The sequence below is a fragment of the Paenibacillus lycopersici genome, assembly GCF_010119935.1.
GTDB classification, from domain to species: domain Bacteria; phylum Bacillota; class Bacilli; order Paenibacillales; family Paenibacillaceae; genus Paenibacillus_Z; species Paenibacillus_Z lycopersici.
In genome coordinates this window covers 2,408,014-2,523,356 of the sequence record NZ_CP048209.1, presented here as the reverse complement: position 1 = coordinate 2,523,356, position 115,343 = coordinate 2,408,014, and the positions used below count along the sequence as shown (strand labels likewise).

General features: G+C 57.2%; 105 protein-coding genes, 5 tRNA genes and 1 pseudogene (1 of these 111 running past the window's edge). 13 read left to right on the top strand and 98 right to left on the bottom strand.

Annotated features, from left to right (window positions below; genetic code table 11):
- Positions 1-27: 27 nt before the first annotated feature.
- The 3 genes from GXP70_RS10970 to GXP70_RS29550 all read right to left on the bottom strand — a co-directional run bounded on the left by GXP70_RS10970 (position 28) and on the right by GXP70_RS29550 (position 934).
- Entirely contained in the window at positions 28-294 is a 267-nt protein-coding gene (locus GXP70_RS10970) for a DUF3892 domain-containing protein (protein ID WP_162356600.1), read from the bottom strand.
- A gap of 142 nt (positions 295-436) precedes the next feature.
- Positions 437-688 carry a hypothetical protein gene (locus GXP70_RS10965; RefSeq protein WP_162356598.1) on the bottom strand — a complete coding sequence of 84 codons (252 nt, stop codon included), beginning with the start codon at positions 686-688 and terminating at the stop codon, positions 437-439.
- An 81-nt stretch (positions 689-769) separates the two neighbouring features.
- Positions 770-934: a hypothetical protein gene (locus tag GXP70_RS29550; protein ID WP_192043438.1), complete on the bottom strand. Its 165-nt coding sequence runs from the start codon at positions 932-934 to the stop codon at positions 770-772.
- A gap of 157 nt (positions 935-1,091) precedes the next feature.
- Between GXP70_RS29550 and GXP70_RS10960 the strand changes: the two genes are divergently transcribed.
- Positions 1,092-1,167: transfer RNA gene (locus tag GXP70_RS10960), tRNA-Val, on the top strand.
- An 841-nt stretch (positions 1,168-2,008) separates the two neighbouring features.
- On the opposite strand, the gene GXP70_RS10955 is transcribed toward GXP70_RS10960, so the two are convergent.
- On the bottom strand, positions 2,009-2,602 hold the full coding sequence (locus tag GXP70_RS10955; RefSeq protein WP_162356597.1) for a substrate-binding domain-containing protein: 594 nt from the start codon (positions 2,600-2,602) through the stop codon (positions 2,009-2,011).
- Here GXP70_RS10955 and GXP70_RS30295 point away from each other — a divergent pair.
- The gene (locus tag GXP70_RS30295; protein WP_162360424.1) at positions 2,602-2,940 is read left to right on the top strand and encodes an SDR family NAD(P)-dependent oxidoreductase; all 339 of its coding nucleotides are present in this window, start codon (positions 2,602-2,604) and stop codon (positions 2,938-2,940) included. The two genes, GXP70_RS10955 and GXP70_RS30295, sit on opposite strands and share 1 nt — an antisense overlap.
- Before the next feature lie 31 nt (positions 2,941-2,971).
- Positions 2,972-3,723 (top strand): annotated as a pseudogene (locus tag GXP70_RS10945) (SDR family NAD(P)-dependent oxidoreductase).
- A gap of 297 nt (positions 3,724-4,020) precedes the next feature.
- Here GXP70_RS10945 and GXP70_RS10940 read toward each other — a convergent pair.
- The 4 genes from GXP70_RS10940 to GXP70_RS10930 form a co-directional block, all read right to left on the bottom strand.
- Positions 4,021-8,547 (bottom strand): DUF7948 domain-containing protein, encoded by a 4,527-nt coding sequence (locus tag GXP70_RS10940; RefSeq protein WP_225442848.1) that lies wholly within the window; start codon positions 8,545-8,547, stop codon positions 4,021-4,023.
- 375 nt (positions 8,548-8,922) lie between these two features.
- Positions 8,923-9,222, bottom strand: a complete 300-nt coding sequence (locus GXP70_RS30290; RefSeq protein ID WP_404822353.1) for an MOSC domain-containing protein — start codon at positions 9,220-9,222, stop codon at positions 8,923-8,925.
- 113 nt (positions 9,223-9,335) lie between these two features.
- The gene (locus tag GXP70_RS30285) at positions 9,336-9,683 is read right to left on the bottom strand and encodes an MOSC N-terminal beta barrel domain-containing protein (protein WP_404822335.1); all 348 of its coding nucleotides are present in this window, start codon (positions 9,681-9,683) and stop codon (positions 9,336-9,338) included.
- A gap of 1,187 nt (positions 9,684-10,870) precedes the next feature.
- Positions 10,871-11,857: a C40 family peptidase gene (locus GXP70_RS10930; protein WP_162356593.1), complete on the bottom strand. Its 987-nt coding sequence runs from the start codon at positions 11,855-11,857 to the stop codon at positions 10,871-10,873.
- Between the two features lie 204 nt (positions 11,858-12,061).
- Between GXP70_RS10930 and GXP70_RS10925 the strand changes: the two genes are divergently transcribed.
- Positions 12,062-12,134, top strand: a tRNA-Val gene (locus GXP70_RS10925).
- A gap of 182 nt (positions 12,135-12,316) precedes the next feature.
- On the opposite strand, the gene GXP70_RS10920 is transcribed toward GXP70_RS10925, so the two are convergent.
- The 3 genes from GXP70_RS10920 to GXP70_RS10910 form a co-directional block, all read right to left on the bottom strand.
- Complete coding sequence (locus GXP70_RS10920; protein WP_162356591.1) at positions 12,317-12,781, bottom strand: hypothetical protein; 465 nt, start codon at positions 12,779-12,781, stop codon at positions 12,317-12,319.
- 111 nt (positions 12,782-12,892) lie between these two features.
- Positions 12,893-15,133, bottom strand: coding sequence for a glycosyl hydrolase family 28-related protein (locus tag GXP70_RS10915; protein ID WP_162356589.1), 2,241 nt, complete (start codon positions 15,131-15,133; stop codon positions 12,893-12,895).
- Positions 15,134-15,333: 200 nt separating this feature from the next.
- Positions 15,334-15,627, bottom strand: a complete 294-nt coding sequence (locus GXP70_RS10910; protein WP_162356587.1) for a phage holin family protein — start codon at positions 15,625-15,627, stop codon at positions 15,334-15,336.
- A gap of 159 nt (positions 15,628-15,786) precedes the next feature.
- Between GXP70_RS10910 and GXP70_RS10905 the strand changes: the two genes are divergently transcribed.
- Together GXP70_RS10905 and GXP70_RS10900 are read left to right on the top strand one after the other, a co-directional pair.
- Positions 15,787-16,125 (top strand): L,D-transpeptidase, encoded by a 339-nt coding sequence (locus GXP70_RS10905; protein WP_162356585.1) that lies wholly within the window; start codon positions 15,787-15,789, stop codon positions 16,123-16,125.
- A gap of 107 nt (positions 16,126-16,232) precedes the next feature.
- Complete coding sequence (locus GXP70_RS10900) at positions 16,233-17,264, top strand: S-layer homology domain-containing protein (protein ID WP_162356583.1); 1,032 nt, start codon at positions 16,233-16,235, stop codon at positions 17,262-17,264.
- Positions 17,265-17,546: 282 nt separating this feature from the next.
- On the opposite strand, the gene GXP70_RS10895 is transcribed toward GXP70_RS10900, so the two are convergent.
- The 29 genes from GXP70_RS10895 to lspA form a co-directional block, all read right to left on the bottom strand.
- The gene (locus GXP70_RS10895; RefSeq protein ID WP_162356581.1) at positions 17,547-18,371 is read right to left on the bottom strand and encodes an SPL family radical SAM protein; all 825 of its coding nucleotides are present in this window, start codon (positions 18,369-18,371) and stop codon (positions 17,547-17,549) included.
- Between the two features lie 5 nt (positions 18,372-18,376).
- Complete coding sequence (locus GXP70_RS10890) at positions 18,377-19,096, bottom strand: uracil-DNA glycosylase (RefSeq protein ID WP_162356579.1); 720 nt, start codon at positions 19,094-19,096, stop codon at positions 18,377-18,379.
- A 117-nt stretch (positions 19,097-19,213) separates the two neighbouring features.
- Positions 19,214-19,393, bottom strand: coding sequence for a hypothetical protein (locus GXP70_RS10885; RefSeq protein WP_162356577.1), 180 nt, complete (start codon positions 19,391-19,393; stop codon positions 19,214-19,216).
- Between the two features lie 230 nt (positions 19,394-19,623).
- Positions 19,624-20,553, bottom strand: a complete 930-nt coding sequence (gene lgt / locus GXP70_RS10880; protein ID WP_162356575.1) for a prolipoprotein diacylglyceryl transferase — start codon at positions 20,551-20,553, stop codon at positions 19,624-19,626.
- A 420-nt stretch (positions 20,554-20,973) separates the two neighbouring features.
- A tRNA-Leu gene (locus GXP70_RS10875) sits at positions 20,974-21,059 on the bottom strand.
- 21 nt (positions 21,060-21,080) lie between these two features.
- Positions 21,081-21,157 (bottom strand) — tRNA-Ile (locus tag GXP70_RS10870).
- Positions 21,158-21,179: 22 nt separating this feature from the next.
- Positions 21,180-21,256 (bottom strand) — tRNA-Met (locus GXP70_RS10865).
- Between the two features lie 82 nt (positions 21,257-21,338).
- Positions 21,339-21,503, bottom strand: a complete 165-nt coding sequence (locus tag GXP70_RS29545; protein ID WP_192043437.1) for a hypothetical protein — start codon at positions 21,501-21,503, stop codon at positions 21,339-21,341.
- 221 nt (positions 21,504-21,724) lie between these two features.
- Complete coding sequence (locus tag GXP70_RS10860) at positions 21,725-23,272, bottom strand: ABC transporter substrate-binding protein (RefSeq protein ID WP_162356573.1); 1,548 nt, start codon at positions 23,270-23,272, stop codon at positions 21,725-21,727.
- A 5-nt stretch (positions 23,273-23,277) separates the two neighbouring features.
- Positions 23,278-24,150, bottom strand: coding sequence for an ABC transporter ATP-binding protein (locus GXP70_RS10855; protein ID WP_162356571.1), 873 nt, complete (start codon positions 24,148-24,150; stop codon positions 23,278-23,280).
- Positions 24,151-24,156: 6 nt separating this feature from the next.
- Positions 24,157-27,060: an ABC transporter permease gene (locus tag GXP70_RS10850; RefSeq protein WP_162356569.1), complete on the bottom strand. Its 2,904-nt coding sequence runs from the start codon at positions 27,058-27,060 to the stop codon at positions 24,157-24,159.
- A 3-nt stretch (positions 27,061-27,063) separates the two neighbouring features.
- Positions 27,064-28,140 carry an efflux RND transporter periplasmic adaptor subunit gene (locus GXP70_RS10845; protein ID WP_162356567.1) on the bottom strand — a complete coding sequence of 359 codons (1,077 nt, stop codon included), beginning with the start codon at positions 28,138-28,140 and terminating at the stop codon, positions 27,064-27,066.
- Positions 28,106-28,873: an ABC transporter ATP-binding protein gene (locus tag GXP70_RS10840; protein WP_162356566.1), complete on the bottom strand. Its 768-nt coding sequence runs from the start codon at positions 28,871-28,873 to the stop codon at positions 28,106-28,108. Before GXP70_RS10840 ends, GXP70_RS10845 begins: the two co-directional genes overlap by 35 nt.
- 318 nt (positions 28,874-29,191) lie before the next feature.
- Entirely contained in the window at positions 29,192-30,367 is a 1,176-nt protein-coding gene (locus GXP70_RS10835) for a DUF4097 family beta strand repeat-containing protein (protein WP_162356564.1), read from the bottom strand.
- 15 nt (positions 30,368-30,382) lie between these two features.
- Positions 30,383-30,805 carry a DUF2089 domain-containing protein gene (locus GXP70_RS10830; RefSeq protein WP_225442759.1) on the bottom strand — a complete coding sequence of 141 codons (423 nt, stop codon included), beginning with the start codon at positions 30,803-30,805 and terminating at the stop codon, positions 30,383-30,385.
- 331 nt (positions 30,806-31,136) lie between these two features.
- Entirely contained in the window at positions 31,137-31,982 is an 846-nt protein-coding gene (locus tag GXP70_RS10825; RefSeq protein WP_162356563.1) for an ABC transporter permease, read from the bottom strand.
- Complete coding sequence (locus GXP70_RS10820) at positions 31,966-32,805, bottom strand: ABC transporter permease (protein ID WP_225442758.1); 840 nt, start codon at positions 32,803-32,805, stop codon at positions 31,966-31,968. Before GXP70_RS10820 ends, GXP70_RS10825 begins: the two co-directional genes overlap by 17 nt.
- Before the next feature lie 6 nt (positions 32,806-32,811).
- A complete protein-coding gene (locus GXP70_RS10815; RefSeq protein ID WP_225442757.1) occupies positions 32,812-33,801 on the bottom strand; it encodes an ABC transporter ATP-binding protein in 990 nt (329 codons plus the stop codon).
- Between the two features lie 449 nt (positions 33,802-34,250).
- Positions 34,251-34,502, bottom strand: a complete 252-nt coding sequence (locus GXP70_RS10810) for a hypothetical protein (protein ID WP_162356561.1) — start codon at positions 34,500-34,502, stop codon at positions 34,251-34,253.
- A 197-nt stretch (positions 34,503-34,699) separates the two neighbouring features.
- Entirely contained in the window at positions 34,700-35,347 is a 648-nt protein-coding gene (gene pyrE, locus GXP70_RS10805; RefSeq protein ID WP_162356559.1) for an orotate phosphoribosyltransferase, read from the bottom strand.
- Positions 35,348-36,082, bottom strand: coding sequence for an orotidine-5'-phosphate decarboxylase (pyrF, locus tag GXP70_RS10800; protein ID WP_225442756.1), 735 nt, complete (start codon positions 36,080-36,082; stop codon positions 35,348-35,350).
- Positions 36,083-36,323: 241 nt separating this feature from the next.
- Positions 36,324-39,542: a carbamoyl-phosphate synthase large subunit gene (carB, locus tag GXP70_RS10795; protein ID WP_162356556.1), complete on the bottom strand. Its 3,219-nt coding sequence runs from the start codon at positions 39,540-39,542 to the stop codon at positions 36,324-36,326.
- Positions 39,529-40,674: a glutamine-hydrolyzing carbamoyl-phosphate synthase small subunit gene (gene carA / locus GXP70_RS10790; RefSeq protein WP_162356548.1), complete on the bottom strand. Its 1,146-nt coding sequence runs from the start codon at positions 40,672-40,674 to the stop codon at positions 39,529-39,531. Before carA ends, carB begins: the two co-directional genes overlap by 14 nt.
- A 39-nt stretch (positions 40,675-40,713) precedes the next feature.
- Entirely contained in the window at positions 40,714-42,000 is a 1,287-nt protein-coding gene (locus GXP70_RS10785) for a dihydroorotase (RefSeq protein WP_162356541.1), read from the bottom strand.
- Between the two features lie 24 nt (positions 42,001-42,024).
- Complete coding sequence (locus tag GXP70_RS10780) at positions 42,025-42,927, bottom strand: aspartate carbamoyltransferase catalytic subunit (protein WP_162356539.1); 903 nt, start codon at positions 42,925-42,927, stop codon at positions 42,025-42,027.
- A gap of 15 nt (positions 42,928-42,942) precedes the next feature.
- Complete coding sequence (gene pyrR, locus GXP70_RS10775; protein ID WP_162356537.1) at positions 42,943-43,473, bottom strand: bifunctional pyr operon transcriptional regulator/uracil phosphoribosyltransferase PyrR; 531 nt, start codon at positions 43,471-43,473, stop codon at positions 42,943-42,945.
- A 279-nt stretch (positions 43,474-43,752) separates the two neighbouring features.
- The gene (locus GXP70_RS10770; protein ID WP_162356535.1) at positions 43,753-44,988 is read right to left on the bottom strand and encodes an LL-diaminopimelate aminotransferase; all 1,236 of its coding nucleotides are present in this window, start codon (positions 44,986-44,988) and stop codon (positions 43,753-43,755) included.
- A gap of 135 nt (positions 44,989-45,123) precedes the next feature.
- On the bottom strand, positions 45,124-46,188 hold the full coding sequence (locus GXP70_RS10765; protein ID WP_225442755.1) for an RluA family pseudouridine synthase: 1,065 nt from the start codon (positions 46,186-46,188) through the stop codon (positions 45,124-45,126).
- Positions 46,130-46,666, bottom strand: a complete 537-nt coding sequence (lspA, locus tag GXP70_RS10760) for a signal peptidase II (RefSeq protein WP_162356533.1) — start codon at positions 46,664-46,666, stop codon at positions 46,130-46,132. Before lspA ends, GXP70_RS10765 begins: the two co-directional genes overlap by 59 nt.
- 182 nt (positions 46,667-46,848) lie before the next feature.
- Here lspA and GXP70_RS10755 point away from each other — a divergent pair, with 182 nt between their 5' ends.
- Positions 46,849-47,565 carry a TraR/DksA C4-type zinc finger protein gene (locus GXP70_RS10755; RefSeq protein WP_162356531.1) on the top strand — a complete coding sequence of 239 codons (717 nt, stop codon included), beginning with the start codon at positions 46,849-46,851 and terminating at the stop codon, positions 47,563-47,565.
- A 102-nt stretch (positions 47,566-47,667) separates the two neighbouring features.
- Here the strand turns inward: GXP70_RS10755 and GXP70_RS10750 are convergent, their stop codons facing one another.
- The 35 genes from GXP70_RS10750 to mraZ form a co-directional block, all read right to left on the bottom strand.
- Entirely contained in the window at positions 47,668-47,973 is a 306-nt protein-coding gene (locus GXP70_RS10750; protein ID WP_404822352.1) for a DUF5665 domain-containing protein, read from the bottom strand.
- Positions 47,974-48,122: 149 nt separating this feature from the next.
- The gene (gene ileS / locus GXP70_RS10745) at positions 48,123-51,218 is read right to left on the bottom strand and encodes an isoleucine--tRNA ligase (RefSeq protein ID WP_162356529.1); all 3,096 of its coding nucleotides are present in this window, start codon (positions 51,216-51,218) and stop codon (positions 48,123-48,125) included.
- Between the two features lie 595 nt (positions 51,219-51,813).
- Positions 51,814-52,305: a DivIVA domain-containing protein gene (locus tag GXP70_RS10740; protein WP_162356527.1), complete on the bottom strand. Its 492-nt coding sequence runs from the start codon at positions 52,303-52,305 to the stop codon at positions 51,814-51,816.
- A 93-nt stretch (positions 52,306-52,398) separates the two neighbouring features.
- A complete protein-coding gene (locus tag GXP70_RS10735) occupies positions 52,399-53,181 on the bottom strand; it encodes a YlmH family RNA-binding protein (RefSeq protein ID WP_162356525.1) in 783 nt (260 codons plus the stop codon).
- Entirely contained in the window at positions 53,178-53,420 is a 243-nt protein-coding gene (locus GXP70_RS10730) for a YggT family protein (RefSeq protein ID WP_162356523.1), read from the bottom strand. The genes GXP70_RS10735 and GXP70_RS10730 overlap by 4 nt, the downstream gene beginning before the upstream one ends.
- A 28-nt stretch (positions 53,421-53,448) precedes the next feature.
- Entirely contained in the window at positions 53,449-53,904 is a 456-nt protein-coding gene (locus GXP70_RS10725; RefSeq protein WP_162360418.1) for a cell division protein SepF, read from the bottom strand.
- A 55-nt stretch (positions 53,905-53,959) separates the two neighbouring features.
- Positions 53,960-54,682, bottom strand: a complete 723-nt coding sequence (locus GXP70_RS10720; RefSeq protein ID WP_225442754.1) for a YggS family pyridoxal phosphate-dependent enzyme — start codon at positions 54,680-54,682, stop codon at positions 53,960-53,962.
- Between the two features lie 115 nt (positions 54,683-54,797).
- On the bottom strand, positions 54,798-55,553 hold the full coding sequence (gene pgeF, locus GXP70_RS10715; RefSeq protein WP_318652422.1) for a peptidoglycan editing factor PgeF: 756 nt from the start codon (positions 55,551-55,553) through the stop codon (positions 54,798-54,800).
- Between the two features lie 192 nt (positions 55,554-55,745).
- Positions 55,746-56,021, bottom strand: coding sequence for a YlmC/YmxH family sporulation protein (locus GXP70_RS10710; protein WP_162356518.1), 276 nt, complete (start codon positions 56,019-56,021; stop codon positions 55,746-55,748).
- 227 nt (positions 56,022-56,248) lie between these two features.
- Positions 56,249-57,031: an RNA polymerase sporulation sigma factor SigG gene (gene sigG, locus GXP70_RS10705; protein WP_090573745.1), complete on the bottom strand. Its 783-nt coding sequence runs from the start codon at positions 57,029-57,031 to the stop codon at positions 56,249-56,251.
- A gap of 155 nt (positions 57,032-57,186) precedes the next feature.
- The gene (locus tag GXP70_RS10700; protein WP_162356517.1) at positions 57,187-58,416 is read right to left on the bottom strand and encodes a hypothetical protein; all 1,230 of its coding nucleotides are present in this window, start codon (positions 58,414-58,416) and stop codon (positions 57,187-57,189) included.
- A gap of 94 nt (positions 58,417-58,510) precedes the next feature.
- Entirely contained in the window at positions 58,511-59,350 is an 840-nt protein-coding gene (locus GXP70_RS10695; RefSeq protein ID WP_162356515.1) for a hypothetical protein, read from the bottom strand.
- Complete coding sequence (locus tag GXP70_RS10690) at positions 59,347-60,036, bottom strand: ATP-binding cassette domain-containing protein (RefSeq protein WP_162356513.1); 690 nt, start codon at positions 60,034-60,036, stop codon at positions 59,347-59,349. Before GXP70_RS10690 ends, GXP70_RS10695 begins: the two co-directional genes overlap by 4 nt.
- A complete protein-coding gene (locus GXP70_RS10685) occupies positions 60,023-60,430 on the bottom strand; it encodes a GntR family transcriptional regulator (RefSeq protein ID WP_162356511.1) in 408 nt (135 codons plus the stop codon). The genes GXP70_RS10690 and GXP70_RS10685 overlap by 14 nt, the downstream gene beginning before the upstream one ends.
- A 228-nt stretch (positions 60,431-60,658) precedes the next feature.
- Positions 60,659-61,519 carry a MetQ/NlpA family ABC transporter substrate-binding protein gene (locus GXP70_RS10680; RefSeq protein ID WP_162356509.1) on the bottom strand — a complete coding sequence of 287 codons (861 nt, stop codon included), beginning with the start codon at positions 61,517-61,519 and terminating at the stop codon, positions 60,659-60,661.
- A 42-nt stretch (positions 61,520-61,561) separates the two neighbouring features.
- Positions 61,562-62,233 carry a methionine ABC transporter permease gene (locus GXP70_RS10675; RefSeq protein ID WP_162356508.1) on the bottom strand — a complete coding sequence of 224 codons (672 nt, stop codon included), beginning with the start codon at positions 62,231-62,233 and terminating at the stop codon, positions 61,562-61,564.
- Entirely contained in the window at positions 62,230-63,234 is a 1,005-nt protein-coding gene (locus tag GXP70_RS10670; RefSeq protein WP_162360417.1) for a methionine ABC transporter ATP-binding protein, read from the bottom strand. The genes GXP70_RS10675 and GXP70_RS10670 overlap by 4 nt, the downstream gene beginning before the upstream one ends.
- 193 nt (positions 63,235-63,427) lie before the next feature.
- Positions 63,428-64,150: an RNA polymerase sporulation sigma factor SigE gene (gene sigE / locus GXP70_RS10665; RefSeq protein ID WP_162356506.1), complete on the bottom strand. Its 723-nt coding sequence runs from the start codon at positions 64,148-64,150 to the stop codon at positions 63,428-63,430.
- Positions 64,129-65,136, bottom strand: a complete 1,008-nt coding sequence (gene spoIIGA, locus GXP70_RS10660; RefSeq protein WP_225442753.1) for a sigma-E processing peptidase SpoIIGA — start codon at positions 65,134-65,136, stop codon at positions 64,129-64,131. The genes sigE and spoIIGA overlap by 22 nt, the downstream gene beginning before the upstream one ends.
- Before the next feature lie 356 nt (positions 65,137-65,492).
- Positions 65,493-66,626, bottom strand: coding sequence for a cell division protein FtsZ (gene ftsZ / locus GXP70_RS10655; protein ID WP_162356505.1), 1,134 nt, complete (start codon positions 66,624-66,626; stop codon positions 65,493-65,495).
- 16 nt (positions 66,627-66,642) lie between these two features.
- The gene (ftsA, locus tag GXP70_RS10650; protein ID WP_162356503.1) at positions 66,643-67,887 is read right to left on the bottom strand and encodes a cell division protein FtsA; all 1,245 of its coding nucleotides are present in this window, start codon (positions 67,885-67,887) and stop codon (positions 66,643-66,645) included.
- A gap of 233 nt (positions 67,888-68,120) precedes the next feature.
- Positions 68,121-68,885 carry a cell division protein FtsQ/DivIB gene (locus GXP70_RS10645; protein WP_162356501.1) on the bottom strand — a complete coding sequence of 255 codons (765 nt, stop codon included), beginning with the start codon at positions 68,883-68,885 and terminating at the stop codon, positions 68,121-68,123.
- A 206-nt stretch (positions 68,886-69,091) separates the two neighbouring features.
- Positions 69,092-70,372 (bottom strand): UDP-N-acetylglucosamine 1-carboxyvinyltransferase, encoded by a 1,281-nt coding sequence (murA, locus tag GXP70_RS10640; RefSeq protein WP_162356499.1) that lies wholly within the window; start codon positions 70,370-70,372, stop codon positions 69,092-69,094.
- Between the two features lie 15 nt (positions 70,373-70,387).
- Positions 70,388-71,293, bottom strand: a complete 906-nt coding sequence (gene murB / locus GXP70_RS10635; protein ID WP_162356497.1) for a UDP-N-acetylmuramate dehydrogenase — start codon at positions 71,291-71,293, stop codon at positions 70,388-70,390.
- A 203-nt stretch (positions 71,294-71,496) separates the two neighbouring features.
- Entirely contained in the window at positions 71,497-72,603 is a 1,107-nt protein-coding gene (gene murG / locus GXP70_RS10630) for an undecaprenyldiphospho-muramoylpentapeptide beta-N-acetylglucosaminyltransferase (protein WP_162356495.1), read from the bottom strand.
- A gap of 8 nt (positions 72,604-72,611) precedes the next feature.
- Entirely contained in the window at positions 72,612-73,709 is a 1,098-nt protein-coding gene (spoVE, locus tag GXP70_RS10625) for a stage V sporulation protein E (protein WP_162356493.1), read from the bottom strand.
- Between the two features lie 45 nt (positions 73,710-73,754).
- Positions 73,755-75,191, bottom strand: a complete 1,437-nt coding sequence (gene murD / locus GXP70_RS10620; protein WP_162356492.1) for a UDP-N-acetylmuramoyl-L-alanine--D-glutamate ligase — start codon at positions 75,189-75,191, stop codon at positions 73,755-73,757.
- 1,733 nt (positions 75,192-76,924) lie between these two features.
- Positions 76,925-77,884: a phospho-N-acetylmuramoyl-pentapeptide-transferase gene (gene mraY / locus GXP70_RS10615; protein WP_162356490.1), complete on the bottom strand. Its 960-nt coding sequence runs from the start codon at positions 77,882-77,884 to the stop codon at positions 76,925-76,927.
- A gap of 9 nt (positions 77,885-77,893) precedes the next feature.
- A complete protein-coding gene (locus tag GXP70_RS10610; RefSeq protein WP_162356489.1) occupies positions 77,894-79,300 on the bottom strand; it encodes a UDP-N-acetylmuramoyl-tripeptide--D-alanyl-D-alanine ligase in 1,407 nt (468 codons plus the stop codon).
- Positions 79,297-80,790: a UDP-N-acetylmuramoyl-L-alanyl-D-glutamate--2,6-diaminopimelate ligase gene (locus GXP70_RS10605; protein WP_162360415.1), complete on the bottom strand. Its 1,494-nt coding sequence runs from the start codon at positions 80,788-80,790 to the stop codon at positions 79,297-79,299. Before GXP70_RS10605 ends, GXP70_RS10610 begins: the two co-directional genes overlap by 4 nt.
- A 104-nt stretch (positions 80,791-80,894) precedes the next feature.
- Positions 80,895-82,838, bottom strand: coding sequence for a stage V sporulation protein D (locus GXP70_RS10600; RefSeq protein ID WP_162356487.1), 1,944 nt, complete (start codon positions 82,836-82,838; stop codon positions 80,895-80,897).
- Positions 82,839-83,006: 168 nt separating this feature from the next.
- Positions 83,007-85,241, bottom strand: coding sequence for a penicillin-binding transpeptidase domain-containing protein (locus GXP70_RS10595; protein ID WP_162356485.1), 2,235 nt, complete (start codon positions 85,239-85,241; stop codon positions 83,007-83,009).
- A gap of 9 nt (positions 85,242-85,250) precedes the next feature.
- The gene (locus GXP70_RS10590) at positions 85,251-85,667 is read right to left on the bottom strand and encodes a septum formation initiator family protein (protein ID WP_162356484.1); all 417 of its coding nucleotides are present in this window, start codon (positions 85,665-85,667) and stop codon (positions 85,251-85,253) included.
- A gap of 81 nt (positions 85,668-85,748) precedes the next feature.
- A complete protein-coding gene (rsmH, locus tag GXP70_RS10585) occupies positions 85,749-86,684 on the bottom strand; it encodes a 16S rRNA (cytosine(1402)-N(4))-methyltransferase RsmH (RefSeq protein ID WP_162356482.1) in 936 nt (311 codons plus the stop codon).
- 62 nt (positions 86,685-86,746) lie between these two features.
- Positions 86,747-87,184 carry a division/cell wall cluster transcriptional repressor MraZ gene (gene mraZ, locus GXP70_RS10580; RefSeq protein WP_162360414.1) on the bottom strand — a complete coding sequence of 146 codons (438 nt, stop codon included), beginning with the start codon at positions 87,182-87,184 and terminating at the stop codon, positions 86,747-86,749.
- A 310-nt stretch (positions 87,185-87,494) separates the two neighbouring features.
- Here mraZ and GXP70_RS10575 point away from each other — a divergent pair, with 310 nt between their 5' ends.
- Positions 87,495-87,782, top strand: coding sequence for a hypothetical protein (locus GXP70_RS10575; protein ID WP_162356480.1), 288 nt, complete (start codon positions 87,495-87,497; stop codon positions 87,780-87,782).
- 272 nt (positions 87,783-88,054) lie between these two features.
- Here GXP70_RS10575 and GXP70_RS10570 read toward each other — a convergent pair whose 3' ends face one another.
- From GXP70_RS10570 to GXP70_RS10545, 6 genes are all read right to left on the bottom strand, one after another.
- Positions 88,055-89,212: a DUF4349 domain-containing protein gene (locus GXP70_RS10570; RefSeq protein ID WP_162356478.1), complete on the bottom strand. Its 1,158-nt coding sequence runs from the start codon at positions 89,210-89,212 to the stop codon at positions 88,055-88,057.
- A gap of 443 nt (positions 89,213-89,655) precedes the next feature.
- The gene (locus GXP70_RS10565; RefSeq protein WP_162356476.1) at positions 89,656-90,924 is read right to left on the bottom strand and encodes an adenosylhomocysteinase; all 1,269 of its coding nucleotides are present in this window, start codon (positions 90,922-90,924) and stop codon (positions 89,656-89,658) included.
- Between the two features lie 18 nt (positions 90,925-90,942).
- A complete protein-coding gene (gene bshC / locus GXP70_RS10560; protein ID WP_162356475.1) occupies positions 90,943-92,601 on the bottom strand; it encodes a bacillithiol biosynthesis cysteine-adding enzyme BshC in 1,659 nt (552 codons plus the stop codon).
- A gap of 253 nt (positions 92,602-92,854) precedes the next feature.
- Positions 92,855-93,250, bottom strand: a complete 396-nt coding sequence (locus GXP70_RS10555; RefSeq protein ID WP_162356473.1) for a DUF3397 domain-containing protein — start codon at positions 93,248-93,250, stop codon at positions 92,855-92,857.
- Between the two features lie 25 nt (positions 93,251-93,275).
- Positions 93,276-94,226, bottom strand: coding sequence for a ketopantoate reductase family protein (locus GXP70_RS10550; RefSeq protein ID WP_162356471.1), 951 nt, complete (start codon positions 94,224-94,226; stop codon positions 93,276-93,278).
- 161 nt (positions 94,227-94,387) lie between these two features.
- A complete protein-coding gene (locus GXP70_RS10545; protein ID WP_162356469.1) occupies positions 94,388-95,035 on the bottom strand; it encodes an RsfA family transcriptional regulator in 648 nt (215 codons plus the stop codon).
- Positions 95,036-95,303: 268 nt separating this feature from the next.
- Between GXP70_RS10545 and GXP70_RS10540 the strand changes: the two genes are divergently transcribed.
- Complete coding sequence (locus tag GXP70_RS10540; RefSeq protein ID WP_162356467.1) at positions 95,304-95,540, top strand: DUF2626 domain-containing protein; 237 nt, start codon at positions 95,304-95,306, stop codon at positions 95,538-95,540.
- Positions 95,541-95,634: 94 nt separating this feature from the next.
- Here GXP70_RS10540 and GXP70_RS10535 read toward each other — a convergent pair whose 3' ends face one another.
- Complete coding sequence (locus GXP70_RS10535; protein ID WP_162356466.1) at positions 95,635-96,885, bottom strand: class I SAM-dependent methyltransferase; 1,251 nt, start codon at positions 96,883-96,885, stop codon at positions 95,635-95,637.
- Between the two features lie 105 nt (positions 96,886-96,990).
- Between GXP70_RS10535 and GXP70_RS10530 the strand changes: the two genes are divergently transcribed.
- On the top strand, positions 96,991-98,085 hold the full coding sequence (locus GXP70_RS10530; protein WP_162356464.1) for a coiled-coil domain-containing protein: 1,095 nt from the start codon (positions 96,991-96,993) through the stop codon (positions 98,083-98,085).
- On the opposite strand, the gene GXP70_RS10525 is transcribed toward GXP70_RS10530, so the two are convergent.
- Positions 98,060-99,463, bottom strand: coding sequence for an ABC transporter substrate-binding protein (locus GXP70_RS10525; protein WP_162356463.1), 1,404 nt, complete (start codon positions 99,461-99,463; stop codon positions 98,060-98,062). The two genes, GXP70_RS10530 and GXP70_RS10525, sit on opposite strands and share 26 nt — an antisense overlap.
- 135 nt (positions 99,464-99,598) lie before the next feature.
- On the opposite strand from GXP70_RS10525, the gene GXP70_RS10520 reads away from it, so the two are divergent.
- Entirely contained in the window at positions 99,599-100,144 is a 546-nt protein-coding gene (locus tag GXP70_RS10520) for a hypothetical protein (RefSeq protein WP_162356462.1), read from the top strand.
- A 15-nt stretch (positions 100,145-100,159) separates the two neighbouring features.
- Here GXP70_RS10520 and GXP70_RS10515 read toward each other — a convergent pair whose 3' ends face one another.
- Entirely contained in the window at positions 100,160-101,491 is a 1,332-nt protein-coding gene (locus tag GXP70_RS10515; protein ID WP_162356461.1) for a PhoH family protein, read from the bottom strand.
- Positions 101,492-101,654: 163 nt separating this feature from the next.
- Between GXP70_RS10515 and GXP70_RS10510 the strand changes: the two genes are divergently transcribed.
- On the top strand, positions 101,655-102,248 hold the full coding sequence (locus GXP70_RS10510; RefSeq protein ID WP_162356459.1) for a YhcN/YlaJ family sporulation lipoprotein: 594 nt from the start codon (positions 101,655-101,657) through the stop codon (positions 102,246-102,248).
- A 25-nt stretch (positions 102,249-102,273) separates the two neighbouring features.
- Here the strand turns inward: GXP70_RS10510 and GXP70_RS10505 are convergent, their stop codons facing one another.
- The 7 genes from GXP70_RS10505 to GXP70_RS10475 all read right to left on the bottom strand — a co-directional run bounded on the left by GXP70_RS10505 (position 102,274) and on the right by GXP70_RS10475 (position 107,802).
- Positions 102,274-102,726: a PNPOx family protein gene (locus GXP70_RS10505; RefSeq protein ID WP_162356457.1), complete on the bottom strand. Its 453-nt coding sequence runs from the start codon at positions 102,724-102,726 to the stop codon at positions 102,274-102,276.
- A 79-nt stretch (positions 102,727-102,805) separates the two neighbouring features.
- Positions 102,806-103,810: an LCP family protein gene (locus GXP70_RS10500; RefSeq protein WP_225442752.1), complete on the bottom strand. Its 1,005-nt coding sequence runs from the start codon at positions 103,808-103,810 to the stop codon at positions 102,806-102,808.
- Between the two features lie 10 nt (positions 103,811-103,820).
- Positions 103,821-104,093 carry a hypothetical protein gene (locus GXP70_RS10495; protein ID WP_162356455.1) on the bottom strand — a complete coding sequence of 91 codons (273 nt, stop codon included), beginning with the start codon at positions 104,091-104,093 and terminating at the stop codon, positions 103,821-103,823.
- A 2-nt stretch (positions 104,094-104,095) separates the two neighbouring features.
- Entirely contained in the window at positions 104,096-104,395 is a 300-nt protein-coding gene (locus tag GXP70_RS10490) for a YlaH-like family protein (RefSeq protein WP_162356453.1), read from the bottom strand.
- 126 nt (positions 104,396-104,521) lie between these two features.
- Positions 104,522-106,363 (bottom strand): translational GTPase TypA, encoded by a 1,842-nt coding sequence (typA, locus tag GXP70_RS10485; RefSeq protein WP_162356452.1) that lies wholly within the window; start codon positions 106,361-106,363, stop codon positions 104,522-104,524.
- A gap of 189 nt (positions 106,364-106,552) precedes the next feature.
- A complete protein-coding gene (locus GXP70_RS10480; RefSeq protein ID WP_162356450.1) occupies positions 106,553-107,035 on the bottom strand; it encodes a hypothetical protein in 483 nt (160 codons plus the stop codon).
- Positions 107,036-107,130: 95 nt separating this feature from the next.
- Positions 107,131-107,802, bottom strand: coding sequence for a TerC family protein (locus GXP70_RS10475; RefSeq protein ID WP_162356448.1), 672 nt, complete (start codon positions 107,800-107,802; stop codon positions 107,131-107,133).
- 201 nt (positions 107,803-108,003) lie between these two features.
- On the opposite strand from GXP70_RS10475, the gene GXP70_RS10470 reads away from it, so the two are divergent.
- Complete coding sequence (locus GXP70_RS10470; protein ID WP_162356446.1) at positions 108,004-108,708, top strand: TerC family protein; 705 nt, start codon at positions 108,004-108,006, stop codon at positions 108,706-108,708.
- A gap of 193 nt (positions 108,709-108,901) precedes the next feature.
- On the opposite strand, the gene GXP70_RS10465 is transcribed toward GXP70_RS10470, so the two are convergent.
- The 7 genes from GXP70_RS10465 to GXP70_RS10435 form a co-directional block, all read right to left on the bottom strand.
- Positions 108,902-110,398: an MDR family MFS transporter gene (locus tag GXP70_RS10465; RefSeq protein ID WP_162356445.1), complete on the bottom strand. Its 1,497-nt coding sequence runs from the start codon at positions 110,396-110,398 to the stop codon at positions 108,902-108,904.
- Between the two features lie 20 nt (positions 110,399-110,418).
- Positions 110,419-111,027 (bottom strand): TetR/AcrR family transcriptional regulator, encoded by a 609-nt coding sequence (locus GXP70_RS10460; RefSeq protein WP_162356443.1) that lies wholly within the window; start codon positions 111,025-111,027, stop codon positions 110,419-110,421.
- A gap of 280 nt (positions 111,028-111,307) precedes the next feature.
- Entirely contained in the window at positions 111,308-112,528 is a 1,221-nt protein-coding gene (gene thiI / locus GXP70_RS10455) for a tRNA uracil 4-sulfurtransferase ThiI (protein WP_162356441.1), read from the bottom strand.
- Positions 112,529-112,535: 7 nt separating this feature from the next.
- A complete protein-coding gene (locus tag GXP70_RS10450; protein ID WP_162356439.1) occupies positions 112,536-113,708 on the bottom strand; it encodes a cysteine desulfurase family protein in 1,173 nt (390 codons plus the stop codon).
- A 218-nt stretch (positions 113,709-113,926) separates the two neighbouring features.
- On the bottom strand, positions 113,927-114,628 hold the full coding sequence (locus GXP70_RS10445) for a lytic transglycosylase domain-containing protein (protein WP_162356437.1): 702 nt from the start codon (positions 114,626-114,628) through the stop codon (positions 113,927-113,929).
- A gap of 180 nt (positions 114,629-114,808) precedes the next feature.
- Positions 114,809-115,237 carry a DUF4190 domain-containing protein gene (locus tag GXP70_RS10440; RefSeq protein ID WP_162356435.1) on the bottom strand — a complete coding sequence of 143 codons (429 nt, stop codon included), beginning with the start codon at positions 115,235-115,237 and terminating at the stop codon, positions 114,809-114,811.
- Positions 115,238-115,243: 6 nt separating this feature from the next.
- A protein-coding gene (locus tag GXP70_RS10435) for a DUF1540 domain-containing protein (protein WP_162356433.1) crosses the window boundary here: on the bottom strand, positions 115,244-115,343 show its 3' portion. 113 nt of this gene lie beyond the right edge of the window; 100 of the gene's 213 nt are visible here — the last part of the coding sequence; its start codon lies beyond the right edge, outside the window; its stop codon occupies positions 115,244-115,246.

Sequence of the window (115,343 nt, the reverse complement as noted above, 5' to 3'; positions counted from 1 at the left end):
CGGAAATCGAGATTCGACGCTCCCGGGTCAGTAGTTCGGCAGTTGATCGAGATTGTTCGTCGGATCTCCGTCTGCATCGCCGCGGATATACATTTCGCCGTCGCGGCCTTTGAACACGTTCACGCCGCCGATCTCCCCGCTTTGCGCAGCCCCCAGCGCTTGTTCGTAATTCAATTCCCTGCCGGACGACGTTTTGAACGACATCAAGTCGCCGTCGCCGTTCTTGCGCGCGGCCACGAACGTCTCTTGTCCCGCGCCTCCCGCTTCATTATTCGGGTCATATTTGCGTACCATGGACGTTCCTCCTTTAATTTCCTGATGCCTCCGTAGCATGTCCCGCCAACCCGTCTCCTTATTCACGCCGATACGTCTCACGCCGCACGGCTTCGTGAACGGCAAAATGTCCGGCATGCGCTTAGGCACCCGGACAAAGCCTTCAATTCGTATCCAGTAGCGGAGGCTTCCGCTGCTCCTCGGTCGGTTCGCCCGGAAGCGGCGGAATCAGTATGCGCGGTTGATCGACAGGTTCGTAAACATCGCCAAACACGGATTGTTCTTGCGGATACACCGTCATAGTCACGCTATCGAACTTTTCGGTCTCCGGGGCCGAAACGGCAGCAGACGGACTGAGCTGCGAGCAGCCGGCGCACAGCACTAAACCGGCAGCAACGGTGAGACGTTTGATCATGGCTACCACTCCCGATCGTGAAAGCAATCTTTGGAATAGTATACCCGCGATTTGGAAATCTAACCCGTTCCCTGGAACGGCTTATCGTTTGTCCCTCGCTTCGGGAGGCAGCTTGCGCCTCCATACATATTGCTCGTCATAACTCGTAGAATCATGAATGACCATCTTCGCCACATACGCGCACACCGTACCGACAATCCCGAACAAACCGATCAGCCATACCGCCAGATAGGCAGCCTCCTCCACTAGACAACCCGCCCCTCCCGTAAATCCAGCTTGAATACACCTTATGCGGGCCAATGCGGAAATAGAATTCATCTTGATGAACATTTTTCGTCAATCAGGGTTGACTTCATCTTCGCGGTTTGATATATTAATACTTGTCACTGCGAAGAAAACACATGATCTGGTAGCTCAGCTGGGAGAGCACTATCTTGACAGGGTAGGGGTCACAGGTTCGAACCCTGTCCAGATCACCATAACAAAAACCGTAGAGCCCTTAGTATATAAGGGTTCTTTTTGTCGTTACAGGAGAATTGAAGCCATGATACAGAACGCTTGATGTAAAAATTGATGTAAATCTTCCCGGATTGGAACGTTCGCTCATATGAACAAACGATAGCTCGAACAGTATAACACCAAAAAAAGGATCATATCCACGCGGGTTTGGTGTTACCCTCCCTTGTGAACGTGATCCTTTATCAATTACGCGTTACGCGAAATTTGTTAATTATATTAACACTCGAAAGAGATATATGTGGTACTGTTATCTGCATAGTAATGTATTATCAAAGCGCATAGTTTCTCTGTGTCCCAAATATATCCCCCAGTATGCCTATTCTGCCCCACGCACATGAATGTGTTACCCCCTCGCACATAATTGCGACCATTTGAGATCTTCGCCGCCCACTATAAACATCATTTTCACTTGAATTTGTAATAGCATGCGTTCCCTTGCTTCAATTGGCTCTCACGTTTCCATTCGCTTCTGCTCTTTTTCGTTCTTTGATGTTAATGTTTTAAGATATGGTCAGCCCTGAGGACGGAAAAATTCAGAAGGGGCTTGTATGGAAGTTAGACAATTGAATAAGAAGACCATTATCAACGGAATGAAATGGGCTCACTTCTCATGCGACTTACAGCAACCTCATTTGAAATTGTTGCAGATACCTTTGAATAAAGCATTGGATACCTGCTGTTGATTGGTCTTTTAACGCGCCCACCCTAAGCGGAGTCGTTCCTGCTTCACCCCTTCGATCTCGATCTTGACGAGATCACCGTTCAAGGCGTGTGGGCTGTCGAAGAATGAAAAATCGTAGCCTACCGTTGCCGCCATGTTTCCTTCATGGCCATGGCGATCGCATTCTGATTATTACTTGTGAATTGTAAAATCAACGGGCCATGAGCCATGGCGAACTCACGTACGAAGTCCATGACTGGCGCTTCATCGTAGAGTGCGAATGAATGCTTTCGCATCTCCTCCGGCGTTACCTTCTTCTTGGCCGCAAGCGGCGACGTTCGCCATGCTCCCACAACGATTCGTCCATCCCAGATCGGCTCGAACAAGATCCCGGGGCCAATAGAAGATACATCTCCGCGAATGCCAATCAGTCCGATGTCCAGCTCATTCAGCCTAAGCTTATGCAGAATATCGTCCGATACCCCTTCGACAATTCGGAAGGAGATGTTCTGATATTCGCTCCTGAAGCTGGATACGGTCTGGACCAAAGAGTTCATCACGCCCGGAATCGCTGCCACCCGCAGCTCCGCATTCATGAATTCGGATAATCTCAGCGCCCCTTCCTTCATCTCTTCCAGCTTGTTCACCACTTCAAATCCCTTCTTAATGATCTCCAGCCCTTCTTTCGTCGGAATGGAGCCTGAGCGAGCGCGAATGAAGATCGTCAGCCCCAATTCGGACTCCAAAGGGGCAATCGACTGGAAGCCCGGACCATACGCTGTATGGCGCAAGCAAAGGGGCCGTTCGTACATTCACGAAGGATCTGGCACGAGAAGTCGCTGAGCATCAAGTACGCATCAATTCCGTCCATCCAGGCGTGATCCAGACGCAAAGGGGCGATGCCGTCGCAAATGGCATGCATGCGACGACGACGCAGCTATTCGCAGGAATCCCGCTCAAGCGAGTAGGAACGCCAGCGGAAGTCGCCGATCTGGTCGTATTCCTCGCTTCCGACGAATCCAGCTTCATCACGGGCGCCGAAATCATCATTGATGAGAGCATGAGCGCATAATCCATCACATTCCTACAGGGGGAAACGACATATGAAATTCAATAAGCAAGTTGCGATCATTACGGGCGGAGGCAGCGGGATCGGCAGAGAACGCAGCCTCAAATTCGCGCAAGAAGGCACTAAAGTCGTTGTCGCAGATTACAACGAAGTGACTGGTCTAGAAACGGTTGAAATGATCCGCACAGCAGGCGGAGAAGCGGCGTTCAAGCAAGTGGATGTCGGCGATTTCAAACAAGTCGAGGAAGTCGTTGAATTCGCGGCTTCCACGTACGGATGCTTGGACGTGATTTTTAACAATGCGGGCACCGGGGCCGGAAGCCCATTGCTAGAGCATACGCCAGAGATCTACCGCAGAGTCACTCGGATCAACCAGGACGGCTTCTACTACGGCATTCTGGCTGTGGCACGTAAAATGCAAGAGCTCGGAAACGGCGGTACGATTATCAATACTGCTTCGGTTATGGCTTATATGGCGAACGCCGTACCATCGGCTACAATGCCTCTAAGGCAGCAGTCGTCATGATGACCCAATGCGCCGCATTGGAGTTCGCACAATATAACATTCGCGTCGTTGCCGTAGCGCCAGGCTTCGTGCACACCAACATCCTTAAAGGCATGCAGGAAAGAGACATGGAAGATCCGATTGCTAAGAAGCCTATGAATGGACAGTTGCTGTACCCGGATCAAATTGCTAACACGGTATTGTTCCTGGCTTCCAAAGAAGCGAGCGGCATCAATGGCATCACGATCAAGGTAGACGACGGTTACGCTTCGTTCAAATAACCAAGCATCAATACAAAAGGCACCCATCGCGGGTGCCTTTTGTATTGCAGTTGCTGACAATCTTCATAAATGGTAAAAGGCCTTGGCACGGGTTGTTATTCTGGATGACGAGTCTTCTGACCGATCCGAATCTTCTTGTTCACTAATGATGGGATTGATCATGGTTCTTCAGCATACTTTACAACTCCGCTAACAAGTTCGGTTAGATTCGGATTTCCGAACAATATCATAACTGCAGGGACTTTCCGAACCGCGATAATACTAAGGTCGGCGGATCATACGGTTAGGCTGCATTCACTATTCTTCATCAACGACGACGCGGACGAAGGCGGTCGCTTCTAGCGTAGGCCCATTGGAGGACGAAGCGAACGCTCGGCTTGTTAGCACCGTGCCATCTTCTACGTCTGGAAGCACGAATGGGATACGGATCGTCACGTCCGCGTTTACGTCGAAGACAGCGGTGCCAAGCCGCAGGTTTAATAGCGGCGCGGTCAAGACGCCTTGCAGCAAGTCGACGTTGCCGGTGTTCTTCGCCCGAATCGAGAAAAATACCGTTTCTCCCGGATGCCCTTCCGTCCGATCAACGGTCTGAGTCAGGAGCGCGTTCGGCAATACCGCCGTTTCGATAAGCACCGTCTCTTGCTGCAGCGGCGTCTGATCGGAGAAGACGGCGAAGTGGTTGTTGAAGATCGTCGCGCCTGCTGCATCGGCCGGAACCGTGTAAGGCAATACGAATTCCCGGACCTCTCCCGGTCCGAGCATGGAAATGACGGCACTAAAGCGAAGCAAGGGATCAATGACGCGCACGTCCGTTAATGCCGTGTCAGCAAGATTGCGGACGGAAATCGTTTTCGTGACCGTCGCGCCCGGCACCGCAACCGAGGGATCCGCCGTCGCGGATACATCGAGAAGCGATCTCGGACGGGCAGCGGTGACGCGGGCTTCGCCAAATTCGCTTGTCACGTCGGGAGGTAGCTCGTTCCACGTAACCGTCGCGCGATTCGCGATAACGACTCCCTGTACCGTATCGGCAGGAATCGTAAACGTGAAGAAAGCGAACGCGACGCCGCCCGGCGCGATTACCGGGATCGTCTCTGAGCCGCCGGTAAGCGAATCCTGGATAACGACTCCCGTGGCGGGGATCGTACCCGTATTCGCGATTTCGACGGTATAGTTGACCGTCTCACCAGGTTGCGCGACGTCACGGTCGGGAAGTTTGCGGACGGCTAGCGTCGTCGAACCAGGCGCAGGGATGAACACAACGACGACTTCGGCAGACGTTCGCTGCACCGGTGTCAGATCCGACAAAACGACAAATTCATTCGAGATCACGCTTCCGTCTGCCGCTCCTGCAGGTATGACGAACGAGACGATGCGCGTAATCGAGCCGCCCGCGGGAATACTCGCTACCGTCTCGCTCAACCCGAGCTGCAGATCGGCCAGCATGACGTTCGTCTGGGGCACTGCGAGTAAGTTAATTACTTCTAACATATAGTTCACTGTCTCACCCGGCGCCGCGAAGCCGCGATCTGGAGACTTGGAAATCGCGAGACCTGCACTTGTCACGTTGACCGTCGATTCCACCTGCTGCGTGGCAAGCTCCGCCGCGTCGACGGAGAGCACGTTGACAATGATCGAGCCGATTTCGGAACCCGCCGGAACCGTGAATGGTATGTCAATCTGCAGTGTCTCCCCGACTTCCAAGCGCGGAACGATTCGGTCGAAGCCAAGAAGCGGGTCTGAGAACCGGACCTCCGTCAAGGGCACGTTGCCGAAATTCGCCGCGACAACCGAATAGATAAAGGTTTCTCCGACCGTCGCCGATTTGACCGAAGGCACTTTGCGTATGCCGAGCCTCGGCACCGCGATTACCGACACAGAGAAGCTGGCGAACACGACGTCCGTCTGAACGCTGACCGCGGTTGACGTGTTCGTGTAGCTTCCAGGCGGCGTCTCGAGGGGAACGACAAAGGAGATTTGGAATGTTTCGCTCTCCCCCGGCGCAAGTGACGGCATCGTCGTATTCAACCCTACGACATCGTCCGATACGACCAAATTCGTTAATGTATCATTGCCTGTGTTCGCCGCGACGATTGTAAATATAACGATCTCTCCAGGCGCAACGACGTTCCGGTCTCCCGTCTTCAAGAGCTCCAGTCGCGGTGCGGGCAGCACCTCCACGGCCGTCCCGACCGTAACCGGCGCGGGCAAGTTGTCGGCAGTAATCGTCACGACATTCGCGATCGTGAGACCAATCTGCTGTCCCTCTGGGATCACGAACGGCCAATCCAGCGCATAACTGGTTCCGACCTTAAAAACGTCAAGAACTTGATCCAATCCGAGCAAGGGATCGACGATTCGGACATTGACCAAATCGACATTTCCTTGGTTAATCAAGGCTATCGTGAAGACGACGGACTCACCTGGGGTTGCGGCGGACGGATTTACGGTCTTGCTCGCGACTATCCTCGGCTGCTCGACGACGAGAATAGATGCCTCCGCTATAATAGGCTGCGGAATCTGATCCGCCCGCACAAACGTTTCGTTCACAAGTAACCCCGGCTTTTGGCTTGGTGGAACGACGAAGGTTATCTCGAATATTTTGGTTTCGAAAGGCCCCAATTCGGGAATACGCGTAGTGAATCCGAGTAACGGATCATCGACCGTCACATTCGTCAGAGCAACGATATCATTCGTAATGTCAATGAAGAAGACGACAGAATCCCCCGGCCTGACTTCGAACTGATTGGAAAATTTGCTCACTTGCAAGGCGACCGCATTTCCGAATTTCGTGACGAATGCGTCGATACTCCGACGTGCGGGTTGGAAAACGCCGGGCGTCGTCGGGTAATTATTAGAGAAGGTCTGCCCAGTTACAAAGATGGCATCCGCAGGATCGACCGCGATACCGTTGCCGAAGTCGACCGAACTTCCGCCCAAATACGTGGAATACTGCGGAGCAGAACCAAAGGGATTAAGTATCGTGACGAAAGCGTCGGACTGGCCGTTGAAGGAAGATTGAAAGGCGTCAGGCGTAACCGGATAATCCGTCGCGTTCGTTTCCCCCGTAATGACGGCATTGAAGGAGGAAGCCAGGGCAATCGAGGTCGGTCTGTTTGCTCCATTCCCGCCGATGAGCGAAGAATAGATTAATTGACTTCCGGTCGGATTAAGCTTCGTGACGAAGATCATTGTATTCTTATCAACGACCGAGATAACAAACGCCCCTGGCGTCGTGGGATAATCCGCCGAATTGGTCGGTCCCGTCACGTATGCGTTTCCCGCATCGTCGACCGCGATCGCGTTAGGCGTATCGTTCAGCGTCCCGCCGAGGTAGGTGGAGTAGATCAAGCTTGTTCCGGCGGCATTGAACTTCGTGACGTAGCCGTCTATGCCCCCTTTTATCGCAATCTGAAAGGCACCAGGCGTTGTTGGAAAATTCTTTGCCACGGTCCCTCCGGTCACGTAAGCTTGGAAGGAGCCGTCCACGGCAATTCCTCGGATGTCGGTCGTTCCGTTGCCGCCCAGAAAAGTCGAGTAGATCAAGCCCGATCCCGTGGCATTCAGCTTCGTAACGAAGCCAATCGAGGCTGAGCTGGGAGAGACCGGCGCAAAAGCTCCCGACGTTGTCGGGAAGTCCTTGGAATCCGTCTGCCCGGCGACGTATGCGTTGCCGAAGGCATCGAGGGCGATGGCGGACCCGCCGTCTCCCCCAGTACCGCCCAGATACGTCGAGTATACGAGAGAACTCCCGCTGGGATCGAGCTTCGTGACGACCGCGTGCGCTCTCGTTGAAGCCGGAGCTGGCATAAACGAACCCGGTGTCGTCGGGTAGTCCAAGGAGAAGCAGGTCCCTGTTACATAAGCGGAGCCAGTGCTGTCGACGGCAATGCTTCTTCCGATATCCCGTGCGCTGCCCCCTAAATAAGTGGAATAGAGAAGCGCGGTTCCGGTCGCATTCAGCTTCGTGACGAACATATCCTCGGCGGTTCCATTTAGCGTGCTCTGAAAGGCTCCAGGCGTTACGGGAAAATTGGCGGACAGCGTGCTTCCCGTCACATAGGCTTGGCCGGCAGCATCCACCGCGATCGCAATGCCCTCATCCACGCCTGTTCCGCCAAGGAAGGTAGAATACTCGATGACGGGATCGATCACGAGAGGAAGCGCCTTCTCGTACGCGCCGAGCTCGAAACCGATCCAATGCTCTCCGTTCTTGCCGGACTCGAGCGTGTAACGGCAGTCGATCTCCTTGCGCTCGTCTTCCGTCACTTGATATGCGACAGGATGCCCATCGATCAGGATACCTTGCTCGGTCATGATGAGAAGCCGCCCCTCCTCATCAATCTCGATCTCGTCGGCGCCTTCGTAACGAAGCCGGATATCTTCCGTTCTGGCACCTGGGCTAACGATCCAATCAAACTTTAGTTGGCCCTCTTCGCCCCGGATCTCCACGTCAATTCCCGGCCATGGCTCCCGGTAAGCAGCCACGCAGTAGACGTCCACGCTCGCGTAATGGCGGCTCGGATCGCTGCCCTGAAAATAATTAAACCTCCCTTCCGCAAGAGAGGTGCCCTCGATTCTGCAAGGATCGCCGCGCCCCTCGAAGAGCATGTCTAGAACAATGCCTTCCGAAATGCGATTCTTGTCCGGCATCCGTTCTGACCGGAAGAACGCCAGACGAATGCGATCCTTCTCGAGCGAGCAGCGAAATCCAGCTGCGTGCGCCAGGTATTCCGTTTCCGGCCGGAATTGGCCGATATTGCGAGCGAATAACAGAGGTAGCCTGCCATATTGGTGATTGCTTCTGCGCGAGTCCTTCCTCACAGCGTTCAATGTCTCATCTCCTCTGCAATATAAGCATTTATCAAAGGGTATGAAACAAAACCTAGGAAATTGCCAATAATACGATGACCTTCCGGTCACCTCCCATCATTTCTCTTATAAAATCAACTCGTACACGCAAATTGCAAAAACGCCACGACCAAGAATGGTGGGAAAGAATTGTGCTTTATGACACAAATGATTATTTGGCATGTGTTTGCATGAATCAAATAAAGCTGGCAGGAAACTCCCCTGAGCTTATTCGAAATTCCCTAAGTAAACACTATTTTAATAAGAAATACTCGCTGGCAACAAGAAAAAAGCCACTTCCTGAATAAAGGAAGTGGCTTTTTTCTTAGAAGGTTCGTCAGAATCGAACTAGGCGATCGACACAGTGTCGCCAAGCCGGACTTGCCCTGTCCGGACGACGGAGGCATAAACACCAAACATCAAGCCAAATTCTCGGTTAACGAGCTTGAGCAAGGAAGGATCTTTCTTCTGCGTGTCCGGGTCCATTGTGATCACGACACATCGCTCGCAAAGGCTGTCAGCCTGCAGCTCGACTTCGCCTATCACAGTCCTTTTGCCAACCCATTCAGGTTCACTAGGTGCGCCATCGTTCAGTTTCAAGACGAAGTTTCCGCGAAAGCGCCGAGGGTCGAGCGGCTTGCCCCACATCGATTCGAGCATTTGTAGGGAAGTATCCGTAACGAGCAAAATGCTGGCGGCTTCGACCGAAAGCAACGGCACGTTCTTCGCTTCCGGATTCGGCGCCATGATGCGCGATAGCGTCAGAGGGGTCTTCGTCTGGCTTTGCAATTCGGCGGGCAAATACGCGTCCCAACCGTAGCGACGCCCGTCAGGGCTTGTAACCTCGATGCCCCATCGACGAAGCGAGCTTGATAGTTTAGCATATTTGGAATATTTCGCGCAGTAATATATTTGAACCAATCGGTTTTCGTTTCGTCATAGAACGAGCAAACCCGGTCGCCTCGCATACCGTAATGTTCGATGATACAGCTTTCCAGCCGTTCCCCGGCGAACGATTTGACCGGAAAACGGTAAATCTCGCTGATATGGCCAACGTTGATTGACACTTCGATATCACTCCGTTCGATTCCTTTTCGCAACACGTACATTGCACATGATTACGAAGACGGTTGCTTATGATGATAATTACGCCGTAGAAAAACGTTTCCGATTCTCACATTTGGCGTAATACAAAGCCGCTCAATACTTGAGAAGAGATACGAACTGTATGGTCATAATGCCGGTTCCTTCGTCGCCTGTACTTGTTTATCAAGTCGCGGCCGGCGAATTTATTGCACCAGAAAAGATGACACGATCACACACTACCAGTATTAGGTAAAAGACGATTAGACAGCTTCAAGACATTTGGCGAAAACCATTACCCTCAGTCAAGTTGCACTACTCGGTTTGTTATTAGCGCTCACTGGTTCAGGCGTGGCGGTTGAATCACCTTTGCAGTCAGGCTTGTCCCTTACTTGATATTCGGTCTGAACGTTCTTTCAATTCTACTGTCAGTCCTTCTTCTCGCCCGAATCACGATTCCTCGACAAAGCATACCCGAAGATGTACGAAATACGACCGGTATGTCCCGTTGGAAAGGCATGAATGAGTTTCGAAAGTTGATGCCGGGCTCATCCTTCATTCGGTGATTATCGCGTTCGTCCTATGGACCGATTGGCGACGGCATCTTTAACATTCTTATCAGCGTGTATGCCGTAAAGGCATTTCAGATGGGGATATCGGTATAGAGCTACTTTATGGCGCTCTTGGCTTGGGACTCGTATTGGGTTCGGGAGTTATAGGCAAGTTTTCGATGAATATGAAAATCGCACCAATCGCTGCATTGTTGCTGGAAGGTATTCTGAATATGATCATCAGCCAATCAAGTTGGCCGGGGCGGAGTTTGCATTTGCATGTTATAAGACCTTCAGAACAAAGGCTCACGGACCTTATTGCATAAATTGGGATTCGCTTGATTCAACGATGGTTCAAGAGGCTACCGCAGTTTTTGAATCCCGGCAGCCTGTCTTTGTATATTCGTCGTGCCAACGGTAAAAGGTTGGTTTGTTTACACCAGATAGCCGCGTTGCCTCGACTTCGCTGATTGCTCCCTTGAACCACCGTTTACGCGCCTCTAGGAACGCTTCCGTATACTTCCGTATAACTTTGAAACGGTCCGCCTAGGCCATCCCTTCGCCTTTCTTGCCGCCATGCTTTCTCTTGTGCGCGCCGCTATGGCTTCCCGCTTCATTACCGCGACATAGGAAAGCGCGTGAACAATGTTGAATAACAAGGACTACAGCACTCTGCGAGCCCACAAGATTCGCTTGTCCCAGTCTCCGATGAGCGACGTGATGGTCACGCCGGGATCGCCGTACGTTTGAATGACCTGATTGTTGCCGATGTACAGACCGACGTGGCCGACAATATCGTTGCTGCTGTATCTGCCCGGCGTATAGAAGAACACGATGTCGCCTTTCTTGAGGTTGCTCCTTGTCACGTATTGCCCGACCTTGGACTGCGCGATCGACGAGCGAGGCAAATCGATGCCGAAATGGCCGAATACATGCTGCATGAAGGAAGAGCAGTCGAATTTGTGGCTTTCCTCATACGGTGCGGCGTCGAATTTGTAAGGCACGTCCATGTAGCGCTTGGCGAAAGCGATAACCTCGTCGGCTTGCCCTTGATCGGTACTATTCGATTGACCGTTATTCGTTTCCGAAGCGGTATTATCCGACTGATCGGCAGCGTCCCCGTTATCGGAATCGACCGCTCTCGCCCGGAGCGTCGTGCCGGGCGCCGCCGAAGCCGGCGTCTTCTGCAGCTCTGAGCCGTGCGGCGGACCGACTACAACCGTGCGATGCGCGGCATCCCAATTCACTGGCGCCTGCAGCAGCTGCGACAGCGAACCGAGCTCAAGGCACAGCGATTGCCCGATCATGCGCGGAGCTTCGTTAAGCGTCACGCTGTCATTGCCGATCTTCGCCTGCTTGGAGTCGGCTGCGAATACGTACATCGGGTCGCTGAACCCCATCGCAGCCATATGGCTGCCTCCCTTCAGGTTATACCGGTAATTAAGCAGCGCAGCCGCCCGTTCGGCCGGAATCCACACCTTGCCTTGATCCAGCCAGTGCTCCGATTTGAATACCCGCGCATCGCCTTCGGTTCGAAGCTTAATGACGTTGTCAGCGACGTTATTCGTCTTCGCCCCGTTCGTGTTTGTATGCGATGCGCAGGATGACAGCAGCATGGCTATGGCCGTCGCGATTACGTACTTTTTCATTCGTATCAAGTCCCCCAACTGTCGTTGTCCTCGGATTAGGATGTTTTTCCATACGGGGGATAGTTTGACCTGAGCGGGTTACCGGTATGCACCTGGATCGTCGGCATCCAACAACATTCTTATTTAACATGAATAAAAACTATTGCACAATTCGCGAATCCAGGTTATAATCGTTTTTACGAGAAAGCGATTCACTTTCAATATGATCTGGTAGCTCAGCTGGGAGAGCACTATCTTGACAGGGTAGGGGTCACAGGTTCGAACCCTGTCCAGATCATACATGCAAAAAGCCGCAATGCCTTGATATTACAGGGTTTGCGGCTTTTTCTTTTGTAACGGCTAAGCTGATTCAGCTTGCTTCAGCTCCAACTTGGCGCGAAGCTGGTGCAAGTCATGTACGGTTGCTTTGCACAAGAACTTGCCCCGAAAATGCCTCTGACGCATCCTGCCGGACGACAGCTAACGGTTAGGGACGCTCTTGCTGATTACCCAGCGAGTGAATTTCAAGTGATACCACAAAATCAAAAAGATAAATGGATAAAGAACCGCCGAATACCGCCACGTCCAGCCGTTGTAGTAGAAAACGCCGGTTTGTCTCGATAACTGCTCGTAGAGAACCGAGAAGGCATCCCAAGCAAGCAAGTAAGCTGTAATGCGAAGAAATCCCTTTCCGGCCGGATAAAGATTCAGAAGCAAATAGTTTAAACTTGGATATAGTCCAAGAAGCGCTATTAACGTTTGCCAATCCACGCCTTTATTAAAATAACCGTATAAATCATATTTCAAATCCAAAAAGATATTAGTCATGCACTCAAAATATAACCCAAACAAAGTGGCCGCTAACACTTCGATCCACGTAAGACGCCGGGGAATCAAGAAACAGGCCGCGTACACTACAACTACGGAGACAATTAATATTGTCATCGTACACCTCTGAATGACATTTTTAATACCTTCCCCTGTATTCACCATGGTTATTCTTGGCGTTATACCTTGGTGCCGGTTATTAATGTGCCTACGATTGCCGGGCATTGTTTAAAGCCGATCAACTACAAATCTATTCCAGCGGGCAGCTGATTTCGGTGATCCTGTCTTACTGAGACGTATGCCAACCCCGTTTAATAATCCGAATTTTTCAAAGTCGTTTGTTGACATGATGTACGTATTCAACAAACTATCATTGATAAGCACTTTAATCGAATTACCGCTGCACGCTAACTTGAGTGAGTAATATTGGTTGTCGTTAAGCGGATACGAGCCGCTTGCCAAGTCAGTCGATAAGCCTGAATCGACTTTTACTAACCTGACCCTGTTGTGATCTAGGATAGCATAGAAATAATTCGAACTGTCGGCGTACCTCACGACAATTCCAGGACGGCTGTTATTGGCAATGTCGGATACAGCCCCCTTAAGATTACAAGTTACAGCGTAGTTAGTTACTACAGCGGGAACAACCGCCATGTCCCGGTTGGCGTCCGTTACAGAATAAGCCGTATTGTTGCTAATACCGAACACGCCAATAACGCTAGACCATTGCGTTCCAGAGCTTGTCGAACCTAATGAAGCATTATTATTCGAGCGGTCATAAAAATCATACACCACAGTATCAGACCTTGATGACAATTGTCCGGAATCACTTACTTGCAATGTATAGACTAGACCATTGGGCGAATGCAATATTGTCTCTTCATCCGTGTTTAACCGTACGAATCCATGACTCCCGTCTTTTTTCTGCACTGAAACGTAGATCAGATCGTTTGAATCCGAGCCGCCCTTCACGATCATCCTCTCACCACGATTGGAAGCAGTGGACACCGGCAATTTGCTTACGATCACCTTTGGGTCGATCCAATTTAATCCGTCGAACATGCGATTATTAGGCAGTATTAATGATTTGGTATCCAAGTATGAAGTTATTACAGCGTCGCCTTTGAAATTGTTATCGCGAATAAGAACAATCCCCGTATCGTCTGTGCAGTTGAAGATGGGTACTGTCGAATTGTCTTGGTCATTGATAAAAGTACAACTGTTTATCTCTGCAAACTCTGTCCCTCTCAACCGAAATATAATGCTGCTCGCTGGAGAAGTAGTCGAACTCGAATTTCGTTTAAACACACAGTTACTGACGACAATTCTTTTATTCTTAGCCCCAACATTCGAGAAGATTTGCGCTTCACAACGATCAAAATAAAGATCATTGAGAAATAATTCAGTCGCTCCCTCCTGACACATGCTTATATTCCCGATGCTCTGATCCAGCGGCCCCACATAGCCTCCATTTATTTGAAGCAAGGAGCGGACGGTTCCATCGCTAGCGGAGAATTTGCCGCAATTAAATATCGCTCCGCCTTTCAATTGCCGCACATTATTGACCTGGACGTTCGCGACAATCAATTCTGCATCACGGCTATCAATGACTCGACAAATCTGATCATCAATCGTGGATTCCACGCCATCGATCGTAACATTGGCGATATTAACGCGGCCGCATGTCGAGGCGATAATAGCCCCCCGAATATTTTGGAAAATTAAATTCGTTATATTAATATCATGCGTGGTTATACCTCTGAGGTTATAAATATGCAGCGCATGTCCGTTGCCGCCTACAAACACGATATTAGAGCCTTGCACATAATTGACAGCCTCCATGTAAATTCCATGGTCGTGGTTATCCGTTTCAGTTTGTAGCGGCATTCCAAGGTACAGGTTTTCGAAGTACAAGTAATCTGAATCCCCTATATAAATAGGCTGGTGAGTGAATACCGTCGTTAGTTCCTTCAATCGTATTCGGGCTGAATTGGTATCTGCTTTAATAAGGTATTCTAACTTTTCGCCATAGAGATCAGAGGCTTCGCAATCGGAACAATTAGAAAAACGAACCGCAATGATGTTCGACGAAGAGCCGACTCGACCGCTTAATCGGGATTGATCGTTCGTGGACGAGAAACGAAACCCACTAATTGTAATGTCACTCTTTCCAGTTGCGTAAAATATATTACGAATTTTCCCCGCATTGCTAGCCGTAGTAATAAGAGTCCCATTCCCTAAAATTTCAATGTGAGACGGAACATTGATTTGACCGGAAATCAAATAGCCGCTTGCGGTCGGCGGAAGTCTAATGCCCTTCAACCCGTTTTCAGCGGCATAATCCAATGCTTTTTGAATGAGCTGCGTATCATCTGTTTTACCGTCGCCTACCGCCCCAAACCATTGAGGCAAGACGTGAGTGCTATTCAGCGCTTGCATCGCTTGAACTCCTGCCTTGTCATCTTGCATACAGCCTTTCCTCCTCTCTACTAAGCTATTCTACTTCCTTTGAATTCGTGCCATGTTCTTAAACAACCAATTCCGTCCCAAGTTACATTCAGTCCTTTTCTTGGCCTCCGCTCACTCACATAAAAAAGCCTATGCAGCGCTGCATAGGCCTTCGTCATGCAATCAACAATAGCTGTGAGCCGGTCGTCGGCGAACGAAATTTATTGCTGGCCTGCGCTGCCTGAATCGCCGCCGGAAATGCCTTTCTGGGCTTGTTTGAGCAATTGGCTCCCATAGACGGAAACCGCGCCCGTAATGATGCCCTGCAGCACGCTTTTGACCTCGAAACCGAGCGTGAACAGCGTTACGACGACCGCGAACAAAGTAATGACATAGACGATCGACCAATCCGGCACGCGCGGCGTTTTCTTCAATATATAGCCCAGCACCCAGCATGCAACCAGTACGATATACAACGAAGGATCGATCATATCCTGAAGCTCGCTAAAATCCATCCCTATCAACCTCCATTTTTTAACAGTTTATGAGAGGGTTGAAACGATGGTGCAAGCTATTTCATCATCTTCCCCGGGCATCGGCACACCGACTGACAACGTGACATCCAATCCCCTCCCGCGCGCCGTTCATATGATATCGTCAAGGAGGGATGGAATATGCCCAATTACCGGATCATCGTCGACTTGTCGGATCGCCAGCTCTACTTGCTCGACGGCAACGTCGTCGTCAGAGGTTACCCGGTAGGCATTGGCAAAATGCTTACGAAAACGCCGACCGGCGACTATGAAATCATCGACAAGCAGCCTAATCCCGGCGGTCCGTTCGGCGCGATGTGGATGGGACTGTCCAAGCCGCATTACGGCATTCACGGCACGAACGACCCGGGCTCCATCGGCAGGGAAGTATCGCACGGCTGCATCCGCATGTACAACGAGGATGTGCTGGGCTTGGCGGCGATCGTTCCCCTTCGCACGCGCGTAACGATTAGGCCGTAGCCGATTTTCAAGCGGTCGCGTTCCCGTTCTTGCAACCATATGCGAGCGGGATGCGTCTACATAGTTGAAACAGGCAAGCCAAATTCATGCAAATCGAGGTGGAAAGAATGAAGAAAGCATTAACGGCCGCCAGCGTCGTCCTGCTGCTGTTCGTTGCGCTCGCGCAGTCGGTGTGGGCATTCTCCGATACGAAAGGCCATCCGAACGATGCCAAAATCGCCGCGCTTCAGAAGCTTGGCATACTCTCGGGCAGCGACGCGAAGTCGGACCATTTCGATCCGAACGGCAAGCTTACTTACGCTGCGGGCATTTCGATGATCGTTAACGGCCTGGGCTTGAACATCGACGACATCCGGTTCGTCAAAGAACCGAAAGTCACGGACAATTTCCCGAACATGAAGGATGATGCCTGGTACGCGAAATCGTTGATTATTGCGGCCATGAACGACCTGAACATTCCGCGGGAAACGAAAGCGAACGACCCGATGACGCGCGAGCAGTTTGCCTATCACTTGATGCAAGGCGTGCTCAAGATGGGCGATTATGCCTTCATCGACATGTATCTCCTGCTTAAAGACGAAGCCGACGTCAATCCGAGCTATATGGGCAATATTCAGAAGATGCTCTTAAGCGGAATCGCCAAGCTGGACGATACGCAGCTCTTCCATCCGAAGGATGCAATAACGCGCGGCGACGCAGCCGGCTGGTTATACGATGCCATGCAATTCGTGAACAAGAACAAGCCGAGCGAGCCGCCTGTCGATGAGCAGCCGTTCCCGCTAACCGATCTGAAGCTGACCGCGAACGCGGTCAACGCGGACGCCAACGAAGTCACGATCACGGCGCAGGCGCCTAATCCAGGGTACGGCATGCGGATCGCTTCGATATCCTTCGAAGGCGATGAAGCGGTCATCCAAGTCGAGCCGGTCTATCCGGACAAAGACAAACAATATGCGCAGGTGATTACGGAAGTGAAAGCCGTCACTTACGTATCCGCGGCATACAAACCCGTGCTCGGCCAGAACGGCGCGAACAACGGCGGCGGCGTCTCCGGTGCCACCGGAGACGGCGAATCAAGCGGCGCTGCGAGCGGTTCGACCGGCATTATCGGCAGCGACGGCGATTCGCAGAATGATTAAAGCGGCCGATGACTAGGAAAGGCTAGGTAATGACTTGCTTACGACCATTCCATGATCAGGCAAGGTTAGGTACGGAGCTCGGACTGTTTACGGGCTAGGTACGGGCTAGGTACGGACTAGGGATGGACTGGATACGGATTAGGTACGGATTAGGTACGGACTGGGCATGGATTAGGTAAGGATTAAGTGCAGATAGCTGGGCAGTTGCCCCTTCTTAAGCGCATGCTGCTACGCAGACGCCGAACAGCCCGGGCAGATGACTGCCCGGGCTGTTCGGTATGATCAGGGCAGGAAGCCTTCCTGCCCGAAATAGACGCCTGACGGCATCAGCGCTCTCAGCGCATGCACGAACGCATCCGCCGTCGCCGGCGCGTAGCGAGCTTCCTCGCCCAGCTCGCGATAACGCTCGGCCATCCGCAGCTGCGCGGATCGCTTCCCTCCGCTGCCGTCGCCGCGGAAGAAATCGTCGACCACGACGCGGTCGACGGCCTCCGCGATCAGCGCCGGGAAAGCGTCGCTGCATGGCAGCAGCGGCGATACGGCCGCCTGCGTCGGGATTCCCGCTTCCCGAAGCTCGCGGATCGCCCGCCATCTGGCCGCGAGCGGCGGCGCGGACGGCGTAAGCGCCTTGCGGACCGCTTCGAGATCGGTCTCTACCGTCATGCTGACGCGCACGCGATCGCCGAGCTGACGAAGCAGGTCGATATCCCGCACGACGAGCGGACTGCGGGTTTGAACGAGCAGGAACTGCGGAGGATCCTCCGCCATCGCCTCAAGCAGCCGGCGCGTCAGCCGTTCCGCATGCTCGGCAGGCTGGTACGGATCCGTCGCGGAGGACATGAAGACGGTCACCCCGCCTTTCGCGATCGCTCTCCGCCATTCCCGCCGGAAGCCCGCGCCCTCGCTATCCAGCGGCTTCGCTTCCACCCACTCGCCCCACGGGCTGGGCTTGAACAGCGCGACCGGCATGCGCCGGACATAGCAGTACGAGCAGCCGAACGTGCAGCCGACGTACGGGTTCAGCGTATATGCGTAGCCGGTCAAATACCCCGATGCCGGATTCAGCCAACGTACCTGCTTCTTCTTCGCGTTCACCCGATCCGCCATTGCGTTCACGCCTTTCCGGCTGCCGCTGCTGCCGCTTCCAATGCCGCCAACGGCGGAAGTTGCCAATCGATCTCACTGACGCCGAAATCGCGCAAACAGGCATTGATGGCCGAATAGGGCCGGCTGCCGAAGAAGCCACGACGCGCAGACAGCGGGCTCGGATGCGCCGAAGCGATAACCGCATGGCGCGCCGTGTCGATCAGCTTTTCTTTCGCCTGCGCATGCTTGCCCCAGAGCACGAAGACAATCGGCTTCTGCCGCTTGTTCAGCTCGGCGATGACGCGATCCGTAAACCGTTCCCAGCCCAGCCCCTGATGCGAAGCCGCTTCACCGTCTCGAACGGTCAACACCGTATTCAATAACAGCACGCCCTGCCGCGCCCAGGTCACCAGACAGCCGTGATCCGGCATCTCGCAGCCAAGATCGCTCTGCAGCTCCTTCAGCATATTGAGCAGCGATGGCGGCTTCTTCACGCCGGGCAGCACCGAGAAGCTGAGTCCGTGCGCCTGACCCGGGCCATGATACGGATCCTGGCCCAGAATGACGACCTTCGCTTCGGCATACGCGGTATAGCGGAACGCATTGAAGATTGCGGACTGGGCCGGGTACACGTTCCCCTCCGCATACTGAGCCGCAAGCGTGCCGAGCAGTTGTTGAAAGTACGGCTGTTCCATCTCGGATCGCAAGACGGCCGACCAATCATTGTCAATGGATGGTAATGGCATTGCTCCTCACCTCTTAACGAGAAACCTCCTGAACGTCATCGCTGACAACCGGTCAGAGCACGCCCAGGAGATGCATAGTCACTCTAGTATATGAAATCAAGCTCCGAAACACAAACCCTATTCTTCCCCAAAGAACCGGCTCTCCTCCATCTCCACTTCCTCGACCGACACGTTGCGGATTCGTTCGTCCCGCCAAAAATTCCAAACCTCGTAATAGTCCGGCTTCATATAAATGCACATCCGGAATCGGCCCATCTTGAACATGACCTTGTAGCCGACGATCTTATTGCCAGGCATGCCTGCACCTCGTTCCATGAATCTCGCAGCTTGCTATGTATACGCACCATTCAAAGTATAGACAAGATCAAAGCGATCTGGCAATAGCGGAAAGGTAAAGTATATGCAGCTCCGAACGCCCGCTATTTGCTAGGACCAACAAGCTTCCCCGCATAATAAGAATAAAAAAACGCCCGCAGTGGGCGCTTGCATCATAAGAAGAGGTTCGTAAGCGAAGCCTCTATAAATAGTTAATCTACTTTTTGAAGATAACCATTACTCGGCCTTACTACAGGCTCAATTGGATCGGAGTAGCGGGACGTTTGTTTGAATACCGTTCTCCGCAAAACGATGATTGCCACCGCCGCCAATACGATGCAGACCGCTAGCAGCTGCGACACGCGTATGTTCTTGCCGGCCTCCATCGCTCCCCAGCCGAAGGAAGACATCGGTTCCCACATGGTCTTCAGAAGCGAGGCTAGCCATGCGGGACCTGCAAAGACAAGGCTGTCCGTGCGAACGCCTTCAACGTAGAAGCGGCCGATGGAGTACCAGATGAAATAACTCATGAACAATTCGCCGGCACGCAGAAAACTGACGCGACGCAGAAGCAAGAGAACAACGAGTCCTAACAAACTCCACAAGGATTCATACAGGAAGGTCGGGTGATAATACGCGCCCTGTATATTCATCTGATTCACGATGAAATTAGGAAGATGCAAGGTGCCCCTTAAGAAATTTTCGGATACCTGTCCGCCATGCGCTTCCTGATTCATAAAGTTTCCCCAGCGTCCCATCATCTGGCCCACGATTAAACCCGGCGCGCAAATGTCCGCAATTCGCAGAAAGCTGTATCCTTTGCGGCGGGTATAGATGGAGACCGCGATAATAGCACCGATCAGCGCGCCATAGATGGCGATCCCGCCATGCCAAATGGCGATGATTTCACTCGGGTTATTCTTGTACTGCCCCCATTCAAAGGCAACGTAGTACAACCGTGCGCCAATTAGCGCAGATGGGAGCCCTATCAAGAGCATGTCGAAGAAGAACTCTTGCGAGATACCGAATCGTTTGCCTTCCTTAATCGCTAAGAAAAGTCCAAGCATCGCGCCTACCGCAATGATGATGCCATACCAATGAATTTGGATAGGACCGAGTGTTAAAGCAATTGGATTAAGCACATGCAACCTCCTTCAATGATTTTGCCTTGCTGCTTCAATAAGAAATCTCTCGTTGCAAGCTCCATTATACTGACGCCTAGAATTACTGAGTCATCCACCTTGCAATTGTATCATTTTTGCTCAAATTGTTCGAATCTCTTTGTCCCAAGCCAGCTCGCAATGCCTGTTAGAGTCGTGAACAACACGGCAAAACAGTTGGGAATAACCCTAGAAGTCCCGTTATAACAAAATCCTCCTTTGCCTTCGCCCGAGATTTACTCAAGCGCGCAAAGGAGGATTCGTGTTCCTCACTCATCCTGTGCGGTCCAATTGACCGCTCCAGCCACAGGATCATAGATACACAGGATCAAGCGAATATGTACGATTTTGCGAATGGCTCATAAATAAAAAAACCTTGATTCATCAAGGTTTCTTGTTGGATGCCGAGGACGGGAATCGAACCCGTACGGTGGTCACCCACCGCAGGATTTTAAGTCCTGTGCGTCTGCCAGTTCCGCCACCCCGGCATGAAAGGATGTATTGTGGAATGGTGGGCCCTGAGGGACTCGAACCCCCGACCAATCGGTTATGAGCCGACCGCTCTAACCAACTGAGCTAAGGGCCCTTGCGATAGTTATCGTAAGGTTTGGTTGCGGGGGCAGGATTTGAACCTGCGGCCTTCGGGTTATGAGCCCGACGAGCTACCGAGCTGCTCCACCCCGCGATAACACCAATCACAGCAAAACATTCAATGGCGACAGAGATTAATATACTATAATAATTAACAATAAGTCAAGCATATTCTGCTACGGGAGGAATCGTACGCCAAACTTGCCCGTGCGCGAACGGAACACTTCAATTTCCTGCGGGCAATCGTAGCCGTACACCCACCAATCGTTCTCCATGCGTCTGACCAGGCAGCCCGCTTGAAATTTGGTTTCGTACAAGCGTCCCCAATATACCCATTTCATGATCGCAGCCCCTTTCATCGCGGTGTCGAGCTTAGGATACCCATTTCCGGCATAAATAAGCATGCGACCCAGCGTCAGCGTTTATCGTACGCAAGCGTCATTGTCATCATCTTCGCCCGAGGCGCTGCTCCCAGCGCTGCCCGCTCACGACGAAAAAGCAGCTGCACGTCTGCGCAGCTGCTTTCAATTATGGTCTGCCCCTCTACCCCGTACCGAAAAGGTTAACCGGCCGGCTTCACTTCGACGACGGCTCCGCCTCCGCTGACGCCGACGCTGCCGTCCGTGCCGTCAAGCGGTCCGGTTGGATTCGTCTTGATCTTCTGCAGCAGGACATTGCCTTTGGTTTCCCACTCTTGCAGCGCCTGGTCGACGGATTTCTTCTTCTGAACGACCTCCTGGAACAATTGCGGCGCATATTGCTGCACTTGGTACAGATTCGGCTTCTCTTGATACAGCTTGTCGATGGCTGGATCTTGACCCGGAGCCGGCTTCAGCGAGTAGAACGCCGCCATGTTGTAGTTCATGCCGTCCTTCGGCTTCAGGAACGACTTGCGCGCCACCAATTCATACGTGCTGCGGGACTTCAGCTTCGCCCAGTCCTTGCCGTTGTTGAACGCGATGAAATCCCATGCGTCTTCGCTGTTCTGCGCTTTGGCATTGATGGCCATCAGGTTGTTCAAATAAACGTTGCCGCCGACATCCGGCGATTCCGCGAACGTAGGCATCGTCACGACGTCCCAGTCGACATTGGTGATCTTCGAATTCTGGGCCGCCGCGTCCTTCACTTGGGAAAGCTGCGTCACGTAGTCGTAGCCGGCCACCATCATGGCGATGCGCCCGCTGATGAACAAGTCGCCCTGGAACGGATTGTACACCTGCTTGCCGTTCATCGCATCGTTGGTCATATTGTAATCCTCTTGCGTCGGCACGAGCTTCTGCTGATACAAGTTCGAAATATCCGTCCATACTTTCTTCCATTGGGCCGTGTTGACGGTCATCTTCTCCGCGTTCTTATCGAACATGCGAAGCTGCAGCGGTGCCGAATAGGTCATCATATCGGAATACGGATCGCTCCAGCGATTGATGGCGAGCCCGAACTTCCGCTCCTTGCCGTCGCCCTTGGCAACCCGCTGCGCCAGCGTGAACACGTCCGACCACTGCATGCCGTCCTTCGGCACTTCGACGCCTTGATCGGCGAACAGCTTCTTGTTATAGAACAGCGCCGAGGCGTTGAAGGTCGGCGTCAGCCCGTATATCGAGCCCTCGCCGGCTTCCTTGATGCCGTCGATGACGGAAGGCACGAAATCCTCGATATCGAATTTGTTGTCTTGGATGAGCGTATCGAGCTTCGTCAGCATGTTGTCTTGAATCAGTTTGCGGAAATAAGGCGAATCCACGATCACGACGTCGACCGGATTGCTGCCGTTCAGCATTTCTTTCATATTCTCGTACGGATCCGGCTGCTTCTTGTTAGGGTCGGGCTCCGCGTAGTTCTGGGTCTGCATCGCCGATACGATCTCGATATCGACATTCGGGTGGAGCAGCTCGTAGCCGTCCGTAAACTGCTGCCTCAAATATTGTTCGTTATACGAGTCGGAATACATGAAACCGATCCGCAGCACATGCTGCTTGGCGTCGCTCTCGCTTCCTTTGCTGCATGCCGACAGGCCGGACACGAGCAGCGCGGATGTCAACGCCAGCGACGACGCCTTCAGAACGACCTTCCCTCGCGACAATACGTTCAAGTTGTTGTTCCCCTTTTGCAACATTTCGTTTACCCCTCCAATGATTTAGGCGGCGATATGATAATTCGCTCGCCGTCAAATTCCATCGATGCTTTATCTGTAATTTGCAGCGCGCTCAGGTAGGCTTTCGGGATTTGCAGCCTGCCGACGCGGTCGACCACGACGTACTCCTCATGAACGTTCCCTTGCGAGGCGCCCGCCTCGAAGTCGTCGTCCAGATTCGGATTCCGCTTAATAAACTCGGTGCTCGTCAAGCCGTCGCGGATCGCCACGACGCGATCCACCTTGGACGCCAGCGACAGATCGTGCGTGACGATGACGATCGTGATGCCCAGCTCGCGGTTGAGCCTGCGGAATATATCCATGATCAGGTCCGATGTCCGCGTGTCGACCGATCCCGTCGGTTCGTCGGCGAGCAGCAGCTTCGGCCGGTTCGACAACGAGATCGCGATCGCGACGCGCTGCTGTTCGCCCCCGGACAACTGATGCAGCTTGTTGTGCATCCGGTCTTTCAAGCCGACCCATTCCAGCAGCTGCTTCGCATAGGCGCGGTCCAGCTTGGAGGAGAACATCATCGGCATTTCGACGTTCTCCAGCGCCGTCAGGTACGGCAGCAGGTTGCGCGCATTGTTTTGCCAGATGAAGCCGACCGTATCGCGTTTGTAGGAGACGAGCTGTTCGTCGGAGATTTTGAGCAGATCCCAAGGTCCGACGCCGACGCTCCCCGCGGAAGGACGGTCGAGGCCGCCCAAAATATTGAGCAGCGTCGACTTCCCGCTTCCGCTGTTGCCGATGATCGCCATCATTTCCCCTTCGCTCACGTGGAGATTGAGTCCTTGCAGGGCGACGACCTCAAGCTCGTCGGATTTGTAAATTTTGACCAAGCCTTCGCATGTAATCATAACGGATTAGCGTTCCTCCCCCATCTTGACGGCCTGGTGCACGCGCAGCCTGCGGATATGCGCCAGCAGCAGCAACGCGCCCATCAGCATCATGCATGCCACGACGATATAGAGCTGCGTAGTGTCTTTGGCATCGAAGACAACCCGGAACGGCGGTACGGAATTCGCGACGTTCTCCGTCGTTTGCAGGAACGGCAGGAACAAGAGACTCGCGATTTTGCCGATCATGATGCCGAGGCCGATCGATAAGCCCGCCGTGAACACTTGCTCCAGCAGCAGCATGCCCGTCAGCTGCCTGCGCGAGAGCCCCATCGCCCGCAGGACGCCGAACTGCACGATCCGTCCGGACAAATTGAAGAACCAGAACAGGATGTACCCCGTGAGCGATATGATGATCGACACCAGGAAGCCGAGACTCAGTATGCCGAATACGCCGCCCCGCGTCGGGTGCTTCGCCTGCGCGGCCAGCTCGATCCTGACGTCCTTCACGTCCGCCAGCTCGATACCGCTGTCTTCCAGCTGCTTCATGATCGGCGCGGTCAAGGCGCCAGGCTTCATCTTCAGCCATACCTCGTACGGTATGAGCGGCACCTGATCATAGATATAGTCCAGATTCGCGATGATGAACGGCGCATCGTCCGGATATTGCGCCGGCCAATAAGGAACGATGCCGACGATCGCGAATTCGATGACGCCGTCCTGCAGCCCGGCCGTTACGCGGTCCCCGAGCTTCAGTTGATATTTCTCCGCAACATTGGAAGGAATGATTGCCGCTTCTTCGTATAAACCGAGATTCTTCAAATAATAGAACGGATGGACCGGATACAGGTCGTTGCGGTACCAGGCGACTTTGGAGAAATCGACGTTGTCGATGCCCATCAGGTTGCCCTGGCCGATCGAGCGGCCGGAGACGACGATGTTCGCCTTGGTCTGCAGCACGCGCGCCGCGGCTTCGACGCCGTCCAGCTTGCGGAAAATCTCAAACGGCGGTTCGCTGTAATTGACGCGCGTCGGAACGATGTTGCCGCCTCCACCGCCGCCAGATCCGCCGTTGCCGCCATTGCCGCCGCTTCCGCCGTTACCGGAACCGCCGTTGCCGCCGCCGTTCTCGCCGCCGGATCCGCCGCCGCCCGTGTTGACCAGCTCGGTTCTGCCTTCCCATACGGTCTGAACGACGACGTCCGTCCCGTATTTATATAAGGTGCGTTCCGTCGAGTTCAAATCGATCGTGCGTGCGGCGGAAGCGTTATAGACGCCGAGCCCGAGCGTCAGAATCAACAGGATCATGAGCGGATAGTACCCTTTCGACGAGCGCGACAGCTGGGTCAGCGTCAAGTACAGCGGCACCGGAAGCATCCGTTTGCCGATCCAGTTGAACAGCTTCAGCAGCCACGGGAAGATCCGCAGGAAGAACAGTCCCATCGCGAAGATCGCGAGCGCCGGCACGAAGAAGAGGAACGGCTGCACGTCCAGTTGGTCGGTCGTCAGATTGCTCTTGATCGAGATCATCTGCCGTTCGTTGAACAGGTACCAGCCGTACCCGGCAACGCCGAGCAGCAGCACGTCGCCGTACCAGCGCTGCCAGAACGGCTTGCGGTCGGAACGCGCGAGCTGCTTCTTGTAGTCGACGATCGACGCCTTCGCGTACATAACGGCCGGAACCACCGTCGCCAGCACCGCGAGCACGATCGCGCCTACGCCCGCCAGCACCGCATCGGTCGTGAATCCGACGGGAATCGATTTGCGGTTGACGAATTCCAGGAAGCCGTTCGCGGACCCGATGCTCTTGGCCATGAACCAGCCCAGGAACGGACCCGCGCACATCGCCGCGACGCCGAGCAGCAGCCCTTCGAGCAAATAAATGCCGATGATCTGCCTCGTTCCCGCGCCCCGGCTTCGGAATACGGCGATATCGTTGCGCTGCTTGTCGAGCGACTGGCGCGCGTTCATCGCGATGAAGTAGAACACCATCGCCAGCATCGGCGCCGCCAGCGTGAAGAGCAGCATCTGCAGCTGCAGGCTCTGTTTCTTGAATTCGCCCAGCAGCTTGGCGAACGAAATATCCACGCGCGTTTCTTTCAGTCGCTGGAAGAGATCGATGTTGAGACGCTCCAGCGTGCTAGATAAGGACGCGAGCTGGCTCGTCTTGATGTCCTTCAAATCGAAGGCATAGTACCAGCTGGCATTATGAACCGGGATCCCCCGATCCTTCAGCAGTCCCTGATGGAACGCCTTGTCGCCGATGGTCAGCGAGTTCATCAGGCTCTCCATGCCTTGGTACCAGAACGGATCGGTGTCCTTCAGCGGCTTGTAGGCGCCGACGATTTTGACATGCAGCGTAATGTTGAGTCCCCCGAAGATGGGATACTCGAACACGTCGCCGATATGAATATCGCTGCGGTACATCGCCTCTTCCATCATGACCGCTTCGACGGTATCGTCGTCGCCGACGGCATCCGCGAACCAGCGGCCTTGCGTCAGCTCAGCCTTCTTATCCAGTCCGTCCATCGTGCCGATGGCCATCGTGCGCGCGCGGCTGGCATCCACCTTGGACGGGTCCACCGGCGTCAGCTCGCCGCTGCGGATCGCCAGGCTCTGGCTGTAGGTCGTGAACGGAAAACCGATCAGCGACGGCACTTTATCCCGGATATACGTCTCGACCTCGTTCAAGCCGTTCAAATCCGTCTTGCCCGATGACTCCTGATAGCGCATCAGCAGCGAGCCTGCCGGCAAACCGCCGCTCTCGTCCTTGAGCGTCTGGGCCACGACACGCTTCAAGGCGCCGTCCGCGTACATCGGTATGCTCGTCGCGAACGCGACGGCGATGATCAAGCCGGCGAGCGAGCTGAGCGTCATCCACCGCGTGTTCCACATTTTGCGGAACAGAAAGCGAAATAGCGGCATCCCCATACGTTATTTACCTACGACTTTCTGCCCCGGCGTCAACCCTTTGAGGATCTCCACTTCCGTCGCTGTTTGCTGGCCGACTTCCACGTCCACCTCGCGCTTGCCTTCGCTGTCGACGACCTGCACGTACGTACGCGAGCCGATCGAACGAAGCGCGGAAGGCGGGATGACGATGGCGTTCTCCTTGCGGTCCATGATGATGGAGATGGAGAGCGGCGTTCCGCGCGTTACGCCCTTCGGCAGCTTATCCAGCGATACCGTCAGGAAGTCTTCCGGACGTTCCGGACGCTGCGTGCCGCCGTTGCCGTTGCCGCCTCCGTTCCCGTTGTTGCTATCGTTCGAGGCGACCGGCAGCTGCGTCACCTTGCCCGTGAAATCGCCGGCGTTATTGATGCTGATCGTGACCGGCATGCCGATCGCCACGCCTTCCAATTCATCCTGCGTCATCTTCGCGGCAGCCGTCAGCGTCCCGGTATTCGCGATGATGCAGACCGGATCGTACGCTTTGACGGCATCGCCCTTGGAGACGCTCAAGCTGACGACCGTCCCGGTGAACGGCGCGGTCAGGATCGCCTTGTCGATTTCCTCCTGGGAATCCGTCAGCTTCTGGCGCTTCTCTTCGAAATCGATCTTCGCCAGCTCGAAGTCGATCGGATCCATCTCGTCCTTCTTGCGGAGCGTGTCCTTCATCTGCAGTTCGTCCTTCGAGAATTGCAGCTTGTCGGAACGCAGCTGCTTCTTCATATCGTCCACGTCGAGCGACCCGATGACCTGGCCGGCGGTCACCTTCTGCCCGATCTTCACGTTCAGCTCCTTGAGCCGCTTGCCGTCGAGCTGGAAGTAGAGCGTTTCTTCCTGCGTGGAAATCATTTTGCCGATAACCGTCTTCTTCGTCTCCAGCGTCGCCGTCGTGACCTCGTATTCCGGCTTCTTGGAGATTTGCGGCGGCGCGATCTCCGGCAGCACCTCCTCGTTGTTCTCGTTCGGCAGCAGCGAGCAGCCCGCGGACGTCAGCAGGGAAGCCCCGATGACGACGACCGCGGCCGCCTTAAATGAATTTCCCGTCAACCATTTCGTAAACATGATCGGCAACCTCCAAAATCGTGGGATCGTGCGTTGTCATACAAATCGTCACTTGCTCGGTGCGAATAATCGTTTGGAACACGGACATAATCTGGGCGGCCATCTGCGAGTCGAGCTCCGCCGTCGGTTCGTCCGCCAGCAGCAGACTCGGCCGGTGCGCGATCGATTTGGCGATCGCCACGCGCTGTTGTTCGCCGCCGGACAGCTCGAACGGACGATGATGCATCCGTTTGGCGAGTCCGACGAGCTCCAGACAGTGCTCGACGCGCGCTTTCCATTCCCCGCCCGGCACGCCGGCCATGCGAAGCGATAATTCCACGTTCTCGTAAGCGGACAGCAGCGGCATCAAGGCATACGCCTGGAAAATAAACCCGATCTCTTTGCGCCTGACCTTCGTCCGCTGATCGTCGCTCATATCGTGAAAGGGCATGCCATGGAAAAAAATAGTGCCCTTTGACGGCTGATCCAGCCCGCCGATCATATTGAGCAGCGTCGTCTTGCCGGAGCCGGAGCGCCCGCGCAGCATGACCAGCTGACGGGGCAGCAGTTCCATATGAATGCCTTTCAGCACGTGCAGCGGCTGACCGCCGGTCTGGAACGTTCGCTCCACGCCTTCGACGACCAGCAGAGGCTTCGCAGGGTCAACGGCCGTTGCTGCCGCTTCTTGCGCTTGCGTATGTACTTCGATTGCTTCGGATTCCGCCGCGGTTTTCCTGTTTCTCCGCCATCCCATTCCGATTGCGAACCCCCTTTCATGAGAAAACGTTAATAATGCTAAAATTTAGACGGTGCAACGTAATAAAAGGTTACACCCAAAATGAATTTTAAATGAATTTAACATAAGGTGCCTGCCGAAAATTGCCGTCCACGATCGAATGTCCAAGATATTTGACCCTTCCATACGATTCATAACAGCCTTCTATGCTATCCTTGCGGCGCAGCTTTGTCCCAAGCAAATTAGAAAAACCTCCGCACAAGCGCGCCCCTTAAATGGGGGCGGAACTTGCCGAAGGTCCTATAATCGCCGCGGCGCAGCGGACTCTGCTTCTCTTTAGAGCGGCAGCAAAATTTTCGCCGGAACGGTCTCCACCTTAATCGAGCCGTTAGATGTCGTTACGTCAAGCTGGTGGTGCGCCTCGTCCCCTTGGCGAATAGCAAGCGTCCGGTTATCTCCGTCGCCGGTCAAATCGGCGAATGTCTCCCCGTTCAGCAAGCAGCTCGCCCTTCCATGACCGAACTTCAGCTCGCCGCGAACGCCGGCCACGCCTTCCTCGTAGGCGATGTGAACCGCGCCATTATGCGACTCCGCCTGCAGCTTCGTCAAGACTTCGCCATTAAACGCCGCCCGTCGCCGCTCGGTCTCTCCGCTGCATCGAACATAGACATGAACGGCTCCGTTCCGCGTCTTGCAAGCCAGCTGTTCGAAAGCGGCATCCGCGTCGATATTCCCGTTCTCCGCATGAAGGTCAATCCCTTCCGCGACTAGATCATCAAGCTTGATCTCTCCGTTAGACGAATGACAATGAAGCGATTCGAACTTGCCGCTGGCATGGATCTTGCCGTTCTTCGTACGCAGCTCCGCCGATTCCATCCGCCCGGATACGAGCTTGATCGCCCCATTCACCGACGTCGTCTTGAGCGCTTCCAGCTCAATGCCATTCATCGTAATCGCACCGTTATCCGTTGCAATCTCGGCCTGTTCGGACAGCAGCTCGGCAATATGGATTTCGCCGTTATTCGTCACCGCTTTGAAGTGCTCGAAGCGCTGCGCGCGAGGAACATGAATGGCGATCGCGATCTCCCCGTTCTTCAGTTCGCGATCACGCTCCCAGTCCGCAGGCTCCAGCTTCCATATGTATTGCTCTTCGCTTCGACTAACGAAGACGGACCGATCGAGGCGGTCTTTCAAATCCGGAGCGCTCCAACCATTACGCGCCGTCAAGGTCACTTTGACTTCGGCGTGCGGCTGGTCCCAGGTTTGATAATGAATCGAACCGTCATTCGCGGTGAACTCGATTCGCTCGATTCCCGATGCATCGAAGGAGCTTGTCCACTCAGCGGCTTGTCCGCGTACGGACACCTCATGCTCATGCTTTTGCTCCGTTGCAGACGCAGCAGGAGTCTGCGGCCGCGGCTGCTCCAGCGCTTCCAGCAGCGCCAAGCCTTGGTCCGCCGTAATTTTGCCTTCCTCCACCATTCGAATAATCATCGCCCGCTCTTCTTGCATCGTTCACCATGCCTCCTATTTGTGATTGGCCCCGAATAACTTCAACGCTTCATCTACCGTTATTGCGCCTGCATCCAGCTTCGACAGAATCTCCTTCCGCTGTGCATCTTCTGTTACGGCTTGCTCGGACGGCGGCATAGCTGGCTGCGCAGCTGCAGACCAGGACTCGAAGCCGAGCGTGTCCACGATCTGATCGAGCCGGTTCCTCACGGTCGGGTACGAGATGCCTAGCTCCTTCTCCATCTCGCGGATGTTCCCGCGTACCTTCAAGAACGCTTCGACAAAATGCAGCTGCTCCCGGTTCAGCGACGCAAGTCGGGTCGATTCGAAATTCCCCCGGATAACGGTCGAGCAATGCTCGCATTTCAGCTCCTGAATCGTCAGCTTGCTCTCGCATACCGGGCATTGCTGCGGCGGCGGATAGTGCAGAGGTATCACTCCTTATGCAAGTACGCATTGAATTATTCAATCTGTGTATTGATAATATTAAGATTAATTCTTGAATAATTCAAGTTTTATTTTAATTATTTGATTTGAAAGGATTGAATTCCCTCAGAGGCTTAAAGTCGGCTTTGAATTCGTGACGACGCTATATATTGCCGATCTACAGCCGATCGCGAGCGAACGCCTGCCGTTAACGAACCAGCTCCGGGGGACTACGTCCCCGGAGCCGGTGTTGGCCTCGCTTAAGACATGTACCTCTGTTCAGCCGCAATTACGGCTGCCGCTCTACGTTTGCAACGCAACCCCCGCATTCCAATGCGGGGCTCTACCCTCGCAGCGTGATGGCATTGCCCGATGAATACCGCTTCAGTCCGAGCTTGAAGAGCAGGATCGCCGCCATGCCGAAGCCGAGCGTCAAGACGACCGCCTTCCATGCGAAGTTCATATCGAAACCGCGCAGCAGCCCGATCGGCATGTAGCTGATCAAGCCCGCCGGGATGAGCGTGAACAGCAGCGCTTTGGCGAAGCCTTTGAAAATATCGGACGGGTACGTCGACAGCGCGACGAAGCTGTTGAACACTTGCTGCGCAAGCCCTTCCGCATTGCCTACGAAGAAGGCCATGCAGCCGGCGAGAACCGTGACGCCCATGAACAGCAGGCCGCTAATCAGGAGCGCGGAGAGGAACAGCAGCAGTCCCGGCAGCGAATGATCGCCGACCCAGGCGTACACGACGAGACCGAAGAGGAAGTCGCCTACCGCCGTCAGCGACATCCGGCTCGCGAGCACGTGAAGCAGCACGGGCTTCGGCTGCGACAAGTACACGTCAAGCTGTCCGCTGGCAACGATCGGCGCGATGCGGTTGAAGTTGCCGAACAGCATATTCGCCCAGCCGAAGCCGCCGGCGCCGACGGCCCACATCAGCATGACATCGTGAATGCCCCAGCCGTTGACCACCGGGAACCGGCCGAAGAACAAGCTCCAGAAGAACAGCCACATGAAGTTGTTGATGAACATCATGCCGGCCATCAGCAGGAAGCTGACCCGGTATTCCAAGGTCGAAGCCAGATTGACCTTCCAACAGGTGAACAGGAACGAGACCGTTGCCGCGGCGCGCCTCGTCCGCGAAGCTTGACGCCGCGATCGGTCCGCTTGGTTATCCGCCGTTAACATGCAGCTTCTTCACCCCTCTCCTGTACATCCACGTGACGAGCGCCGCAAGCGCCGCGATCCAGAACGCCTGAATCGCGAACTGCCGAGCCACCGGGGCGGTGCCGAAATTAACCGCCGTCCGCGCGGGAAAATAGAGCATGGCCTGGAACGGCAGCCACGAACAGACCCGCTGCAGCGGTTCGGGCATCAGATCGAGCGGCAGCAGCATGCCCCCGACGGTAAACTGCAGCTTATGCAGCACGAATTCCATCCCCCGCGTTTCTTCCACCCATAGCGCGCACAGCGCCACGGCCATGTTCAGCATGAACGCCACCGTGAACGCGCCCAGCGTCAGCGAGAACAAGCCCGCCCAGCCGTATCCGAACGCCGGCGGACCGACGCTCAGCCAGGCGATGATGCTGCCGACGGCCAGGTGGATGCAGAAGCGGAATGCCGCCTCCGACACGTAGGCGGCGTAATGATAGCCGATATAAGAGAGCGGACGGATGAGCTTGATCGCGATATCGCCGCTCTTCACGTCGTTCTCGATCACGCCGCACAGCGCCGGAACGCCCATCGTGATCGCTTCCGTGAACACGAGGTACCACACGATCTGCTTCAGCGTGTAGCCGTCGATCACGCGGGTATGATCGCCGCCGTAAGCAGCCGACCACAGCTGCACGAACACGTAAAGAATCATCAGCAGGAAGCTTGCGCGCATGATGAAGTCCGTCTTGTACGCCAGCTGCTGCCGAATGGTAATACGCGCGACGGCTCCCGATTTCATGCTCTTGATCCCCAGGAAGCTTAGCCGGTTTCCAGGCATTCGTTCGTCCATCCTCATCGTCCGCTAACCTCCCGTTCCGTAGATATGCGAGATGATTTCCTCCATCGGCGGGTCTTCCACGGTGACGTCCTCCAGCCGGAAGCGGCCGATCACGGCGCCCAGCACCTGCTCGATCTCGGTCAAGGAGAGATCGACTTCAAGCTTCAGCTTCCGGCCTTCGCTTGTCAGGAGCGCCGTTCCGGGCAGCGAAGGAAGCATCGAGGCGTCGTAGCCGGCGGCCAGCGTCAGCGAAATGACTTTCCGGTTGAGCACCTCCCGCTTCAGCCGGTCGACGGGCGCATCGAGCAGAATCCCGCCGTGATGGATCACGATCGCCCTCGAACAGAGCTCCTCCATGTCGCCGGCATCATGCGAGGTCAGGAAGACGGTCGTCCCTTCCGCCCGGTTCAATTCGCGGATCAGCTCGCGGATGCGCTGCTTGACCACGACGTCCAGTCCGATCGTCGGCTCGTCAAGGAACAGCAGCTGCGGACGGTGCAGGAACGAAACGGCGATTTCGCAGCGCATCCGTTCGCCCAGCGACAGCTTCCTGACCGGCGTATGCAGGTACGGTCCCAGTTCGAAGCGCGCGATCAGATCGTCGCGGCGCGCTTGGTATTCGCTGCGCCGCAGCTCGTAAATCCGGCTGATCAGATCGAACGTGTCGATCGGCGGCAGGTGGTACCACAGCTGCGATTTCTGCCCGAATACCGCCCCGATGCGGTAAGCCAGCTTCTCCCGTTCCCGCCACGGCGTCAAGCCGAGCACCTGCGCCTCGCCCGACGACGGGTGCAGAATCCCTGTCAGCATTTTGATCGTCGTCGATTTCCCGGCGCCGTTCGGGCCGAGGAAGGCGACCATCTCGCCCCGCTGCACCGTCAGGTCGATGCTGCGCACCGCGACCTTCTCTTCCCAGGCCGGTTTCATCAGCGACCTGAAGCTGCCGGCCAGCCCGGCGTCCTTCCGTTTGACCGTAAACACCTTGCGCAATGCATGCGTCCGGAGTGCTTCCACATCTTCTCCCCCTCTTCAGTCATCGCGGCGCTTTGGGCTGGTAAAGCAAAAAAGACCTCCGAGCAAGCGCCGCCCAGTCGTGCTGGGTGGAACTTGCCGAAGGTCTTTTATCCCTACGGTGTAGCGGGACCTATTATCCTGCCCGGTTTCGCTCGGTTCGCCTTGAAGCGGATCCCTAGAAACCCTTCCATTTAATGTAACATGTTACCATCCCCACCACCGGCTGGCAAGAGGTTTTTTTCTCCCTTTGTCCCCAAAGGTTTGCTGCATTCGGTTTTGAATAGGCCGGGAAAATGACCGGAGGGATGTGTGGAGCCGGAAAAGCGTTAGCGTTCGCCTTTGTAGCCCGATTTCAACCTATAGTCTCCTATACAATTAGAAGAAATCGGAGCTACAACAGCGATTGGAGGCCCACCCAGCCCGCAGGTCATTTTCTCCATCCGGCCCAATCATGCCGTGTGCAGCAAATCCTCCATCATCGTGATCAGACGCGTCCGCATCTGCTGTACCCTGGCGGCAAACCGCTCCATCATACCGCTGTCCTGACGGGCTTCTATAACATCGAACGCCTGGCGCATACGCTTGTACGCCTCGTCCATTTGCAGAATTTCATCGGATTTCTCCAGGTTCCGGTCGTAAATCCGAACCCGGTACAGCAAGTCTTCCGTCGACTCCAACAACTGCCTATACATTGTGTTCATGTTCTCTTCCTCGCATTCTATTAATCTTGTAATCCTATCTATTTGGCAATGACCTAATATATGAGGCGGATTAGCTAATTATAACCGATCGTTCGAAAAATGAATCAGCTAATGATTACCTTTACAAGAATAAAACAGACCCGGAGCGCTTGCTCCGGGTCTGTTTTAACAAAGAAAGGCTATGAAATGGCTTCGGTTTACACGCCGAAAGCCTGCGGATTCTCGCGCCACGATTGCAGCAGGGCGATGTCGTTCTGCTGCACGATGCCTTGCTCGGCCGCAACCTCGATCAGCGACGTGTAGTTCGACAAGGTCGCGAGCGGAATGCCTTCCTTCGCGAACGCTTCGACCGCCTGCGGGAACTGGTAAGTGAAGATCGCGACGACGCCCTGCACTTCGCAGCCGGCTTCGCGCACCGCGACCGCCGCCTTCAGCGAGCTGCCGCCGGTGGAAATCAGGTCCTCGATCAGGACGACCTTCTGGCCGGGCTCGAAATGGCCCTCGATCTGGTTCGTCTTGCCATGGCCCTTCGCCTTATCGCGCACGTACAGCATCGGCAGGTTCAGCTTCTGCGCGACCCATGCCGCGTGCGGGATGCCGCCGGTCGCGATGCCCGCGACGGCTTGACAATCCGGATATTGCGCGCGAATGATCGCCGCGAAGCCTTCCGCGATCAGATCGCGGATGGCCGGATAGGACATCGTCAGCCGGTTGTCGCAGTAGATCGGCGACTTCATGCCGGACGTCCACGTGAACGGTTCGTTCGGACGCAGCGCGACCGCGTTGATCTTCAACAAGCCTTTCGCAATCTCTTTCGGCAACTGTTCCAGCATGGATGTTGTCATTTATACCAGCTCCTCGATAATGGATTCCAATGCTTGTCTCGGGTCGGCGGCAGCCGTAATCGGCCGCCCGATCACCATGTAGTCCGTGCCTTGCGCCAGCGCCTCGCGCGGCGTCATGATGCGCGACTGGTCGCCGATGTCGGCGCCGGCCGGCCGGATGCCCGGCGTAATCGTCCGGAAGGAAACGCCGCACGCCGATTTGATCAACCGCACCTCTTGCGGAGATGCCACCACGCCGCCGAGACCCGCTTCCTTCGCCAGCTTGGCGTAACGGACGACCGCGTCCGCGACGGAGCCGCCGATGCCAATCTCGTCGTTCAGCACCGCCTGGCTCGTGCTGGTCAGCTGCGTCACGGCGATGACCAGCGGACGCTGCAGCTTGGCATCCGCTTGAAGCGCCGATTCCACGCCTTCCATCGCGGCGTTCATCATGGCCAAGCCGCCTGCCGCATGGACGTTGAACACGTCGACGCCAAGCTTCGCGATGCTGTTCGCGCCGCCTTTGACCGTGTTCGGGATATCGTGCATTTTCAGATCCAGGAATACTTTATAGCCGCGCGCCTTCAAGTCCGCGACGAAGCCCGGTCCGGCCGCATAGAACAACTGCATGCCGACCTTCATGAAGCATGGGATGCCTTCCAGGCTCAGCACCAGAGCTTCCGCCGCCGCGGCATCCGGGTAATCGAGCGCAACCATGACGCGGCCCGCCGCTTCTTCCCTGCTTAGCTTGATCATTGTCCCGCCTCCCATAATTTTTTCTTAATACCCGAAGGTCGGTATAGAGTCGGAAAAGCGTTAGCGTTCGCCTTTGTAGTCTGATTGCATCCTCTTCTCTCTTATACCTTCAAAGCAATCAGAACTACAACAAGCGATTGGAGACCTATACCGACCGGAGGTCATGCCTTTCCTCCATCATGCATGGCGAAAGCCTGCTTGTAGGCAGGCTTTCGCGGCCGCGAGGCGGCCAAGGATGCTGTTATTTCTGCGCGATGACCGGCATCGGACGCGAGGAGAAGTTGATCGCTTCCAGCATGTTGAGCAGGGCGCGTACCGTATCGAGCGAGGTCATGCAGACGACGCCGTTCTCGACCGCTTCGCGGCGGATACGGAAACCGTCGCGCTCCGGCGTTTTGCCTTTCGTCAGCGTGTTGACGACGAAGTGCGCCTGGCCGTCGCGGATGAGATCCAGGATGTTCGGCGAGCCTTCGCTCAGCTTGTTCACGCGTTTCACGCGCAGACCCGCTTCTTCCAGCGCCGTCGCCGTGCCGCCCGTCGCGATGATGTTATAGCCCAGCTCGTAGAAGCCGCGCAGAATCTCGATCGCTTCCGGCTTGTCCTTGTCGGCCACCGTCGCGATGATCGCGCCCGTAGGCGGAATGCGCATGCCTGCGCCCACAAGGCCTTTATACAGTGCTTTCGCGTAATTCTGATCGCGTCCCATGACTTCGCCCGTCGATTTCATTTCGGGCGTGAGCGTAGGGTCGACGCGGCGGAGTTTCGCGAAGGAGAACACCGGCACTTTAACCGACACGTACTCTTCCTCCGGCCACAGCCCTTCGGTATAGCCGAGATCCGCCAGCTTCGTGCCGAGAATCGCCTGCGTCGCCAGGTTCGCCATCGGAATGTTCGTCACTTTGCTCAGGAACGGAACCGTACGCGAGGAACGCGGGTTTACCTCGATGACGTACACTTCGTCCTGGAAGATGACGAACTGGATGTTGACGAGACCGATGACGTTCAGACCGCGCGCGATCTTGATCGTAATGTCGATCATCTTGTCCTGCAGCTCTTTCGAGATCGATTGCGGCGGGTATACCGCAATCGAGTCGCCGGAGTGAACGCCCGCGCGCTCGACATGCTCCATGATGCCCGGGATCAGGACGGTCTCGCCGTCGCAGATCGCGTCGACCTCCGCTTCTTTGCCGAGCATGTAGCGGTCGATCAGAACCGGATGCTCCGGATTGATTTTCACCGCTTGCACCATGTACGTCAGCAGCTCTTCGTCGGAGTAGACGATTTCCATCGCGCGTCCGCCGAGGACGTACGACGGGCGAACGAGTACCGGGTAGCCGAGGCCTTGCGCAACGGCAACCGCTTCGTCGACCGACGTTACCGTCGAGCCCTGCGGCTGCGGGATGTTCAGCTCGCGCAGCAGCGCTTCGAACTTCTTGCGGTCTTCGGCCGCGTCGATGCTCTCGAGGCTCGAACCGAGAATGCGCACGCCGGCTTTCGTCAGCGGAGCCGCCAGGTTGATCGCCGTTTGTCCGCCGAACTGCACGATAACGCCGATCGGGTTCTCCTGCTCGATGACGTTCATGACGTCCTCGAAGAAGAGCGGCTCGAAGTACAGGCGGTCGGACGTGCTGAAGTCCGTCGATACCGTCTCCGGGTTGTTGTTGATGATGACCGCTTCGTAGCCGGCCTTCTGGATCGCCCACACCGCATGCACGGTGGAGTAGTCGAACTCGATGCCTTGGCCGATCCGGATCGGGCCGGAGCCGAGCACGAGCACCTTCTGCTTGTCGGTTTCCGTTACTTCGTTCTCGACCTCGTACGTCGAGTAGTAGTAAGGCGTCGTCGCTTCGAACTCCGCGGCGCACGTATCGACCATTTTGTACACCGGCTTCAGGCCTTGCTCCAGACGGTACGCGCGAATGTCGTACTCGTCCGTGTGCGTCGTCTGTCCGCCTTCGCGGCGGATCTCGGCGATGGAACGGTCGGAGAAGCCTTTGCGCTTCGCTTGGTACAGCAGCTCCTTCGACAGCACGCTTGCGCGGCGAAGCTGATCTTCGAACGCGACGATCCCTTCGATCTTGTCAAGGAACCACCAGTCGATGTTCGTGATGTCCTGAACGTCCTGCAGCTGATAGCCGCGGCGGAACGCTTCCGCCACGAGGAACATGCGCTCGTCGTCCGGCTTCTCGAGGCGCAGGCGCAGCACGTCGTCGGACAGCTCGGCGGCATCCTTCAAGTGGATGCGGTGCGTGCCGATCTCCAGCGAGCGGACTGCCTTGTGCATCGATTCTTCGAACGTGCGGCCGATCGCCATCACTTCGCCGGTCGCTTTCATTTGCGTGCCCAGCTTGCGGTTGGCGGTCGTGAATTTATCGAACGGCCAGCGCGGGATTTTGGAGACGATGTAGTCCAGCGTCGGCTCGAAGCAAGCGTAAGTTTGTCCCGTTACCGGGTTGACGATTTCGTCCAGCGTGTAACCGATGGCGATTTTCGCGGCCATCTTGGCGATCGGATAGCCCGTCGCTTTGGATGCGAGCGCCGAAGAGCGGCTGACGCGCGGATTCACTTCGATAACGTAATATTGGTAGCTGAACGGATCGAGCGCGAACTGTACGTTGCAGCCGCCTTCGATGTTCAGCGCGCGGATAATCTTGAGCGATGCCGAACGGAGCATTTGGTACTCGCGGTCGGACAGCGTTTGGCTTGGCGCCACGACGATGGAATCGCCGGTATGTACGCCCACCGGGTCGAAGTTCTCCATGTTGCACACGACGATGCAGTTATCGTTCGCGTCGCGCATGACTTCGTATTCCACTTCTTTCATGCCCGCGATCGATTTCTCGATGAGGCACTGGCTGATCGGGCTGTAACGGATACCGGAGGCGACCGTGTCGCGCAGCTCGCTCTCGTCGCCGCAGATGCCGCCGCCCGTTCCGCCGAGCGTGTACGCCGGACGAACGATGATCGGGTAGCCGATCTCATTGGCGAACGTGACCGCTTCTTCGACCGTCGTGACGATAACGCTATCCGGCACCGGCTGTTCCAGCTCGCGCATCAGGTCGCGGAACAGGTCGCGGTCTTCCGCTTTCTCGATCGCCGTCAGCTGCGTGCCGAGCAGCTGCACGTTCTCGCGTTCCAGTACGCCAGCGCGTGCCAGCGCGACCGCCATGTTCAGGCCGGTTTGACCGCCGAGCGTCGGCAGCAGGCCGTCCGGGCGCTCCTGGCGGATGATTTGGGTAACGAATTCAAGCGTGATCGGCTCGATGTAGACTTTGTCCGCCATGTTCGTGTCGGTCATGATCGTCGCCGGGTTGCTGTTGATGAGCACAACCTCGTAGCCTTCTTCTTTGAGCGCTTGGCAAGCTTGCGTGCCGGCATAGTCGAACTCGGCCGCTTGGCCGATAACGATCGGGCCGGAACCGATAACGAGAATTTTCTTCAGCTTATTATTTCTGGGCATATTGCAGCTCTCCTCTCAATGATGCCGCCAATTGCGCTTGACGCGGTTTCTGCGGGTTGTTCTTCTTCGTTGCGCGGATCATGTCCAGGAATTGATCGAACAGGTAGCTGTTGTCAAGCGGTCCGGGCGCCGCCTCGGGATGGTACTGTACCGAGAAGGCCGGATATTCGGCATGCTTCAAGCCTTCGATCGTCCGGTCGTTGTTGTTGATATGCGTCACTTCCAGCTTCGTGCCGGCAACGGTCTCTTCAAGCACCGTGTAGCCGTGGTTCTGCGAAGTGATGTAGCAGCGGTTCGTCGCCAGCTCTTTAACCGGGTGGTTGCCGCCGCGGTGGCCGAACTTCAGCTTCGCCGTATCCGCGCCGCAGGCGAGGGCGAACAATTGATGACCGAGGCAGATGCCGAAGATCGGATATTCGCCGAGCAGCTCTTGAATCATTTTCACGGCGTGCGGCACGTCTTTCGGGTCGCCGGGGCCGTTGGACAGCTGAATGCCGTCCGGGTTCAGGCGGCGGATCTGGTCGGCCGTCGTGTCATGCGGAACGACGACGACGTCGCAGCCGCGCTTCGTCAGCTCGCGCAGAATGCCGCTCTTCGCGCCGTAATCGACGAGCACGATCCGTTCGCGCTCGCCCGGGCTCGAGAAGATGCTCTTCGTCGACGTACGGGCCACCTGGTCGCGCATGAGCGGCGATGCCGCAAGACGTTCCTGCAGCTCTTCGACGCGCTCGCTGCCGGTCGTCAAGAGGCCTTTCATCGTGCCGTGGTGACGGAGGATACGGGTCAGCATCCGGGTATCGATGTCGCTGATCCCGATGATGCCGTGTTCTTTCAGCAGGCGATCCAGCGTGTATTCCGCGCGCCAGTTGCTTGGAACCGGCTCGTGACGGCGTACGACGAAGCCGTGAATGAACGGCGCCACCGTTTCGAAATCATCCCGCGTAATGCCGTAGTTGCCGATCAGCGGATACGTCATCGTCACGATTTGACCGCAGTAGGACGGGTCCGAAAGCACCTCTTGATAGCCTGTAATCCCTGTATTAAATACGACCTCGCCGCTGGACTGTCCTTCGGCGCCAAAGCCAAGACCCGTGAACAACGTGCCGTCTTCCAATAACAATCTTGCTTGCATCCGTATCACTCCTGTTCTCAAGTTGCGTGCTTCTTCGATCTATTCCGACCAGACGAGCTTGCCGCCCACGATCGTCGCCGCCGGCCAGCCGTACAGCCGCCAGCCGCCGAAAGGCGTATTTTTCCCTTTGGACAGGAAGCTGTCCGGGTTAACCTCGCGTTCATGCTCCAAGTCTACGATGGTAATGTCCGCCGGCGCGCCCGCTTGCAGGACGCCGCTCGCCAGGCCGAACACGCGGGCCGGGTCCGACGTCATCCGCTTCAGCAGGAAGCCGAGCGTCCATTTGCCCGTGCGCACGAATTTCGTGTAGAGCAGCGGGAAGGCCGTCTCGAAGCCGGTGATGCCGAACGGCGCGAGCTGCATGCCGCGCGCTTTATCTTCCGCGCTGTGCGGCGCGTGGTCCGTGACGATGATGTCGAGCGTGCCGTCTTCAAGCCCTTCGATGACCGCCTGCACGTCGCGCGGCGTGCGCAGCGGCGGGTTCATTTTCCAGTTCGCGTCCATGCCCGGGATATCTTCGTCCGAGAGGATCAGGTGATGCGGGCATACCTCAGCGGTAACGCGGATGCCGAATTGCTTCGCGTGGCGGATGAGGCGCACCGACTGCTCCGTGCTGACATGGCACACATGGTAGTGAACGCCCGTCGCTTCCGCAAGCAGGATGTCTCGTCCGACATGAATCGCTTCGGATTCGTTCGGGATGCCTTTCAGCCCGTTCTCCGCCGCGAATTTGCCTTCCGTTACGGCTGCGCCGACAACGAGCGAGTCGTCTTCGCAGTGCGCGATGACCGGCATATCCATCGAAGCGGCGAGCTTCATGGCGTCCTTCATCATTTGCGCGTTCTGCACGCCCACGCCGTCGTCGGTGAAGCCGACCGCGCCCGCTTCCTTCAGCGAAGCGAAGTCGGTCAGCTCGCGGCCAAGCTCGTTCTTCGTAATCGCCGCGTACGGAAGCACGTTCACGATGCCCGTCGTCTTCGCCTTGTCGAGAATGTAGCGGACCGTCTCCGCCGAATCCGTAACCGGACGGGTGTTCGGCATGCAGGCGATGGTCGTGAAGCCTCCTGCGGCCGCCGAGCGCGTGCCGCTCGCGATGTCTTCTTTGTATTCAAAGCCCGGTTCGCGCAGATGCACGTGCATGTCGACGAAGCCCGCGGAGACCAGCTTGCCGTTCGCGTCGATGATCTCGTGGCCGTTCGTGTCAGGCTGGCCGGCGGCTGCTTCCGTAATCTCGGCGATCACGCCGTCCGCGATGCGGATATGCTTAAGCTCGGTTTCCCCGTTCGCTTCGTTCCATACCAATCCGTTCAATATCCAAGTTGCCATCGTCTTATCTTCTCCTTTCGACCGCTAGGTCAATGCCCGTTCGATGACGGCCATCCGAATCGGTACGCCGTTCTGCATTTGCGGGAAAATCCGCGATTGCGGGTGCTCGACCAGCTCGTCGTCGATTTCCACGTTCCGGTTGATCGGCGCCGGGTGCATGATGATGGCGTGCGAGGCGATGCGCGCCGCCCGTTCCGCCGTCAGTCCGTACTGCTCGCGGTAAGCCTCGGCCCCGGCCATAATGCCCGATTCATGGCGTTCCAGCTGTACGCGCAGCATCATGATGACGTCCGCCTTCAGCGCTTCTTCCATCGATACGAGCGGCGCGTCCAGCTCGGGCGCCGACATGCTGCCAGGCGCGCAGAATTGCACGTTGGCGCCGAATTTCCGCAGCGCGTACAGATTCGAGCGCGCCACGCGGCTGTGCAGGATATCGCCGATGATGGAGACCGTCAGCCCCCGCAGCTCGCCGAACTGCTTGCGCATCGTATACAGATCGAGCAAGCCTTGCGTCGGATGCTCGTTATTGCCGTCGCCCGCGTTGATGAGCGGCACCTTGATTTTCGTTGCCAGATCGGCCAGCACCCCGATCGGCTTCAATCTTATGATTCCAGCGTCGATCCCCATTGATTCCAGCGTGCGGACCGTATCGTAGATCGATTCGCCCTTCTGTACGCTCGAGACGGCGGCCGAGAAGTTGAGCACTTCCGCGCCGAGCCGTTTCTCCGCCACCTCGAAGGAGAAGCGGGTTCTCGTGCTGTTCTCGAAAAACATGTTCGCAATAAACTTACCTTGCAGCACCGGCTCGATTTTATTCGGGCTCGCTTCCCAGTAAGCCGCCCGGTCCAGTATCGATTCGATCTCTTCCCTGCCGAGCTCCTTCAGTCCAAGCAGGCTGCGCTGCTTGACCAATGCCGCGGTCGTCATGATTCCGTTTCCCCCTTAATGGATAATCGTCACTTGATCGTTCTCGTCGACTTCCTGCAGAGAAACTTCGATTTGCTCCTGTTTCGACGTGGGCACGTTCTTGCCGACATAGTCCGGACGAATCGGCAGCTCCCGATGTCCCCGGTCGACCAGCACCGCCAGCTGAATCATCTGCGGCCTGCCGAGATCCATGAGCGCATCCATCGCCGCCCGGATCGTGCGTCCCGTGTAGAACACGTCGTCGATCAGAATGACGCGTTTGTTCTTCACGTTCAGCGACGTGCCTGCCGGAGGCGTCCCCCCGCTGCCGCTTTCGCGGTCGTCGCGGTATTGCGTAATATCCAGCTCCTGCACTTCGATGGGCAGCCCTTCGATCTCGCGGATTTGTTCGGCGATGCGCTGGGCCAGGTAGATGCCGCGGGTGCGAATGCCGACGATCACGCAATTGTCAATGCCTTTGTTCTTCTCGACGATTTCGTGGGCAATCCGCGTCAGTGCCCGCCGAATCGCCGTTTCGTCCATAATGACGCGATGTTGTTCATCCATCCGTTTCAAGCGCCTCCTTGCGTGCATGCGAAGTTCCATGGCCACAAAAAAAACTCCTTGGCAGGTTGCGCAAGGAGTTTCGTCGTTTCAATAAGCTCGACGTTCAAGGTTGAACAAATCCCACTCGGACGCAGCTGCGCCAGTGTTAGGGCTGTCCCCTGTCCGGTCGATAAAACGATTCACGTTACCTTGCCAGCCTCTCTGGACTGAGTTAAAGGTACTGCTGTTTATCAAAAGAATTATTTCACATTCGACAAAAGATGTCAATGCCTCTTTTGATTACAGGCTTAATTTCGTGATCCGTTCTACCGCTTTTTCCGTATTCTCGCGGCTGCCGAACGCCGTCAGGCGGAAGTAGCCTTGGCCGGCTTGCCCGAAGCCGACGCCCGGCGTGCCGACAATGTTCGCTTCGGACAGCAATTTATCGAAGAACGCCCACGAGTCAAGTCCGTTCGGCGTCTTGAGCCAGATGTACGGGGCGTTCACGCCGCCGAACACGTCCAGGCCGAGCGAAGCGAGTCCCTCGCGGATAATGCCCGCGTTCGTCATGTAGTAGTCGACGATGGCCGCGATTTGGGCTTTGCCCTCCGGCGCGTAGATCGCTTCCGCGCCGCGCTGCGTCACGTAGGAGACGCCGTTGAACTTCGTCGAATGGCGGCGGTTCCACAGGTCGTTCACGAGCGCCGTATGGCCGTCCGCGTCTGTCGCCTTCAGCTCGCGCGGCACGACCGTGTACGCGCAGCGCACGCCCGTGAAACCGGCCGTCTTGGAGAAGCTGCGGAACTCGATCGCCACTTCCTTCGCGCCTTCGATTTCATAGATGGAACGCGGCACGTCCGCTTCCTGGATGAACGCTTCATAGGCGGAATCGTACAGGATAATGCAATTGTTCGCTTTGGCGAAATCGACCCAGCGCTTCAGCTCTTCCTTCGAGAGCGTCATGCCCGTCGGGTTGTTCGGGTAGCACAGGTAGATCAGATCGACCTTGCGCTCCGGCAGGCTCGGCGTGAAGTTGTTCGACGCATCGCATTTCAGGTAGACGATGTTCTCGTACTGGTTCGTCTCCTTATTGAATCGGCCCGAGCGGCCCGCCATGACGTTCGTATCCACATAGACCGGATAGACGGGATCCTGTACGGCGATAACCGCGTCCTGGCTGAATATTTCCTGGATGTTGCCGACGTCGCATTTCGAGCCGTCGCTGACGAACACTTCGTTCGCGGCGATGTCGATGCCGCGCGCCTTGTAGTCGTGGGCTATGATGGCGTCGATCAAGAAATCGTAGCCTTGTTCCGGGCCGTAGCCGCGGAACGTCGACGGATTGGACAGCTCGTCCACGGCGGCGTGCATCGCCTTCGTGATCGCGTCCGGCAAGCCGCGCGTCACGTCGCCGATGCCGAGACTGATGATTTGCGCGCTTGGATTGTCCTGCATGAATTTCGTGCGGCGCTTCGCGATTTCGGAGAACAGGTAGCTGCCTTGCAGCAGCGTATAATTATGGTTGATTTGCGTCATTAGCTTGATCTCACCCTTCAATTACTGAAGATTATTATTGGTTCCATCATAGCGTAATGATAGCCGCCGGCCACATAAAGTAATTAGCGAAAAGTTTGCACTTTTTTCGTGTTTCGCGCCTGCCCGGACGCCGCGTCAGCGCTGCCTCAGAATCATCAATTCATGTTCCATGTCGGCCGGAATCGGCGCCTGGAATTCCAGATACTCGCCGCTCCTCGGATGCACGAATCCAAGCACGGCCGCATGAAGCGCCTGCCCCTTGAGGCCGATCGTCTTGTTCCGTCCGTAGACCGGATCGCCGGCCAGCGGATGCTCGATATATTTCATGTGCACGCGGATCTGGTGCGTGCGCCCGGTTTCCAGCTGCAGCTCCAGCAGCGTGTAATCGCCGAAGCGCTCCACGACCTGAAAATGCGTGACCGCTTCCTTGCTGCCCTTGTGAATGACCGTGAACAGCTTGCGGTCCTGCGGGTCGCGGCCGATCGGCGCATCCACCGTGCCGTTCTCGTGCGGCATATTGCCGTGAACGAGCGCCATGTATTTGCGCGTGACGGTGTGCGCCTTCAGCTGCGCCGCGAGCGAGGCGTGCGCCATGTCGTTCTTGGCGGCCATGATCAGACCTGACGTGTCCTTGTCGATCCGGTGAACGATGCCCGGGCGCATAACGCCGTTAATGCCCGACAGGTCGGTGCAGTGATGCATCAGCGCATTGACCAGCGTTCCAGAGTAATGTCCCGGCGCCGGATGGACGACCATGCCTCGCGGCTTGTCGATGACGATGACGTCGCCGTCCTCGTAGACGACGTCCAGCGGGATGTCCTGCGGCTCGATGTGCGCTTCCTCCGGATCCGGCACAATAACCGTGACCACATCGGCCACGGCTAGTTTGTAATTCGCTTTGGCAATGCGGCCGTTCACGAGCACCGCGCCGTTCTTGATCCATTCCTGCACTTGCGTGCGCGATACGCCGGCCGTCAGGTCCGCCGGCCCGGGACGGTTGGTTCCTTCATTGCTCCGGCCTGCATCCGCCTGCTCGTGCAAGCTGCCCGCAGCCTCAGCTTCGATGCATTCGGTCGTATACTTATCCAGCCGTTCGCCGGCTTGCGCTTCTTCGATCGTGAAGATCATCGGATCCTGATCCTCACTGAATAAATTGATGTCCGGATTCTTCCGTTCCGTTTCGTTGTTGTCCTTTTTCATTCGAATTCGAATCTCCGTTCTCTTTCTTGGATGTCAGCAGCGCATCCAGCAGAATCAAGGCTACACCGACGCAAATGCCGGAGTCCGCCAAATTAAATATCGGGAATACGTAACTGCCGAACGTAAATTGCAGAAAATCGACGACTTGTCCGTACAGCGCGCGGTCGATAAAATTGCCGACAGCGCCGCCCAGTACGAGACCGAGTCCCGAAAGCAGCAGCACTTTGCCGGAATGGCGGTTCTTCCTCATATACCAAACGATGCCGCACACAACGACCAGCGTAATCAACAGAAACAGGATACGTTTCTCCTGCAGAATGCTGAATGCCGCGCCCTTGTTCCGGATAGAGGTAAGGATAAAGAAATTTCCGATGACTTGCTTGGTTTCGTACAATGCCAAATTATGCTCTACCCATTTCTTGCTTAAGAAATCGACAACCAAAACGAAAACAGCCAGCCAATAATAGTAAAATTTCACGGCATTAGCCCCCTTATCCCCCACATTGTAGCATACTCAATCTGCATTCGACCAGTGATATCGGGCTTCTCCCTGCCAGTGTATCCATGATTGCCCGCCTCTAAAAACGGCCGCCGCTGCAAAAGATAATGGCACACCATCAACGCCCCATTCCGTATCGACGAAAGAAGGTTGATCTTCCGATGACGAATCTGACGAATGCCCAGCTTCGCAGTCTCCGCAGCCGGCTGATCGTGGAGAAAGCGGCCGCCGAGCAGCGCCTTGCCAGCAGCGAGCATTACGGCCTGGACGCCTCGCTGCGCGACGAATCCGGCGATTTGTCCGCCTACGATAACCATCCCGCGGATGCGGCTACCGAAACCTACGAACGCGGCAAAGATCTTGCCTTGCACGAGCAGGAGGAGCTCCATCTGAACCGGATCAACGCCGCGCTTGCCGCCATGGAGGAAGGCCGCTACGGGCAATGCCTGACATGCGGCGAACCGATCCCGCTCGCCAGGCTGCAGGCGCTGCCGGATTCGCTATATTGCGTGGCGCATTCGCCAAGGCAGGAGGTCTCCGACCGCCGGCCTGCCGAAGAGTCCTTCATGCGGCCGCCGTTCGGCCGTACGAGCATGGACGACCACGAAGACGGCTACAACGGCTTCGACGGGGAGGATGCTTGGCAAATCGTCGAAAGCTGGGGCAACTCCGATTCCCCGGCCATGTCCGAGAACCGCGATGTCACTTCCTATGACGAAATCGGCATTGAAGCCGACGAAGCCGACGGCTACGTGGAATCGTTCGAGAGCTTCGTGGCCACCGACATTACGGGCAGCCACCGCTATATCGTGCGCAATCGCACCTATAACGATTACATGGAGCAAGATGAAGGCGATCATTCGCTCGAACGCGATTAATGCGTAATGCGGCTGCAAGCCGCGATCGCTCGCGTAATTGCCGCTCTGGCGCTGCCGCGATTGCTCGATCGCTTGCCGTAATTGCCCCCCCCTGGCGGCGGTCTAGTAGGTCTTGCCTTCCAGCTGATGCTGCACGATTCGGACGATATCCGCGATATAGTCGCCGATGATCGGCAAATTCAGCGCGCCGAGCAGCTGAAGGATATACAGAATCGTAGAGGCGAATATCGTAAACCCGATCGCGATGCCGACGCCGCGCGACAGTCCGCCGAGAACGTTCCGCCACATAAGCGAGAACGGGCGGTTGAGCAGCTGCACGTAATCCGCGATCTGCGTGCGTTCCATTTGCGCCGTCAGCTTCTGCAGCCGCTTCTCCAGCGCGTCGAGCGAATTGCGAAGACGCTTCATGTCATCCTGATTTTCCGTCATCATCGCTGTCCATTCCTTAATTTCTTGTATTGCAAACGCAACGAAGCCCATGCAGCGAACCGGTCAAGCGGCAAGAGCCGCCTGCCCGATTCGCCATGGGCGTTCGTTCGTTTGCTGCTATGCAGTTACTATGCCCCCAAGATCGCGATTCCAACCTCGCGATCGCCGAGCGACACGTTCTCCATTTCGGCCTCCGTGCCGTATTCCACGCTGCTGAGCAGCACGTTCTCGAACAGTACGTCCTTGAACGCGTCAAGCGCGGCGCGCAGCTCGGCATCGACGTTCAAGAGAAGCTTCACGCGCTGCTCGATCGGCAGGTCCAGCTTCTTGCGCGTGTCCTGCACGGCGCGGATCACTTCGCGCACCAAGCCCTCCTGCTCCAATTCCGGCGTGATGTCCGTATTGATCGCGACGGTCAGCTGATAGCCCGACGCGGATGCGAAACCGGATTTCGCCTGCTTCTCCACCAGCAATTCGTCCAACGGAATGACGAAGCTGTCGCCTTCAAGCGACGTGTAAGCCAGTTCGCCCGCCTTGACGATCGCGCTCGTCTCGTCCGGCAACAGCGATTTCAGGTACGTCTGGATCGGGCCGACGTGCTTGCCGTACTTCTTGCCGGCGATCTTCAGGTTCAGCTTGAACGTGAAGTCGACGAAGCCGCTGTCCCCGCTTGCGATCGTGATCGACTTGACATTGATCTCGTCCTTGATGATGTCTTCGTACGGCGTCAAGTCGAATTCGTTGTCCAGCGCCACGATCAGCTCGCCGAGCGGCTGGCGCGTCTTGATGCCGGTCTCGTTGCGGACGTTGCGCGCAAGCTCGACGATCTGTCTCGCCGTCTCCATGTCGCGCTCCAGCGTCTCGTCGATCGCCGCTTCGTCGGCTTTCGGATAATCGGCCAAGTGCACGCTGCTTCCGTCGCCAAGGTTCGTATAGACGTCTTCCGCCAGCATCGGCGCGAACGGCGCGATCAGGCGCGCCAGCGTTAGCAGGACGGAACGAAGCGTGCCGTACGCATCCAGCTTGTCGTCCGTCAGGCCGCTGCCCCAGAACCGGTCGCGGGAACGGCGGATGTACCAGTTGCTGAGCTCATCCACGAAGCCCTCGATGCTTTTGGCCGCGTTCAGGAAGTCGTACGTCGACAGGCTCTTGTTCACGCTCGACGTCAAGCTGTTCAGACGCGACACGATCCAGCGGTCCAGCTTACTTGCGGATACGCGGGCCGGCTGCGATGACGGATCGTATCCGTCGATGGACGCATACAGCGCGAAGAACGCATGCGTATTGACGATCGTATCGATGACCTTGGACTTCGCTTCGCCGACGATGCCGCGCGAGAAGCGCTTGCTGTTCCACGGCGCGCTGTCGGCAAGCAGCGCCCAACGGAAGGCGTCGGTGCCGTACTCGTTGATGATTTCCCACGGGTCGATGACGTTGCCCTTGGATTTGGACATCTTCTGGCCGTTCTCGTCCAGGATATGCCCCGTCGAGATGACCGCTTTATACGGCGCTTTGCCGTTATACAGCGTCGATACCGCCAAGAGGCTGAAGAACCAGCCGCGGGTCTGGTCGATGCCTTCGCAGATGATATCGGCCGGATATTGCTCGGCGAATGTCTGCTGCTTCTCGAACGGCTGATGGTACTGCGCGAACGGCATGGAGCCGCTGTCGAACCAGACGTCGACGACTTCGGACGTGCGCGTCATCACGCCGCCTTCGCAGTGCGGGCAATGAAGCTTCACGTCGTCCACGTAAGGCTTGTGCAGCTCGATGTCGACCGAGATCGGCGTCACGGAACGCGCAGCCAGGTCGGCCCGGCTGCCCGGCGCATGCTGTCCGCCGCATTTGTCGCAAATCCATACGTTCAGCGGCGTGCCCCAATACCGGTTGCGGCTGATGTTCCAGTCAACGAGATCCTCGAGAAACTTGCCAAAGCGGCCCTCGCGGATATGTCCCGGATACCAATCGACTTGGCTGTTGTTCGCGATCAGCTGGTCTTTGACGGCCGTCGTCTCGATGAACCAGCTGTCGGTCGCGTAGTAGATGAGCGGCGTTTTGCAGCGCCAGCAGAACGGGTAGCTGTGCTCGTAACGCTCCTTGGAGAACAGCAGGCCGCGCTCGCTCAGCATTTTCACGATATCGACGTCGCATTCTTTGACGAAGCGTCCGGCAAGATCCGTAACGGCATCGACATACCGGCCGGCATTGTCGACGATGCTCAGGAAGCTGACGCCATTCTGACGGGCGACCTTATAGTCGTCGTCGCCGTGCGCGGGCGCGATATGAACGATACCGGTACCGCTCGCGTCGCTGACGAAATCGCCCGGGATGATGTAATGGCCGTTCTCGACCGACACATAGCGGAACGGCGGTTCATAGCGCAGGTTCAGTAGCTCCGAGCCCTTCAGCATGGACTGTACCTCGTAGTCGCCTTTCATCACGCTCTCGACGAGCGCTTCCGCCACGATGTACGTCTCGCCGTCTTTGCGTACGCGCGCGTACGTCAAGTTCGGATTGACCGCCAGCGCCGCGTTCGCCGGAAGCGTCCAAGGCGTCGTCGTCCATGCGAGCACGAATTCATTGCTGCCTTGCAGCTTGAACTTCACCGTCGCGCTGAGATCCTTGACGTCCTCGTACCCTTGCGCCACCTCGTGCGAGCTGAGCGTCGTTTGGCAGCACGGGCAGTACGGGCTGACCCGGTGGCCGCGGTACAGCAAGCCTTTGCCATGGATCGAAGACAGGATATGCCATACGCTCTCGATGTAATCATTGTTCAGCGTGATGTACGGATCGTCCAGATTCGTCCAGTAACCGATCGCTTCCGTCAATTCGCGCCATTGGCGCTCGTATTCGAAAACGCTGTTCTTGCATTTGGTGATGAAAGCTTCGATGCCGTAATTCTCGATTTCCTGCTTGCCGGAGATGCCGAGCTGCTTCTCTACGCCGAGCTCGACGGGCAGGCCGTGCGTATCCCATCCTGCCTTACGGACGACGCGGTAGCCGTCCATCGTCTTGTACCGGCAGATGAAGTCCTTGATCACGCGACCAAGCACATGCCCGATATGCGGCGCGCCGTTCGCTGTCGGCGGACCTTCGTAGAAGACGAAGTTCGGCTTGCCCTCCCTGTTGTCGATGGACTGCCGGAACGTGCCGTCCGCTCTCCATTTGTCCAATACCCGCAAATCGCGGCTTCTCGCTTTCTCTTTCACATCAATACGCTGCATCTGCGCCCCGTCCTTTCTTCTTCTGGAAATAAAAAAAGCCCCGCCCCTGTAAAGGGACGAGACTCGGCTCGCGTTACCACCCTTGTTCCGATTCGTTCGAGCCGTGCGTCTCCCGTAATGCAAGAGAGCAAACACGGCGCCGTGCAACCCTGATCATCAGCTTCACCGACCCTGCACGCGAACGTCGTTCGCCGCGCGGGCTTGCTTCCAGCTGCTCGGGTATGCCGCTTGAACCGGCACCTTCGTCACGGATGCGCTACTGCCATCCGCGTTCCTCGTAACGGTGGAAATCCGACGATGCTTACTGCTTGCGAATAACCGCCCTGGCCGCGAACTTCGTTCGCCCTTGTCATGAACTGCGTTCACTACTCGGGCCTGCGTCCGGCATGCTCGGGCATGCTTCCTGCAAGGTTCTGCATCGCTTCTCGGAGAGGATATTCCGCAATCGTCCGCACGCCGGCTCTCAGCAACCGCCGGCTCTCTGGGGAGCATTCCACTGCGTACTCGTTCTCGTCAACGAAATGTTTGTATGCTTACTAGCATTATTACCATTTATACGTCATATCCAAACATTTGTCAAACCGGCCGAGCCCAATTAATTGCGAACGTCGCTGGCGACCGCAGGCGGGCCTTCCAGGGTATCCCAGCCTTCTTGCGAAAGCAATTCCAGCTGCGCTTCCACGAGCGTCCGGAACCGGGCCCGGTAGATGGAAGCCTGCTTCTTCAGCTCTTCGACTTCAAGCGCGACTTTGCGGGATTTATTGAGCGAATCGTTAATGATCCGATCCGCGTTCTTCTCCGCTTCCTTCACGATCAGCTGCGCTTCCTTCTTGGCGTTGTTGCGGACTTCATCGGCCGCTTCCTGCGCCACGATGATCGTCTTGCTGAGCGTCTCTTCGATATTCGCGAAGTGGTTCAGCTTCTCCTGAAGAGCCAGCGCCTGGTTCTGGATCTCCTTGTTCTCGCGAATGAGCGCTTCGTAGTCTTTAATGACCTGATCGAGGAACTCGTTCACTTCATCTTCATCATACCCGCGAAGTCGTCTGCCAAATTCCTTGTTATGTATGTCCAATGGCGTTAACGGCATTGGCGCACCTCCTGAATGTTTACAAGTCTCACGGGCGGATCACCCTATTGTTCATTCTGAATTCGACAGATGAAGCCATATTCCTGCAAAGGGCTAGATAATTTTACCGATTCGGACGCGCATCCTGCCTTTTTTCGTAACGCCGTCGACGGCAAGCACCTTGAATCGCCCGAGCCCCTGCATGGATACGACGTCGCCTTCCTTAAGCGGCGCGGAAGGATCCTCTTCGACCTTCCAGTTAATGCGGCATCTTCCGGCCCGGATCGGATCGACGATCTTCGTCCGGCTGATGCGGTGCACGTCGCTCGCGATGCCGTCCAGACGCAAAGAAGCCACCGACAGGTTCATCTCCTCCATCGCCGGAACGGCGGGACGCAGCTGCTCCAACGGAAGAATTTCCGTAAGGACATGAACGCGGTGGACTTGGCGCAAGTGGATGTTGATATAATCGGCGATCTCCTCGGCGACGAGACAATGGCAGCGATCCTCATGCACATGAAGATCGCCGATCCGGTCCCGCTTGATGCCGAGTCCCAGCAGCGCGCCCAGGTAATCGCCATGCTCAAGCTCCAAATGCCCTTGCGTGCCGCCGGTCACTTCGATCAGCGCGATGCGGGCCGGCTCGTCGTCCAGCTGCCGGTAATCCGGCGCGATGATCGCCCTTGCCCGCTCCGCTTCCTCATAACCGCCGAACAGCCGGACTTGCGCATCCGGGCTGCGGTTCGCGAGGGATACGACGATCTCGGCCTGCCGGGGATCAAGGAAGTCCGTCAGCTTCATTTCGTGCGCGTAAGCGGCACGGTCGATCCATTCCGACGCGCGGTCCACGAACGGCCGCTCGTCAGGATGGAAATGGACGTGAATGTCGTTCTTCATACGAACATCTCTACGATCGCGACCAAGCCGCGGGCGACGAAGCGAAGAGCGAAGAGCGCCACGATCGGCGAAATATCGATCACGCCGCCGATGGCCGGGATGAACCTGCGGAACGGCGCCAGATAAGGTTCGACCAGCTTGCCGAGAAGTTCGCCGATAAAGCTGTCGCGCAGTCCGGGCAGCCACGAAAGCAGCACGTACGCGATTATCATATACTGGTAAATACTAGCGAGATCCATTATTAAATTTTCAGCACGCAACGCACGATCACCTCATTTTTTTGTATTCTTGCTCCTCTGTCAGCATTTCTGTAATCGCGCCTTGAATTTCAACCGTATCCGGCGTGCATAGAAATATATTAGGACCCAGCTTCGAGATGCCCCCGTTCAGGGCATAGATCGTGCCGCTGAGGAAATCTACGATCCTCACGGCCTGGTCCGAGCGCACGCGCTGCAAGTTGACGACGACCGACCGGCGGGACCGGAGATGGTCCGCAATCTCCTGCGCCTCTTCATAGGAACGCGGCTCGTTCAGGATGACGCGAACTTGCTTCTGCGAATGAATGCTGACGATATTGTTGTTGCCCTTCGAAGAAGGTTTACGTGCTTCGAAGGGAGAAGTTTCAACTTCTTGCTCGTCATGCGCATCGACGCGTTCGCGCTCGACGACTTCTTCCTCCTCTTGCAGCCCGAGAAAACTCATGAACTTGTTCATCATGCGTATCGCCTTCTTTCGTTTATGATAGCATCCCTTGCCTTGCGGCGTATCTCGGCCGCAATCAGCTCTTGCCTACCAGTACGGTTCCGAGTCTGAGCCAGGTGGCTCCTTCCTCGACGGCGATTTCGAAATCTCCCGACATGCCCATCGATAAGCCCGCGACAGGCTCGGGCAGGACGGCTTTGCCGTTCAGTTCGTCGCGCAGCTCGCGCAGTCCGCGAAACACGGGACGCGTCTGCTCGCCTTCGGCATCGATCGGCGCCATCGTCATCAAGCCGACGGGCTTGATATGGCGGAGTGCCGACAATTCCGCCGCGAACGGCACGAGCGCTTCCGGCGCGAGTCCGTGCTTGCTCGCTTCTCCCGATACGTTCACCTGCAGGAAGCAGGGAACGACAAGGCCGAGCTGCTCGGCTCTGCGTTCGATCGCTTGCGCCAGCGACAACCGGTCCAGCGAATGAATATATGTAAATTTCCCGATGACGTCCTTCACCTTGTTCGTCTGCAGCGATCCGATAAAATGCCAGACGGCTTGTCCCGCAGGCGCTTGTTCCAGGCTGCGGTCCCAGCCGCTGCCCGTGATCGCGTTCCACTTGTCAGCGGCGTCCTGCCAGCGGTTCTCGCCCATGTGCGTCAGCCCGTGGCGCAGCACGTTCTGCGTCTGCTCGATGCCGACATATTTCGTGACCGCGATGAGCCCGATGTCCGACCGGTTCCGGCCGCTTCTGGCGCATGCATCCGCAAGGCGCCGCTCTACTTCTTCCATCCGTTGTTCCAAGGTCACCGCGTTCGAATCTCCTTCGCTTGCCATACACGGGAGTACAAGCTTCTCCATATAACCGCTTATCACTCGCCGGTATGAAACTTACGGCGCCGCCATGTGGACGGCGACGGCCGTTTCACCTTATGCCGATCCAGCTGACCATTCTGCCCGTAGCCCCGCCCTCCATCCGGTGGGAGAAGAACAGGCTGGTCGAGCAGCCGGTACACCATTCTGAACATTCGATACGGCTCGGCAAAATTCCTGCTTTTATCATAATCTGTCGGTTCAATTCTTTCAAGTTTATCCTGGCCCTGCCTTCGCCGGTCGGGACGGCGAGGCCGCTCTCGTCAAGCCGCATGTCCCGGATAAGAGGAATTACCCGCTCCAGCACGACTTCATTCACTTCGTAGCAGCAGAGGCCGATCGACGGCCCGATCGACGCATGCATATCCGACGGCTTGCAGCCGAAGCTGACGGCCATCGCCTCGACCGTCTTGCGGGCGATCTCCAGGACGGTCCCTTTCCACCCCGCGTGCGCGAGCCCGACGGCGCCCTTCGCCGGATCGAAGAAATAGAGCGGCACGCAGTCCGCGTAGAACGACGTCAGCAGCACGTTGCGCTCCGTCGTGATCATCGCATCGGCGTCGCCGACGGACGAGCCGCGGCTTTCCCGGCCCTTGCCGCGGTCCTCCGCGCCGACGACCGTTACGCGGTCGCCGTGCACCTGCTCGGCGCAGGTCCACGCCTCGAACGGCCAGCCGAGCGCCTCGGCGATCCGCCTGCGGTTGCGGACGACGTCCTCATTCGCGTCGCCGACGTGCAGGCCGCAGTTGAGCGTTCCCCACGGCGCTTCGCTGCAGCCGCCCTCCCTGCCGGTAAACCCGGCCGTCATCCCGGGATAACGCTCCGTCCACGGGCGCAATAAAAAAAGCGAAGGCCCCTTCGCTTCAAGTTCAGGTTCATGTCGTTGGACAAATGGTTCCATGTATCGGCTCACCTCTGCCTATAGTGTACCATGCCGGCCGCTATCCTTGCGAGCGTATGCGGCGCATGAGTCCCGCAAGCAAGCGGCCGGCAAACCGGTCTAGCGGACGCCGACGTCGTCCTCCTCCACCCGGTATACTTTCGCGTCATCGATCCGGACGAGCACGACGTCCGTACCGATCTTCACGATATTCCGCCATGGAATCACGACATCCGTCCCGCTTCCGAACATGCCGAAGAACCGGGAATGGCTCGGAACGACGATGGAATCGATCCGGCCTTGGCGCAAATCAAGCTCCAGGTCGCTGATTTGCCCCAGCTTGCGGCCGTCGACGATATTGATGACATCCTTCGTTTGGAAATCGGAAATTTTCATTTTACCGCTCACCACGCTTCCGGGAAGACTGATCCTCATTCAGCTGGCGGAAGGCCGAACGCGAAGCCCGCGCTTCGAACGCCGGCCGCTCCGCCCAAACAGGTCTATAGATACTATATGTGCGGAATGGGCAAAATGTCCTGCTTGGCAGGAATTATCCCGCTCCGCCGTGTCTGAAGACATGAAAAAACGGCGCGGGGGCGCCGTTAAGGTTTGATTGCAGGAGATCAGGTTTTGACGTGCTTCTGCATTTGCTGAATGGCCGATTTCTCGAGCCGGGACACTTGCGCTTGCGAGATGCCGATTTCGTCGGCGACCTCCATTTGCGTCTTGCCTTCGAAGAAACGCATGGAGAGAATCATTTTCTCGCGTTCGTTCAATTTGTGCATCGCTTCCCGGAGGGCGATTTCCTCGATCCAGGAGACGTCCTTGTTCTTGTCGTCGCTGATTTGATCCATGACGTAGATCGGATCGCCGCCGTCGTGATAGATCGGCTCGAACAGCGAAACCGGATCTTGAATGGCATCGAGCGCGAAGACGACGTCCTCCTTCGGCACGTTCAGCGCCTCGGAGATTTCGAAAATCGTCGGCTCCCGCGAATTTTTGTTCGTCAGGCTGTCCCGAACCTGCAGCGCCTTGTACGCGATATCGCGCAGGCTGCGGGAGACGCGGATCGGGTTGTTATCCCGGAGGTAACGGCGGATCTCGCCGATAATCATCGGAACCGCATAGGTTGAAAACTTCACATTCTGGCTGAGATCGAAATTGTCGATTGCTTTCATGAGGCCGATGCAGCCGACTTGGAAGAGATCGTCGACGAATTCCCCGCGATTGTTAAACCGTTGAATCACGCTTAGCACTAGCCTCAAGTTGCCATTGACTAATTTCTCTCTTGCTGCCCATTCGTTTTGCGTTTGCAATGCCGTGAACAGCTCGCGCATTTCGGCATTCGTGAGGACGGGCAGTTTAGCGGTATCCACTCCACAGATCTCGACTTTATTTCGGGTCAACGTGATTACCTCCCAAGGAGAAACATTAATGTTCAGTATCTCCTCGGACCCCCAATTTATTCCCGGCGGAGCAGAAGATCATGACCGCGGGGATAAGCATAAATCGGCGCAAAAAACAAGCCTCCGGCAGTTGTCCGGAGGCTTGGCGGGAAGCGTTACTGCTTAAGGTAAAAGTTGAACACGACGAGCGCTTTCAAGTGCTCCTTCTGCTGTTCCGCCGTGCCGTCGACCGTAAGCTGGCCTTGATACACGACTTTCCCATCGTTCGCATTGGCAATCAGAACCTCGCTCTTCTCCATCTCGCGATGGAACAGATAGAGCCGGTCGCCGTAGACGAATTTGTTCACCGAATCATTGCCCTGAAGCTTCATCGGAATATCATACTTCCCGGCATCGGCTCCGCTGCCCAAGTCGTAGAATTGAACATGCGCATGATCAGGCAGGACGGACAGCTTCATCAGCTTGCCGCCGAGCAAATGCAGCTCGTCCGAGCCGTCGGTCTTGACGTCTCCGGGAAGGGGCGCAAGCTTACCGGTACGATAGTCCAGCACGGAATAGTCCGTCGCGAGCATCTGCTCGTTCCAATTGCCGTTCTCGTCCTTGCTTACGAGCACCGTGTTCTTGCCGAGGATTCGGTAATCCGAGGGCGATGCGACATTCATATCGTTATCCAATACCGCGTAATGCTCCTCTTTGCCTGCAGCCTTCGCGGCATCCGCCGTAATCATCTCGTCGTTCGCGATTCCTTCCTTGTCCAGGTCGACCGTCAGCAGATGAATTTCCGTCATCAGGCTTCCGCTCCTCAGGTCGTTAACCTTCGTCGACAACGTAACCAGCAGCTTCAATTGGCCGCCGGCGAACTGAATGTCGTCAACGTTCAGGTACGAATACTGCTGCTTGCCCGGCATGATCGCATCGAAGCGTTTGTTCTTGCCCGTCTTCAAATCCTGCGCATAAATCGAAATCTCATAGTGTGACAGATGCGTCGCGGCGTCTCTCGGTCCCTGCTCGGCCAACGCGTAGACAAGCCGGTCCCGATCCGCGTAGAATCCGCTGTAGCTATTCTTGCCGCGCATAAATCCGCGATGATCGTTCAGCAATTTGGACAGGTCCGGATTCCGGAAATGATCGTTGTCCCGGATTTGCGCGATCATCGATTTATTCCGGTCGTATTCGGTGCCGTCCGCGCCGATGCTCACGTTATTATATACATAGCTAGTCGGCCTGGTCTGTCCGTCGAATACGAGATTGCCCGCTTCCTTCGCGTCGCCCGCAACCGTCTGGAGCCGATACTCCGGCAAGCCTCTCGACGCTCCGGCATAATACGTTCCGATGCCGGCAGCCATAAAGACCGGCAGCAGAATCGAAAACCAATATCTCTTCATCGCCCTGTGTCCTCCTAAATGTTTTGCGATCGCACCGCGCGGCCGGAGGTGCCGGCAAGAGCAGCAATGCTTGCGCGTGCTTCGAACGCATTCGCTATACCGAAACCTTCCTCGTAATCAACCGCAAGCCGAGCCATACCGTAACCGCCCCGACGATGACGCCGAGCGCCGTTTCAATGAAGAACAGCTCGCTGTCATAGAAATAGTTGACGGTGAGATGTCCCGGCAGCCAGAGCGGTATCGTCATGAACAAACAGATGGCGACCATATAGATGGCCGCGGCGAGGATGCCCCTCAGCCGGTAGCTTCGCTCCAGCAGCACGGCCGTGAAGCAGATGAGCACCGCGATCGTTCCTGTGCCGTAATAAACGACGAAATCCGTAAAGGTCGGCGGAATCAGCACCGACAAGAGACGATTGTACTGCACCGCGTCATAAATGCTGCTCCCCGCGAACAGTTCGTCGCCGCCAACCGCTGCGAACAGGCTTCGTTCAAGCGGCAGCAGCATGATCTGGAACGCCACGAGCGAGGATACGAAGACGAGAATGGCTGTCAGCTTGGCGAAGTAGATGTTGCCGCGCGCGGTCGGAATCGTGAGCAGCCGGTAGATGAAGGCGTTCTTCCCGAACCACTCCTTGTACCAGATCAAGAAGATGTACAGTGCGATCCCCCCGATGCACAGCGCGATCGGCGCGTACATCCATAGGCCGGCGCGGCCGATCATTTGGGTAAACGGCAATTTGCCGTTGGTCTGCACGTAAGCCGCAATCGTGCTCTTGGAGAGCTCGACATGATCATTGACCTGACCGATATACTTGTGGGTCTCGTAGGCAATGCCCGCGCATTGCAGCAAAGCCGTGATCAGCGCCAATGCCGCCAGGAGCTTCCATAACCGCGTCACTTCCCAATGGACGAGCTTCAAATAGCGGTTCATCCGTTATACACCTCTCTCAACACGTCGATGACTGACTTGCCTTCTTCCATCCGAACGGCTTCGGTCTGGAATTCCCTGCGGACGACGCCGTTGTCGAGCAGCACGACCTTATCGATCAGATGCTCGATATCGCCGATCTCATGGGTGGTCACGATGACGCCGCGATCCTCGATCAAGTGGCTCGTGAACACGGACGCGATCAGCTCCCGGCTGAAAATGTCGATGCCCGAGAACGGTTCGTCCATCAAGACGTAGTCCGTATCGAGCGCCAGGCCGAGCAGCAGGTTCAGCTTCGCCGTGTTCCCCTTGGACAGCTCGCCGACCTTGTCGGTGCCGTTCAGCTTGAAAAAGGTTTTCAGTTCGTCGGCGCGCTGCGAGTTCCAGCTGGCGTAGTAATCCTTCATGAACCGGATGCAGCCGTCGACCGTCATGCCGGACGGCATCGAGATCGCATCGGGAACGAACGTGACCGACTCGTAGGAGCGGCTCGATATCGGCTGACCGTCGATCAGAATGCTGCCGCCCGCGACGGGCGTCAGGCCCATGATCGCTTTGAGCACCGTCGATTTGCCGACGCCGTTAATGCCGATCAGGCAAGTGATCTGGCCTTTCTCCGCCGTAAAGGTAACGTCCTTCAGCACTTGCTTGCGGCCGTATTTCTTGCGTATATGCTTAACCTCGATCATCGCCGCTTCCCTCCCTGGCCTGTTTGCCGTAGCTGTCTTCGATCCGGTCCTTCACGATGGCGAGCAGCTCGTCGACCGGGACTTGTATGTTCTGAATGCTGGCGACGAACGCATCGACCGCGTCGGCGATCAGCTCGCCCCGAATCGCTTGCAGCACCCGTTCATCCGACGTAATGCGGCTTGGGGAATTCCCTTCCGTAACGATCAATCCTTGTTCCTCCATTTCCTTGTATGCCTTCTGCGCCGTATTGGGGTTGATATGCATCGTTCCCGCCAGTTCCCTCCGAGAAGGAATGACTTGCCCTTTCGCGAACCGTCCGGCGACGATCTCTTCCTTGAAATGTCGGACGACCTGCAGATAGACGGGGTCGCGATTGTTGAATTTCACTTCCAATAGATATTCCCCCCGATAATCCATTTCCTGATATTGGCGTGTGTACTACATGGTTCATACACTGTTGACGCAAGTGTGTGTACTACGTAGTTCATACGCCATATGTGTACTATACCCGTAATACACTCTGCCGTCAACCCTTGGCCGGGAACTAACGCCGAAACTAGCAATCGAACGTAAAAAACGCCGCCCCCCTGGCAGGGAGACAGCGTTCTTCTAGGCTAATTATTACTGGAAGGCCGGTACGATCGCGCCTTTGTACTTGTCTTCGATGAATTTCTTGACGTCCGGCGATTGCAGCGCCGCCGCCAATGCCTTGATGCCTTCGGAATCCTTGTTGTCCGGACGGGCAACGAGGATATTCACGTACGGGGAGTCGCTGCCTTCGATGAAGAGCGCGTCCTTCGTCGGTACAAGACCCGCTTCAAGCGCGTAATTCGTATTGATGAGCGCGAGGTCTACCTCGTCAAGCACGCGGGGCAGCGTAGCCGCTTCGACTTCGGTAATTTTCAGCTTCTTCGGATTCTCGACGATGTCGTGAACCGTTCCCGCAATGCCGACGCCTTCCTTCAGCTTGATCAGGCCGTTCTTCTCCATCAGCGACAGGGCGCGGCCGCCGTTCGACGGGTCGTTCGGAATGACGACCTTCGCGCCGTCCTTCAGCTCGTCCACGCTCTTCACTTTCTTGGAGTACCCGCCGAACGGTTCGATATGAATGCCCGCCACGCTGACAAGGTCGTAGCCTTTATCCTTGTTGAATTGGTCGAGATACGGCGCGTGCTGGAAGAAATTCGCATCGAGCCGCTTCTCGTGCAGCTGCGTGTTCGGCTGAACGTAGTCATTGAACTCGACCACTTCCAGGTTAATGCCTTGTTTTTTCAAAGCCGGCTTAATGTAGTTTAAAATTTCCGCGTGCGGAACCGGCGTCGCGCCGACCTTCAGCGTGATTTCTTGCGTCCCCGCGTCGCTGCCTGCGCCTGTCGACGCATTGCCCGCGTTGCTGCCTGCGTTATTGCCGGTCTTCGCGCCGCAAGCCGCCAGCACCGCGACCATGACGAGCGCCAGAATGGTTACATTGACTTTTCTCATTTGTATTGCCTCCTTATGCACGTTCTCTCTAAGATGTCTTCCTTACTTCCGGCTGAATCGGCGCACGAGATAGTCGCCGGCCATCTGCAGCAGTTGAACCAAAACGATAAGCAGCGCCACGGTCACGAACATGACATCCGTCTGGAACCGCTGATAGCCGTAGCGCAGCGCCAAATCGCCGAGACCGCCGCCGCCGATAACGCCGGACATCGCCGTATACGATACGAGCGTGACTGAGGTGATCGTAACGCCAGCGAGCAGGCCGGGCCTCGCCTCCAGCAGCAGGACGCGCCTGACGATGTCCCAGCGGGACGCGCCCATCGCCTGCGCCGCTTCGATCACGCCGCGGTCGACCTCGCGCAGCGACGTCTCCACCAGCCGTGCGAAGAACGGCGCAGCCGCGATAACGAGCGGCGGGATCGAGCCTTGAACGCCGAGCGTGGTGCCCGTGATCGCCTTCGTAATCGGCATGATCATAATCATGAGGATAACGAACGGCACGGAACGCAGAATGTTCACGATCAGCGACAATACGAAATAAACGGCCGGCTGCGCAAGCAGCTGGCGTCTTGACGTCAAGAACAGGATGACGCCCAAAATCAAACCGAGGATGATCGTAAACACGACCGATACGCCGAGCATCCTGAGCGTATCTTTGGTCGCCTGCCCCACTTCCGACCAGACGATATGCTCGAACGATATTTTAAGCATCATGCCAGTTCACCTACTTCCAGCCCTTTATCCCGCAGCGCGCCGATCACCTGCACGACTTCTTGTCCGTCGCCGATGAATTCGATGACGAGCTGGCCGTAAGGCGTGTTCTTCATGCGGGAAACGGTGCCTTGCAGGATCGTAAACTGCACCGACGTCGCCTTGACCGCATTGAACAGCAGCGGCTCATACGTAATGTCGCCGACGTAGTTGATTTTCACCAAGCGCCCTTTGCTCGCAGCGATCAGCTCGCGCGGATCGAACGAATCCGCCATCTGGCTGACGAACTCCTTCGTCGTCGGATGCTGCGGCTTCAAGAAGACGTCCACCACGTCGCCCATCTCCACCACGTCGCCGCTGTCAATGACCGCGACGCGGTCGCAAATCGAGCGAATGACGTGCATCTCATGCGTGATCAGCAGAATGGTAATGCCGAGTTTCTTGTTAATATCGAGCAGCAGCGCCAGAATCGCGTTCGTCGTTTGCGGATCGAGCGCCGAGGTCGCCTCGTCGCAGAGCAGCACGTCCGGATTGCTGGCGAGCGCCCGCGCGATCCCTACGCGCTGCTTCTGGCCGCCCGACAGCTGCGCCGGATACTTGTCCGCGTGCTGCTCCAGGCCGACGAGCTGCAGCAGCTCGTCCACGCGCGCGCGGATCGCGGCTTTGGACAGCTTGGCCAGCCGCAGCGGGAATGCGATGTTATCCCGCACCGTCGCCATGGCCAGCAGATTGAAATGCTGAAAAATCATGCCAATCCGCCGGCGTTCCTTCTGCAGCTGGGACGAAGACAGCTTGGTCAGCTCCACGCCGCCGACTTTCACGGTGCCGGTCGTCGGCCGTTCCAGCAAATTCACGGTGCGCAGCAGCGTGCTCTTGCCTGCGCCGGAATGGCCGATGATGCCGAATATTTCGCCCTTGGCGATAGTCAAATGAATATGTTTGATCGCTTCTACGGATACGGAGCCGGTCCGATAGGATTTGCTTATGTCTGCGAGCTCGATCAGTCGAATAACCCCCTGCCATCCATCGTATGCCATTAGCGGTAGAATGCCCGTTGTGCCGCGGGCTTTCAATAAAAACGACAAATTGCATTATATACAATTTCAAGGCGCGCTGTCACTGGATGAAATTGCTACCGGCATGAAAAAAGCCCGCAGTTCCCGTTTTCGGGAACGCAGGCTCGGATGGTACGCCCAACTAGACCATTTTGTTGAACTCTTTGCGAAGCCGTTTGATGATGCGTTTCTCCAAGCGCGAAATGTACGATTGCGAGATGCCGAGCAGGTCGGCCACGTCCTTCTGCGTCTTCTCTTCCCCGTCGGCCAGGCCGAACCGGAGTTCCATGATGATCCGCTCCCGTTCCGTCAGCTTATCCAGCGCTTTATGAAGCAGCTTGCGGTCGACCTGCTCCTCGATGTTGCGGTAGATCGTATCGTTCTCGGTGCCGAGCACATCCGACAGCAGCAGCTCGTTGCCGTCCCAGTCGATGTTCAGCGGCTCGTCGAAGGACACTTCCGTCCGCGTCTTGCTGTTGCGGCGGAGATACATGAGAATTTCGTTCTCGATGCACCGCGAGGCGTAGGTGGCCAGCTTGATTTTCTTCTCCGGGTCGAACGTATTCACGGCTTTGATGAGGCCGATGGCGCCGATCGAGACGAGATCCTCGATGTGGATGCCCGTGTTCTCGAACTTCCGCGCGATGTACACGACCAGACGAAGGTTGCGCTCAATGAGCATGGCGCGGATGGCCGTGTCGCCGGAAGGCAGCTTCTCGAGCAGATATTCCTCTTCTTCGCGCGTGAGCGGGGGAGGCAGCGCTTCGCTTCCGCCAATATAATAAATTTCCTCGCTCTTTAGGCCGAATAAAAACAAAACGCGATAATAATATAACTGCAGGATTAATTTCCATTTGACGAGCATGCTGCTCCATCCCTTCCCGAAGTGCTGTGAATGGTTTCGTTCGCATTGCCTCTATCTTGAAGAAGTGACGGATGGATAATCGCCCTGTACGTCCCGTCTGCGACAAGCTTTCCGGCATCCAGCCCGATGAGCACCTTCCTGGACTGGTACAGCTTCCCTTCCCTGTCGACGATGACCAGGTCCGGTTTAATGGCAAGCATGAATTGCGCGCCGCGGTTCACGCCGCGGTAGGGTACCAGCCGCAGCCGGTCACGCCATACGAAAGGCTCTTCATCCGTCAAGCCGGCCAGCAGCTGATCCACCTTCGCTTCCCGAATATGGCGGATCCATGAAGCCGGGAGAACGTCCTGCCAGACGGAAGCCTCCATCACCATCACCGGCGTTCGCGTGAGCGGTTCGTACAATTGGTTACCCGTATCGATCAGGCCCGTGCAGCCATGCTCCCGATCGCCGATTCGCACCTTCACCTCCGCAAGATGGGTCGTGACCAAGTCCCGCTCCCTGCGCTCAGAAATCACCGAACGATAAATATAATAGCCGACCACGATAAGCGAGAAGAGAAACACCATCGTCGTGCTTAACATGAAGACAGGTCTGCCGTCCGCGTCGTAGATGACGGTCCGCCACAGCTGGCTGGAGCTGTTCATGAACAAGTAATGGAACCCGAGAAGCGCTCCCGCGGCAGCGAAATTCACGCCGTAAAACGCGCCGGCGAGCCGGATGAAATGCTGGACGCTTCCGAATCCGAAAGCGATGAACAGCATCGCAAGCGAGAACAACAGTTTAATCACGATCGAGAACATGAACGACAACGGCGGGAACACCATCATGACGGCATACAAAGCGCCTACGCCCGCTGCGAGCAGCAAGCGCCACCATTTGGCTCGAATGCTGCGCACCCAGGCGGTTACAAGCAAGTTGGAACCGTCGATCAACAAATTGACGAGAAACAGGACGTCGATATAAACGGCATTCAGCGCTTCCACCTTCCCGCTGCCGCTTCCATTGTCCGCCTTCTCCCAAATGCGCTCGACATCGAAGTCCCTGCAGCCTTCGCGTGCTATGTTGCAAGGTTCCGCGAGGAATCACGAGGCACTCACCAAGTCTTAGCGAGGATATGCGGCTTGTGTCTAGTATAGTGAAATCCTATTACAATGTCTGTCTAAACATGCCGTCAGGAGCGATCTTTTTTTGTCGACGATCCATGCCCCCTTGAAATGAAAACGCTTGCCGAAAGGCCTGGTTTCTAGCAAAAAAGCCGCTTTCCGTAGATACGGAAAGCGGCTAAAGTCCTCTTGTTATCGATCGTTTCGCTCGATGTTACCGATCGTTTCGCTCGATGTTATCGATCGTTGTTGCGGCGGTTGCGGAGGAAGGCCGGGATGTCCAGCTGGTCGCTGGAAACCGGCGTGCCGAACGGCTTCGGACCGCTGCTCGCAGGCTGCTGACGCTGCGGCTCATTGGCCGGCGGCGCTTCGTGGTGCTGCTGGCCCGGTACGGGACGGCGAACTTGCGCCGAATCGCGATGCTCGAAGCCCGTCGCGATTACCGTGACTTTGATTTCGTCTTTCAAGTTCTCGTCGAAGTTAGCGCCGAAAATCATGTTAACGTCCGGATCGGAAGCGGAGATGACGATCTCGGCCGCTTCGTTCACTTCGTACAGCGACAGATTAGAACCGCCGGTAATGCACATGATAATGCCGCGCGCGCCATCGATCGACGTCTCGAGCAGCGGGCTTTGGATCGCTTTGCGCGCCGCTTCCGCCGCGCGGTTCTCGCCGGACGCGATGCCGATGCCCATCAGCGCGGAACCGCGTTCCGTCATGATCGTCTTCACGTCCGCGAAATCGAGGTTGATGAGTCCCGGTACGGAGATCAGCTCGGAAATCCCTTGAACCGCCTGCTTCAATACGTTATCCGCTTCGCGGAACGCTTCCAGCATCGGCGTCTTCTTATCGACGATCTCGAGCAGCCGGTCGTTCGGAATGACGATCAGCGTATCGACCTTTTCCTTCAAGGCTTCGATGCCGAGCTCGGCTTGTCCGGAACGCTTGCGGCCTTCGAACGTGAACGGACGCGTTACGACGCCGACGGTCAGCGCGCCGCACTCGCGCGCGATTTCGGCAATGACCGGCGCGGCGCCCGTGCCTGTTCCGCCGCCCATGCCCGCCGTCACGAATACCATATCCGCGCCTTTGAGCGTGTTCATGACGCTTTCGCGGGATTCTTCCGCCGCTTTCTTGCCGACTTCCGGGTTGGCGCCGGCACCGAGACCGCGCGTCAGCTTATCGCCGATTTGCAGCTTCTGCTCCGACTTGGCCATATGGAGCGCCTGCGCGTCCGTGTTCACCGTAATAAACTCGACGCCTCGAACGCCGTTCTCGATCATCCGGTTAACGGCATTGCTGCCGCCGCCGCCAACGCCGATGACTTTGATTTGTGCCATATGCTCCATTTCGAAATCAAATTCCAACATACTAGGGTTCCCCCGATCAAATGAATTCACTAAACATATTTTTCAAACGCTCGAAAATTCCGGGCTTCGAGGGGGATGTTGCTGCGCTAGCCTTCCTGCTCGCACTCTTCTTCGGTGCGGAGACGGTTCGGCCCCTCATGTATTTCGAAACATATTGAATCATGCCGACACCGCTCGTGAAGGCAGGATCGCGGACGCCGATGTAGTCCGGCACGGCAATGCGAACGCTCGACTCCAATTCATGCTGGGCCAGCGGAAGCGTGCCGGGCATCGTCACCGTGCCGCCGGTAAGCACATAGCCGTTGATCTTGCCTTCGTAGCCGAGGCGCCTTACTTCTTGACGGATCAAGTGGAAAATCTCCTGCATCCGCGGTTCAATAATGTTAGCCAGGTCGACCTGGGTAAATTCCTTCTCCACGTTGCTGCCCATGCGCATCACTTTGAACTTCTGGTCTTCCGCCGCGTCGTCAACCAAGGCGCAGCCGAACTTCTGCTTGATCTTCTCGGCCTGCTCCGTCTGCGTCCGAAGACCGTAGGAGATGTCGCTGGTTACATACTCGCCGCCGACAGGCAGCGTGGATGTGGCAACGAGGCCCCCCTGCTCGAAAATCGCGATCGTGCTGGAGCCGGCGCCGATATCGGCAAGCACGGTCCCCATCATCTTCTCGTCTTTCGTTAGCGACATCTGGCCGGAAGCCAGCGACATCAGAATGATGCCGGAAATTCGCAAATTCGCTTTCTCCACGCACCGGACCAGGTTATGTATGGCCGTCTTCGCTCCGGTTACGACTGTTGCTTCCACTTCCAACCGCACGCCGATCATGCCGCGCGGATCGGAAATGCCTTCGAGGCCGTCTACCAAATATTGCTTCGGCACCAGATTAATGATTTCGCGTTCAGGCGGCAAGGCGACGACTTTCGACGCTTGCTGGACACGGTCGATATCGTCCTCGCCGATCTCGCGGTCTTCGTTGGAGATGGCGACTACGCCGTGATTCGTCTGCAATCCGATATGATTGCCTTGAATGCCTACGTAAACATCGCTTATTTGAATGTCGACCATCCGCTCGGCGTGGTCGACAGCGCTGCGAATCGATGCGACCGTCTGATCGATATCAACGATAGCTCCTTTGCGTATACCCTCCGAGTCGGCAGATCCAACTCCAATAATATTAATGACGCCGTTATTCACTTCGCCAATAATAGCACGAACCTTGGATGTACCGATGTCCAAACTGACGATGATGTCATTGCTGCTCAACCTCTGGCACCTCCGTTTCAACATTAATTAGGGTACTATTGCTTGCCGTGACTGTGCATGCATCTCTTCTTATTCAACGCAGTACTCATTTTCCCTCTTTTTTCTACAATTTTTTCAACAAGTAAATTATATTGCCGGTGTATGCATCCGCATTCCCGTAATAGTCGCATCCGAAAAAAAATGAAAAGAAGGCAAATAAATCTACATAAATAAAATTCTATCATTCTTTCATGCTATTGAGTAGTCTCTTTTTGCGTAGTGGCGGGATTTTCCGGCTCCTCGGGAATGAATGGCGCATATTTATCCGCAAGCAGCAGCGTGATCGTGCCGGGCGGCTGAATCTCGATGACGGCATTCATCGTCGCGATCTTCTCGGACAGCAGGGAAATCGCCGTAATGACTTCGAAACGCGTTCTGGTGTAGATTTTGATGCGGTCGGAATAGGACGCCGACGGGTCCGGCCTGATTTCGGAGAAATCCGAAAGCGCTTGATCCGGAATGGCCGCCAGCGCCTTGCACAGCTTCACCAGCAGCGGGTCGTCCGCCTTCCAGCCCGACAACACCGGCTTGTCGACAAGCGGGTCGGATCCTGCCGGAACCATCGTGCCGTTCGCCAGCACCGCCGAAAATTCACCTTTATTCGACAGGGCGTAAGCGACGGTTTCATATTCCTGCACATGTATGGCAATGCCGCCGGGGAACGATTTGGTCACGTTCACGCTCTGCACCGGCTTCAGCGTTCGAATTCTCTCCTCGATGGCGGACGACGACGTGCCGAAGAAGGAATCGCCCGCCTTGACGGCCGCCGTCTTGCGAATGTCCGCGGCCGGCAAATAGTGCTGGCCTTCAACCGTAACGGTCGATACTTTGCTAATGGAAGCATTGAAGAACAGCACGCCCAACAAGACGATAAAAAGCAGCACGAGCACGGCCAGCAGCTTCTTGCCGCCTCTGCGCCGTTTGACTGGATCCCGCAGCACGGGCATCTTCTCTTGCATGGCTTGTCCCCTATTCCTATAAACGCAAACGGCATCCTGCCGCAAAGACGGGCTGGAGCCGCTCACGCGAACTCTATCGTTACCTGCATGCTGCCCAAGGCGATACGGCCATCGCCGCCCTGCCGGAGGCGCGGCGCATTTCTTTCCGTAGGAATACAAGCCGAGGAATAAAGGCGTATAGGCGATCCTTCTGCTCTCTTGTATGGTTACGGTACGACCGTATTGTTGGCGATGGGTGTGAAGCGGGTCATTCTGGCGCCAAGACGGCCGAACATGGCTTCGATCCGGTCGTAGCCGCGGTCGATGTGGTGCACTTGCTCCACGACGGTCTTGCCTTGCGCGGCAAGCCCCGCGATGACGAGAGCCGCGCCGGCGCGCAAATCCGTCGCTTCGACCGTTGCGCCGTACAGCCTCGATACGCCGCGGATGAACGCGGAGCTGAGATCGACGCGTATGTCGGCACCCATGCGGGCGAGCTCGTCGACATGCTTGAACCGGCCTTCGAAGATCGTTTCCTTCATGACGCTCACGCCGTCGGCCAGCGCGAGCAGCACCATGATTTGCGATTGCAGATCGGTCGGAAAAGCCGGATACGGCGAGGTGACGATCCGGTCGATCGATTTGGGACGCATCGCTGCTCCCACCTTGATTATATCACCGTCCACCGCTATTTGAACACCTGTGCGCCGGAGCACATGGATGAGAGAAGTCAGATGCGAAGGGCATGTATTGAGCAGGGTTACCTGCCCGCGGGTCGCCGCCGCCGCCACCATGACCGTTCCCGTCACGATGCGGTCCGGGATGACCTGATAGCTGCAGGGCTCGAGCTTCTCTACCCCTTCGACCGTGATCGTATCCGTACCGGCACCGATGATTTTCGCGCCCATACGGTTCAGAAAATGCTGCAAATCTTGAATTTCCGGTTCCCTTGCCGCATTGCTGATCGTCGTCAGCCCTTCCGCAAGGACGGCCGCCATCATAATGTTCTCCGTTGCTCCAACGCTCGGAAAGTCCAGATGGATTTCCGCGCCTCTCAGCTTCTTCGCATAGCAGGCGATCCGGCTGCCGTCTTCTTCGATCTCCGCGCCGAGCGCTTGCAAGCCGCTCAAGTGCAAATCGATCTTGCGTTCGCCGATCGCGCAGCCGCCAGGCTGATAAATCGTCACTTCGCCGAACCGTGCCAGCAGCGGGCCCATCAGGAAGATGGACGAACGCATCTGACGCATCAGCGCTTCAGGAATGTGGGAGGAATGCAGGGTTGACGTGTCGAGCTGCACGGTTTCATCCTCGTGCTCCGCCCGGCAGCCAAGTTCGCGCAAAATATTCAGCATGACGTCGATGTCCAGCAGCTTCGGGACATGGTCGATCGTCACTTTTCCTTCTACCAGCATGCTTGCAGCTAAAATCGGCAAAGCGGCATTTTTCGCGCCTTGGATAACAATGGTTCCTGAGAGAGGTTTCCCGCCTTCAATCACCAATTTGTCCAATCTCTCACCTCCGAATTACCGCTCACCCACAACCAATACCTCCGCCACCAGCTGTATGCCGTATCGTTCCTTAATGGTCTGCTGTATGGTCTTCATGAGGGTGAGGACATCTTCAGCTGTCGCTTGCCCGGTGTTGACAATGAAATTGGCGTGCTGCGTGGAGACTTCTGCGCCGCCTTGTCGCATACCCTTTAACCCGGCTTCTTGAATCAGCCTTGCGGCATGATCGTTCGGCGGATTGCGAAATACGCTTCCTGCGCATGGCTGCGTTAACGGCTGGGTGTCGAGTCTCCGTTGTTTATTCGCGGCCAATACGGCCGAGATTTCATTCCGGTCTCCTTCTTCCAGCTCGAATACGGCGCCTGTCACGATGCCCGGTCTGTCGTGGAGGCAGGAATGACGATAGGAAAACGACATTTCCTCTGCCCCGAAGCGAACCAATTCCCCTGTTTCCAGCACAATGTCAGCTGATTTGAATATACGTGACACATCAGACCCGTGAGCGCCTGCGTTCATATAGACGGCCCCGCCTACCGAACCCGGAATTCCCCCCGCGAATTCCAAGCCCGACAATCCTCTCCGGCTGGCCAGCATCGCCAGCTTGATCAAGGAATAAGCGGCGCCCGCATGAACGAGGTTGCCATCGAATCGCACATAATCGAATCCTTCGCCCGGTTGAATGACGACGCCGCGAATGCCTTTGTCGCTGACAAGCAAGTTGGAGCCGCGTCCGAGATTGGTCCATGGCAGCCCGTAGCTGCGCAGCAACCGAATGACCGCTACCAGTTGGTCTTGCGTATCCGGAATGATCAGCACGTCCGCGGGACCGCCGATCTTCCAGGTCGTATAGGCTGCCAGCGGTTCGTTATACTTGACGCTTCCCGCGTCGATCGTGCGTAATTCTGCCAAAAACTGCTCCATCTGCCGTACCTCCTTCTGCTGCAAGCGATTGAAACCTCCAGGCGCGTCCGTTCCTCCGGGCGGCCCGTTCCCTGGCGTTTCGGGCAGATCTTGCGCTGCCTCGAAGCCGGGATTTAAGCCCTCCGGATGACGGTCACGATTATGCTGTATACTATGCCTTCCCGCACTGGAGTGTGACAATCGCCCATCTGACAGGCATGGGGCTACTTCCGCGTCAGCCGCTTCAGCTCGCCTACGATCAGCGCCGCCGAATCCGGCATGCCGAGTCCCCGTGCCGCCTCGCCCATTTGCTTATGGACGTCTCTATTCATCATGATGCGGCCGATTCGTTCGAACAGCGCCGCACCGTTCAATTCGCGTTCAATGATCATTTCCGCCGCTCCCGCGTCCGCCAGACTTCGCGCGTTCGCTTCCTGGTGATTGTTCGTGACGTTCGGCGACGGAATCAGGATGGACGGGATGCCGAGCGCCGTAATCTCCGCCAGCGAAGAAGCGCCGGACCTGCCGACGACGAGCTGCGATGCCGCCAGCACTTCCGGCATCCGATGCAGGTAAGGCAGCACGATCAGCTTGGACGGCAGCCGCGGCGCGGCGGCCTTGATCCGCTCCATCGTCCGTTCATAGTAGCTTTCCCCGGTAACAAACACAAAATGGACGTCTGGCAGTCGCCCGAGGAGCGGCACCATGTCCACCATCACATCGTTTATCGCCTTGGCCCCGCGGCTGCCGCCGACCAGCAGGACGATGCGGCTGCCGGCCGGGACGCCCAGATGGGCAAAGCCTTGTTTCTTATCGGCGCGCACGACGTTCGTCGCGCAAGGATTTCCGGTATAGATCGTGCTGCGCGAACGCTTGAATTGCGGCAGCGCGTCTTCGAAGCTGACCGCGACGGTGTCCGCGTAACGGGACAGGAATTGATTCGTTAAGCCCGCGATCGCATTCTGTTCGTGAATCAGCGTCGGAATGCCCAGCTTGGCCGCCGCGTACAGCACGGGGCCGCATACGTAGCCGCCGGTTCCGACGACGACGTCGGGCCTGAACTTGCGCAGCAGCGCCTTGGAGCGGCGCACGCCCCGCAGAAACCGCAGCACGGTGCGCACATTATCATAGGACAGCTTCCGTTTGAAGCCGGTAATTTCGACGGGCTCGAAGGCGATGCCTTGAGCGGGAACGATGCGGCTCTCCAATCCGTTCGGAGAACCGATATACAGCAGGGACGAGCCCGGCTCCTCCTCCATCGCCTGCTTGCCGATCGCAAGCGCGGGATAGATGTGGCCGCCGGTTCCGCCGCCCGATAATACGATACGCATAGGAACACTCACCTCGAATAACGGGATATATTAAGCAAAATGCCAAGCGCGGTCAGCAGCAGGGTGAGCGATGAGCCGCCATAGCTGACGAGCGGCAGCGTGATGCCCGTTACGGGAAGCATGCCGATGACGACGCCGATGTTGATGAATACTTGAACGGCCACGATGCCGATGATGCCGACCGCCAGCAGGCTGCCGAACGTGTCGGGCGCCGCGATCGCGGTTCGCATGCCGCGCCATAACAGAATGCCGAACAGCAGAATAATGGCCGCGCCGCCGATAAATCCGAGCTCTTCCGACAGAATCGAGAAAATAAAATCCGTCTGCGGTTCCGGCAAATAATTGAACTTCTGACGGCTCATTCCGAGGCCGAGGCCGACGAGGCCGCCCGGTCCGATCGCATACAGCGATTGGATCGATTGATAGCCCGCGCCGAGCGGATCGGCCCACGGATCGAGGAAGGCCGTAATCCGCTGCAGGCGGTACGGCGCGGCGGCGATCAGGCCGACGAGACCGGCGACGCCGACGAGCGCCAGGGAGCCAAGATGACGCAGACGCGCCCCCGCCGTATAGATGATGAGCAGCGACGCGCCGATCATGACCGCGCCGGTGCCCAAATCCGGCTGCATCATAATGAGACCGAACGCCAGGCCGAGGATGCCGAGCGGCGGCAGGAGGCCCTTCATGAACTGCGTCACGGCCTGCTGCTTCTCGGACAGTAATTTAGCCAGGAAGATAACCATCGCCAGCTTCATGAACTCCGACGGCTGAATGCCGAAGGAGCTGATGCCGAGCCAGCTTCGCGCGCCGCCGCGCACGACCCCGATGCCGGGAACAAGCACGAGCAGCAGCAGGCCGAAGCAGGCGAGCAGGCCGAACTTGGCCCATTTCTTCCAGATCCAATAGTCCGCGTTCATCGTGACGATCATCGCCCCGACCCCGAGCGCCGCGAACAGCAATTGACGCTTCACGTAATAGAACTTGTCCCCAAAATCATGAAACGCCAGCACGGCGCTGGCGCTGTACACCATGACGAGTCCGATGGCAAGTATGAGCAGAATCGCGATAATCATCCACATGTCCGGGGCGGACCTTGCTTTGGCCATAAGGCGAACACCTCTTGCAAGCTGAAGTAGGGACGAGCCCCCTACTTACAAGTTATGCGCCGATTGCTTAAAAATGCTGCCCCGGATCTCATAGGATTTAAACATATCCCAGCTTGCGCAGGCCGGCGCCAGCAATACGGTGTCGCCAGGCTCAGCAAGGGCGGCCGCTTCTTGCACCGCAAGACGGAGCGTGCTCTCGGCATCCTCCTCAGGTTCGACGATTTTGACGGCCGCTAAACCTGCCTTGCTCGCGACCGCCGCGATCTTGCCGCGGGTTTCGCCGAGCGTTACGACGGCTTTCACCTGATCGCGGAAATGCGGCAGCAGCTCCATATAATCCGACCCGCGGTCGAGCCCGCCCGCGATCAGGACGATGCGGGGCGCAAATGAACGCAGCGCGATGATCGTCGCCGTCGGGTTAGTCGCCTTGGAATTGTTGTAGTACGCCACGCCTGCACGTTCGCACACGTATTCGAGCCGGTGCTCGACGCCGCGGAATTCGCGCAGCGGTTCTGCCAGCGAAGCCGCGGAAGCGCCCGCCGCCAGGCAAGCCGCGATCGCCGCCATCGCGTTCGCCGCATTGTGGCGGCCCGGAATGCCGAGCTCCGCGACGGGGAAGATGTCCCGTTCGCCGCCCTCGAGGTCGCGCCATACGATCCGGCGCGCGGCGTCGCCTTCCGGTTCCGTCAGCGATGCCGGATACGGCGGCGTCACGCATAAGCCGTAGTCCAGCTCCTGCGTCGTCGAGAACGGAATGATGCGCGCCTTGAGCTGTCCTCCCTGCATCAGATCCCGGCAGAACGGGTCGTCCGCGTTCAGCACGGCCGTGTCGTCCTTCGTCTGATTGGCGAACAGCTTCGCCTTGGACGCGCTGTAATCCTCCATGTCCCCGTGGTAATCGAGATGCGTTTCCGCAATGTTGAGCAGCAACGCGATGCGCGGACGGAAATTCGTCGTGCCTTTCAGCTGGAAGCTGCTGAGCTCCGCGACGATCCAATTGTCCGGCTCCGCGACTTGCGCCGCCTCGCATAACGGCGTGCCGATATTGCCCGCGACCATCGGCTTCAGGCCGGCGGCTTCCAGCATTTCGCCGATCCAGGTCGTCGTCGTCGTCTTGCCGTTGGAGCCGGTAATGCCGATGATCGGCGCCGGCGACAGCAGGGAGGCGACTTCCACTTCCGTCACGACCTCGATGCCCAGGTCGACCGCTTGCTTCACCGGCGGCGACGTATACGGAATGCCCGGGTTCTTGACCACGAGCGCCGTGTCCGGTCCGATCAGGTCGTCCGGGTGACTGCCGCAAATAACAGAAACACCCAAAGCGTCCAGCTCGTCCGCTTCGGGGCTTGATTGGCGATCCTTCATATCGTTGACGGTGACGTTCGCGCCGAGCTTGTGGAACAGCTTCGCGACGCTGACCCCGCTTCTGGCCAGGCCGAGCACGATAACCTTTTGATCCTTGTATAAGGATGGGTGTTTCATAGTGTCACTCCTTATTGTTTTGCGATCGCAGTTTGCTGCCGGCTGTCCGGCTGGAATGAGTCAAAGTACATCTTATGCCTGGGCGAGGGTGCTGTCCGCCGGACTCTCTTGGTGATGCGAGGGCGCTGCCCTCTGCGCTCCCTTAGCGATGCGAAGGCGCTGCCCTCTGCGCTCCCAATTCAGATCATCATATTAATAAACGAATTAGTAATCTAATATACAATAATTATCTTGTACAAAGGAAAATCCCCTGATTCTAAGGACACACCTCTAACCCAAAGGGAACCCTAAGGACAAACCTTCAAATTCTAAGGGCAAGCCCCTAACCCGAAGGACAATCCCCCTAAATCCCCCTTTGAAAGGGGGATCCCGAGGGTTCCACCCTCTGGACACCCGGATGGTAGAACGTCAGTGCTCCAGAGGCGCTCCTGCACTGGCGCGGCGTTAAGCCCGATGTCCCTGCGGGACAGACTTTACGTTTGATGCGCCCGAGTTACCTGGGTGACTGCGTCCTGTAGAACGTTGGTGCTCCAGAGGCGCTCCTGCACTGGTGCGGTGCAGGCCCGATGTCCCTGCGAGAGCACCGCTAACGAACTCAATTCACGCTATTCGCCAGTATTACCGGCTTCTCGCATCCTAACGAACTCCAGCGTTCTTATATCGCCGTTCAGCCCTACTTGTGAGCCTTTTACTACGATATAAGACGTTTCAGTTTCGTTACGATGCCGATGGCATCCTGTTCATCCATATAACGCGCGTGCAGTTCGTTAGAATGCCGCGCCGCTGGCACATTGCTCCATCCGGCCCGATGTCCCTGCGGGACAGACTTTACTTTTTAGGGCGCCTGTGTTCCTGATGACGGGACAGTCTTTACGTTTGGTGCGCCCGTGTTACCTGGGGATTGCGTCCAGAAGAACGTAAGTGCTCCTGTGACGCTCCTGCACTGGTGCGGCGTTAAGCCCGATGTCCCTGCGGGACAGACTTTACGATTGGTGCGCCCGTGTTACCTGGGGATTGCGTCCAGAAGAACGTAAGTGCGCCAGAGGCGCTCCTGCACTGGTGCGGCGCAGGCCCGATGTCCCGTTGCCAACGCCGCTAACGAACTCAGTTCACGCTATTCGCCAATATCACCGGTTTCTCGCATCCTAACGAACTCCAGCGTTCTTATATCGCCGTTCAGCCCTACTTGTGAGCCTTTTACTACGATATAAGACGTTTCAGATTCGTTACGATGCCAACGGCATCCTGTTCATCCATATAAGGCGCGTGCAGTTCGTTAGAATGCCGCGCCGCTGGCACATTGCTCCATCCGGCCGATTGTCCCTGCGGGACAGTCTTTACGTTTGGTGCGCCTGTGCTACCTGGGTGACTGCGTCCAGAAGAACGTTGGTGCGCCAGAGGCGCTCCTGCACTGGTACGGCGCAGGCCCGATGTCCTTGCGAGAGCGCCGATAACCGATAGCTCCAGCCTGCCCGAACTCACCCGGGATGCCTTCATGCCAGACGCGCCAGCGTTACCTGTATGTCTGGTTACCTGCACCCGAAGACGGCTCGGAAGATTTGCCCGCTTGTTCCGTCCATACTCTCGCTAAACTCTCGAGCCGATGTTAATCATCGGCAGCTTCACTGCCTTGTTCCCTCACGGAACTTGAAAACTGAGCGACCGGAGAAACGGAGCAACCGCATGGAAACCCGAACCGACCGCGGAGAGCGCCATCAGCCCACGCCCAATAACTACCGTCCGAGAAACACCCCGACCGCCGCGAACACGATTCCGACGAACCAGAACACGGACACGACTTTCCATTCGCTCCAGCCGGACAGCTCGAAGTGATGGTGGATCGGGCTCATTTTGAAGATCCGCTTGCCCTTTCGGAGCTTGAACGAGCCGACCTGCAAAATAACCGAGAGCATCTCCAGCACGAAGACTCCGCCGATCACGATCAGCAGCAGTTCCGTTTTGGTCAAAATCGCCACCGCCGCCATGCCGCCCCCGATGCCGAGCGATCCGGAGTCGCCCATGAACACCTTGGCCGGATGAGCGTTGAACACGAGGAAGCCGAGCAGCGCGCCGATCATCGTCGCGGAGAATATCGCCGACTCATGCTCGCTGGCATGCAGCGCGAGAATCGTAAACGCCGTGAAGGCGACGGCGCCTGTCCCGCCTAATAAGCCATCCACGCCGTCCGTAAAGTTGACGGCGTTCGACGTGGCGAAAAGCATAATAACAACGAACGGATAATAGAACCAGCCGATATCGATCGAAGTCGACGTACCCGGAATGCCGATCGACGTGCTGTGATGCATATGATGCAGCATGACGCAGATGATGACCGAGAACAACAATTGGCCGAACAGCTTCTGGAACGCCGTCAAGCCGAGCGAGCGCTTGAACGCGATTTTGATATAATCGTCGAGAAATCCGACAAGCCCGAAGCCGAAGCACGCGATGAGCAGCACCCAGAACGCATTCGTTTTATCGGAAAATTTCAAGAAAGCGAGCAGTACCGCGAGCAGAATAATGATCCCGCCCATCGTCGGCGTGCCGGTTTTCTTCAAATGGCTCTGCGGACCGTCGGTGCGGATGGTTTGACCGAACTTCAGACGCCGCAGCAGCGGAATGAACAAAGGCCCGAATAGAACCGCAAGCATGAATGAAGCGCCGATTGACAGAAGAATGACCTTAACGTCCATGATTCACCTCTACGCGCGCTGCAAGGCATGGACGATTTCTTCCATGCGCATGCCGCGCGATCCTTTCACGAGTACAAGATCCTCCGGCGCCAGCTGCGCTTGCAGCCATGCCGTCAGCTCCGTTTTATCGTCGAACGCGCGAACGCGCCCCGCCAGCCCTTCCGCGGCAAAATGCTTGGCGGCTTCCGCCGCGGTATGCCGCGTCAACGCGCCGAACGTCAGCACCGCATCCGCCTTCAGCGGCGTAATGTACGCGCCGACTTCGCCATGCATCTCGTTCTCCTGCGGTCCGAGCTCCAGCATGTCGCCGAGCACGAGCCATTTGCGCCCGTAGCCCGTAAGGCCGGCGACCAGATCGACCGCCGCGCGGACCGAGGTCGGGCTGGCGTTATACGCATCGTTCAGCACCATGGCGCCGTTGTGCGCGCGAACCGGCTCGATGCGCATGCTCGTCATTTGCAGCCGCTCGAGCCCCCGGCGGAGCACGTCCGCCGGAACGCCGAGCTTCTTCGCCGCGGCGATCGCCGCAAGCGCGTTCGATACGTTATGCCGTCCGGCGACGGGAAGCGCGACGCGCTGCAGCTCCGCCACGCCTTTCACGTCGAACAGCGACGATACCGCGTCGCCCGTTATATTTTCGGCCTGCCAGCGGCTTTCGTTCTTCAGGCCGAAAGTTTGCACTTCAACGCCTTCGGGCAGCTGCGCCGAACGTATCCCTTCGAGCAGCAGCGGCTCGTCGCCGTTGATGAGCAGCAGCCCGCCGGGACGTAGTCCCGCGACGATCTCCAGCTTCGCCTTCGCGATGCCGGCGCGCGAGCCGAGCTGCAGCATATGGGATTCGCCGATGTTCGTAATGATCGCGACGTCGGGCTTCGCCAGCCTCGTAAGGAAATCGATTTCGCCGAACTCGCTCATGCCCATCTCCAGCACGACGGCGCCGATCGATTCGTCCAGCTCGAGCACCGTCAGCGGCAGTCCGAGATGATTGTTCAGATTGCCCTCCGTCTTATGTACGCGGAACGAACCCGACAATGCCGCAGCCACCAAATCTTTCGTCGTCGTTTTGCCGTTGCTGCCGGTTACGCCGACGACGAGCAAATCAAGCTCGTCCCGATAGTTCGCCGCCAGCCGCTGCAGCGCCTCGACGGTGTCGTCAACGAGGATAAGCGGTGCTGCCGACAGGTCGCCGGGCACCGCTTTGCTCCGCTGCCACAACGCCCCGCCGGCCCCGGCCGACAAGGCGTTCGAGACGAAATCATGGCCGTCGACCCGTTCGCCGAGAATTGGCACGAACAGCATTCCGGGCTGGATCGTTCTCGTATTAATGGAGGCGCCGTGAATCTCGGCGCCGCCGCTATCGTTCAGCATCGTACCGCCGCATAGGGCGGCAATCGCTTCTAATGGTCGTTTGATCACAATGAAAGACTCCTTATCGCTTCTTTGGCCACTTCCCGGTCGTCAAAATCGGTTTTGACCCCTTGGATGTCCTGATAGGTTTCATGGCCCTTCCCCGCAATTAATACTACATCGTCACGGCTCGCCATTTCAACCGCTTTTTGAATCGCGGCGCGGCGGTCGGCGAGCAGCTCGTAGCGGTCCCGCGGAACGCCGTCCCGCAGCAAGCCCGCTTCCACGTCGGCCAGGATCCGCAGCGGATCCTCCGTGCGCGGATTGTCGGAGGTGACGAAGCTGTAATCCGCATAATGGCCCGATATGGCGCCCATGAGCGGGCGCTTCGTCCGGTCCCGGTCGCCGCCGCAGCCGAACACGCAGATGACGCGGCCGACGGCGAATTCCTTGATCGCCTTCAGCACGTTCTCGAGGCCGTCCGGCGTATGCGCGTAGTCGACGATGACGGCGAAGGACTGGCCCGCGTTGACCGCCTCCACCCGTCCCGGCACGCCCGGCAGCGCTTCGAGGCTGGCCTTGATTCGGCGGAGCGGAATGCCTTCGATGAGCGAGGCGCTGATCGCGCCGAGCGCATTGTAGACATTGTATTTGCCCGCCATCTTCAGCGTAATGTCCGCGGCCCCCGCGAACGTCTCCACATGGAAAGCCGTTCCGTGCGCCGTAATCCGCACGCCGGAGGCCCGCACGTCGGCATCGCGTTCGATGCCGTACGTAACCACTTCCGCCGCCGTCGCGTCGGCGTAGCCCGGCGATGCCGGATCGTCCGCGTTCAGCACCGCGAACAGCCGGTCCTCGGGCAGGACGGCGAATTCATTGCCCATGCGGCTGAACAGCAGCGCCTTGGCCGCCGCGTAGCGCTCCATCGTCGCGTGATAATCGAGATGGTCCTGCGTCAGATTGGTGAAGATCGCCGTCCGGTACCGGCAGCCCTTCACCCGGCCTTGCTCCAGCGCATGCGAGGACACCTCCATGACGCAATAATCCGCCCCCGCGTCCGCCATCGCGCGCAGCGAACGCTGCAGCTCCAGCGCCTCCGGCGTCGTGCCCGACATCGGAAGCGCCCGGTCCCGGTAACGCATCTCCACCGTACCGATCACGCCCGGCGAATGGCCGGCGTCCTTCAGAATTCGCTCGATTAAATACGTCGTCGTCGTCTTGCCGTTCGTGCCCGTGACGCCGATCAGCTTCAAGCGGCGGCTCGGCTGCCCGTAATAATAGTCCGCCAGAACGGCCATCGCGTGCCGGCCGTCCTTGACGATGATCTGCGGAACCTCGCGCGGCAGCGCCAGCGGCCGTTCCGCGACGATTGCCGCGGCTCCGTCCGTTACGGCCTGCGCGGCGTAATCATGCCCGTCGACGCGATGACCGCGAAGGCATATGAACAAATCCCCCGGCATCACGCGCCGGGAATCGGTTTCGATCCCGGCGATTGCCGTTTCCCCATCTCCGATAAGGACAGCCGTAAGCAGCAGTGAGGCCAGCTGTTCCACCCGCATCGCTCTCGTCCCCTCCCATGAGACCAGGCCGTGCGAGCCGCCGAGAGCGGCGGCAGCGCCGTGCGCAGCCTGTGCCAACAATCGATACTCACTACTCATTATAGTCAGGGATTTTCGCTTTCATCATTGTCTTTGGCTAAATATATGCGGATGGTTGACCCTCTGTCGACGCGCGTTCCGGCGGCCGGCGACTGCCGGATGACGGTATCGCCGCTGCCGGCGGAAGAGAGATTGAAGTTCATGTTCAAATCCTCATAGATATCGGATACGGTTTTGCCGACGAGATTCGGAACGGTCACGATCGGCGTTTCCCCGTATTTATAATCTTTATTGATCTGCTTCGTGCTCGGCTGCACGCCCAGATGCGGCAGCGCGTCGGCCAGAATGTTGCGGACGATCGGCGCGGCGACGACGCCCCCGAATTGGATGCCCTGCGGGTTGTCGACCGCGACGTAGACGACGATCTTCGGATTGTCCGCCGGCGCGAAGCCGATGAACGACACGATATGCTCGTTCGGGGAATAGCGTCCGTTCACGACCTTCTGCGCGGTACCGGTCTTGCCGCCGACCCGGTAGCCGTCGATGAAGGCGTTGCGCCCCGTGCCCTTGGCGACGACGCTCTCCAGCGCATTACGCACCTGCGCGCTCGTCTGCTCGGAGATGACGTTCTTGCGGACGACCTCCGGCTCTACCGTGCTGACCGCTTCGCCCGTATCCGGATTGATCCATTGCTTCGCGACATGGGGCTTATACAGCGTCCCCCCGTTGATCGCCGCCGAAACAGCCGTAATCTGTTGGATCGGCGTCACGGATACGCCTTGGCCGAATGCCGTCGTGGCCAATTCGACCGGTCCGACCTGGCTCATCTTGAACATGATGCCGTTCTCCTCGCCGCCGAGATCGATCCCCGTTTTCTTGCCGAAGCCGAAGTTTCTAATATACTCGAAAAGCTTGTCTTTGCCAAGCCGGTTACCCAGGGCGACGAAGCCGGGGTTGCAGGAGTTCTGCACGACCTCGAGGAAGGTTTGGCTGCCGTGGCCGCCCTTCTTCCAGCAGCGCAGCCGCGCCCCTCCGATCTCCACCGCGCCGGGATCGAAGAAATGATCCTGGGTCAGGTTGACTTTGCCTTCCTCCAGCGCCGCGGCCAGCGTAATGATTTTGAACGTGGAACCGGGCTCGTATGTCATCCAGATCGGCAAATTGCGATTGTAGATTTGCGGATCGACTTCCTTATACTTGGCGGGATCGTACGACGGCCTGCTGGCCATGCCCAGTATCTCGCCGTTATTGGGATCCATGGCGATCGCGATGATGTCGTCGGCCTGGAACTTGGCCATCGCCTGGTCGAGCTCGCGCTCCATGATCGTCTGGATCTGCTTATCGAGCGTCAGCTCCAGATTCAGCCCGTCCTTCGGCGCCGAGTACGTATCGGACGAACCCGGCATGCGGTCGCCCTTCGCGTCCGACAAGAAGGAGACATTGCCGTTGATGCCCTGCAGCAGCGAATCGTATTTCGCTTCGATGCCGGTCAAGCCTTGATTGTCCACCCCGGTAAAGCCGAGCACGTGGGAAGCGAAGGTGCCGAGCGGATAATACCGCTTGTTGTCTTCCGCTACGACGATGCCCGCGAGATTCAAATCTTTGATTTGCTGTGCCTTCTCGGCCGTGATCTTGCGTCCGCCCGGCTTGATGTACACGATCAGCTGCTTCTTCGTGATCGACTGATACACCGCATCCTCGGTCATGCCCAGCACCGCAGCCAGCTTGGCCGCTTCGTCCTTCGCGTCCTTCACTTGAGCCGGAATCGCCATAATGGTCGGCGAACTAATATTATACGCAAGCAGGCTGCCGTTTCGGTCCATGATCTCGCCGCGCTTGGCCGCGAACGGGATTTCCCGGCGCCACGAATCCTCCGCTTTGGCCGCGAGCTCCTCGCCCTTCCACAGCTGCACGTAGCCAAGCCTTCCCGCCAGAAGCGTAAACATAAGAACGCCAATGAGAAGCGCCGTGAACAACCGGCGCCTGATCGTTACGCTGGAAACCTTCATCCGTCATCCCTCCGAAAGGCTCGTAAAACGGGAACGTTCGTCCAACCGTCTCCTACTCCAAGCCTATTCGAAAAGAAAAGGAGATAGAACAAGCTATCCCCTTGAACGAGCGGCTATCGCCATCCGGCCGCCGCCTCGTGAAGCGCGGCCGGCCGCCTATATTCCCGGCTAACCTTTCATATTGCCGGATTTGCCGGCCGCATTGCTATCCGCATCTCCGCCTTCGCCGGCCTCCCCGTCGGCCTGCCGGATCAATTCCTCGTCCGGCGGCGACAGGTTCAGCGTCAGCACGGGATTGCCGTTCAGCTTCGCCGCCGTCTGCGACTTGACGAAGCCTTCGCCGCTGGCGATGCAGCGCAGCTGCAGGTTCGCGCATATTTGCATGGCGTCGCGAAGCGGCAAGCCGCTCATGTTCGGCGTCGCCAGCTTGCTCGTCTCTTGCGTCAGCAAGTACACCTTCTGGGCCGTGCCGACGGCGGATTCCGCTTTCGGAATTTGCTTCAGCACCGTGCCGCCCGTGCCGACGACGACGTAGCCGAGCTTCTTGGCGTCAAGCGCCTTCTTGGCATCCGCGAGCGTCTTCTTCGTCACGTCCGGAACCGCGATCGTCAGCTCCTTGTTCGCGCCGTCGTCCTCCGACTCGTTAGTCGTCCGGATCGGCTGAACGCCGAGATGGCGCAGGCTCTGCAGCATGATCTGCTTGAAGATCGGCGCAACCGCCGAGCCCCCGGAAGCAAGCCGGTCGTTCGGTTCGTCCATGACGATGTAGAGCACGACCTTGGGGTCGCCGACCGGCGCGAAGCCGATGAACGACAGGACGTATTTGTCATCCGCGTACTTGTTGGTGCCCGGAATTACCTTCTGCGCCGTACCGGTTTTCCCGGCGACGCGATAGCCTTCGATATACGCGTTCTTGCCGGAACCGATTTCTTGGTCGGATACGACCTGTTCCAAATATTCGTCGACCTGGCTGGCCGTCTTCTCGGTCACGACTTGTCGGACGGTCTGCGGCTTCGTCACTTCCGCTTTCTTCGTCACCGGGTCGTCGATTTCCTTGACCAGATGCGGCACGAGCAGCTTGCCCCCGTTCGCGATGGCGGCGACGGCCGCGACCTGCTGGATCGGCGTCACCTGCACCTTGCCTTGGCCGAACGCGGCGGTCGCGTACTCGACCGGATAATGCGGATTTACGCGACCGGCCGCTTCGCCGGGCAGCTCGATGCCGGTTTTCTTGCCGAAGCCGAAATTGTTGATGTAGCTCATCAGCCTCTCCGGCTTCAGCCCTTCATAGCCCAGCTTGACGAAGGCCACGTTACTCGACCGTTTCAAGCCTTCGAGAAACGTGATTGTCCCCCAATTCTGATGGATATCGTGGATCGTATCGCCCGGTACCTTGATCGAACCCGATTTGTATTGCTCGTTCGGATTGAAAATATTTTCCTGCACCGCGCCGGCCAGCGTCACGATCTTGAACGTCGAGCCCGGCTCGTACAGCGACTTGATCGCATGGTCGTAGAAATTCGCCTGCGGCGCCGTCCAGTACGTGTTCGGATTGAAATCCGGCAGGCTGGCCATGCCGAGAATTTCCATCGTCTGCGGATCGGCGGCGATCGCCGTGATGCTCTTCGGCTGATACTTGTCGTACGCTTCCTTGAGCGCTTCCTGGATATAGCTCTGTATGTTCATGTCGAGCGTAAGCTTGACGTTCTTCCCGTCGACCGCGGGCTGGATGTCCACGTTGCCGTTATCGATAATGATGCCGTTGCCGTCCTTCTCGTATTTGATATACCCTTCCGTGCCGCGCAGCTGATCGTTCAGCGACGCTTCCAGCCCCATGACCGCATTGCCTTCCTTGTTCTCGTAACCGAGCACGTGGGCGGCAAGCGTCTGCTTCGGATAGAACCGCTTCTTCTCGTCGATCAGGTAGATGCCGACGTCCTTATGCTTCGTCTGCTCGATCAGCTGATCGCGGAATTTGACGATCCGGTCCGCCACGGCCTTGTCGATCTTCCAGCCGCCGTTATGCAGCTCCCGCTGCTTGAAGAACGTCCCGTTGTCCTGCTTCGCTTCGACGACGCCGCGCACATAGGATTGCGAAATGCCGAGCACCGAGCTGAGCTTAGTGACGATGACGTCCCCGAGCTGCAAGTCATGAATGGTCTGCGGGTTGACGGCGATCGTATAGGCCGTGACGTCCATCGCCAGCACGTTGCCGTTGCGGTCCGTAATCGTGCCGCGTTCCGGAATGAGCTTATCCGATCTCGCCCACACTTCCTTTGCCTTCTCGGTCCAGAAATCCGCTTTCACCACCTGCACCCAATAGATGCGGCCGACAAGGAAAACAAAAAGGAGGGTAATGAACCCCCCGACCAGCAGCGTGCGTAGTTTTATGCGTTTGGTCATCGTCTTCACCTAATCCTTGTTGGCAAGCGTTGTCTCGTCAGTGGAAGCAGGCACGGTGACTTTAACCGAATTATCGTCTTTTTCGTCCGCCTTGACCATTCCTTGCTCCTTGGCTTTTTCCATCAGCGTCTTCGGATCGTTCGCGATTTCCTTCTGCGTCGTTAACGTGGCGATTTGTTCTTCCAGCTTAGTCTGCTTGGCGGACAGCGTCGCGATTTCCTGCTCCATCTGATAGATTTGCGCGTAACGGAATATAATGACGCCCGCTACGACGACGCATACGAGAATCGTGAACAGATACAACAGCTTCTCCTGGACGGGAATCGGCTTGCGTCTGGTGACGACCTTCTTCGTCTCGCGGTAGGAAGGCTGCCGTTCCGGCTTTCGCTTCGGCTGCATCGCGAGATTTCCATTGATATAGGCCATATGCGTTCCCTCTCTCCTTCTTGCTCGGTGTGTGCTACTCTATGTGTTCATTCATGTTTGACAAATTTCGTTCCGCAGCCGCTACAGCTTCTCGGCCACGCGCAGCTTCGCGGAGCGCGACCGGGGATTCTGCTCCAGCTCCGCCTCGCTCGGGACGATCGGCTTGCGGGACACCAGCTTAAGCTTCCCGTTGCCTCCGCCGCACACGCACAACGGAAAATCCGGCGGACAGGTGCATTTCTCCACATATTTGGCGAACAGCTGCTTGCAAATACGGTCCTCCAGCGAATGAAACGTAATGACCGACGCTCTTCCGCCCGGATTGAGCACGTCGACCGTCTGTTCCAAGGCCGTCTCCTCCGCGCCGAGCTCGTCGTTCACCGCGATTCGCAGCGCCTGGAACGTCCGTTTCGCGGGATGCGGTCCCGTGCGCCTCGCCGCCGCCGGAATGGCGGACTTGATAATCTCGACCAGCTCGCCGGTCGTCTCGATCGGCGCCTTCTCCCTGGCCGCGACCAGCTTGCGGGCGATCGATCTGGCGAATTTCTCTTCCCCGTAGTTCGTAATGATCCGGGCAATTTCGCGTTCATCCCAAGTGTTCACGATATCGTTCGCCGTCAGCATGCCGTCCTGATCCATCCGCATGTCGAGCGGCGCGTCATGATTGTAGCTGAAGCCGCGTTCTCCCTCGTCGAGCTGCGGGCTCGACACGCCGAGGTCGAACAGGACGCCGTCTACGCCGGCGATATTCAACTCTCTCAATACTTTCGCCAAATAGCGAAAGTTGCTCTTCACGAGCGTCACTCGATCCATGTAAGCCGCCAATCGAATTTTGGCGTTGTCCAGCGCCCAATCGTCCTGATCCAGCGCGATCAGACGTCCGCCGGGCCCAAGCCGTGAAGCGATAAGCTCGCTATGACCGGCTCCGCCCAAGGTGCAATCCACATAAATGCCGTCCGGTTTAATCGCAAGTCCGTCAACCGCTTCTTCCTTGAGCACCGTTATATGTTGAAACATGATGTTATCCTCCCGGCTCTCAGGTAGCCGCCGCTTGCCGGTACGATCGTACCCGGCAACGGCTAGAAATTAAAATCAAAATCGACCAGCTTCTCCGCAATCTCGTTGAACGTCTCTTCCGACTGCTTGAAATAACTCTCCCAAATCGCCTTGCTCCAAATCTCCACCCGGTTCGATACGCCCAAGACGACGCAGTCCCGGTCCAGCTTGGCATATTCGCACAGCGTATTCGGTAAGTTTACCCTTCCCTGTTTATCCAGCTCGCATTCCGTGGCGCCGGAGAAGAAGAACCGTGAAAACGCCCGCGCGTCCGACTTCATCATCGGCAGCGTTTTCAGCTTCTGCTCCAATTGGCTCCATTCGGTTAGGGGATAGACGAACAGGCAGTTGTCGAGACCGCGAGTGACGACGAAGTGTTCGCCGAGCTGTTCGCGGAATTTAACGGGGATAATGATGCGGCCTTTGTCATCGATGCTATGCTGAAACTCGCCCATGAACATTGACCGCTCCACCTCTCCCCCTAGATCCACCACTTGGCCCCACATTTCACCACTCAGGTTCATGTATTCGCCACCTGGCCATTAATTCCTGCTTGACGGCCATCATTTCCCCGAAATTAATTTAGGGGATTAATCTTGTTACAAATTTGAAACCTTTTCCTATTCTCATTCGTGTAAACTGTAATCGGCAGTCCATGCGGGGGAGACTCCTCGATTATCCGGATCCGGTTTGCGCGCCAGGCCGCTTGAATCGTTCCGCTTGACCCGCATGCGATCGCCGTGAATACAGAATCATCCGGGGGGCCTGCCCATGAACGGCATTACCGCCTTGCACGATAAATCCACCTTGCTGCGAAGCGTCGAGCATTACTGTTATCAGATCGCGTTCTACGTGCTTGACAACGCATCCGATGCGGCTGCGGCCAGCGAGCAGGCGCTGCTCTCGCTTGCGGGCGATCCGCGGTTCGCGTCAGCCGGCGCCGATGAGCGGCGCGGCATGGCGAAGAAAGCCGCCGTCGCCTGCGCCATGCTGCGCGCCCGCGAACGGTGCGCGGCGAACATGCGCAAAGAGCCGCATCCCCATGTCGCGAACGAGTAGGGATGCGGCTCTTCAAGCGCGCCGTATTCAATAAGCAGCCTTCAATGGTTGTCTTGGCGGCCTTCGATGGTCAATTTCGCCGCCTGGTTTCGACGGCTCGAGAGTCGGATAGCTGCCGCTCAGGCTGCTAGAGATCTGCTGCTAGGATACTCATGAATCGATTGGCCGCAGGCTGCTCTTGAGTCGATTGCTGCTGCTAGACTGCTCATGAGTCGATTGCTGCCACTCAGGCTGCTCGTGAGTAAGCCGCACTTGCTTCGGCGGCGCGGGAGTTAAGGTTCTCGGGAATTTGGTTCTTGAGAGGCTGGCTCTTGTGACGTTGTTTCTTGTAACGCAGGTGTAGGTGGCGCTGGTTCTTGCGACATTGGAACCGTCGTCAATCGCTCCGATATCCGCTTGCGATTCACCTTCCTGTAGATGCCGTAGCCCGGTATACCGATCAGGGCGAGTACTGCCAGCACAGGCAATGCGCCGGCGATTACGACGATTACGCCCTGCAGGAACGCGTACATCACCTCCACGCTGCTTGCCGCCGCTTCCGTGATTCGCTTGCCGAATCCCCGCTTCGCTATGTCCGCCGCCTGCGCGGGTTTGATCACCTCGTACAACCGAAGATCGATCGTCGAGTACGCGACGTTGTTATCCAGGTAGCGGATTCGGCCTTTGATTTGCTCGATTTCCGTCTGCACATCGCCCAGCTGTCCGGAAATTTGCAGCAGGTCGGCCGTCTTCGTCGCCTTCGCCATGAAGTCGAGCAGCCGCGCCTCGACCACCTGCCGCGCCTTGAGACGAGCCTGCAGATCGACGTATTCTTGCGTGACGTCCGTTCCTTTGGCGCTGCTTTCGTAGCTGGCATGCTCGATTTTCTCCAGCCCGCTCAGAAACCCGTCGAATCCGGAGGCCGGGACCTTGACCGTGAAGGTGCCACCCCGTTCCGCGTCCGTTTTCTGATCCGAGAAGTTAAGCAAATACCCGCCGGAGAGATGAATCAGATTACGAAGCGCCGTCTGCGCTTCATCGTAAGATTCGACCTCCATGGCGACATTGCCCCGGTAAACGATCTTCCGCTCGAAGCCTTGATTCGCGCTGTCTTCCGGCTGCAAGGCGGTTCCCGATCCGGCAGAGGCCGGCATTGCGGCATCGCTATCGGCAACGGCAGCCTGGTTCATGCTTGACTTTGCATCGTCCCCGGCAGCAGAGTCGGACTTCGCGGAAGAAGCATCGGCGCTGAAACCATCTGTCGTCTTCGCCATCGGAGCCGACTCCGATGCGGCGGCATGGCTGCCGCCGTTGCTTGCCGCGGCGTTCCTATCGCCGTTCGACGCCGAACATCCGGTCAGCATCCATGTCGCCAGCAGCATGCCGGCCATTGAAGTCAGCATCGTCCTGCCCGTCCAACGTCTCTTTGACTCCTGCCCCTTTCTTAACATTGGAATGACCCCCTATATTTGGTTTGCCGTTCTCCTTCCTTGACGCGGCTTCGCTTGGGAATGTTGCAGCTGGTCACGGCGTCCGAGGCGCGTGCCGCGAACGTCCGGAGGCTGTCCCATATGTGCCCGCATGACATCGGAATAGCCCGATGCACACGCGAAAGGACCTCGGCTTCCGCTGAAGAGCGGATTTCCGAGGTCCTATTAGAGGTCTTTTATTCGAAGAGATTCGATTCTACGCAAGGCTTGAAATATCACGAGTTGTCTTCTGGCACAGCTCTCACTCACCCGCGAATTCCCTTGAATCCTTCCCTAGACAATTCCTTCCCTCAGGCAGAATTTCGCAGCTCCGCGCCTTGCAAAGCCGCAAATTCCTTCCCTCAAGCAGGAATCCGCAGCTCCGCGCCGCGAACTCCTCCGTAATTCGGTCTATCGGCGCAGCTTCAGTGCTCTTGCCAGCTGTCGAGGTACGACTTCTGCTCGTCCGTCAGCTTGTCGATGCCGGTGCCGATCGCTTCCAGCTTGTAGCGCGCGACCTGCTCGTCAAGCGCATACGGCACGTTGACGACTTTCTTGCCGATCGCCTCGTAGTTGTCGTTCACGTACTTGAGCGACATCGCCTGCAGCGCGAACGTCATGTCCATGATTTCCGCCGGATGCCCGTCGCCTGCGGCAAGATTGACGAGACGGCCTTCCGCGAGCAAATAAACGCTGCGTCCGTCTTTCAGCTGATACTCCTCGATGTTGCGGCGAACGACGCGCTTGCTGGCGGACATCGCCTCCAGCTCCGGCTTGTTCACTTCCACGTCGAAATGACCGGCGTTGGACAGAATCGCGCCGTTCTTCATCACCTCGTAATGCTCGCCGCGAATGACGTCGCGGTTGCCGGTCACGGTAACGAAGAAGTCGCCGAGCTTCGCCGCTTCGATCATCGGCAGGACGGTGAAGCCGTCCATATGCGCCTCGACGGCGCGGATCGCGTCGATCTCCGTTACGATCACTTGCGCGCCGAGTCCTTTCGCGCGCATCGCCACGCCTTTGCCGCACCAGCCGTAGCCGACGACGACGACGGTTTTGCCCGCAACGACAAGGTTCGTCGTCCGGTTGATGCCGTCCCAGACGGACTGGCCGGTGCCGTAACGATTGTCGAACAAGTACTTGCAGTACGCATCGTTCACGGCCACCATCGGGAAGCTCAGCGAGCCGTCCTTCTCCATCGCTTTCAGGCGAAGGATGCCGGTCGTCGTTTCTTCCGCGCCGCCGCGGATTTGCGCCATCAGCTCCGGACGCTCCGCATGCAGAATCGATACAAGGTCGCCGCCGTCGTCGATAATGAGATCGGGCTTCGTTTCGAGCGCTTTGATCAGCAGCTCCTTATATTCTTTCGGCTCGGGATTGTATTTGGCGAAGACGGTAATGCCGTCTTCCACGAGCGCCGCGCACACGTCGTCCTGCGTCGACAGCGGGTTGCTTCCCGTGATCGTCACTTCCGCGCCGCCGGCCTGCACGACTTTCGCCAGATAGGCGGTCTTCGCTTCCAGGTGAAGCGAAATCGCCACCTTCAGCCCCTTGAACGGCTGCTCCTTCTCGAATTGCTCCCGGATCCGGTTCAGGACGGGCATATGCGCCGCGACCCAATCGATTTTCAGATGGCCTTCCGGCGCGAGCGCCATATCCCGCACGATGCTGTTCTGCTTCGCGTTTACCGTCATTGTGCAACTTCCTCTCGTTTATAGATAAATCAAATGATGGCCGCCCGATCTGTCGTACGGCGCATCCAGCAGTTGATCGAGCCAAACGGAACCGAAGCGGTTCCAGAAATCCACCATGCACAGCACCCGCTCCTGCGGCTGGCCTTCGGGCCACAGCGCCAGCGCGACGCCGTCCTGCTGCCGCAGCGCGGCGTCGAACCGTCTCGCGTGCGCTTCCTTCGTGCGCTTCTCCAGATACGAGATCTGATCCTGAATCCGGCGCAGATTGTTGGAAGCGAGCGCTTCAAGTCCCTTATCGAGCGAAGCGGACAAATCCATGACCGGGCCGTACATCGTCTCGAACTGCTTCCTCGCTTCTTCGAAACGGCCTTCGATGTCCAGCTCGTCGCGTTCCTTCAGCCAGCGCGACCGATGCGCATCGTAACGATGCATGACCTCGTCGAAGCTGAGGCCGTACTTCTCCATATGCTTCTCGGTTGTCCCGTCGACGAGCGTGTAGGACATCCGGGGAATGATGAGCGGCATCTCCATGCCCAGACATCGGAACGCTTCGCCCGTCAGCGTCCAATAGGCGATTTCGCCCGGACCGAGCACGGCGCCGAGCACGGGCAGCACGTAATCCTGCATCAGCGGGCGCGTCAGCACGTTGTTGCTGAGCCGCTGCGGCTCCTGCTCCGCAATGCGCATCAGCTCATCGCGCGATATGCGGAAGCTCTCCTTGCGGTTGCGGAATTCGCCGCCCGGAACGGCTTGTCCGTCCTGGCCGCTGAATTTAAACAGCAGCGTCCGCTCCTCCTCCGCGAACAGGAACAAGTTCGCGCAATGCTCGGCGACGTCCGCCGAAGGCTCGAAGCCGAGTTCCCGCAGCGTGCCGGCGGCGCGCATGTAGGCGCCTTCCAGCTCGTCGTTGCGTTCGAGGAGCTGCACGAACATCGGCGCTTCCAGCGCGCGAACATCCGGATGGTCGGCGTCCAGCAGCACGAGACCGTGTCTGCCGAACAGCCAGCCCATCGTCAGGGCGAACCACGCCGACAAGTCGTCGCAGCGCGCCGCGAAGCCTTCCAGCGTCTCGAGCAGCTCGCGCTTGAAGCCTGAATCCGGCAGCGATGCGCTCAGTCGTGCGAGCGCTTCCGAGAGGTCGGAGGACGCAAGCTTCGTGCGGCTGACCGACGTGCGTCCGCCTTTCGGCCGCGGGACGGAAATCCGGGCAAGCCCGGTCTCGCCGCTGCGAACGTAAGCGTGATTCGCTTCGTCCCAGTCATGATCCTCGCCGGCGATCCAGAACACGGGGACGACGTTCGTTCCCGTCAACCGCGCGGCGTCCTTGGCTGCCGCGATGGCCGTTACGGCTTTATGTATCACGAGCAGCGGGCCTGTCCACAGTCCCGCCTGCTGGCCGGTAACGACGACCGGCGCGCCCGACCGGATGGCTTCGATGTTCGTCATGACCGCGGGGTGATCATTCATTTCTTTATTGTACGCCAGCAATGCCTCTGCAAGACGTTCGGGCTCTACGCGTTTGTCTGCATGAGCTTTCAGCCAATTCAAGCGTCGGTGCCAATGCGTTTCCTCAGCGGGATGACTGCCGAATAATCCTTCAATCCCGGGGTGGCTTCGCTTTATGTAAGCTTCGGCGATCGGTTGACTGAAAGGCAGCTGGATCTGCTCTGTTCTCATCGGGCAGTCTCTACCTTTCTTTCTCCGGTTTACAAGCTAATAATGGAGTGCGGGTTTTTCTCATTTATTGTACACATAGATTCCACAACCGTCAAAATAAGAAAACCTCCAATCGAAGCCATTCGAAGAAGAATGACCGCGTTTGGAGGCTGATTGTGCCGACAATAAGAATCTGTCTATTCCGGCTGTAATCGGAACCTATGCATGCCGATGCGCGATAGCCCTCACCTTCCGGGCGGTGACGCATGGCGGATCAGGCCGCGAACAAGCTCTTGCCGATGCCGATGAACATCAGAATGACGTAGCAGAAGCTCATGAGGAAGAAACCGAGCCGCCAGATCGCGCGCATGATGCGGGACATATCGAGCTTGCCCTTCAACCGGTACTGGGCGTTGCCCAGCAGTCCGCCGCCGAGCAGCAGAATCAGCAGGATGCCGTACAGCCCGAAGCTGCTGTCGAAGATCCGGTTGAACAGCACGGCGACGCAGCCGATCAGCAGCGCCGTCGTCACGTCCATCGCCAGGCGGAACGCTTTCTTGCGATCGCCGGTGACGGCGGCATAGCCGAAGTAGACCAGCAGAAACGGAATGGCGGGAAGGACGGCCAAGAGGGCATAGATATGCTTGAAGCTCTCCCAAATCCACTGCATCTCTCCGTTCCTCCTCTATAGACGATTAAGAAGCGTTCAATGCCTCGACTAACGCAAGCACGGCTTCGTTCATCCGCGACGGCAGGCCGAGCCGTTCGGCATAGCGGATGATTCCGCCGTTGATCCAGCTGATCTCCGTCGCCCGTCCGGCGCGCACGTCCCGCAGCATGGAGGACTCGTTGGCCGCGGTCGCGGCGCAAACCTCGAGCAGCCGCTCCCATAAGCCGTCATGGCCGGCCATGCCTGCCGCGCGCAGAATCGCGACGCTCTCGTCATGGAGGGCGCGCATCATTCTCGCCCGGTACGCATCGCGCGGCAGCTCGCCGTTCTTCACTTGGAAAATAGCCGTTAGCGGATTGACGACTGCGTTAATTAGCAACTTTAGGAAAACTTGATCTTTCATGTCATTCGACAGAATGGCCTGAATTCCTGCATGAATCAACGCGTGCAGCAACATTTTTTGCGCGTCGGAATCGCCCTCGCTCAGGTTGTCCGGGGTCCATCCGCCGAATGTCAGTTGCCCGATCCCCGTATGGATGACCGAGCGCATGTCCGGCCGCAGCGCCCCCTCCGTCGTAATGGCGGCATAGACGGCGGAATGCGGCAGCGCGTCCCGCAGCCGTTCCAGATGACCGATGCCGTTCTGCAGCGCAAGCAGCGGTACCCCCGCCGGCACGATGCGCCGCAAGCCCCGAAGCAGCTCTTCGCTTATATGGGGCTGCTTCACCGCGAGCAGAACGCAGCCGGGTGCGAACGCGGGCGGTCCGCCGGCCGCCGAGAAGCGGCTGACCGGCTGCGCGGCCATTCGCAGGCCGTGCTCCGCGCCGGAAGCATCCTTGAACAGCAAGCCTTTCTTCATTAAAGACTGCGCCTGCTCGTCCGTCCGCGTGACGACAAGCACCTCTTCCCCTGCCATGGCAAGTCTCGCCGCATAGAGCAGGCCGATTGCGCCGGCGCCGACGACGGTATATTTCATTCGCCCACCTCGAAATTCGTCAGTATGTAGGAATGTATACGGCTATCGTAACAGAAACAAACTAAAAAATCCCGCCGTCCTTAATCAAGGAACGGAGAGATTTTAAGTGTGCGGCCGCAATCGTACGGGCGTTATGCCATGCAATTTTCCGTTAGAGCCTGTTATTCGATGCGCTCCAAATTTCCGTTGGCGTCCATTTTGAATCTCGGCTTCGCCTCGTCTTCTTCCGTCAGGACGGTAAGCCGGCGGGCGCGGTCCATGATTTGAATGAGCGTTTTGTAATCGTCATTCACGGCGCGGTAATCGGTCTGCGCATTGTTCACTTCAAGCGACAAGCGCTCGTTGACCTCGCGCAGCTCCTGAAGCTCGTCGTCCTTCTCGCGCAGATCGCGCTCGAGCGTCTTGATTTGACGATTCAGCTCTTGATACGTGCCTTTCCATTGACGCAAGAACCGGATCACGGAATCGATCGACAACGATTCTTCCGTCAGCGGATCGTTCTTGAATGCGCGTTCCTCCGCGTCCACCACATGGATAGAGGAAACGTGAGGGGCTGTTGCATACGTTTGCTTCTTCATATAATTTCGTTTCTGGCGCTGCTGCTTCGCGATCTGAATGGCATCCTCGTACCGCTTGCGGACGCAGCTGTTCCAGCGGAAGCCGCAGGCTGCCGAAGTGCGGCCGATCCGTTCACCTACTTCTTCGAATGCGGCTAGCTGCGTGCTGCCTTCGCGAATGTGCCGCAGCGTGACCTCGGCCAGAATAAGATCGTCATCCGGGCTCCAGGCATCTTGTCTCACTGCTGTCATGCAACCAAAACCTCCCAACATTAGGCGCTTACTTTATCTCTATGCCCTTGGTAGAGTTCATAGAATCTATCGGATACTAAATTGTATATCCATTTTTTTTTAGGCTCATACATGAATTGCTGTAAATTGAAGCAAACTTGTCTTAACGGGCGCGCGCAACTTAAAAAGTTTGCCAATTCGTCACGATTGAAACAGTTTACAGTCGTTACCTGAAACGTTATAATGGGCAATAGTAATCGGGTAGAGACTGTCGAGAGGGGGAGAAATCATGGCACGCATGTTCCGAGTGCTCGGTTTTTGGACGCTCGCAATCGCGTTGATGGCGTTTGCAGGCCACTTGAACGAGATGGCAATCTTGTTCTTTATCCAGACCGCTGTGTTTGTCCTGTTAGGCTATTTGAACTTTACCGAAAGAACCTACATGCTGATGTTCTGGGGATACATGTTTATCGCCTTCGTCAGCTTTACGTATTGGACGGTATTTGTAATGGGGAACCCATTCTAAATAGACGGAACCTTTACTACTTGAGCAAAATAGCCAAAAGGCTGTTCCGGGAGACAAGCTCTCCGGAACAGCCTTTTTTCGATTCGTCTATCGTCTATTTGTCCAGCGCCAGCACCTTGAACGTCTCGCTCATCGCGTCGCTGAGCAGCAGCTGACGGATCGCCCGGTTCCGCTTGGCCGCTTCGCCGAACGGATTCGTGCCGTCATGGTCCGCAAGCTCGGACAACAGCCCTTCGTCGACGAGAAACTGTTTCTGCGTGCCGTAGTAGCGCCGTCGCCAGCCCGCTGCCGCGCCGGCCGCCATGCAGGCCGTGAAGTTCACGTGCGCGGTCATGTCCTGGCCGCCGGGGTCCAGCAGCGGCTCATCCCGCGCGACATGGTTCTTATAGCACAGCAGCGTGCCTTGCATGCGATGCGGCCCCGCGAGCTCTGCCGCTTCATGGCCGTAATCGATGAGCATAAGGCAGCCGCGGCGGATCAGGCCGCCCAATTTCGCAATCCACCGTTCGGCGTTCATGTTCACTTCCATGATCTGGCCTTCGCGCAGCCGGACGCCGTCTCTGTGCAGCGCAGCGGCGATCCGCTCATCGGACAACGGCATATGGACGTACCGGAAATCGCTCCCCGCCCCGCCATCGATCAGCCCTGCCAACGATCCTGCCATTTCGGTGCCGGGAGCATCCGGCCCGGCCTCCGCAGCCGCTACGCCGAGCTCCCGCAACGCGCCGCCGCGCTTGACGACGCGATGAACCGGCATCGCATCCAGCAGTTCGTTGGCGATCACGATCGTGAACCGATCCTCTCCGCTTCTGCCGAGCTCGGCTTCCGCCTCCTCCGGCGTCATGAACGCGAGCGCCGGGCCCGCGCTGCCGGACAGCCTTCCGGCCAGCCGGCTTCGGGCTTCGTCCAGATGAACCGGATTGCCGTCCACGAGCACCCAGCGCGCGTCCGCAAGCCAAGCCGGGACGGTGCCGTTCTCTTCAATCCCGTCCAGCGCCGCCAGCATTTGCTGCGCCAACGCGCCCGTTCCCGCTCCCCACTCCATGATCGTCACGGCACGGGACTGGCCTCCGGCGAGCTTCGCGGCATACCCGGCCAGCTTCCCGCCCATGATGGAGCCGATGGCGGAGCTGGTGTAGAAGTCGCCTTCTTTGCCGATGCGCACGCGGCCGCTCTTGTAATAACCGTCCCGCTCGTCGTACAGGCACATCGCCATATAATCATGAAACGTGATGGCCGGGATACCTTCACCGACAGACGCGGGAGGCTTCTCAAGCCAGCCGAGCCGATTGGAAGCCGCGATCGTATGCAAGATAGACTGCGTAAGCCGTTTCGAGTTTCCCATTGCGACGCTCCTCCGAACCGGGGACAAATTTGAACGTTCCAGATATAATAAACCTATTATCCGCATATAGTAGTGCATCCATCATTGCCGGAAAGGGGGACGACCGTGCAAGGAACGAAACGCCGCTGGGCCGTCTCATTCGCCGTTGCCGTGCTGGCCGGCTGGCTGACGATCTATCCCGCTCTCGCCGAGCCCGCCAAACCGGCCGTTCCACAGGACGAAGAGATTCGAAGCGTGCTGGAGAAGAGCCTGTCGGTCGTGGAGATCGACAAAGAAATCGCGCGCATCCAGGAGGAGCAGGCCGGCGTGCAAGCCAAGCTGAGCGCTTCGCGAACCGAGCTCGCCAAGCAGGAGGAAGCCATTGACCGGAAACGTGAGGATGCCGGCAAGGTGCTTCGCGCCTACTATACCGGCGAACGCGACATCCTGTTGAACGCGCTGCTGTCCGCGCGGAATTTATCCGGACTTCTTACGATCATCGACTATTTCGATTATATCTTCTCGAACGATAAGCAGACGTTGAACGACTATTCGAAGCAGTACAAGACGCTTCAGCGCGGCATCGCTTCGCTGAACGCGCAATCCGCTCAGCTGGACGAGGTCGAGACGCGGCTCCGCACGCAGCGCGACCGGGTCGCCGGCTTGCAAGACGAAGTCGATACGACGCTGAACGGGCGTTCGGATGCGGACAAGCTGCGCGCGCTGATCGACGATTACAACGATTACTGGCAGAAAGTCGGGCTCGTCGAGGTCAACCGTTATTTCAAAGCGCTGTCCAAAGCGATGGGCAAAATCCCGAACTGGGTCGAGAAAGACAAAGACATGCTGAAGATCGACGGCTTCAATTATACGCTGACGATTCCCGCCGGCAAGCTGAACGAATTCCTGCGCGGCCAAGACGCGATTTTCAACAATTTCGCCTTCGCCTTCCAGCAAGGCAACGTCGTCATTACCGGCAAGAACGACAGCCTGGAAGTCGAGCTGACCGGCCATTATACGCTGGAGAAGAACGGGGCCATCCTGTTCCACGTCGACGAGCTGATCTTCAACGGCCTGGCGCTGCCCGATACGACGCGCAAGCAGCTGGAACGGCAATTCGACCTCGGATTCAATCCCTCCGAGATCGTATCGTTCGTCAAAGCCAAATCCGTCGCCGTAGAAGACGGCAGCCTGATCATTGGCCTTTCGATTCATTTTTAGGCTCGTTCGGCTCATCGCCGCGTGCTTGCGATTCATTACCGGTTTCCTGCCGAGACGGCGCTTCTGCGCCGTCTTTCGTTTGCCCGTCGGTCTCCCCGTTCCATTGCGCGATCAACGCGTTCGCTTCGCCCGGACCGAAGGCTTGGGAGTTGCCGCCGAGCGACGAGCTCAGCGACTCCCAGCGGATCCAGCGTTCGCGCCATGGCGGATCGGGGGCCGCTGCCGTCTCCTTCAGCATCGGCGCCAGAAAATGCGGGGGCTTGTCCGCGACGGCATTGTATTCGAATTCGCCCGTCATCACGGAGACGCGCGCGGGAAGCCGGCCGAATAACCGGTAGCGCTCGAGCTCCGCGGACGATCCCGTCATATATTGAATCCATTCCCGCGCTTCCGCCGCCTTGTCCGTCTCCGCCGTAAGCACGAAGCTTCTGCCGTCGGTCCGTACGATCGGTCCGTTCGCGGAGCCGATCGTCAGCAGCGACCGCTCGTCATCCGTTAAGGCGAAGTACGTCGTCCACGGTACGACCGCGCTAAGCAGCTGCTGCGACTGAAAGGCATGCATCAGCTTCTCCGTCTGCAGCAGCGGATTGAACCGAAGCAGCTCGCTATTATGCTCGGCCGCGTAGCGCAGCTGCTCCTTCTGGCTCGCCGTGAACGGCGATAAGGCGGCGGCCGCCGCCGCATTCCCGGGGAACAGTCCGAGCCATGCGGACAGGTCGCGCGGGTCCGACGTATTCAGATTGAACGGGCTGAAATTGCCCGGATGCTCCGTCGACAACGCGGCCGCCAGCGCTTTGAACGCTTCCATCGTTTTGGGCGGTTCCTGCACGCCTGCGGCGCTTAGCAGCTTCCGCGACCATACGTTCAGCAGCGGATTGCTGTCTACCGGCACGCCCCAGAGCGAGCCGTTCCATTTCACCATGCCTGTGAGCGCTTCCAACAAGTCCGCGGCGGAATCGCCCGTGACGATCTCGTCAACAGGCAGCAAGTAGCCCTGCATGGCGAATTCGCGCACGCGGTCGTCATCGAGCAGCATAACGTCGAACGGCTCGCCGGCTTCGGAAGCGGTCTTCCGCGCGTCGTCGGGATCAAGCCCGCGAATATTCGTCAGCGCAATCGCGATGTTCGCATGGTTGAGCTCGAACCAATCCTTGCGCTTATTCCAATATTGAAATTCCGCCTCGTCCATCGAGACGGCTATCGAAAGCGTCTTGCGTTCCTTAGCGGCGCCATGATCGACTTGCGGCTGCTGGCTGGAAGGTGTCCCATCGTCCGACGGCGTAACGGGCGATCCGGGCTTGCCGGTCAGCGAAACGAGCAAAGCCGCGCATAGCGTGAACAAGCTTAACAGCAATATGACTACCTTTCTACGAGACACCTTATCCCTCCTCGCCGATTTGGGCTAACCTTAATTGTAGCAAGAAAGCGTTTTTTTGTCGCTATACATTTCATTGCATCTCCTGCCGATATTCGCCATACTGAAGAGACGATGAACGAGAGGAACGTGTTGCCCGTGAGAACCGTATACAGCTTGGACCTGCACTTGCCGAACGATTGGGAGCCGGAAGACCGCGACCTCTTCATAGACGATATCGCGGAAGCCGTCGTTGTGCTTGACCAGCATCATTCGACCTTGTTCCTGGGCACGCCCGAGGACTGCGACGTCATCGAGCTGTTCGCGTCCGGCCAGCGCATCGTCTGCGAGCGCGGCATATGGCTGCAGCTCGCGGACGAATGGCAGCCGAACGAACGCTTGTTCACCGACTACGGTGTTCGCGCGGACGCCGGTCGTACTTACCTGGATCTCCAGCTTGCGGCCGTCGTCGAACTGGCTGCCTCTGACGATGCCGCTTATGGCGCTCCCGCAGCGGACAAGCCCGATCGGGAATTCGAACCGGCGCTGGAGCAAGCCATTGAACATGCCATTGCCGCCCTTATGCAAGAAGACGGCCGATGGCTGCTCGCCGTCGACCGTCATCAGGTTGATTTGATCGCGGGCATCGCACGCGCCTATCGATGCGACTTCGAGATTGTCAAGCCCGCCGCGGATCCCGCGTAAACCGTTCGGCCGCCGTTACAGCAAATCCGCCGCCAGCTGCGCGAGCTTGGAGCGCTCGCCCTTCTCCAGCGTCATATGGCCGCTGACGCCTTCCTGCTTGAACCGTTCCACGATATGCGTGAGCCCGTTGCTGATGGAATCGAGATACGGATGATCGATCTGCTCCGGATCGCCCATCAGCACGATCTTGCTCCCCTCGCCTACTCGCGACACGATCGTCTTCACCTCGTGGCGGGTCAAGTTCTGCGCCTCGTCGACGATGATGAACTGGCCCGGGATGGACCGCCCCCGGATGTAAGTAAGCGCCTCGACCTGAATGCTGCCGAGTCCCATCAATATTTTATCGATGTCGCCCGACTTCTTCGTATCGAACAGGAATTCCAGATTATCGTAAATCGGCTGCATCCACGGACGCAGCTTCTCTTCTTTCTCGCCCGGTAAATACCCGATATCCTTGCCCATCGGCACGACGGGCCTTGCGATCAGCAGTTTCTTGTATTTATGCTCATCCTCCACCTTCATGAGCCCTGCGGCAAGCGCCAGCAGCGTCTTGCCCGTTCCCGCCTTGCCGGTCAGCGTCACGAGCGGGATGTCGTCGTTAAGCAGCAATTCCAGCGCCATGCGCTGCTGCGCGTTGCGGGCGGTAATGCCCCACACGGGATCGTTGCTTAGATAGAGCGGTTCCAACCTGGCCGCGTCCTGGCTCACTTTCAGCAGCGCCGACTTCGACGTGCCCATCTCGTCTCTCAGAATGACGAATTCGTTCGGATGCAGCCGTAGGTTAAGCTGTAAATTTTTGATCGTCAGAAACCGGTACGTATAGAACTCGTCGATCACCGCCGGATGTACCTTCAGCGTCAAATACCCCGCATACACCTCGGACGGCGCCACGACTTGATCGGACAGATAATCCTGGGCCTCGACGCCGAGCACATCCGCTTTAATGCGGACGAGCACGTCCTTGCTGACGATAATGACCGGGCGCGCGCTTCCCCTCTCCTGCTCCTCCAGATGGTAGTTCAAGGCCACCGCCAGAATGCGATTGTCGTTCGACATCTCGCCGAACATCTCCTGCACGCGGACGAAGCTCCGGTGGTTCAGCTCGACCTTCAGCACGCCTCCGTTATCCAGCACGATGCCCTCATGCAAATGCCCGTTCTCGCGCATATGATCGAGCAGCCGGGATACATGCCTTGCATTCCGGCCCAGCTCGTCGGCGAGTCTCTTCTTCGAGTCGATCTCTTCCAACACCACTGCGGGGATGATAACCTCGTTGTCCTCGAAGGCAAAGATCGCTTGCGGGTCATGGAGCAGAACATTGGTGTCGAGCACGAATATTTTTTTCATCGTGAGACCTCCTGGCGTTGGAATTTCGTTCAAGGCGTACATAGCGGAACCCGCTTCAAGGCAAACTAGGCGGGATGCATGCCCGAGCAGTGAGCGGAGCTTGCGACCAAGGCTTCGACATAAGATGCACAGATGCACACTTTAGAAAGGTCAGGTGGCGAATATGAGGAAATGGCTGGTGCCTGCTATGCTCCTTTGTATGCTGACAGCAGGCTGCAACACTGTCGCCCGCAATGAGACATCACCCTCTCCGCAAAATGATCAACGCGTTCGCGCGCAGCAAAGCGCCCCGCAGAAGCAAAAGATCAGCAGCCCAAAACAAGTTGCTGCGCATTTGGAAAGCCTGGCGCGTCATGTGCCGGGCGTGAAGGACGCGCACTGCGTTGTCTTTAAAAATAAAGCGGTCGTCGGCATCGACGTTGCCGGCAATCTGGACCGTTCCCGCGTCGGCACGGTCAAATACGCCGTTGCGGAAGCGTTCCACAAGGATCCGTACGGCATCGACGCCATAGTCACCGCGGACATCGATCTCTCCTCCAGGCTGAAAGAGCTCGGCGCCGACATCAGACGCGGCCGTCCGATCGCCGGCTTCGGCGAAGAAATGGCGGATATTATCGGCCGGATCGTTCCCCAAGTGCCGCGTGACATTCAGTCGATCAAGAAGGATCCGCAAGCGGTGACGAAAGAAGAGCTCGAGCAGAAAGTCGCGAAAGACTCGCATGCGAACCATGCGCTCAACCGCGAGAAACGCCAATAGACAGAAAAAGCCTAGTGAAGATTCACTAGGCTTTTCTCATGGCCGCGAACACCTGTCCATCCAGTTTGTCCGCAGCTTGTTTATTGTAGGTTTTCTCGACTTCCGGTTGAACGGACAAGCGCGCTCCGTAGAACATCGCATCCCGGATCGCGGCGATGTCGACGTCGAAGCAGACAAGCTTGAAGGGTACTTCTTCCAAGGCTTCCGAAACAAGCCTTGCCGTGCCGTAGATCGTTTGAACGGTTCCCGGCGCGAACAGCGTAATGCTTACTTCGGCTTTCGAAGCCATGTTCACTGTCAGGCGCGAGCGGCCGTCGATCGCGAATCGCAGCGTGGTACGGTTGACCGCATAAATCCACGAGATTGCGCTGGACGTCGGTACACCGCTGTCCGCATCGATAGTGTGCAGAAGAACGAACGGATTGTCATTCAGTGCGCCATACCAATCGTCAGTGAGTGCTGTGACGGGTTCGGTCATCCGCTTGCCCTCCTTGCCCCCAGTGTCATGAATGCTCCGATGCCCCCATTATAGCATAGCGCTGTCCCTTCTTCCACCGTCATTCAGCCAGTTTTGCCCGCAGCGCATCCTTCGCCGCCTGCAGCTTCGCTTCATCTAAGTAAACGTACGGGCTCTTCCACGTGCCTTCCAGCGGAATGAACGTAATGTCGCCAGCGCCGATGCCGTAATACGTCTTCATTAAATTCTCGACCTCGCCTGTCGGAATGTCCATTCGCAAATTGTTGCCGACCGCCTTGATGACGCCGCCGATCTTCGTGACGCCGGAGAACGATTTCAGCTTGTCGGCGATTTGCCCGAGCACCTGGCTTTCGCGGCGATTGCGGTCGAAGTCGCTGGACATGTTCTTGCCGTCGTTCGATTTGCGATAGCGGACGAAATCAAGCGCGTCGTCGCCATTCAGCTTCTGAAGGCCTTTGGACAGATTGATCTTCGTGCCGTCGGCATTGTCGACGTAATGCATGTCCATATCGACGTCCACGGTCACCCCGCCCAGAGCGTCCACGACATCCGAGAAGCCTTGGAAATTGATCGTTGCGGTATAGTCGATCGGAATGTCGAAGAATTTGCCGAACATCGCCCGGAGATCCTTCTTCGCCTGCTGTTCGGCCTCTTTCGATTTCAGCCCGTCCTTCTTCTCCTGCTGAATAAACTTGGCATAGTACGCATTCGCTTTCCGCGTATTGTACCCGCTCAGCGCGATCCTGGAATCCCGCGGGATCGATACGACAACGGCGGACTTCGTCTTCGGATTCATCGCCGCGATCATCATCACGTCCGTATTGAGGCTGCCCGTCTCCTTGCGCGTATCCATGCCAAGCAGCATCAGCGCGACCGGCTTCACTTTGACGGACTGCTCCGGTGCGATGACGACGGTCGGGTCGGCATCCGTCGTAATGTCGTCGAGCGCGTTCTTCGATACGTACACCAGGTAACCGAGATAGCATGCGACTCCGACGAGCACGAGGAGCAGGGCAGCCATGATGCGGCGCGGCCAATAATTCTTCTTCTTCGCTTTTACGGCATGTGTCGCTTTCCTTGACATGTTGTCCACCTCAGTTGTATTTCGGGTTCTGAATAATGTCGGCGAGCAGCCGCTCCGCAGCTTCGCGGTCGTACATCTGCAGCTTCGCGCGGCCATCCTTGTCGTACTTCAGATGAACCATCGTATCGTCTGTCTTATGTACGGACAAATTCGTCACGCCGTGATCCTCCGTCAATATATCCATAAAAAAATCGCGGGTATCGGCAGCAGCGCGGTCATCGGGTCTGGCTTCGGCGACAAGCTGAATTTGCAGCCAATTGAACAGAGCATCCTCCAGGCGCACGATTATACCCCTTCCGCGTCGGAACTGTTGCTGCGCTTCGCTTTCAATTTGTCGTACAGCTGTCTGCCGCGGAGCAGCAGCATCATGAAGACGGCTACCGCCATGCATTGGAGAATCGGCAGTTTATCGAACTGAAGCACGAACAGCACGAACGCCCCGATCGCCATAATGACGTGAACCAGAATTTCTTTCAAGATCGGCAGCCGCTTCTGGGCGCGGAAGACGGCGTTGAAAATATAAATCGTAAACGCAAGAATGAGCACATACGTTATGACCGGATGATCATGAAGCCAGTTTTGCATTCCTTCCTACCTCCTCGTTATCTATTATTCATAGCATATCCTTCGCCTCGACGCAAACGGCAGGGCAGCCGAAATCCCGAACGGGAATTCCGCTGCCCTGCCTTCGTCAATACCGATCTATTTCGTTTATACGCCGGCTTGCGCGGTTTTGCGATGCTTCTCCGCACGCTCGCGCTCGCTCTTGTTCAAGATTTTCTTGCGCAGGCGAATCGATTTCGGCGTCACTTCGCAGTATTCGTCGTCGTTCAAATATTCCAGCGCTTGCTCCAGGGAGAACAGAATCGGCGTCTTCAGGCGGACCGTGTCGTCCTTGCCGGCGGAGCGAATGTTCGTCAGCGCCTTCTCCTTGCAGATGTTGACGATGATGTCGTTATCGCGGTTATGCTCGCCGACGATCATGCCTTCGTATACGTCCGTGCCCGGCTCCATGAACAGGATGCCGCGGTCTTCTACGCCGTTCATGCCGTAGAACGTCGATACGCCGTTCTCGCTCGAAATGAGCACGCCTTGATGGCGTCCGCCGACGGACGTGCCGACCAGCGGGCCGTAGCTGTCGAACGCGTGGTTCATGATGCCGTAGCCGCGCGTCAGCGTCAGGAAGTTCGTCCGGTAGCCGATCAAGCCGCGCGCCGGAATGATGAACTCGATACGGACTTGGCCCGTGCCGTTGTTGACCATGTTGACCATCTCGGCTTTACGCGTGCCGAGGCTCTCCATGACCGCGCCCATGCTCTCTTCCGGTACGTCGATCAGGAGACGTTCGTACGGCTCCATCTTCGCGCCGTCGATTTCCTTCACGATAACTTCCGGTTTGGACACTTGCAGCTCGAAGCCTTCGCGGCGCATGTTCTCGATCAGGATGCCGAGGTGAAGCTCGCCGCGGCCGGATACGATGAACGCGTCCGGGCTGTCGGTTTCGTCGACGCGCAGCGCGACGTCGGTCTCCAGCTCCTTGAACAGACGCTCGCGCAGCTTGCGGGACGTAACCCATTTGCCTTCGCGGCCCGCGAACGGACTGTTGTTGACGAGGAATGTCATTTGCAGCGTCGGCTCGTCGATCTTCAGGACCGGCAGCGCCTCCGGGTTGGCCGGATCGGCGATCGTCTCGCCGATGTTGATTTCGCGAATACCGGCAATCGCGACGATGTCGCCCGCGCCGGCTTCTTCTACTTCAATCCGCTTCAAGCCTTGGAAGCCGAACAGCTTCTCGATGCGTGCCTGCTTCGTAACGCCTTCGCGATTGATGACGGCGACGGTCTGGCCTTGGCGGATTTTGCCGCGGTTGACGCGGCCGACCGCGATACGGCCGAGGTATTCGTTGTAGTCAAGCAGCGTGACGAGGAATTGCAGCGGGTCCACGACGCTTTCCGTCGGAGACGGAATCCGTTCGATGATCGTCTCGTAGAGCGACTGCATGTTCTCATCCTGCTTCTCCACGTTCAAGCTTGCCGTGCCCATCAGCGCGGATGCGTAGACAACCGGGAATTCCAGCTGCTCGTCGTTCGCGCCCAGCTCGATGAACAGATCCAATACTTCGTCGACGACTTGCTCCGGGCTTGCGTTCGGACGGTCGATCTTGTTCAGGACGACGATCGGCGTCAGTTGGCTTTCCAGCGCTTTGCGAAGCACGAATTTCGTCTGCGGCATGCAGCCTTCGAACGCGTCGACGACCAGCAGCACGCCGTCGACCATCTTCATGATCCGTTCCACTTCGCCGCCGAAGTCGGCGTGTCCGGGCGTATCGACGATGTTGATCAAATAATCCTTGTAGTTAACCGCCGTATTTTTAGCCAAAATCGTAATGCCGCGTTCCCGCTCCAAATCGTTGGAATCCATGGCGCGCTCTTGAACGGTCTCGTGATCGCGGAACGTGCCGGACTGTTGAAGCAGCTTATCGACGAGCGTTGTCTTGCCGTGGTCGACGTGCGCGATGATGGCGATGTTTCTGATGTTTTCTCTGGCTTGCATTGTAAGTTATCCACTCCACTTTTATTTATAGTCTGTTTCTTGCTGCGCACAATGATGAAACGGAAACGGCTCTTGCCGTCTTTTTTCTGGCGCGGCGCGGTTCACTCCGGGGAAATATAAGCTCGCTTATAGGTTGCGCAAACTTATAAAGGCTTATATTTTCATAAACCGTGCCAAACCGTTGCAAATTTACCAGCGGGCCTTGCGTCCCGCAACCAGCCAAGCGCCGGCCGCGATCAGGAAGGCGGCAATGATGTACAACCCCCAACCCCATACAAGCATGATTACGAAGAACGATACGGCCGCCAGCGCCAGCACGATGGCAAGCGTCAGCGGGGTCTTCGGACGGTACGTGTCGAAAAGATGATATTCGTACAATCCGGCTGCGACGCTGAGGATTATTAGCGGCCATAGATACTTCATGTTGCTCCAGCCAGACGCCATGCTGAAGAAAAAAATAAAGGCGTTAATCGTCAAGATCGCCCCGGGAATCAATACGAACGGAGGCAGCAATCGTCCGAAAAACAGCACGTGCAGCAGAATGCCGGGAATCAACAGAAAAAGCGGCCAGAAGTTTGTGCCGATGAAGGCAAACAGCCCCAGTTTTCCGAGCAAAATCACAGCGCCGGCGATCAAGAAAAGCAGCCCGACGGTGTATTGATTTTTCGACATGCCTAAGTTCCTTTCTCTCGACACTTTTTTAACATTTACTAGTGTAATGGAACGGAGGGCAAAAAACCAGTGAAAGTACTGCAAATTACTGAAAATTATAGGTTACGGCTTCTTTTTATTCGCAGCAACGCCACAATGATGACGAACGGGATAAGCAATAACGGAATCGCCTTCGTCAATATGGCCGCATGATCCGCCAGCAGCCGGTGAACGGCCGGGTCGTGTACGAGCATTTCGCCCGCCGCGTAACCGAGCAATCCGCCGCCGAGATAGACAAGCGTCGGAAATTTGCGAAGCATGGAGCTGAGCAGCTGGCTGCCCCAGACGATCATCGGGATGCTGAGCACGATCCCGAGCATGATAAGAACGGGTTCCCCCTTGGCGACCGCCGCGATGGCCAGCACGTTGTCGAGGCTCATGATGAAGTCCGCGACGACGATCGTCTGCACCGCGCCCGCGAGCGAACGGACCTTGCGCATGGCATGGAATTCCTCGGCATGATCGGACGCGTCCATGATGAGCTTGACCGCGATCATGAACAGGAGGATGCTTCCCGCGGCTTGAAGATACGGCACTTCCAGCAGCGTGATGGCAACGAGCGTAAGGACGCATCGCAGCCCGACGGCGGCGGCGGCTCCCCAGATGACCGCTTTGCGCCGCTGCGCAGGCGGCAGCTGCTGGCTGGCCAGCGCTATGACGACGGCATTGTCGCCGCTTAACAACACGTTGATAAACATGATTTGAATAAATACGAGCAAGCTGTCCAAATTGTTCGCCTCCCAGGGAACGGCTGTCGCCGTCGTTCGAACTCGGGCTTGCTTCTTCGTTGCAAAGAAAGCTCCCGTCTATGAACGGTATGTCCCCGGCGGACAGGTTATGTTTGCCGTTTGCGATTTTTGAATCTTTTCGTCCCTCGACGCGTATGAACGAGAAAGCTTCACGCAAAGAGGAAAGGATGTCTAAGGACAATGGAATTATTTTCGCTTGAATTTGTTACCGCCTTGTTAACGATCGTGTTCATCGACTTGGTGCTTGCCGGAGACAACGCCATCGTAATCGGTCTTGCGGCCCGCAAATTGCCGCGGGAACAGCAAAAGAAGGCGATAATTTGGGGAACGGTCGGCGCGGTCGCCATTCGGGCCGTCGCGACGGTACTCGTCGTCTACCTGCTCAAAGTGCCGTGGCTCATGGTGGCGGGCGGCGTCCTGCTGCTGTGGATCGCCTACAAGCTGCTCGTCGATACCGATGCGCATGACGACATTCAAGCCGGCAATACGCTGTGGCAGTCCGTCCGCACCATCGTCATCGCCGATGCCGCGATGGGCGTCGACAACGTCATCGCCGTCGCCGGTGCCGGACATGGCAGCATTCTGCTGGTCGTGCTCGGCTTATTGATCAGCATTCCGATCGTCGTCTGGGGCAGCACGCTGTTCATCAAACTGATCGGCCGATTCCCATGGATCGTGTACGTCGGCTCCGGCGTTATCGCGTATACGGCAGCCAAAATGATCACGCACGAGAAGCAGCTGGAGCAAGTGTTCAATGCCAGTCCGGCCTTCGAATGGGCGTTCATGATTCTCGTCGTCATCGCGGTGATCGTCTTCGGACTGCGGCATAACCTGCGGCGGGCCAAAGCGGCGCAGCAGCTGGACAACGGACGGGATTCCCGCTAATCCGGCCGGCGCGCTTGCAATCCGCCAGCAGCTCCGTGACCTGTAGTAAGTCAAGCCAGTTGCCAATCGTACCATCTGAAATTCGCGCCATCAACAAAGGTCGCCCTCGCGGTTAACAGCGGACTGTTACCGGAGGGCGACCTTTCGTATGCTAGCCGATGTTCAGCCGGATGTCGTGCGTTCCGCGCTTCGCTTAATGGCCCATCATCATCGACGGATCCGGCGCTTCGCCGCCCGCCAATTGATCTTCATCCTTGAGCCGCGGCTTGCGCAGCAGCAAGGACAGCGCGACGCCTACGGTCGCGATGCAGGCGGACAAGAAGAACGTATCGCCATAGCCGGCAACGACGGACGTCAACGGGTTCGCGTTCTGCCCCGCGCTTGCGGCGTGGGAATTGATCTGCGACGTCAGGTAGCCCGTCAAGCCTGCGACGGCGAACGATACGACGACCTGCTGCGCCGCCGTCGTAAGCGGCGTTACGCGGCTGACCAAGCGGCGCGGCGCAGAGTTGAGCACATGCGTGTTGAGCGGCATCATGGAGAAGCCCATGCCGATGCCCATCATGCAGATGGAGAGGATAATGACCCACAGGCTTGTGTCGACCGTGACGCCCGACAACATGAACAAGGAGACGGCAACGACGGCAAGACCGGCGAAAGCAAGCGGCCGTGCGCCGATTTTATCGAACAATTTGCCGCTGATCGGCATGCCGATGCCCGCGCAGAGCGCCTGAGGCATCAGAATCCAGCCCGTCTCGAGCGCCGTGTAGCCTTTGACTCCTTGCAGGTACAGCGGCACGAGAAGCATGGCGCCGAACAGCGCGAGCTGCACGATCCAGGTCAAGACGATGCTGCGCGTAAAGTCGGACGACCGGAACACTTTCAGCTCCAGCAGCGGCTGCTTCTGCCTCAATTCGACGATGATGAAGATGATCAAGGCGACGCCGCCGACCGCCAAGCCCGTGATCGTGGATGTCGAGGTCCAGCTCGTGCCGCCCTCGCTAACGCCGTAGGCCAGCATGGCGAACGCGATCGGCGCAAGGCACATGCCGATTACATCCAGATGCGTCGTTGTCTGACGGTCGGAATGCGGCAAGTATTTAAGCCCGAGAATAAACGCGATGATGCCGATCGGCAAATTGATGATGAAGATCCAGTGCCAGCTGACGGAATCGACCAGCCAGCCGGACAGGACAGGACCGAATGCCGGCGCCATCAGCATCGGAATGCCGAGCACGCCCATAATCGAACCGCGGCGTTCGGGCGGCGCGAGCTTGAATACCATGGCCATCCCGATCGGCGAAACCATGCCTCCGCCGAGACCTTGGATGACGCGGAAAAGAATGAGCTGCTCCGGCGACTGCGCGATGCCGCACAGGACGGAACCGATCGTGAAGAGCGCGATCGTGATGACGAAAATTTGCTTGGAGCCGAATCGGTCCGTCAACCAGCCCGCAAGCGGGATAACGGCGGACAAGGCCAGCGTGTAGCCGGTCACCGTCCATTGAATCGTCTTCAAATCGGTGTCGAAATAGTCGACCAGCTTCGGAATGGCGTTGTTCACGACCGTGCTGTCCAGGATAACCATGATCATACCGACGATGATGGCGAGCAAAGGCGGGAGAATCGTTTTCAACGAGAAGTTGTCTCCGCCGTTCGAGAGGGGTTGCTGAGTTGTTCGAGCGGACATGTATTGCCTCTGCTTTCTGCTCAGTGAGCGTTGTATTGATAGAAATAATGATGAAGGAACAAATCGATCTGCTCTTCGATGGAGGACGAAATGTGAAACGAACCGTCCTGCATCGAGTCGTGCTTATGCGCAAGGCTTGCCTTGATTACCGGCGACAGAATGGCCGCGAACATCTGCTGGGCGATCAGGAGAAGCTTGTCGCGGCTTGCCGGACCGATGATTTCGGTCAATGCGGCGAACAGCTTGTCGATGCCTTGGCTCTTCAGGAATTCGGCATATTCGGTCTGCGACTCGATCAATTGGTCCTGCAGGAGCAGCCGCTTGATAAGCTCGGGATGCTCTTGAAGGGAAGAAGTATAGGACAGCAGAAACCGTTTCAGCCGCTCGATCGCCGGCAGTCCGGTATCGTCGAAGACGGCGAAGGCCGCCTTGAACGAAGTCAGCTGCACCTTCAGCGTCTCGCTGATCAGCTTCTCCTTCGACCCGAAATAATAATTGACGAGCGCTACGTTCGCGCCGGCCGCCGCGGCGATTTTGCGAATGGTTACGCCTTCGATGCCTTCTGCTTTAATCAACTCCAACGTGGCGGCCAGTATTTTCTCCTTCGTCGCGGGAATCACTCCGTTCATCGCTTAACATTCGGACGCTGCGTTCGTAAGCGCCGCTGTTCATGAAAGCTGGTCAAACGCAGCTTAAACAATGTTTAAAACGTTATTTAAAACAGTGTTTAATATAGCTCAGATGCTCTTGCCTGTCAATCCTATTGTTGCGGTTATTCGGCCCCCTATGCCAAGAAAAAGGAGCTATCCATGAATCATCTTGGCAGATGACCCGCGGACAGCTCCTGTGCAACGCCTAATTAACGCTATTGGCTTCGAATAACTTGTTTGAACGACTTGCCGATGCTGCTTAGAACCAATCGTCTTCGCCCGCGGTTTCGGTCGCGGACTTCATATCCGGGGCAATCGTCATCGTCTCTACGGCCGCAGCCGCTTGACGAATCATCTCCTCCAGATTCGGAATGCCGGCTTCCGCTTTCTCGACGACGCTCAGATTCGGGTTCGTCGTCGGATTCTTCGGCACGAACAGCGTGCAGCAATCCTCATACGGCAGAATGGACGTTTCGAACGTCCCGATCTGCCGGGCGATGCGGATGATCTCGTTCTTGTCCATCGTAATGAGCGGTCTCAGGAGCGGCAGCTCCGTCGTCCGGCCGATGACGTTCATGCTGCTCAGCGTCTGGCTCGCCACTTGACCGAGACTGTCGCCGGTGACGATGCCCAGCGCTTCCCGCTGCCCGGCCAGTCGTTCGGCGATCCGCAGCATCGATCTGCGCATCAGCGTAATGATGAGGGAGCTATGGTTGCATTGGGCGATCGCCGTCTGGATATCGGTGAACGAGACGAGATGGAGCTTGATGGCGCCTCCCGTATAGCCCGACAGTCTGCGGACCAGCTCGATGACCTTCTCCTTCGCCTGCTCGCTCGTGAACGGATAGCTGTGGAAATGGACGGCTTCCAGCTCCAAACCCTGCCGCATCGCGAGATAGCCTGCTACCGGGCTGTCGATGCCGCCGGAGAGCAGCAGCATCGCCTTGCCGTTCGTGCCGTACGGATAGCCGCCGGGGCCCGGTACGACGCTGCTGTAGACATAACTGCCCTCGGGCTGAATTTCGATCTTGAGCTCGACCTCGGGTTCGCGGACGTTGACGGCGAGACCCGGCAGCTCGCGCAGCACATGGCCGCCGACCAGATGGTTCATTTCCTGCGAGTCATGCGGGAATCCCTTGTCCACGCGGCGTACGGACACCTTGAAGGTGCCCGGCTGCTTCGGCAGCGCGCGCATGACGTCGAGCGCGGCGGCGCGAATCGCTTCCAGCTCGTTCGCGGTCCGGCGCACCGGGCTGAACGAAGCGATGCCGAAGACGGAAGCAAGCTTCGCCGCGATCTCCTCGTAGCGTTCGCCGTTCAGCTCGATGTAGATCCGGCCGAACGCCCGGGTCATTGCGATACGCGGATAAGCCCGCAGCGCCTGCTTCACCTGTTCCGCGATGCGCTTGTCGAATACCCCGCGGTTTTTTCCTTTAACGGTAAATTCGCCGAAACGAATCAATATCATATCCGGATTCATGCTGCCATTAGCCTCTCTTCGTTTCCAACGGTTTTAATTGCTGTACGGCTGCCCGAAGCTTGTCGGCCAGCCAATCGATATCGGCCTCTCCATGCTCGTCCCCGAAACTGACGCGGACGCCGCTCGATGCCCGTTCCCTGGAAAGGCCCAGCTCCAGCAGCACCTTGCTTGGCTCGTCGCTCTTCGAGGAACAAGCCGATTTGGTCGACACCATGATCCCGTGTTCCTCCAGCATGTGAACGATCACTTCCGGACGCATGCCGGGATACGAGAAATGAACGATATTCGGCGCCGCTCCGCCGCCGGCTTCCGTGTCGGGGCTCCCGTTAAGCACCAGCTCCGGCATGCGGTCAAGACTCGCCAGCAGGCGCTTGCGCAGCGCGTACATGCGCGCCGCTCGGGCCGGCTGGCTCTCGACCGCAAGGCGAATCGCCTTGGCGCCGGCGACGATCGCGGGCACGTTCTCCGTGCCCGGACGAAGACCCCTTTCCTGGCCGCCGCCGCGGTAGACCTTCTCAAGCAGCAGACGCGGATGAACGTAGAGCAAGCCGACGCCTCTCGGCCCGCCGAATTTATGCGCGGAAGCGGAGAACAAGTCGATCCCGCTGCCGATGAGGTCGACCGGAAGCTTGCCGATGCTCTGCACGCCGTCGACATGGAAGACGATGCCGCCGCGGCGCTTCAGCCGCTGCCCGATATCCGCGATCGGCTGCACCGAGCCGACTTCGTTGTTGACGTGCATGACGCTTACCAGCGTCGTTTCGCCGGTGAGCGCGGCTTCCACCGCATCCGCGGAGACGACCCCCGTCTCGTCCGGACGTACATAAGTCACCTGCCAGCCCTCAAGCTCCAATTGCTTGCACGCATCGTATACGGATGGATGCTCGATCGCCGTCGTGACGAGATGCTTCCCCTGCCGGGCTGTGCTGCGCGCAGCGCCGGCGATGGCGATATTGTTGCTCTCCGTCCCGCCGGAGGTGAACAGCCAGTCCTTCGCTTCGGTGCCCGCAAACAAGGCGGCCACGACGGACCGCGAACGATCCAGCAAATTGCGCGCCTCTTGCCCGCTTCGATGCAGCGAAGACGGGTTCGCGTAATGCTTGGCCATAATCTCGGCCATCGTCCGGATGACCTCTTCGCGCGGCGGGGTCGAAGCGGCATGGTCAAAGTAATAAGTCATCGTAGTACTTCCTTCCCGAGTATTTCATTGGATTCTCGTGTTTCATGGAATTTCATCCGGTTCACGGCACTGCCCGATACTATTAGTATCGCATATAAACGAAAAAGATCAACGCGGGAAGCCAAGCTGCCCTTTCGGCGCCGCTTCGGCTTCCCGGTGATCTTAAGGTTTCCGTCGAGTGAATACTATATATGCATCGCTTGAATGGATGAATTCGCTTAAACGGTATAGCGGGATTGGGCGTTCAGCACCTTCGATACGTAACGCTGCGTTTCCTCCGGCAGCCGGTTCAGCAGCGCTTGGAAGTCGCCGTCCGTCTGAATGCCGGCGCGGTCTACCCGGCCGGGACCGGCGTTGTAAGCCGCCAGAGCGGCCTGCACGTTGCCTTCGTATTTATTCATCAAGTACGCGAGAAACTTCGTGCCGCCTTCGATGTTCTGCTCGGGATCGAATGAATCCGTCACGCCGAGGCTGCGCGCGGTGCCGTCCATCAGCTGCATGAGCCCCTTCGCGCCGGAAGCCGATTGCGCGTTCGGATCATTGGAGGATTCCGTATGTACGACCGCCTTGATCAGCGACGGATCGATGCCGTATTTCGCCGCGGCTTGATCGATGATCGCGTCGTAATCGCCCGGGACGCCAGACGCATCCGACATTTCGTTCAGGCTGCCCATCATCGGAGCAAGCGAGCTCAAACCGCCCAGGGACAGTAACCCCGCATAGCCGCTCTCCGCGCCGCCGCTGGTCGTCGGGTCGACGCCTGAACCGCCGGCCATATACTGCTGCAAAAGTGAATCAAACATCGTAGAGCCGTCTGTTCCCGTCGATGCCGACAGGACGTTCTCATTGCCGTTCAAATCCAGGCTCGGCATGAGTTGAAGCTGCAGCAGCTGCGTCATAATTCGCGGATCGATGCTCATGTCTCGTTTCGTCCCTCCACCGTCATATGCTGTCATTCGACATAGATTAACACTATTTTACAACCGTTGGCGTTTTTTAGCCAGTAAGCCGATAGTCCTATTCATCCGTTGTGCCGCTGCCGTTCACCCTATACGGTGAACATAATAAAGCCGGCGAAGGAATTCCTTCGCCGGCCGTCTTCAGGTTATCGCATAATAGAATGGAACGAGGACCAGGTAAGCCAGAACGGCGATGGCTCCGAGCGTAATCGACGCTACGCCGAGGCCGCGCGCTCCTTGCCAGAAAGCGATGAGGCCGACAACGACTGCCGTTGCCCCCAGTACGACGGGCCATACAATCCAGGATAGGACGGCCAGAACGAGCGCCGCCCAGCCTGTCGCCACGCCGGCTGATTTCGTTACGCGGACTGCGTTGTTCGTGAGCCGATCGGCCCTGCGATCCGGATAATAATCGCGCATCGACGCATTCGGCACGGCGATTTCGGCTGCCGCTTCTTCATGATACGCATTTCGGTCGGGATGGTACATCGGGTTCGTCGCCGTGTCATCATGCGGACTATGCTCGAACTGCCTGCGAGCATCGTGTTCTCGTTCGCGTTCGCGTTCCATTAAGCCTCACTCCTTTGGTTTAAAGGTATGGCAGCATGTGGACGCACTGTTCGACGCACGGTCTTGATGCTCGTGCCCGAATCCTTCTTCCGCGAATTCGGATCCC

What these genes read in the sequence shown, in the direction of transcription:
- GXP70_RS10970 (WP_162356600.1), bottom strand. Translation starts at nt 294, where the DNA reads ATGGTACGCAAATATGACCCGAATAATGAAGCGGGAGGCGCGGGACAA.
- GXP70_RS10965 (WP_162356598.1), bottom strand. Translation starts at nt 688, where the DNA reads ATGATCAAACGTCTCACCGTTGCTGCCGGTTTAGTGCTGTGCGCCGGC.
- GXP70_RS30290 (WP_404822353.1), bottom strand. Translation starts at nt 9,222, where the DNA reads ATGTGGGGCAAGCCGCTCGACCCTCGGCGCTTTCGCGGAAACTTCGTC.
- GXP70_RS30285 (WP_404822335.1), bottom strand. Translation starts at nt 9,683, where the DNA reads ATGTACGTGTTGCGAAAAGGAATCGAACGGAGTGATATCGAAGTGTCA.
- GXP70_RS10930 (WP_162356593.1), bottom strand. Translation starts at nt 11,857, where the DNA reads ATGAAAAAGTACGTAATCGCGACGGCCATAGCCATGCTGCTGTCATCC.
- GXP70_RS10920 (WP_162356591.1), bottom strand. Translation starts at nt 12,781, where the DNA reads ATGACAATATTAATTGTCTCCGTAGTTGTAGTGTACGCGGCCTGTTTC.
- GXP70_RS10915 (WP_162356589.1), bottom strand. Translation starts at nt 15,133, where the DNA reads ATGCAAGATGACAAGGCAGGAGTTCAAGCGATGCAAGCGCTGAATAGC.
- GXP70_RS10910 (WP_162356587.1), bottom strand. Translation starts at nt 15,627, where the DNA reads ATGGATTTTAGCGAGCTTCAGGATATGATCGATCCTTCGTTGTATATC.
- GXP70_RS10905 (WP_162356585.1), top strand. Translation starts at nt 15,787, where the DNA reads ATGCCCAATTACCGGATCATCGTCGACTTGTCGGATCGCCAGCTCTAC.
- GXP70_RS10900 (WP_162356583.1), top strand. Translation starts at nt 16,233, where the DNA reads ATGAAGAAAGCATTAACGGCCGCCAGCGTCGTCCTGCTGCTGTTCGTT.
- GXP70_RS10895 (WP_162356581.1), bottom strand. Translation starts at nt 18,371, where the DNA reads ATGGCGGATCGGGTGAACGCGAAGAAGAAGCAGGTACGTTGGCTGAAT.
- GXP70_RS10890 (WP_162356579.1), bottom strand. Translation starts at nt 19,096, where the DNA reads ATGCCATTACCATCCATTGACAATGATTGGTCGGCCGTCTTGCGATCC.
- GXP70_RS10885 (WP_162356577.1), bottom strand. Translation starts at nt 19,393, where the DNA reads ATGCCTGGCAATAAGATCGTCGGCTACAAGGTCATGTTCAAGATGGGC.
- GXP70_RS29545 (WP_192043437.1), bottom strand. Translation starts at nt 21,503, where the DNA reads ATGAAATGGGTATATTGGGGACGCTTGTACGAAACCAAATTTCAAGCG.
- GXP70_RS10860 (WP_162356573.1), bottom strand. Translation starts at nt 23,272, where the DNA reads ATGTTGCAAAAGGGGAACAACAACTTGAACGTATTGTCGCGAGGGAAG.
- GXP70_RS10855 (WP_162356571.1), bottom strand. Translation starts at nt 24,150, where the DNA reads ATGATTACATGCGAAGGCTTGGTCAAAATTTACAAATCCGACGAGCTT.
- GXP70_RS10850 (WP_162356569.1), bottom strand. Translation starts at nt 27,060, where the DNA reads ATGGGGATGCCGCTATTTCGCTTTCTGTTCCGCAAAATGTGGAACACG.
- GXP70_RS10845 (WP_162356567.1), bottom strand. Translation starts at nt 28,140, where the DNA reads ATGTTTACGAAATGGTTGACGGGAAATTCATTTAAGGCGGCCGCGGTC.
- GXP70_RS10840 (WP_162356566.1), bottom strand. Translation starts at nt 28,873, where the DNA reads ATGGGATGGCGGAGAAACAGGAAAACCGCGGCGGAATCCGAAGCAATC.
- GXP70_RS10835 (WP_162356564.1), bottom strand. Translation starts at nt 30,367, where the DNA reads ATGCAAGAAGAGCGGGCGATGATTATTCGAATGGTGGAGGAAGGCAAA.
- GXP70_RS10825 (WP_162356563.1), bottom strand. Translation starts at nt 31,982, where the DNA reads ATGTTAACGGCGGATAACCAAGCGGACCGATCGCGGCGTCAAGCTTCG.
- GXP70_RS10820 (WP_225442758.1), bottom strand. Translation starts at nt 32,805, where the DNA reads ATGAGGATGGACGAACGAATGCCTGGAAACCGGCTAAGCTTCCTGGGG.
- GXP70_RS10810 (WP_162356561.1), bottom strand. Translation starts at nt 34,502, where the DNA reads ATGAACACAATGTATAGGCAGTTGTTGGAGTCGACGGAAGACTTGCTG.
- pyrE (WP_162356559.1), bottom strand. Translation starts at nt 35,347, where the DNA reads ATGACAACATCCATGCTGGAACAGTTGCCGAAAGAGATTGCGAAAGGC.
- pyrF (WP_225442756.1), bottom strand. Translation starts at nt 36,082, where the DNA reads ATGATCAAGCTAAGCAGGGAAGAAGCGGCGGGCCGCGTCATGGTTGCG.
- carB (WP_162356556.1), bottom strand. Translation starts at nt 39,542, where the DNA reads ATGCCCAGAAATAATAAGCTGAAGAAAATTCTCGTTATCGGTTCCGGC.
- carA (WP_162356548.1), bottom strand. Translation starts at nt 40,674, where the DNA reads ATGCAAGCAAGATTGTTATTGGAAGACGGCACGTTGTTCACGGGTCTT.
- GXP70_RS10785 (WP_162356541.1), bottom strand. Translation starts at nt 42,000, where the DNA reads ATGGCAACTTGGATATTGAACGGATTGGTATGGAACGAAGCGAACGGG.
- GXP70_RS10780 (WP_162356539.1), bottom strand. Translation starts at nt 42,927, where the DNA reads ATGACGACCGCGGCATTGGTCAAGCAGCGCAGCCTGCTTGGACTGAAG.
- pyrR (WP_162356537.1), bottom strand. Translation starts at nt 43,473, where the DNA reads ATGGATGAACAACATCGCGTCATTATGGACGAAACGGCGATTCGGCGG.
- GXP70_RS10770 (WP_162356535.1), bottom strand. Translation starts at nt 44,988, where the DNA reads ATGACGCAAATCAACCATAATTATACGCTGCTGCAAGGCAGCTACCTG.
- GXP70_RS10765 (WP_225442755.1), bottom strand. Translation starts at nt 46,188, where the DNA reads ATGAAAAAGGACAACAACGAAACGGAACGGAAGAATCCGGACATCAAT.
- GXP70_RS10755 (WP_162356531.1), top strand. Translation starts at nt 46,849, where the DNA reads ATGACGAATCTGACGAATGCCCAGCTTCGCAGTCTCCGCAGCCGGCTG.
- GXP70_RS10750 (WP_404822352.1), bottom strand. Translation starts at nt 47,973, where the DNA reads ATGAAGCGTCTTCGCAATTCGCTCGACGCGCTGGAGAAGCGGCTGCAG.
- ileS (WP_162356529.1), bottom strand. Translation starts at nt 51,218, where the DNA reads ATGCAGCGTATTGATGTGAAAGAGAAAGCGAGAAGCCGCGATTTGCGG.
- GXP70_RS10740 (WP_162356527.1), bottom strand. Translation starts at nt 52,305, where the DNA reads ATGCCGTTAACGCCATTGGACATACATAACAAGGAATTTGGCAGACGA.
- GXP70_RS10735 (WP_162356525.1), bottom strand. Translation starts at nt 53,181, where the DNA reads ATGAAGAACGACATTCACGTCCATTTCCATCCTGACGAGCGGCCGTTC.
- GXP70_RS10730 (WP_162356523.1), bottom strand. Translation starts at nt 53,420, where the DNA reads ATGGATCTCGCTAGTATTTACCAGTATATGATAATCGCGTACGTGCTG.
- pgeF (WP_318652422.1), bottom strand. Translation starts at nt 55,553, where the DNA reads ATGACGGCCGGGTTTACCGGCAGGGAGGGCGGCTGCAGCGAAGCGCCG.
- GXP70_RS10710 (WP_162356518.1), bottom strand. Translation starts at nt 56,021, where the DNA reads ATGAAAATTTCCGATTTCCAAACGAAGGATGTCATCAATATCGTCGAC.
- GXP70_RS10700 (WP_162356517.1), bottom strand. Translation starts at nt 58,416, where the DNA reads ATGAAGAGATATTGGTTTTCGATTCTGCTGCCGGTCTTTATGGCTGCC.
- GXP70_RS10695 (WP_162356515.1), bottom strand. Translation starts at nt 59,350, where the DNA reads ATGAACCGCTATTTGAAGCTCGTCCATTGGGAAGTGACGCGGTTATGG.
- GXP70_RS10690 (WP_162356513.1), bottom strand. Translation starts at nt 60,036, where the DNA reads ATGATCGAGGTTAAGCATATACGCAAGAAATACGGCCGCAAGCAAGTG.
- GXP70_RS10680 (WP_162356509.1), bottom strand. Translation starts at nt 61,519, where the DNA reads ATGAGAAAAGTCAATGTAACCATTCTGGCGCTCGTCATGGTCGCGGTG.
- GXP70_RS10675 (WP_162356508.1), bottom strand. Translation starts at nt 62,233, where the DNA reads ATGATGCTTAAAATATCGTTCGAGCATATCGTCTGGTCGGAAGTGGGG.
- sigE (WP_162356506.1), bottom strand. Translation starts at nt 64,150, where the DNA reads ATGCTCGTCAAATGGAAATTAATCCTGCAGTTATATTATTATCGCGTT.
- ftsZ (WP_162356505.1), bottom strand. Translation starts at nt 66,626, where the DNA reads ATGTTGGAATTTGATTTCGAAATGGAGCATATGGCACAAATCAAAGTC.
- GXP70_RS10645 (WP_162356501.1), bottom strand. Translation starts at nt 68,885, where the DNA reads ATGCAAGAGAAGATGCCCGTGCTGCGGGATCCAGTCAAACGGCGCAGA.
- murB (WP_162356497.1), bottom strand. Translation starts at nt 71,293, where the DNA reads ATGGAGCAGTTTTTGGCAGAATTACGCACGATCGACGCGGGAAGCGTC.
- murG (WP_162356495.1), bottom strand. Translation starts at nt 72,603, where the DNA reads ATGCGTATCGTATTATCGGGCGGCGGAACCGGCGGCCACATCTATCCC.
- spoVE (WP_162356493.1), bottom strand. Translation starts at nt 73,709, where the DNA reads ATGGCCAAAGCAAGGTCCGCCCCGGACATGTGGATGATTATCGCGATT.
- murD (WP_162356492.1), bottom strand. Translation starts at nt 75,191, where the DNA reads ATGAAACACCCATCCTTATACAAGGATCAAAAGGTTATCGTGCTCGGC.
- mraY (WP_162356490.1), bottom strand. Translation starts at nt 77,884, where the DNA reads ATGGACGTTAAGGTCATTCTTCTGTCAATCGGCGCTTCATTCATGCTT.
- GXP70_RS10605 (WP_162360415.1), bottom strand. Translation starts at nt 80,790, where the DNA reads ATGCGGGTGGAACAGCTGGCCTCACTGCTGCTTACGGCTGTCCTTATC.
- GXP70_RS10600 (WP_162356487.1), bottom strand. Translation starts at nt 82,838, where the DNA reads ATGAAGGTTTCCAGCGTAACGATCAGGCGCCGGTTGTTCACGGCGCTT.
- GXP70_RS10595 (WP_162356485.1), bottom strand. Translation starts at nt 85,241, where the DNA reads ATGACCAAACGCATAAAACTACGCACGCTGCTGGTCGGGGGGTTCATT.
- GXP70_RS10590 (WP_162356484.1), bottom strand. Translation starts at nt 85,667, where the DNA reads ATGGCCTATATCAATGGAAATCTCGCGATGCAGCCGAAGCGAAAGCCG.
- rsmH (WP_162356482.1), bottom strand. Translation starts at nt 86,684, where the DNA reads ATGTTTCAACATATAACGGTGCTCAAGGAAGAAGCGGTTGACGGACTT.
- mraZ (WP_162360414.1), bottom strand. Translation starts at nt 87,184, where the DNA reads ATGTTCATGGGCGAGTTTCAGCATAGCATCGATGACAAAGGCCGCATC.
- GXP70_RS10575 (WP_162356480.1), top strand. Translation starts at nt 87,495, where the DNA reads ATGAACGGCATTACCGCCTTGCACGATAAATCCACCTTGCTGCGAAGC.
- GXP70_RS10570 (WP_162356478.1), bottom strand. Translation starts at nt 89,212, where the DNA reads ATGTTAAGAAAGGGGCAGGAGTCAAAGAGACGTTGGACGGGCAGGACG.
- GXP70_RS10565 (WP_162356476.1), bottom strand. Translation starts at nt 90,924, where the DNA reads ATGACGGTAAACGCGAAGCAGAACAGCATCGTGCGGGATATGGCGCTC.
- bshC (WP_162356475.1), bottom strand. Translation starts at nt 92,601, where the DNA reads ATGAGAACAGAGCAGATCCAGCTGCCTTTCAGTCAACCGATCGCCGAA.
- GXP70_RS10555 (WP_162356473.1), bottom strand. Translation starts at nt 93,250, where the DNA reads ATGCAGTGGATTTGGGAGAGCTTCAAGCATATCTATGCCCTCTTGGCC.
- GXP70_RS10550 (WP_162356471.1), bottom strand. Translation starts at nt 94,226, where the DNA reads ATGAAATATACCGTCGTCGGCGCCGGCGCAATCGGCCTGCTCTATGCG.
- GXP70_RS10545 (WP_162356469.1), bottom strand. Translation starts at nt 95,035, where the DNA reads ATGACAGCAGTGAGACAAGATGCCTGGAGCCCGGATGACGATCTTATT.
- GXP70_RS10540 (WP_162356467.1), top strand. Translation starts at nt 95,304, where the DNA reads ATGGCACGCATGTTCCGAGTGCTCGGTTTTTGGACGCTCGCAATCGCG.
- GXP70_RS10535 (WP_162356466.1), bottom strand. Translation starts at nt 96,885, where the DNA reads ATGGGAAACTCGAAACGGCTTACGCAGTCTATCTTGCATACGATCGCG.
- GXP70_RS10515 (WP_162356461.1), bottom strand. Translation starts at nt 101,491, where the DNA reads ATGAAAAAAATATTCGTGCTCGACACCAATGTTCTGCTCCATGACCCG.
- GXP70_RS10510 (WP_162356459.1), top strand. Translation starts at nt 101,655, where the DNA reads ATGAGGAAATGGCTGGTGCCTGCTATGCTCCTTTGTATGCTGACAGCA.
- GXP70_RS10505 (WP_162356457.1), bottom strand. Translation starts at nt 102,726, where the DNA reads ATGACCGAACCCGTCACAGCACTCACTGACGATTGGTATGGCGCACTG.
- GXP70_RS10500 (WP_225442752.1), bottom strand. Translation starts at nt 103,810, where the DNA reads ATGTCAAGGAAAGCGACACATGCCGTAAAAGCGAAGAAGAAGAATTAT.
- GXP70_RS10490 (WP_162356453.1), bottom strand. Translation starts at nt 104,395, where the DNA reads ATGCAAAACTGGCTTCATGATCATCCGGTCATAACGTATGTGCTCATT.
- typA (WP_162356452.1), bottom strand. Translation starts at nt 106,363, where the DNA reads ATGCAAGCCAGAGAAAACATCAGAAACATCGCCATCATCGCGCACGTC.
- GXP70_RS10480 (WP_162356450.1), bottom strand. Translation starts at nt 107,035, where the DNA reads ATGTCGAAAAATCAATACACCGTCGGGCTGCTTTTCTTGATCGCCGGC.
- GXP70_RS10470 (WP_162356446.1), top strand. Translation starts at nt 108,004, where the DNA reads ATGGAATTATTTTCGCTTGAATTTGTTACCGCCTTGTTAACGATCGTG.
- GXP70_RS10465 (WP_162356445.1), bottom strand. Translation starts at nt 110,398, where the DNA reads ATGTCCGCTCGAACAACTCAGCAACCCCTCTCGAACGGCGGAGACAAC.
- GXP70_RS10460 (WP_162356443.1), bottom strand. Translation starts at nt 111,027, where the DNA reads ATGAACGGAGTGATTCCCGCGACGAAGGAGAAAATACTGGCCGCCACG.
- thiI (WP_162356441.1), bottom strand. Translation starts at nt 112,528, where the DNA reads ATGAATCCGGATATGATATTGATTCGTTTCGGCGAATTTACCGTTAAA.
- GXP70_RS10450 (WP_162356439.1), bottom strand. Translation starts at nt 113,708, where the DNA reads ATGACTTATTACTTTGACCATGCCGCTTCGACCCCGCCGCGCGAAGAG.
- GXP70_RS10445 (WP_162356437.1), bottom strand. Translation starts at nt 114,628, where the DNA reads ATGAGCATCGATCCGCGAATTATGACGCAGCTGCTGCAGCTTCAACTC.
- GXP70_RS10440 (WP_162356435.1), bottom strand. Translation starts at nt 115,237, where the DNA reads ATGGAACGCGAACGCGAACGAGAACACGATGCTCGCAGGCAGTTCGAG.